At 67.6% G+C, this 94,510-nt stretch carries 88 protein-coding genes and 3 tRNA genes; 54 read left to right on the forward strand and 37 right to left on the reverse strand.

From position 1 onward, the window contains the following. Positions 1-48 precede the first annotated feature (48 nt). Complete coding sequence (locus ABD089_RS10410; RefSeq protein WP_343886315.1) at positions 49-1,518, forward strand: uracil-xanthine permease family protein; 1,470 nt, start codon at positions 49-51, stop codon at positions 1,516-1,518. Between the two features lie 67 nt (positions 1,519-1,585). Here the strand turns inward: ABD089_RS10410 and ABD089_RS10415 are convergent, their stop codons facing one another. Next, positions 1,586-2,827 carry an APC family permease gene (locus ABD089_RS10415; protein ID WP_343886316.1) on the reverse strand — a complete coding sequence of 414 codons (1,242 nt, stop codon included), beginning with the start codon at positions 2,825-2,827 and terminating at the stop codon, positions 1,586-1,588. 96 nt (positions 2,828-2,923) lie between these two features. Between ABD089_RS10415 and ABD089_RS10420 the strand changes: the two genes are divergently transcribed. Then, a complete protein-coding gene (locus ABD089_RS10420; protein ID WP_343886317.1) occupies positions 2,924-3,544 on the forward strand; it encodes a DNA-3-methyladenine glycosylase I in 621 nt (206 codons plus the stop codon). 184 nt (positions 3,545-3,728) lie between these two features. Next, positions 3,729-5,168: an MFS transporter gene (locus ABD089_RS10425; protein ID WP_343886318.1), complete on the forward strand. Its 1,440-nt coding sequence runs from the start codon at positions 3,729-3,731 to the stop codon at positions 5,166-5,168. Positions 5,169-5,774: 606 nt separating this feature from the next. Here ABD089_RS10425 and ABD089_RS10430 read toward each other — a convergent pair. Then, a complete protein-coding gene (locus ABD089_RS10430) occupies positions 5,775-6,344 on the reverse strand; it encodes a hypothetical protein (RefSeq protein ID WP_343886319.1) in 570 nt (189 codons plus the stop codon). A 299-nt stretch (positions 6,345-6,643) separates the two neighbouring features. Between ABD089_RS10430 and ABD089_RS10435 the strand changes: the two genes are divergently transcribed. The 4 genes from ABD089_RS10435 to ABD089_RS10450 all read left to right on the forward strand — a co-directional run bounded on the left by ABD089_RS10435 (position 6,644) and on the right by ABD089_RS10450 (position 9,565). After that, the gene (locus ABD089_RS10435; protein ID WP_343886320.1) at positions 6,644-7,159 is read left to right on the forward strand and encodes a matrixin family metalloprotease; all 516 of its coding nucleotides are present in this window, start codon (positions 6,644-6,646) and stop codon (positions 7,157-7,159) included. Between the two features lie 2 nt (positions 7,160-7,161). Next, a complete protein-coding gene (locus ABD089_RS10440; RefSeq protein WP_343886321.1) occupies positions 7,162-7,746 on the forward strand; it encodes a hypothetical protein in 585 nt (194 codons plus the stop codon). A gap of 189 nt (positions 7,747-7,935) precedes the next feature. Then, the gene (locus ABD089_RS10445) at positions 7,936-8,214 is read left to right on the forward strand and encodes a hypothetical protein (RefSeq protein WP_343886322.1); all 279 of its coding nucleotides are present in this window, start codon (positions 7,936-7,938) and stop codon (positions 8,212-8,214) included. Continuing rightward, positions 8,186-9,565 carry a replication initiator gene (locus tag ABD089_RS10450; protein ID WP_343886323.1) on the forward strand — a complete coding sequence of 460 codons (1,380 nt, stop codon included), beginning with the start codon at positions 8,186-8,188 and terminating at the stop codon, positions 9,563-9,565. Before ABD089_RS10445 ends, ABD089_RS10450 begins: the two co-directional genes overlap by 29 nt. A 121-nt stretch (positions 9,566-9,686) precedes the next feature. Here the strand turns inward: ABD089_RS10450 and ABD089_RS10455 are convergent. From ABD089_RS10455 to ABD089_RS10470, 4 genes are all read right to left on the reverse strand, one after another. Next, positions 9,687-9,759, reverse strand: a tRNA-Ala gene (locus ABD089_RS10455). Positions 9,760-9,807: 48 nt separating this feature from the next. After that, positions 9,808-10,521, reverse strand: a complete 714-nt coding sequence (locus ABD089_RS10460) for a hypothetical protein (RefSeq protein WP_343886324.1) — start codon at positions 10,519-10,521, stop codon at positions 9,808-9,810. A 194-nt stretch (positions 10,522-10,715) separates the two neighbouring features. Beyond that, a complete protein-coding gene (locus ABD089_RS10465) occupies positions 10,716-11,315 on the reverse strand; it encodes a GNAT family N-acetyltransferase (RefSeq protein ID WP_343886444.1) in 600 nt (199 codons plus the stop codon). Between the two features lie 190 nt (positions 11,316-11,505). Continuing rightward, the gene (locus ABD089_RS10470; protein WP_343886325.1) at positions 11,506-12,798 is read right to left on the reverse strand and encodes a molybdopterin molybdotransferase MoeA; all 1,293 of its coding nucleotides are present in this window, start codon (positions 12,796-12,798) and stop codon (positions 11,506-11,508) included. Positions 12,799-12,816: 18 nt separating this feature from the next. Here ABD089_RS10470 and ABD089_RS10475 point away from each other — a divergent pair, with 18 nt between their 5' ends. The 4 genes from ABD089_RS10475 (at position 12,817) to mscL (ending at position 15,136) form a co-directional block, all read left to right on the forward strand. After that, positions 12,817-13,437: a 5-formyltetrahydrofolate cyclo-ligase gene (locus tag ABD089_RS10475; protein ID WP_343886326.1), complete on the forward strand. Its 621-nt coding sequence runs from the start codon at positions 12,817-12,819 to the stop codon at positions 13,435-13,437. Between the two features lie 77 nt (positions 13,438-13,514). Beyond that, entirely contained in the window at positions 13,515-13,859 is a 345-nt protein-coding gene (locus ABD089_RS10480) for an FmdB family zinc ribbon protein (protein WP_343886327.1), read from the forward strand. Positions 13,860-13,949: 90 nt separating this feature from the next. Beyond that, positions 13,950-14,546, forward strand: a complete 597-nt coding sequence (locus ABD089_RS10485; protein ID WP_343886328.1) for an SAF domain-containing protein — start codon at positions 13,950-13,952, stop codon at positions 14,544-14,546. A gap of 233 nt (positions 14,547-14,779) precedes the next feature. Next, positions 14,780-15,136, forward strand: coding sequence for a large conductance mechanosensitive channel protein MscL (mscL, locus tag ABD089_RS10490; RefSeq protein ID WP_343886329.1), 357 nt, complete (start codon positions 14,780-14,782; stop codon positions 15,134-15,136). 117 nt (positions 15,137-15,253) lie between these two features. Here the strand turns inward: mscL and ABD089_RS10495 are convergent, their stop codons facing one another. Beyond that, positions 15,254-15,610, reverse strand: a complete 357-nt coding sequence (locus tag ABD089_RS10495; protein WP_343886330.1) for a hypothetical protein — start codon at positions 15,608-15,610, stop codon at positions 15,254-15,256. Next, positions 15,607-16,980, reverse strand: a complete 1,374-nt coding sequence (locus tag ABD089_RS10500) for a UTP--glucose-1-phosphate uridylyltransferase (protein ID WP_343886331.1) — start codon at positions 16,978-16,980, stop codon at positions 15,607-15,609. The genes ABD089_RS10495 and ABD089_RS10500 overlap by 4 nt, the downstream gene beginning before the upstream one ends. Positions 16,981-17,262: 282 nt before the next feature. Here ABD089_RS10500 and ABD089_RS10505 point away from each other — a divergent pair. Beyond that, a tRNA-Arg gene (locus ABD089_RS10505) sits at positions 17,263-17,338 on the forward strand. 92 nt (positions 17,339-17,430) lie between these two features. On the opposite strand, the gene trxA is transcribed toward ABD089_RS10505, so the two are convergent. From trxA to ABD089_RS10530, 5 genes are all read right to left on the reverse strand, one after another. Further along, the gene (trxA, locus tag ABD089_RS10510; protein WP_343886332.1) at positions 17,431-17,787 is read right to left on the reverse strand and encodes a thioredoxin; all 357 of its coding nucleotides are present in this window, start codon (positions 17,785-17,787) and stop codon (positions 17,431-17,433) included. A gap of 69 nt (positions 17,788-17,856) precedes the next feature. Further along, positions 17,857-18,921, reverse strand: a complete 1,065-nt coding sequence (locus ABD089_RS10515) for a hypothetical protein (RefSeq protein WP_343886334.1) — start codon at positions 18,919-18,921, stop codon at positions 17,857-17,859. Beyond that, positions 18,921-19,610, reverse strand: coding sequence for an iron-dependent transcriptional repressor DtxR (locus tag ABD089_RS10520; RefSeq protein WP_343886335.1), 690 nt, complete (start codon positions 19,608-19,610; stop codon positions 18,921-18,923). Before ABD089_RS10520 ends, ABD089_RS10515 begins: the two co-directional genes overlap by 1 nt. 215 nt (positions 19,611-19,825) lie before the next feature. Then, a complete protein-coding gene (nagA, locus tag ABD089_RS10525) occupies positions 19,826-20,950 on the reverse strand; it encodes an N-acetylglucosamine-6-phosphate deacetylase (protein ID WP_343886336.1) in 1,125 nt (374 codons plus the stop codon). Then, positions 20,947-21,918, reverse strand: coding sequence for an NHL repeat-containing protein (locus ABD089_RS10530; protein ID WP_343886337.1), 972 nt, complete (start codon positions 21,916-21,918; stop codon positions 20,947-20,949). The genes nagA and ABD089_RS10530 overlap by 4 nt, the downstream gene beginning before the upstream one ends. Positions 21,919-21,962: 44 nt before the next feature. Here ABD089_RS10530 and ABD089_RS10535 point away from each other — a divergent pair, with 44 nt between their 5' ends. Then, positions 21,963-22,610, forward strand: a complete 648-nt coding sequence (locus ABD089_RS10535) for a hypothetical protein (protein WP_343886338.1) — start codon at positions 21,963-21,965, stop codon at positions 22,608-22,610. Between the two features lie 20 nt (positions 22,611-22,630). Here ABD089_RS10535 and ABD089_RS10540 read toward each other — a convergent pair whose 3' ends face one another. Next, on the reverse strand, positions 22,631-26,041 hold the full coding sequence (locus ABD089_RS10540; protein WP_343886339.1) for a pyruvate carboxylase: 3,411 nt from the start codon (positions 26,039-26,041) through the stop codon (positions 22,631-22,633). Between the two features lie 105 nt (positions 26,042-26,146). Further along, entirely contained in the window at positions 26,147-27,856 is a 1,710-nt protein-coding gene (locus ABD089_RS10545) for a nuclease-related domain-containing DEAD/DEAH box helicase (RefSeq protein WP_343886340.1), read from the reverse strand. Between the two features lie 326 nt (positions 27,857-28,182). On the opposite strand from ABD089_RS10545, the gene ABD089_RS10550 reads away from it, so the two are divergent. Both ABD089_RS10550 and ABD089_RS10555 read left to right on the forward strand, forming a co-directional pair. Continuing rightward, entirely contained in the window at positions 28,183-28,605 is a 423-nt protein-coding gene (locus ABD089_RS10550) for an excisionase family DNA-binding protein (protein WP_343886341.1), read from the forward strand. 45 nt (positions 28,606-28,650) lie between these two features. Continuing rightward, positions 28,651-29,166 (forward strand): PIN domain-containing protein, encoded by a 516-nt coding sequence (locus ABD089_RS10555; RefSeq protein WP_343886343.1) that lies wholly within the window; start codon positions 28,651-28,653, stop codon positions 29,164-29,166. A 108-nt stretch (positions 29,167-29,274) separates the two neighbouring features. Here ABD089_RS10555 and ABD089_RS10560 read toward each other — a convergent pair whose 3' ends face one another. Further along, a complete protein-coding gene (locus tag ABD089_RS10560; RefSeq protein WP_343886344.1) occupies positions 29,275-30,018 on the reverse strand; it encodes a hypothetical protein in 744 nt (247 codons plus the stop codon). Here ABD089_RS10560 and ABD089_RS10565 point away from each other — a divergent pair. Next, positions 30,017-30,523, forward strand: a complete 507-nt coding sequence (locus tag ABD089_RS10565; protein ID WP_343886345.1) for an ADP-ribosylglycohydrolase family protein — start codon at positions 30,017-30,019, stop codon at positions 30,521-30,523. The two genes, ABD089_RS10560 and ABD089_RS10565, sit on opposite strands and share 2 nt — an antisense overlap. Continuing rightward, complete coding sequence (locus ABD089_RS10570; protein WP_343886346.1) at positions 30,511-30,987, forward strand: ADP-ribosylglycohydrolase family protein; 477 nt, start codon at positions 30,511-30,513, stop codon at positions 30,985-30,987. Before ABD089_RS10565 ends, ABD089_RS10570 begins: the two co-directional genes overlap by 13 nt. Before the next feature lie 21 nt (positions 30,988-31,008). Here ABD089_RS10570 and ABD089_RS10575 read toward each other — a convergent pair whose 3' ends face one another. After that, positions 31,009-31,464, reverse strand: a complete 456-nt coding sequence (locus ABD089_RS10575) for a GIY-YIG nuclease family protein (protein WP_343886347.1) — start codon at positions 31,462-31,464, stop codon at positions 31,009-31,011. After that, positions 31,448-32,542, reverse strand: coding sequence for an EcsC family protein (locus ABD089_RS10580; RefSeq protein WP_343886349.1), 1,095 nt, complete (start codon positions 32,540-32,542; stop codon positions 31,448-31,450). Before ABD089_RS10580 ends, ABD089_RS10575 begins: the two co-directional genes overlap by 17 nt. A gap of 479 nt (positions 32,543-33,021) precedes the next feature. On the opposite strand from ABD089_RS10580, the gene ABD089_RS10585 reads away from it, so the two are divergent. Genes ABD089_RS10585 through ABD089_RS10605 form a run of 5 tightly spaced genes read left to right on the forward strand, consistent with a single transcriptional unit; the run spans position 33,022 to position 36,706 of the window. Then, entirely contained in the window at positions 33,022-34,617 is a 1,596-nt protein-coding gene (locus ABD089_RS10585) for an AAA family ATPase (protein WP_343886350.1), read from the forward strand. 11 nt (positions 34,618-34,628) lie between these two features. Further along, positions 34,629-35,057 carry a hypothetical protein gene (locus ABD089_RS10590; RefSeq protein WP_343886351.1) on the forward strand — a complete coding sequence of 143 codons (429 nt, stop codon included), beginning with the start codon at positions 34,629-34,631 and terminating at the stop codon, positions 35,055-35,057. After that, positions 35,054-35,266, forward strand: coding sequence for a DUF2997 domain-containing protein (locus ABD089_RS10595; RefSeq protein WP_343886352.1), 213 nt, complete (start codon positions 35,054-35,056; stop codon positions 35,264-35,266). The genes ABD089_RS10590 and ABD089_RS10595 overlap by 4 nt, the downstream gene beginning before the upstream one ends. Next, entirely contained in the window at positions 35,263-36,042 is a 780-nt protein-coding gene (locus ABD089_RS10600; RefSeq protein WP_343886353.1) for a ComEA family DNA-binding protein, read from the forward strand. Before ABD089_RS10595 ends, ABD089_RS10600 begins: the two co-directional genes overlap by 4 nt. Positions 36,043-36,070: 28 nt before the next feature. Then, entirely contained in the window at positions 36,071-36,706 is a 636-nt protein-coding gene (locus ABD089_RS10605) for a 4Fe-4S single cluster domain-containing protein (protein ID WP_343886445.1), read from the forward strand. Between the two features lie 4 nt (positions 36,707-36,710). On the opposite strand, the gene ABD089_RS10610 is transcribed toward ABD089_RS10605, so the two are convergent. Further along, positions 36,711-38,036 (reverse strand): DUF2130 domain-containing protein, encoded by a 1,326-nt coding sequence (locus tag ABD089_RS10610; protein WP_343886354.1) that lies wholly within the window; start codon positions 38,034-38,036, stop codon positions 36,711-36,713. A gap of 36 nt (positions 38,037-38,072) precedes the next feature. Then, positions 38,073-38,645: a hypothetical protein gene (locus ABD089_RS10615; protein WP_343886355.1), complete on the reverse strand. Its 573-nt coding sequence runs from the start codon at positions 38,643-38,645 to the stop codon at positions 38,073-38,075. Positions 38,646-38,817: 172 nt separating this feature from the next. On the opposite strand from ABD089_RS10615, the gene ABD089_RS10620 reads away from it, so the two are divergent. Genes ABD089_RS10620 through ABD089_RS10655 form a run of 8 tightly spaced genes read left to right on the forward strand, consistent with a single transcriptional unit; the run spans position 38,818 to position 50,352 of the window. Continuing rightward, the gene (locus ABD089_RS10620; RefSeq protein WP_343886356.1) at positions 38,818-40,821 is read left to right on the forward strand and encodes a hypothetical protein; all 2,004 of its coding nucleotides are present in this window, start codon (positions 38,818-38,820) and stop codon (positions 40,819-40,821) included. Further along, positions 40,821-42,491: a class I SAM-dependent DNA methyltransferase gene (locus ABD089_RS10625; protein WP_343886358.1), complete on the forward strand. Its 1,671-nt coding sequence runs from the start codon at positions 40,821-40,823 to the stop codon at positions 42,489-42,491. Before ABD089_RS10620 ends, ABD089_RS10625 begins: the two co-directional genes overlap by 1 nt. Continuing rightward, a complete protein-coding gene (locus ABD089_RS10630) occupies positions 42,491-43,642 on the forward strand; it encodes a restriction endonuclease subunit S (protein ID WP_343886359.1) in 1,152 nt (383 codons plus the stop codon). The genes ABD089_RS10625 and ABD089_RS10630 overlap by 1 nt, the downstream gene beginning before the upstream one ends. 21 nt (positions 43,643-43,663) lie before the next feature. Next, complete coding sequence (locus ABD089_RS10635) at positions 43,664-44,875, forward strand: XRE family transcriptional regulator (RefSeq protein WP_343886360.1); 1,212 nt, start codon at positions 43,664-43,666, stop codon at positions 44,873-44,875. 2 nt (positions 44,876-44,877) lie between these two features. Then, positions 44,878-46,032 carry an AAA family ATPase gene (locus ABD089_RS10640; protein WP_343886361.1) on the forward strand — a complete coding sequence of 385 codons (1,155 nt, stop codon included), beginning with the start codon at positions 44,878-44,880 and terminating at the stop codon, positions 46,030-46,032. 5 nt (positions 46,033-46,037) lie between these two features. After that, positions 46,038-46,619, forward strand: coding sequence for a hypothetical protein (locus ABD089_RS10645; protein ID WP_343886362.1), 582 nt, complete (start codon positions 46,038-46,040; stop codon positions 46,617-46,619). Continuing rightward, entirely contained in the window at positions 46,616-49,777 is a 3,162-nt protein-coding gene (locus tag ABD089_RS10650; RefSeq protein ID WP_343886363.1) for a type I restriction endonuclease subunit R, read from the forward strand. Before ABD089_RS10645 ends, ABD089_RS10650 begins: the two co-directional genes overlap by 4 nt. A 2-nt stretch (positions 49,778-49,779) precedes the next feature. Next, positions 49,780-50,352, forward strand: a complete 573-nt coding sequence (locus ABD089_RS10655) for a VapC50 family PIN domain-containing toxin (protein WP_343886364.1) — start codon at positions 49,780-49,782, stop codon at positions 50,350-50,352. Here the strand turns inward: ABD089_RS10655 and ABD089_RS10660 are convergent. Both ABD089_RS10660 and ABD089_RS10665 read right to left on the reverse strand, forming a co-directional pair. Then, positions 50,328-50,807, reverse strand: coding sequence for a helix-turn-helix domain-containing protein (locus tag ABD089_RS10660; RefSeq protein WP_343886365.1), 480 nt, complete (start codon positions 50,805-50,807; stop codon positions 50,328-50,330). The two genes, ABD089_RS10655 and ABD089_RS10660, sit on opposite strands and share 25 nt — an antisense overlap. A gap of 144 nt (positions 50,808-50,951) precedes the next feature. After that, on the reverse strand, positions 50,952-54,080 hold the full coding sequence (locus tag ABD089_RS10665) for a GmrSD restriction endonuclease domain-containing protein (protein WP_343886366.1): 3,129 nt from the start codon (positions 54,078-54,080) through the stop codon (positions 50,952-50,954). Here ABD089_RS10665 and ABD089_RS10670 point away from each other — a divergent pair. The 3 genes from ABD089_RS10670 (at position 54,061) to ABD089_RS10680 (ending at position 56,645) form a co-directional block, all read left to right on the forward strand. Beyond that, positions 54,061-54,567 carry a hypothetical protein gene (locus ABD089_RS10670; RefSeq protein WP_343886367.1) on the forward strand — a complete coding sequence of 169 codons (507 nt, stop codon included), beginning with the start codon at positions 54,061-54,063 and terminating at the stop codon, positions 54,565-54,567. The two genes, ABD089_RS10665 and ABD089_RS10670, sit on opposite strands and share 20 nt — an antisense overlap. A 62-nt stretch (positions 54,568-54,629) precedes the next feature. Beyond that, a complete protein-coding gene (locus tag ABD089_RS10675) occupies positions 54,630-55,400 on the forward strand; it encodes an 8-oxoguanine DNA glycosylase OGG fold protein (protein WP_343886368.1) in 771 nt (256 codons plus the stop codon). 204 nt (positions 55,401-55,604) lie between these two features. Then, positions 55,605-56,645 carry a Fic family protein gene (locus tag ABD089_RS10680; RefSeq protein ID WP_343886369.1) on the forward strand — a complete coding sequence of 347 codons (1,041 nt, stop codon included), beginning with the start codon at positions 55,605-55,607 and terminating at the stop codon, positions 56,643-56,645. Positions 56,646-56,868: 223 nt separating this feature from the next. Here the strand turns inward: ABD089_RS10680 and ABD089_RS10685 are convergent, their stop codons facing one another. Next, complete coding sequence (locus ABD089_RS10685) at positions 56,869-58,434, reverse strand: NCS2 family permease (protein ID WP_343886370.1); 1,566 nt, start codon at positions 58,432-58,434, stop codon at positions 56,869-56,871. Between the two features lie 45 nt (positions 58,435-58,479). Here ABD089_RS10685 and ABD089_RS10690 point away from each other — a divergent pair, with 45 nt between their 5' ends. Further along, complete coding sequence (locus ABD089_RS10690; RefSeq protein WP_343886371.1) at positions 58,480-58,734, forward strand: DUF2530 domain-containing protein; 255 nt, start codon at positions 58,480-58,482, stop codon at positions 58,732-58,734. Positions 58,735-58,741: 7 nt separating this feature from the next. On the opposite strand, the gene ABD089_RS10695 is transcribed toward ABD089_RS10690, so the two are convergent. Both ABD089_RS10695 and ABD089_RS10700 read right to left on the reverse strand, forming a co-directional pair. After that, positions 58,742-59,539, reverse strand: a complete 798-nt coding sequence (locus ABD089_RS10695; RefSeq protein ID WP_343886372.1) for a DUF3027 domain-containing protein — start codon at positions 59,537-59,539, stop codon at positions 58,742-58,744. Continuing rightward, positions 59,539-59,922, reverse strand: a complete 384-nt coding sequence (locus tag ABD089_RS10700) for a cold-shock protein (protein ID WP_343886373.1) — start codon at positions 59,920-59,922, stop codon at positions 59,539-59,541. The genes ABD089_RS10695 and ABD089_RS10700 overlap by 1 nt, the downstream gene beginning before the upstream one ends. Positions 59,923-60,037: 115 nt before the next feature. Here ABD089_RS10700 and ABD089_RS10705 point away from each other — a divergent pair, with 115 nt between their 5' ends. From ABD089_RS10705 to aqpZ, 5 genes are all read left to right on the forward strand, one after another. Then, the gene (locus ABD089_RS10705; protein ID WP_343886374.1) at positions 60,038-60,922 is read left to right on the forward strand and encodes a hypothetical protein; all 885 of its coding nucleotides are present in this window, start codon (positions 60,038-60,040) and stop codon (positions 60,920-60,922) included. Next, positions 60,919-63,036: a helicase-associated domain-containing protein gene (locus tag ABD089_RS10710; protein WP_343886375.1), complete on the forward strand. Its 2,118-nt coding sequence runs from the start codon at positions 60,919-60,921 to the stop codon at positions 63,034-63,036. The genes ABD089_RS10705 and ABD089_RS10710 overlap by 4 nt, the downstream gene beginning before the upstream one ends. A 9-nt stretch (positions 63,037-63,045) precedes the next feature. Continuing rightward, complete coding sequence (locus ABD089_RS10715) at positions 63,046-63,879, forward strand: hypothetical protein (RefSeq protein WP_343886376.1); 834 nt, start codon at positions 63,046-63,048, stop codon at positions 63,877-63,879. 22 nt (positions 63,880-63,901) lie between these two features. After that, positions 63,902-65,557, forward strand: coding sequence for a DNA repair helicase XPB (locus tag ABD089_RS10720; protein ID WP_343886377.1), 1,656 nt, complete (start codon positions 63,902-63,904; stop codon positions 65,555-65,557). A gap of 189 nt (positions 65,558-65,746) precedes the next feature. Continuing rightward, a complete protein-coding gene (gene aqpZ, locus ABD089_RS10725) occupies positions 65,747-66,511 on the forward strand; it encodes an aquaporin Z (RefSeq protein WP_343886378.1) in 765 nt (254 codons plus the stop codon). 61 nt (positions 66,512-66,572) lie between these two features. Here aqpZ and ABD089_RS10730 read toward each other — a convergent pair whose 3' ends face one another. After that, on the reverse strand, positions 66,573-67,103 hold the full coding sequence (locus tag ABD089_RS10730; RefSeq protein WP_343886380.1) for an NUDIX hydrolase: 531 nt from the start codon (positions 67,101-67,103) through the stop codon (positions 66,573-66,575). Positions 67,104-67,272: 169 nt separating this feature from the next. On the opposite strand from ABD089_RS10730, the gene ABD089_RS10735 reads away from it, so the two are divergent. Both ABD089_RS10735 and ABD089_RS10740 read left to right on the forward strand, forming a co-directional pair. Then, positions 67,273-69,288: a HelD family protein gene (locus ABD089_RS10735; protein WP_343886381.1), complete on the forward strand. Its 2,016-nt coding sequence runs from the start codon at positions 67,273-67,275 to the stop codon at positions 69,286-69,288. A 102-nt stretch (positions 69,289-69,390) separates the two neighbouring features. Next, the gene (locus ABD089_RS10740; protein WP_343886382.1) at positions 69,391-71,289 is read left to right on the forward strand and encodes an FG-GAP-like repeat-containing protein; all 1,899 of its coding nucleotides are present in this window, start codon (positions 69,391-69,393) and stop codon (positions 71,287-71,289) included. Between the two features lie 2 nt (positions 71,290-71,291). On the opposite strand, the gene ABD089_RS10745 is transcribed toward ABD089_RS10740, so the two are convergent. From ABD089_RS10745 to ABD089_RS10760, 4 genes are all read right to left on the reverse strand, one after another. Then, positions 71,292-71,984 carry a copper homeostasis protein CutC gene (locus tag ABD089_RS10745; protein ID WP_343886383.1) on the reverse strand — a complete coding sequence of 231 codons (693 nt, stop codon included), beginning with the start codon at positions 71,982-71,984 and terminating at the stop codon, positions 71,292-71,294. A gap of 122 nt (positions 71,985-72,106) precedes the next feature. After that, positions 72,107-73,729 (reverse strand): chaperonin GroEL, encoded by a 1,623-nt coding sequence (gene groL, locus ABD089_RS10750; protein ID WP_343886384.1) that lies wholly within the window; start codon positions 73,727-73,729, stop codon positions 72,107-72,109. Between the two features lie 386 nt (positions 73,730-74,115). Next, positions 74,116-74,310, reverse strand: coding sequence for a CsbD family protein (locus ABD089_RS10755; RefSeq protein ID WP_343886385.1), 195 nt, complete (start codon positions 74,308-74,310; stop codon positions 74,116-74,118). A gap of 134 nt (positions 74,311-74,444) precedes the next feature. After that, positions 74,445-74,720 carry a DUF3263 domain-containing protein gene (locus tag ABD089_RS10760; RefSeq protein WP_343886386.1) on the reverse strand — a complete coding sequence of 92 codons (276 nt, stop codon included), beginning with the start codon at positions 74,718-74,720 and terminating at the stop codon, positions 74,445-74,447. A 98-nt stretch (positions 74,721-74,818) separates the two neighbouring features. Here ABD089_RS10760 and ABD089_RS10765 point away from each other — a divergent pair, with 98 nt between their 5' ends. Next, a complete protein-coding gene (locus tag ABD089_RS10765; RefSeq protein ID WP_343886387.1) occupies positions 74,819-75,832 on the forward strand; it encodes a Gfo/Idh/MocA family protein in 1,014 nt (337 codons plus the stop codon). Positions 75,833-75,866: 34 nt separating this feature from the next. Beyond that, on the forward strand, positions 75,867-77,033 hold the full coding sequence (gene manA / locus ABD089_RS10770; RefSeq protein WP_343886388.1) for a mannose-6-phosphate isomerase, class I: 1,167 nt from the start codon (positions 75,867-75,869) through the stop codon (positions 77,031-77,033). 16 nt (positions 77,034-77,049) lie between these two features. Here manA and ABD089_RS10775 read toward each other — a convergent pair. Beyond that, positions 77,050-77,122 (reverse strand) — tRNA-Thr (locus ABD089_RS10775). Between the two features lie 101 nt (positions 77,123-77,223). Here ABD089_RS10775 and ABD089_RS10780 point away from each other — a divergent pair. Together ABD089_RS10780 and ABD089_RS10785 are read left to right on the forward strand one after the other, a co-directional pair. Then, on the forward strand, positions 77,224-77,841 hold the full coding sequence (locus ABD089_RS10780) for a class I SAM-dependent methyltransferase (RefSeq protein WP_343886389.1): 618 nt from the start codon (positions 77,224-77,226) through the stop codon (positions 77,839-77,841). A 38-nt stretch (positions 77,842-77,879) separates the two neighbouring features. Then, entirely contained in the window at positions 77,880-78,404 is a 525-nt protein-coding gene (locus tag ABD089_RS10785) for an O-acetyl-ADP-ribose deacetylase (RefSeq protein WP_343886390.1), read from the forward strand. Here the strand turns inward: ABD089_RS10785 and ABD089_RS10790 are convergent. The 4 genes from ABD089_RS10790 to tdh all read right to left on the reverse strand — a co-directional run bounded on the left by ABD089_RS10790 (position 78,386) and on the right by tdh (position 81,992). Then, entirely contained in the window at positions 78,386-78,661 is a 276-nt protein-coding gene (locus ABD089_RS10790) for a hypothetical protein (RefSeq protein WP_343886391.1), read from the reverse strand. The genes ABD089_RS10785 and ABD089_RS10790 overlap by 19 nt on opposite strands. A gap of 1 nt (position 78,662) precedes the next feature. Then, a complete protein-coding gene (locus ABD089_RS10795; RefSeq protein WP_343886392.1) occupies positions 78,663-79,463 on the reverse strand; it encodes a DedA family protein in 801 nt (266 codons plus the stop codon). 308 nt (positions 79,464-79,771) lie between these two features. Continuing rightward, entirely contained in the window at positions 79,772-80,965 is a 1,194-nt protein-coding gene (locus ABD089_RS10800) for a glycine C-acetyltransferase (protein ID WP_343886394.1), read from the reverse strand. 1 nt (position 80,966) lies between these two features. Then, entirely contained in the window at positions 80,967-81,992 is a 1,026-nt protein-coding gene (tdh, locus tag ABD089_RS10805; RefSeq protein ID WP_343886395.1) for an L-threonine 3-dehydrogenase, read from the reverse strand. 104 nt (positions 81,993-82,096) lie between these two features. On the opposite strand from tdh, the gene ABD089_RS10810 reads away from it, so the two are divergent. Continuing rightward, complete coding sequence (locus tag ABD089_RS10810; protein ID WP_343886396.1) at positions 82,097-83,488, forward strand: L-serine ammonia-lyase; 1,392 nt, start codon at positions 82,097-82,099, stop codon at positions 83,486-83,488. 128 nt (positions 83,489-83,616) lie between these two features. On the opposite strand, the gene ABD089_RS10815 is transcribed toward ABD089_RS10810, so the two are convergent. Further along, positions 83,617-83,907, reverse strand: coding sequence for a putative quinol monooxygenase (locus ABD089_RS10815; RefSeq protein ID WP_343886397.1), 291 nt, complete (start codon positions 83,905-83,907; stop codon positions 83,617-83,619). Positions 83,908-84,079: 172 nt separating this feature from the next. Here ABD089_RS10815 and ABD089_RS10820 point away from each other — a divergent pair, with 172 nt between their 5' ends. After that, positions 84,080-85,177 carry an ABC transporter ATP-binding protein gene (locus tag ABD089_RS10820; RefSeq protein WP_343886398.1) on the forward strand — a complete coding sequence of 366 codons (1,098 nt, stop codon included), beginning with the start codon at positions 84,080-84,082 and terminating at the stop codon, positions 85,175-85,177. 86 nt (positions 85,178-85,263) lie between these two features. Here the strand turns inward: ABD089_RS10820 and ABD089_RS10825 are convergent, their stop codons facing one another. Beyond that, entirely contained in the window at positions 85,264-86,151 is an 888-nt protein-coding gene (locus ABD089_RS10825) for a VldE C-terminal domain-containing protein (RefSeq protein WP_343886401.1), read from the reverse strand. 210 nt (positions 86,152-86,361) lie between these two features. Here ABD089_RS10825 and ABD089_RS10830 point away from each other — a divergent pair, with 210 nt between their 5' ends. The 7 genes from ABD089_RS10830 to ABD089_RS10860 all read left to right on the forward strand — a co-directional run bounded on the left by ABD089_RS10830 (position 86,362) and on the right by ABD089_RS10860 (position 94,471). Next, positions 86,362-87,522 (forward strand): PLP-dependent transferase, encoded by a 1,161-nt coding sequence (locus tag ABD089_RS10830; protein WP_343886402.1) that lies wholly within the window; start codon positions 86,362-86,364, stop codon positions 87,520-87,522. A 46-nt stretch (positions 87,523-87,568) separates the two neighbouring features. Continuing rightward, on the forward strand, positions 87,569-88,948 hold the full coding sequence (locus ABD089_RS10835) for a DUF4032 domain-containing protein (RefSeq protein ID WP_343886403.1): 1,380 nt from the start codon (positions 87,569-87,571) through the stop codon (positions 88,946-88,948). A 284-nt stretch (positions 88,949-89,232) separates the two neighbouring features. Beyond that, on the forward strand, positions 89,233-89,733 hold the full coding sequence (locus ABD089_RS10840) for an Lrp/AsnC family transcriptional regulator (protein WP_343886404.1): 501 nt from the start codon (positions 89,233-89,235) through the stop codon (positions 89,731-89,733). A gap of 9 nt (positions 89,734-89,742) precedes the next feature. Further along, the gene (gene cysS, locus ABD089_RS10845) at positions 89,743-91,194 is read left to right on the forward strand and encodes a cysteine--tRNA ligase (RefSeq protein WP_343886405.1); all 1,452 of its coding nucleotides are present in this window, start codon (positions 89,743-89,745) and stop codon (positions 91,192-91,194) included. Position 91,195: 1 nt separating this feature from the next. Then, positions 91,196-92,173 (forward strand): 23S rRNA (guanosine(2251)-2'-O)-methyltransferase RlmB, encoded by a 978-nt coding sequence (rlmB, locus tag ABD089_RS10850; RefSeq protein WP_343886406.1) that lies wholly within the window; start codon positions 91,196-91,198, stop codon positions 92,171-92,173. Positions 92,174-92,311: 138 nt separating this feature from the next. Next, complete coding sequence (locus ABD089_RS10855; RefSeq protein WP_343886407.1) at positions 92,312-92,866, forward strand: class I SAM-dependent methyltransferase; 555 nt, start codon at positions 92,312-92,314, stop codon at positions 92,864-92,866. Positions 92,867-93,013: 147 nt separating this feature from the next. After that, positions 93,014-94,471, forward strand: a complete 1,458-nt coding sequence (locus tag ABD089_RS10860; protein ID WP_343886409.1) for a glycine hydroxymethyltransferase — start codon at positions 93,014-93,016, stop codon at positions 94,469-94,471. Positions 94,472-94,510 lie beyond the last annotated feature (39 nt).

The raw sequence follows: 94,510 nt of genomic DNA on the forward strand, positions 1-94,510 counted from the left end.
GCACCTGGACGTCCGCACCATAGGATCAACCCCCGGAAGGGAGAGCGAATGCTCTGGAAGCTGCACGGCAATGGCCATCTCGAACCGGGTGCGGTCGTCGCCCCGGACGAACGTCTGGGGTGGGGCAAGACCATCGGGCTCGGCGCCCAGCACGTGGTGGCCATGTTCGGTGCCACCTTCGTCTTCCCGCTGCTGATGGGGCTCAACCCCCAGCTCGCGGTGATGATGAGCGGTATCGCCACGCTGATCTTCTTGGCGTTGACCCGCAACAAGGTGCCGAGCTACCTCGGCTCGTCCGCGTCCTTCGTGGGCGTCGCGACCGCGATCTACGCCCAGGGCGGGCGTCCGGACGATGTCTCGGGTGCGCTGCTGTGCGTCGGTGCGGCGCTGTTCGTGATCGGCCTGGTGATCCACTTCGCGGGGGCGCGGGTGATCCACCGGGTGCTGCCCCCCGTGGTCACCGGTGCCGTGGTGATGCTGATCGGTTTCAACCTCGCGCCCGTGGTCGCCAAGACCTACTGGCCGCAGGACCAGTGGACCGCTCTGCTGGTGATGCTCGTCGTCGTGCTGCTCTCGGTGGGCCTGCGCGGCTTCCTGGGCCGCATCGCCATCTTCTTGTCGCTGCTGTTCGGCTATGCGTTCAGCGCGCTGCTGGACCGCGTGGCTGGCCCGATCACCAAGACCGTGGACGGTGTGTCGACGCAGAACTACCGGGTCGACTGGTCCGGCGTCCGGACCGCTGACTGGTTCGGCCTGCCGCCGAAGACCGACCTGGCGAACTGGGCCTACGGGGCCGGTGACAATGTGCTCGGCTTCCACGCACCCCACTTCGCGCTCGCGTCGATCCTGGTCGCGCTGCCCGTCGTCATCGCGCTGGTCGCGGAGAACACCGGACACGTCAAGGCCGTGGCGGAGATGACCGGTGCCAACCTGGACGAGTCGATGGGGCGGGCGGTCGCCGCGGACGGCTTCACGTCCATGATCGCCACGGCCGTGGGGGCGGGCCCGACGACGACCTATGCGGAGAACATCGGCGTGATGGCGGCGACGCGCGTCTACTCGACCGCCGCCTACGTCGTGGCGGCACTGGTGGCGATCGGGTTCGGCTTCTCCCCCAAGTTCGGCGCGATCATCTCGGCGACGCCCGGTGGGGTGCTGGGCGGCATCACGGTCGTCCTCTACGGCATGATCGGCCTGCTCGGCGCGAAGATCTGGAAGGAGAACCAGGTCGATTTCGGAAACCCGGTGAATCTGGTTCCGGTGGCCGCGGGCATCATCATCGGCGTTGGCGACGTGTCGCTGACCATCGGCCAGAACTTCACCCTGGGCGGCATCGCCTTCGGCACCATCGCCGTCGTGTTGCTGTGGCACCTGGCGCGGGCCATCGCACCGAGGTACTTGTCGGACGCCGCTGGCGGCTCCAACCTGATCCTGGACGAGCCGGGCATGTACACCGTCGAGGGAGGGCAAGACCGCCCCTACCAGAAGTACGACCCCAGCAAGAAGGTGCGTTCCTAGCGGCAAGAAGGTGTGTTCCTAGGGCCCCGCTACCCGGGCCGCCCTCAAGCTCGGGGAACGTAATGTCTCAGACCCGGCGCGCGATCACGCGTCCGGCCACGCCAACCGCGAGCACGACCAGACCGACCGCGACCGACTGCCACGGCAACGTCACCACCAGCACCGCGCACAGCACCATCCCGAGCCCCTGCAGGGCGCGGGGATACATCCGTCCCTCGCTCTGGTGCCAGGCGGACGCGTTGGCGACGAAGTAGTAGAGCAGCACACCGAAGGACGAGAAGCCGATCACCCCTTGGAGGTCGACGACCAGCACCAGCGCGCTGACGACGACGGCCAGCACCGCCTCAGCCGTGCGGGGCACTCGGTACCGCTCGTCCACGCGGGCCAACGGCGCGGGCAGATCGCCTTCGCGCGCCATCGCCAAGCTGGTGCGCCCGACGCCGGCGATCAGGGAGAGCAGCGAACCGAGCGCCGCGCAGACGGCCCCGAACCGGACGACGACACCCAGCCACGAGCGTCCTTCCAGAGCGGCCGCGGCATCGGCGACCGGTGCGGTGCTGCCAGCGATCTCGTCGACGGGCAGCACGTGCAACAGCGTCAGTGCGACGACGAGGTAGGTGACCAGCGCGATACCCAGCGCGACCGTGATGGCGCGCGGGATGGTGCGGCGCGGCTCCACGACCTCCTCGCCCATCGTGGCGATCCGGGCGTAGCCAGCGAAGGCGAAGAAGAGCAGTCCGGCGGCCTGCAGGACGCCAACGGGTCCGGCTGAAGTGCTGGTGCCGGTGGGGCTGGGCGCGTCCGCAGCCCACGCGGTGACCGCGAAGACCGTCAGCACGGCCAGCACGATCCCAGCCAGGATCTTGGCCAGCCGGGCGGTGCGAGTGACGCCGAAGGCGTTCACGGCTGCCAGTGCCAGTACCGCCGCCACGGCGACCGGATGCTGCCAGGTGGAAGGGACGAGGTAGGCAGCGACCGTGAGCGCCATCGCGGCGCAGGAGGCCGTCTTGCCGATCACGAAACACCAGCCAGCAAGGAAGCCGGGCCATTCCCCCAGCTCCGCGCGGCCATGGAAGTAGGTGCCACCGCTGGTCGGGTAGCGGGCCGCGAGCTGGGCCGACGACGTCGCATTGCAGAAGGCGACGATGGCGGCGATGCCCAGACTGACCAGCAAGAGGTTCCCGGCGGCCGCGGCGGCCGGGCCGAAGGCGGCGAATACCCCCGCGCCCACCATGGACCCGACGCCGATCATCACCGCGTCCCCCAGCCCGAGCCGTCGGGCAAGAGCTGGTTGGGCGGTCGTCGTCATGCGCGGAGGTTAGCGGCGGCGCGTGAAGGTGAGGTGAACACGGCTCGCTGGCGGCCGCGCGCGAAACTGTCGCTGGCGACTGCTTCGATGGTGGCCATGGACAAGGACGTCACCGCAGGAGCGGGGATTGAGGGGCTGGTCATTGGCGCCGACGGGCTGGCCCGCCCGGGGTGGGCCAGCAAGGACGACCTGTTGCGCGCCTACTACGACACCGAGTGGGGCATGCCGGTGCGCGACGAGCAGGGGTTGTACGAACGGTTGACGCTCGAGGCCTTTCAGTCAGGGTTGAGTTGGGCCACGATCCTGCGCAAGCGGCCGGCCTTCCGGGCAGCGTTCGCCGGCTTTGATCCCGACGTCGTGGCGGGCTTCGACGAGACGGACGTCGAACGGTTGATGGCCGATGCCGGGATCGTCCGGAACCGACGCAAGGTGGACGCTGCGATCACCAATGCCCGGGCGACCGTGACCCTGCGTGATGAGGGCGGGTTGGCCGACTTCCTGTGGGGCTTCCGACCCGATCGGACGCCCGAGCCCAGCGTGGCGGCCGAGGTGCCATCGAGTTCGCCGGAGTCGGTGGCGTGCGCGAAGGCGTTGAAGAGGCGGGGATTTGTGTTCGTGGGACCGACGACGATGTTCGCGCTGATGGAGGCAGTCGGGATCGTAGATACACACCTGGTCGGGTCCTGGCGGCGTGGCAGCTCCGGGGTTTGGGCCTAGCGCTCGTGGCCCTCGGCATCATCCGAATGGTTGAGGTTCAGTTCGACAATGTTCGCGATGCCGTTGGAGGAGCTTCCTGATGGGGTTGATGGCATGGCAATTTCTCGTGCGCGTGCACCCTTCTTAGGCCGGCTGACCTCGCGCGGCGGCGCGGCGGCGCGAGCATGACCACCGCACCGCCGCCTTGCTGCTCTCCACGGGAAATCTCGCGGACCGGTGGGGGCGCAAGCGGCTCTTTCTCGCCGGTCTCATCGTGTTCGTCGCCGGCAGTCTGCTCGCTGCCGCCGCGTCCACTGCGGGAGTGCTGATCGGGGCGCGTGCGGTGCGGGCGGTCGGGGCGGCGTTCATCATGCCCTCGACTCTCTCCACCGTGAACGCCGTCTTCCGAGGCAAATACCGTGCCGCGGCGTTCGGGGTATGGGGTGCCGTGATCTCCGGTGCCGCTGCCGTCGGCCCGCTCGCCGGTGGCGCGCTCACCCAGTGGGCCTCTTGGCACTGGATCTTCCTAGTGAACCTCCCACTCGGCGTCCTCGTGTTCATTGCCGCGCTCTTCACCGTGCCCGAGACCCGCGGTGAGAAGAAACGCCCCGGTGTCGATGTCGACGGCGCCATGCTCAGCGCCATCGGATTCGGGGCACTCGTGTTCGCCGTCATCGAAGGCCCCGACCTCGGCTGGTGGAGCCCGAAGAACGAGCTCACCGTCTTCGGACGGGTATGGCCGAAAGATGCAGCGGTCTCGGCCGTGCCCGTCGCCTTCGGGATCGCCGTGGTCGCGCTGGTCTTGTTCGTGATCTGGGAACGACACCGAGAGAAAGTGCAGCGTGCCGCGCTGCTCGACCTCACACTGTTCTCGTTCTCCACGTTTTCCTGGGGCAATCTCACCGCCGCGATGGTCGCCGTCGGCGAGTTCGCGATCATCTTCGTGCTTCCGCTCTACCTCATCAACGCCCTCGGCCTCGACGTCATGGGCGCCGGCCTCGTGCTCGCCGCAATGGCCGTCGGCGCATTCCTCTCCGGCGCCTCGGCCCGGCACCTCGCCGCGAGGTTCGGCGCGCCCGGAACCGTGCTCATCGGGTTGGGCCTCGAGGTCGCAGGAATCCTCGTCCTCGCCCTCACCCTCGGGCCGGCGACCCCGGGCTGGCTCATCGCGATCCCTCTGGTCGTCTACGGCCTCGGCCTCGGCCTCGCCTCCGCGCAGCTCACCGGCACCGTCCTTCGCGACATCCCGGTCGACGTCTCCGGCCAGGGGTCAGCCACGCAGAGCACCGTCCGGCAGATCGGCTCCGCCCTCGGCACGGCATTCGCCGGGGCCGCGCTCTCGATCTCCCTCGCGATCACCCTCCCCAGCGCCCTGTCGGGCGCGGGACTCACCGGACCGGAGGCGGACTCGCTTGCGGACGCCACACGCCAGTCAGCGGGCACCACGATCATGCAGTTAAGACAGCAGGGAAGCAGTAGCAGTCTCGGCGATCAGACCGCGTCGGCCATCGACGCGCTCACGAGCGGGCTCGCCGATGCAACCCGCTGGGCGCTGCTGATTGCAACCCTGTTCCTCGCGCTCGGATTCGTCGGCGCCCTGCGCTTGCGCCAGGCATCTGCTCTTTCCGAGCTTCGCCGTCACTGAGATATTCCTCTGGACCTGTCCTGTCTCCGCGCTCATTTCTCGGCGCTTTCGAGGTCGCCGGCCCCGTCCCGATCACCGGTGGCATCCAGGGATTCGCCTTCTGGTGCTTGGTCTGCGAGCACGTCGACCGCGCCCGATACGACACGGACCTCGACTCGCTGCGTCGCCTCGCCTTCATCATGGGCCGAGACTACGTGCGAGACATCGCCGGGGCGCCTAGGGGTTGCGCACACGAAGAAGGCCGGTCCATGAGGACCGGCGCTTCTTGCTGGAGGAGCATATAGGGGATTCGAACCCCTGACCTTCTCATTGCGAAAGCCTCCGTGGCGTGGATTCGGCCCGTTTTGAGCCCGTTTCACGCCTTGCGACGGGTGCGCCAATGCCTGTGATTTCAGCTCGGGGGGTCCGCCGGGGTCCGCGCGAAAGTTGCTGTTCGATTATCGAACCGGCGCGGTCCATGCCGGTGAGAACTTTGCCACGATGGGTGCTGTCGGCATGGATCGTGGCGGAGCTTTGGCAGCCATCTCTTGGAGGAGCTTTGCTCTCGCTTCGCTGCTGCTCGTCGTGCTGATGGGTACGCGCGAGAGCGTGCACGCGCTGGTGGGTCTAGGCCGAACGCTCGGCAAGGACGGCATCAAGCCCCGGATCGGCCAGGAGCGCTTGGATGGCATCTGCCGGTGCTCCCACGCCTGCCCAATCGGGGTCCACGTCGCAGGCGAGGCACCACGCCCTGTCTGCCGGCCAGACGAAGGCCGGCGTGGTGCCGTCGATCTGTTCCTCTCCCCCAGCGGCCAGGGCACCCAGGGGACCACGCACGATGTAGTAGTTACGGGCATAGCTGGTCAGCGGTGGTCGCGCGGGGCGCGGTACGCAGTCCGTCCAGGGCATCCCGTCCCACAGCAGGAAATAGGCGTCGTTCGGGGTCGTGGTCCACGGCGTCAGCACGGCCAGGGCTGTGTCGATGATGCGGAGCTCGTCGCCGCCATCGTCGTGGAGCTGGGACAGGGCGCCGCGCCCCGGCGGTGGAGGTGCGAGCAGGCTCACGCGTGCATAGGACGCGAATCGTGCCGGGCCGTAGCCGACGGTCGCCTGCCAAGCGGGTTCGCTCAGGTCGAGCCACTCAGTTCCTGCGGGAGACGTGGCCCACGTGAATGGCTCCTGGGTGGGATTGCTCATGGCACTTGATGATGGCCCATGGCCGATCGATCATGCATCGGCTCAGAGAACGAGGGGACGTTCCGGACCAACTGGCCCAGGGCGTCCCTGCTTGTGCGTGGCAGGTGGCGGCGGGGTGCGATGGGGTGCGCAGAGGGAGCGAAGCGACCGGAGCGCGAGGCCCTGTCGCGGGGCCCCGCTGTCACCGGCCACGTGCGCCGAAGGCGCCTTGAGTCAGTAGGGAAAATTCTCACAGCCCGTTGACGTCGAACAATCGACCGTGTGAACCTTAAGCACCTGCCCCCGAAAGGATCGCAAAGATGCGACGAAAACTAGCAGCGGCCTCCGCGTGCAGCCTGCTGACATCGTTGGCAGTGTCAATTCCCGCCGCCCCAGCGTTTGCTTGCACCAATGATCCCCTCCTTCCCGGTTCCGTGGACGGCAAGGAGATGCGCTACGTCAATGGTGGGACGATCCCAGAAACCAGTGCAGCAATTAGCAACTGGAACGCGCTCGGGACAATCAAGATCCTACCTAACGCATGGAACACCTACAACGATGTCGAAATCGCGGGTGTAATCAATCCATCCGTTTCGTATTCAGGACTGTGGACCCAAAGAACTGGCGCTGACACGATTTGGATCAACAAATATTACACCGATAAGTACAGCAGCGCCAAGCGCAAGGGAGTGGTGGTACATGAGCTCGGCCATGCACTCCGCCTAGGCCACACCAACACGCCCGCGACAGTAATGTATTGCAACGACGACGGGCGAACCGTTTATGCTCCAAGCACAGCGGATAAGAACAAGTACTACTCGATCTGGGGGCACTGAGAATGAACCAACGCCATTCTAAGCTTGCCCTCGGCGCTGTTCTTCTCGCGACCGCGACAGCAGGGGCCGCCGCATGGCAGATGCAGCCCGTTCGGGATGTGCACGTAGCGGCCACGGAAGCCTTCGACCTAGACAAAGCCGCCAATGCAGCGGCTTGGGCGGATGACGTCTTTGTTGCTGAAGTCACCTCAGGTCCGAAGTACCATTCAATTTCGGGCGATCTGCCGGTGACCGTGTGGAACGCTAAGGTCTTGGATGTTTCGAAAGGTCGGGTAACGAAAACCATCCACATTGCCCAATCGGGCGGCCTCGATTCAGTAAAGAAGGAACGATTCGTTGTCGAGGGGGTCATCCCCCTCGAGGAGGGACACACGTACCTGTTCGTGACGCGAGCCAGTTCGCGTGGTTGGCACATGGTGCCCACGGGGCGCCAGCCCGTCGAGATCACCGGTAGCCCTTCGACGGCTCTCGCAGCTTTCAAAAAAGAAGCGTCTCACGAAAAGGTTACCCCAGACCTGGAGCAATTCCCCTCGGAAGTAGCTGCTTCACAGAACGACGACACAATTTACCAAAAAGCTCAAGCTTAGCGCACGGCTCTATCCCGCTTTAATCACGCTGGTGTGGCGTCAATGTTTCATCGCGCCACACCAGCCTAATTACGGTCTTGGCATCATGCGGCTTGCTGCGCGGAAGGTGTTTGCCGCCTGCGTCAAAGTTTTCGGATTCATGAATACAGTTAAGGACATATTCGAGGCTCGAATTCTCCTCAAGGGAGCGTGCAATCCTCGACCATCCGCGAGGTCGCCCGCCGCTATCCGTCCCCGATCCGCATCGCCCTGCCGACCGAGCAGCAGGCCGCCGAGGATGCCCTCCCGCCCGCCACGTCCGCTGTCGTGGATGCCGCCCAGGAGTTCAGCGAGCCCCGTGCCCGCAAGCCCAGGGCCCCGCGCAAGCCCCGCCAGCCCCGCAACGTCGAGGACCAGGGGAATCCACTCGACAAGCTCGGGGATCGTGAGCCGTCGCTGGATGACGTGCTGGGAGGAGACGCGGCATGACTGGCCACGCGGGGCCCACTTCGAGGGATTCGGAGAGGCCGCCCCTCTCGACCTCGACCTGAGCCCCCGCGCCCAGGCCGCCATGCTCGCTCGCATCAAGGACGGCACCTGGGACGCCTTCGCCACTGCTGCCGCCCACGTCGGGCACTGCGCCCACCCCATCCGTCTCACCGGCTCCACCAGCCGCATCGACGCCCAGACCGGCGAAGTCCTCTCCGTCTTCCGTTCGCAAGACCAGCCGTTGGGTGTGTTGTTCCAGCGCTGCGGCAACCGCCGCGAATCCGTCTGCCCGTCCTGCTCGCGGCTGTATGCCCGCGACACCTTCGAGGTGATCCGCTGCGGCGTCCAGGGCGGCAAGAACATCCCCGACACCGTCGCCGACAATCCGCTGATCTTCCTCACCCTCACCGCACCCTCCTTCGGCGCCGTCCACGGCACCCGCGGCGGCAAGCCCTGCCACCCGCACCGTGAAGGACACCTCTGCCCCCACGGACGTCCCCTGTGGTGCACCACTCGCCACACCGACGATGACCCGCTGCTCGGGCAGCCGATCTGTCCCGACTGCTACCGCTACGACCACCACCTCATCTGGCAGTGGTGGGCCCCCGAACTCTGGCGCCGCTTCACCATCGCCCTCGGCCGTCACCTCGCCCACACCCTCGGCGTGAAGCCCTCCAAGCTGCGCGACGTGTGCTCAGTGCAGTTCGCCAAGGTCGCCGAAATGCAGACCCGCGGCGCCATCCACTTCCACGCCCTCATCCGCCTCGTTGGCCCCGCCCACGAGGGTATCGGCGCCCCCGCACCCGCCAGCATCACCGCCGACACCCTCGCCCGCGTAGCTCACGAGGCCGCCCAGGCGGTCACCTACCTTGCGCCGGCCCCGCACGAGACCATCCGGCCCGTGGTGCTTCGCTTCGGTTCCCAGATCGATGCGAAGCCCGGGAACCCGGGCCGCCGCCCCGACGACCCCGACCGCGAACTCACCCCCGGCCAGGTCGCCGGATACCTGGCGAAGTACGCCACCAGGGACGCCTCCGCCGCCAAGCACTGCACCACCAACCGCGTGCTGCCCACCATCAAGCGGTTCACCCTGGGCAAGGGATCGAACGACCTGCTGCTGACCACCTACATGGGTGCTCAACTGCACCGCAACGCCGTCGTGCGCACCCTCGACTGGAAGAACACCGCCCGAGGCCGTCGCATCCACGACCTGCGCCACACCGCTGCCTGCCTGTGGCGGGCCGTGGTGTCGACCCGGGGACCGTGCAGGCATGGATGGGCCACGAGTCCATCGCGACCACGAACCGGTACCTGCACCACCTGGGCACGGGCGCCGCCATCGCCGGCCTGACAAGGCTCAATGCGGCCCTGGGGACCGCCGGGGCCCGCGAGAGCTGGCGCAATGGCCCCAGACATGAAAGAACCCCGCATGACCGGAACCGTTCTTCCTAGTCAGCGAGGTTTCTTGCCGGTGGAGCATAGGGGATTCGAACCCCTGACCTTCTCATTGCGAACGAGACGCGCTACCAACTGCGCCAATGCCCCAAGTGCGAAGCACACACTAGCACCCGCGCCCGCTGGGGCGCGAACCGGTCACTCCCCCACAGCGCGGTCGCGACGCTCGTCTGCGACGGGTGCTTCGAGCGGCTCGGCGACGACCGGCATCCGCGGGACGGACACCGTCGGCTCCGGGGCCGACAGGTCGATCGTCCGCACGGTACGGGGCACCAGCGGCTTGTCCAGATAGGTGGGTGCGACGACGGGGATCGGGTCCCACAAGGAGCCCGTCACCTCGATGGGGGCGCTGATCTCGATGGAGAGTTCGTGCGAGTCCTCCGCGTCAGCCTCCAGGGGCCGCAACACCACGGTTGCCTCGTCATCGTCCGCTTCGTCGATCGCGGCCAGACGTGCGTCCAGACGGGCGTTCATGCTGGTCACGCTGACGTGCGCGACGTAGCCGAAAGCACCCAACAACACGAAGGGGACGAGTGCCTGCCACCAGGTCACCGAGGTGAAGGGGGCAGCGAGCGCGGACAGCAGGCTTGTGGTGACCAGACCGATGAGCACGCGGCGACGACGACGAGCCGCCAGACGCGCAGTCTGATGGATCTCGTAGCGCGCGGCACGACGGGTCAGGGGCGTGGAGACCTCGGCAACCTCGTCGGTATGGGCCAACTGGATGATCCTGACGGCGCGCGTGAACCGCTCGCCGATGTCGCCATCCTCAATCGGGTCGACCTCACGCCGGGACAAGAACCACGGCACGAGGAAGACCAGCCAGACCACTGCCAGTGCACCATAGATCAATCCCGCTCCCACAGGCAGAAACCGTACGTTGCGATTCGAGTTGGACACTTGACCTCGACCGCGTGTCGAGGAATCCATTGACAATTCACCGGTCCGGCGTCTCCTGGCAGCCCCAGGATGTGGGCGGAGATGACCTCACGGCCCCCTCGACAGGCTCGAGGATTGCTCTTGGGGTTCCGGGGAATGTTCGGGGTTCAGCCGAGATAGCGGTTCAGCACCCCGCCGGGGACCTCGTCCTTGGTGAGGGCGAAGCAGAGGTGGTCGCGCCACTCGCCGTCGATGTGCAGGAAGGCCCGCCGCAGACCTTCCGGTCGGAAGCCGAGCTTCTCGACCACGCGGAGCGACTTGGTGTTCTCGGGACGAATGCAGACCTCGATCCGGTGCAGGTCCATCACCTGGAAGCAGTAGTCGGTGGCCAGGGCCACAGCGGTCGGGGCGACACCGCGCCCGGCCAGTTCCTCGTCCACCCAGTAGCCGATCGAGCCGAACCTGGCCGAGCCAAGCACGATGTTGGAAACACTCACCTGCCCCGACAGCCGGCACCGCTTCGGGTCGGTGGGATGGCCCGGCCACCCCTCGTCCCAGCACACGGCAAACGGGAGCGCCGTCCCCTCGCGTCCGGCCCGATCCGACAGCCGGACCATCTGGCCGAAACTCGGACGCTTGCCGCCACCCTCGGGCGGCATCGTCGCGTCCCACGGACCCGTCCAGGCACGGTTGCGGGTGCGGACCTCGTCCCAACGCTTGCGATCGAGCCGGCGCAGCCCGCGCAGCACCACGTTCCCGCTGCGCAGTTCCACCGGCCAGCTGTGCCGGCTGGGGAACTCCACGCCCTCGGGCAGCGACCGTCCGTCGGGGGACTGCCATGGGGACAGCAGTTTCGGGACCTCCACCGTGGTCGCGATGGGCGGTGCCGTGCGGCGCAGCGCAGGGTCGGGGCGCAGGTCATCGACGGACGTCTGTTCGGCCCGCCAGACCCGGCGCTCAGTCACGGTCGATCATCCACACCACCACGGGCTGCCCGGCGGGCACGTCCTCGGCCCCCTCAGCCAGCACGACCAGCGCATTCGCGGTGGCCAGGTTCGCGCTCGGGTGGTCGCCGTGGACGAGGTCGACGCTGTGCCGTCCACCTTCTTCGCGGACGAATGCAGGGATCGCCGTGAACACGCCGGGCGTCGAGCGGACGATCGTGGTCGTGATCGCGCGCTGGTTGACCGGAGTGACCGGCTCGACACCCATCAGCGTGCGGATCACCGGACGACCGAACGCGTGGAAGCCCACCAGCGCACCGGTCGGGTTGGACGGCAGCATCAGCAGCGGCACCTCATCGTCGCCCATCAACCCGAAGCCCTGCCGTGAGCCGGGCTGCAGCGCCAGGTCAGTGATGTCACAGCGTCCCAGCCCGGGGGCGACCTGCTCCAGCACCGCGGCCCCCTCGAGCCCCCCGGTGGTGATGACGAGGTCGGCGCGGATCAACTGGTCGCCGATCACCTCCCGCACCCGGGTGACGTCCTCGGAGTCGACGGCGACCCGCCAGACCTGGCAACCCTCGGCCTTCGCGGCGGCGGCCAGCGTGTAGGAGGTCGCGTCGAAATGCTGTTCCGGGCTGGTGAGCCGACGGGAGGGGTCGACGAGGTCTGAGCCGATCGAGACCACCACGACGCGCGGACGGGGACGGGCCAGCACCTTGTCGACGCCGGCCTCGGCGAGTAGCCCGATGGAACGAGCGTCGAGCACCCGTCCCTGTTCGAGCACCTTGTCACCGTCCACCATCAGGCTGGCGCGAGCGCGAACATTCTCCCCGGCCACAACGGGTTCGAGCACGCGCAGCCGCTGGTCCTTGGCGGTGGTGAACTCCTTGGGGAGCACGCAATCCGCGCCCTCGGGCATGGGTTGGCCAGCAGCCACCGGCGTGGCCTTGCCGGTGGTCAGGGGCCCGCTGGCACCGCCGGGGCGCAGCGTCAGGCCGCGGGGTTCGCCCTGGGTAGCTCCGGCGACGTCCTCGGCGCGCACACCGTAGCCGTCCACGGTGGCGGAGTCGAAGGCGGGCAGGTCGGTCGCAGCCGGCACCGATTCGCACAGTGCCAAGCCCCACGCATCCAACAACGCCATGCCGAACGGCGGCAGCGGTTGCACCAGGCCGAGCACGTAGTCGCGGTGGGCGTCGACGGTCCGGCGACCATCGCCGTCGGGCTCGGGCGCCTCGGGCAGGGTCGGTTCAGGCACCGCCTCGTCGGTGGGGGCGGCGACCTTCTTCTTGCGTCCGAACAGAGCCATGGCTCCTACGATAGGGCGATGACCGCGACCACCCCCGAAGGCGCTGCCGCAAGGGCGAAGTCCCAGCTCAGGGCGGAACGGCTGGCAGCCCGTCGCGCGGTACCCACGATGATCTGGCAGGAATGGGACGAGCAGCGCGACGCCCGGGTGCTCGAGCAGCTGACGGACGCGGGGACGATCGCGACCTACCTTTCGATGCCAGCTGGGGGTTCGCGCCCTGAACCCGGGACACTGGCTGTGACCGAAACCCTGTGGCGGCGGGGGCAACGGGTGCTCGCGCCGGTGCTGTCGCCCACGGCCGATGGCGCTCGGCATGACCCGGACTGGGCTCGGTACGAAGGCCCGGACCGGCTGCGGGACGGGCTGTGGGGCATCCCCGAGCCCACGGGGCCTGCGCTCGGAGCGGCGGCGCTGGCGCAGGCGGACGTGGTGCTGTGTTCCGCGATGGCGGTCACGCTGGACGGACGTCGGCTGGGCGTGGGCGGTGGCTGGTTCGACCGGGCGCTCGCGTTCGCTCGCCCGGATGCGCTGCTGGTTGCCCTGGTGACTGACGACGACGTCGTGGACGCCCTGCCCACCGAACCGCACGACCGGACGATCGACGTGATCGTGACCCCGACGCGGACGCTGCACGCCTGAGCGGAACAGAAGGACGATTGTGAGCGTTGTGCCACGCGTCGATACGATCTGTTGCCGACCGTCGAGAAAGGGGCCTGATGCCCACCTACCAGTACCGCTGCCGCGAATGTGGTGTCGAGCTTGAGAAGGTGCAGAAGTTCAGCGACCCAGCGCTGACCGTCTGCGAGGAGTGCGGCGGGGAACTGCGCAAGGTCTACAACGCCGTCGGCGTCGTGTTCAAGGGCTCGGGCTTCTACGCCACTGACAACCGGACCAAGGGCGCCTCCAACTCCGCGAACTCCAGCTCGGAGAACTCGTCCGCGCCCTCCAGCACCAGTACCAGCGGCTCCAGCGGCTCGACCTCCGATTCATCCTCCGGATCGTCATCCTCCTCGTCCGGCTCAACCACGGCCAGTTCCACGCCGGCCAGCAAGGCCTCCTGAACCACTGCCTTTTTGTCCACAGCCACCCGTTGCTTCGGCGCGGCCTGTGGACGGTGACACGAAAGTCCTCGCATTTCCCAGAGTGGAGATGTGAGGATCTCTTCGTTCTGGGCCCAACTCGTCCGCGCTGCGCGCTGGCACCGCCGCTCGCTGGCCGCACTCGCGGCCGCAGGCTGCGTGCTGGCGATCATCGGCGCCCTCTCCCCTGCCCCCGAGGCGACCGTACCGGTGGTCGTCGCAGCGCGGGCGCTCGACGGCAGCGACCCGATCACGGACGACGACCTGACCGTGGCCGAGATGCCGTCCCGGCTGGTGCCGGACGAGTCGGTCTCCGACCCCACCGACCTGGTTGGGCGCCTGCTCGCCGCGCCGGTGCCGCGGGGCGCGCCGGTGACTGCGCTGGGCGTGATCTCATCCAGCGCATCACACGCCAAGGGTGAGCTGCTGGTGCCGATCCACGTCCGCGACCGCTCGGCGCTGCAGGTCGTCCGCTCCGGCGACCGGGTGACGGTCGTCGCAGCAGGCCAGGACGGCAACCCTGTGACCATCGCGTCCAGGGTCAGGGTGGCGCAGGTGCCGGCCACCGAGGGTGATGACGGCGTGCTGCTCGTTGCTGCCCCGGAAGAGATCGCACAGAAGCTGGCGGCGTGGTCCGGGTCGTCCGATCTGGGCATTGCACTGGGCTGAGCAATGAGAAACTGTGAACAATCACAGGTTGGGAACCAGTCACCAAACACCCGTTCAACGTCGCACTGACTAGCCTCAATACCCCAAAAAGGGTGGGCGCTGTTTAACTCACCGGACGCATAATGATGTCTCACCATGGGCGTGTCCGAATTGTTGATCGTTCCAAGGTGTCCTAGCGTTGGCAGCGCGCAGTGCCCGTCCGGGTCTGCCTGTCGAACTGAGAGGAGAGACCCATGTCGGGTTTCAAGGACTTCGTCTTGCGCGGCAATCTCGTTGAGCTGGCCGTCGCTTTCATCATCGGTGGCGCTTTCGCCACCGTCGTCACCGCTTTCACCACGGTCATCATGGACCTGCTGGGCAAGCTGGGTGGCACCCCCGACTTCTCGAACTACGCCCCGAGCGGTGTTCACGTCGGTGCCTTCCTGACCGCCCTGATCGCCTTCCTGATCCTGGCCTTCGTCGTGTACTTCTTCATCGTGAAGCCGTACGAGGCTGCCAAGGCCCGCTTCATCGCTCCGGCCGACGCCGCTGAGACCCCGGAGAGCCTGCTCGCCGAGATCCGGGACGAGCTGCGCAAGCGCTCCATCTGATCTGACTGATCTGCTGGGGCTCGCCCCAACACATCACACGACGAACCCCGCACCGGATTGGTGCGGGGTTCGTCCGTCATTGGGCAATCTCGCCCTTGGGGAAGGGGACGCGTGACCTCAGCCCACGTTGCCGTGGTGCGGCGGACGCTCGGCCAGCAGCCGCTGCTCCGCAGGTCCGATCACCCGGGGGCCGGTGTGTCTGGTCGGCACCAGCCCGTCGACGCCCAGCTCGGTGCGGGCCTGCGCCAGCACGGCAGTAAGGCGTGCGAACCCGATCGGACGCACGAGCTCCGGCTCCACCGGGAAGGGCCAGGCCTCCCCCGCCTCCTGCCGCTGGTGGCGCAGGTCGGCGATGCGTTCGGGCGTCCAGCCGTTGCCGGACAGCCACTCGGCCAGGTCGGCGTCACCCTCGGGGACGGGCACGGCCTCGCCTACCAGGGCGAGGCCGAGCACCTTCAGCAGTTCGGGGTTCACCCCTCCAGCACCGTCATGTCGGCGATCGTCGTGGGCTCGTCCGCGTCGATCTGCACGCGTCCCTTGACCACGACGCCGCGGCCGAAGGTGACGTCGCCGTCCACCGTCAACAGCTCCGCCTCACGCAGCGACGGCGGCTCCGGGATGCGGCGCTCGAAGTCCTGCACCAGCTTGAAGGGCTTGCCCAAGATCACCTCGGGCGCCTTCTCGGTCTGCGCGACCAGGTGGCCCAGGTCGTCGAGCTCGTACAGGTCCGAGCGCAACAGCAGCAGCTCGTTGGTCGTCTTGACCGGGACGAAACGGTCACGGCCGACGCAGATGGCGGTGGCGCCCGGGAAGACCTCGATCGCGGCGCCCATGGCGGTCTCGATCTGCACCACGGACGGCGAGCTGGCGTCGGCCGGGTCGACGGTCTTGGTGTTGCGGATCATCGGCAGCCCCAGCACCGAGTGCTTGGCGGTGAGGGTGTCGCGGACCGCCTGCAGGTCGAGCCACAGGTTGTTGGTGTTGAAGTAGCGGTGACGATGCTCGTCGGTGAAGTACTGCATCTCGTCCGGCGAGGTCTGCGCGGTCTCGCGCAGCACCAGCTGGCCGTCTTCCTTGCGGACCGCGACGTGGCCGCCCTTCTTGTCGTTGACGGTGCGCACGCACAGCTCGGCCGCGAAGGGAGCACCGGTCTGGGCGAACCAACCGGCGATCTGCGGGTCGGGCGTCGCCCCCAGGTTGTCGCCATTGCTGACCGTGGCGTAGCGGAAGCCCGCGGCGAGCAGCTGGTCCAGCACGCCGGAGCCCTCCAGCGCGGTGTACAGGTCACCGTGGCCGGGCGGACACCACTCGAGCGTCGGGTCGGCGGGCCACTCGGCAGGCTCCAGGGAGTCGGCCAGCAGCTTCGGCTCCTGGTTCTGCAGGAAGTCGACGGGCAGTCCCTCGACGGCCAGGTCGGGGTACTTCGCGAGCACCTCGAGGGTGTCCTCGCGCGTCCGGAAGGAGTTCATGAACAACAGCGGCAGCGCGACGTCGTAGCGCTCGCGGGCCGACAGGGTCTGCTTGACGATGATGTCGAGGAAGTTGAGGCCGTCCCTGACCGGGAGCAGGTTCTTGGCACGGTCCAGGCCCATGGAGGTGCCCAGTCCACCGTTCAGCTTGATGAAGACGGTCTTGGCGAAGGCCTCGTGTGCGTCGGCCTCGGAGACCTCGATGCCGTCGACGGTGGCGACGTCCGAGAGGGGCTCGATCAAGCTCTCCAGGATCAGGCCCCCGGCGCCCGATTCGAGCTCGTGGTAGTAGTGGGAGAACACCTCGATGGCGGCTTCGCTGACCCCCGCGGCGCGCATCTTGTCCTGTGCTGCCTTCAGTCCATGCTCACTCATGGTTCGAGCCTACCCAGCGTCGGGTGCAAGGCCAGCCGGACGAGTGACCAGAGGGCATGGGGAGAGCGACGTCGCAGAAGGGCCGTGAGGCCGTCTACCCACCCCCAGGAGACGTTGCGACGCGACGTCGCTCTCGTAGTCAAATGTAGGGGCCAGCCCCGGCCCTGACCGTCCTTTTGGGCGGTGGCGAGCGATGCTTTCAGGTGATGGTCAGCCCCTGAGTGATTGGGTCGCCGCCGGGGGCTGGCGGTAGGGTTTGGCGGAGCCCGCCGCGCGGGTGCTGGCCCTGTAGCTCAGGGGATAGAGCAGTGGTTTCCTAAACCATGTGTCGGAAGTTCGAATCTTCCCAGGGTCGCCAGTACAGGTTGGAAATGCCGGGGCTCCGACCGGACAACAGACGCCCGTCCCCCTTGGTGGGGACGGGCGTCTGGCGCGTTCTGTTCAGACCGCTCAGGCTTGGGTGTTGGCGGCCTTCTCGAGGTCGGCCGGGTCGATGGCCTTGATCTGCTCGACCAGCTGGTCGAGCTGGGTGCCGTTCAGCAGGCCGGCCTGGCGGAAGACCAGCACGCCGTCGCGGAAGCCCATGATCGTGGGGATCGAGGTGATCTCGAGGGCGGCCGCGAGGTCGCGCTCCTCCTCGGTGTCCACCTTGGCGAAGGTGACGCCCTCGTGGCGGCCGGCGGCCTCCTCGTAGATGGGCGCGAAACGCATGCACGGGCCACACCAGGAGGCCCAGAAGTCGACGAGGACGACGGAGCTGTCCTTGACGGTGGTGGCGAAGGTGTCCTTGTTCAGGGCGACGGGCATGTCTGTCCTCTCGGGTTGGGCGCGCCGCATTCGGCGCCTACATGCGGTTCAACGGTGCCCGGCACCAGACTATTCCGAGGCGCGCTGCAGGGACGCGATGATGTCGTCCCCGATCCGCGACAGCAGCGTGCCGCTGCGCACCGGACGTCCCGCGACGGTCGTGACCAGCGCAGAGAGCCCGGGCAGCACCTCGCTGGGATCGGCGGCGGCCTGGGCCAGCAGGGGGTTTGAGCCGTCTGGCCACTGCACCGTCAGCTTCTCCCAGGTGCGCAGCCAACCCTCGGCGATCTCCGAGGTGGACGGGACCCCGAAGAAGTGCCCGACCGGGGCGTGGTGGCGCAGGGCGACCAGCGGTGAGTCGAGGTAGATGAGAGCGAGGCGCATCCGGGCGTCCAGGTCACGTCTGCTTTCGCGGGTCCCCCGGACCGCCCAGGAGCAGGGGTTGGGGCAGGTCGCGCCAACGTCCGGGCGCTCGCCCGCGTCGATCGTCTCGTGGTTCATCGCGCAGACGGCCAGGGTGTCGCCCAGACGGGAGTGGAACTTGTCGAGGTAGCTGGTGTAGCCGGGAACGTCGCCACTGCAGGCATTCAGCGACCGCTTGGCGGTTTGGCGCATCGCCGAGTTGTGCGGGCACGCGGGGTCGGTCGTCCCCCAGCGCTCCCCCACGTACTCGCCCATGTGCAGCGGATCGCCGCCGTGTCCGAGCGTCGACTCCCATCCCAGCTGGCACAGGTATTCACCGAGCAGGTGGGCGGTGACGACCAGCGCCTGCGGCTCCTGGCGCTCGCCGCGCAGGTCGATCACCTCCAGCATCAGCTCGTACAGGGGGACGAGCGAGCCCAGAGCACCTCGATGAGGGTCCCGGGGTTCGGCGGGGAAGGCGCAGGCGGCGAGGTCATTCGCCCACGACCGCTCGGGGACCGTGGCGGCCAGTTCGACGAAGTCCTCCGCATCGAGGGCCAGCACCCGGACCGCGATCTCCGCGAGGCGGCTGGCCTCGAGGATGGCGGGGTCGGTGTCGCCGGCGCCGATCCGTAGCCGGAGCAGGTGCGCCGCGGCGTCGTACCAGTGCGAATGGCACAGGGTCACCAGCGCTCGTGCGGAGATGGCCTGCAGGGTGGAGGTGGGGCTCATCAACTGGCGGAGACGAACAGGCCGTCGCACACGTGGATGGCGAGGTCACATTCGGGGGATCCGGCGACGGAGACCACGACCCGACGCGCCTCCTGCCGGGCGGAGAAACGGACACCGGGACGCAGGCCGACCTCGGCCAGAAGGGCGAGGGTGTCGGCGTCCGCCTGGACGTTCTCGCTCATCCGGCGCAGGTCGAAGTCACCGTCGGCGGTCTTCAGCGCCTCGCTGAGGGGGACGACCCCCTCGCGGAAAGCGGGCACCTCCTGCACCCCCCCGAGGGCGTCGAGGCCGGGGATGGGGTTGCCGTAGGGGGATTCAGTGGGCTCGTGCAGGATCGCGACCAGCTTCTGCTCCACCTCTTCGCTGATCACGTGCTCCCAGCGGCAGGCCTCGTCGTGCACCAGGCTCCAGTCCAGGCCGATCACGTCGACCAGCAGACGCTCGGCCAAGCGGTGCTTGCGCATGACGGCCTCGGCGAGGTGGCTTCCTTGGTCGGTGAGCTCGATTCGGCGGTCCTCGTGGACGGTGAGCAGGCCGTCGCGCTCCATCCGGGCGACGGTCTGGGAGACCGTCGGACCGCTCTGGTGCAGGCGTTCGGCGATGCGTGCGCGCAGGGGTGGGACGCCCTCCTCGACCAGCTCGTAGACGGTGCGCAGGTACATCTCGGTGGTGTCGATGAGATCGCTCATGTGGTTCTCCTGCGCGACGGGGCTGGTGGGGACAGGGCAACCATATATTCCCCCGCAACATGGCCCGCCACGTCACCGCTTGCCCGGCGATGGTTGGGTACGAAGGTTGGGCACGAAGGCGGGTGCAGCCCCCAGCTTCGCCAAAATCGCCACGTCAGGGGGATTCGGCCCCCCAGCGGGACCGGATTGCTCTCACGTGGCGATTTTGGCGGAACTCAGAGCCAGACCCCGCGGCGGAGCACCCGCAACAGGCGTCCAGAAGGGTCCAGCAGGCAGGCGTCGGCCCGTCGCCCCGGGGCCAGCGCGCCCACGTCGGCAAGCCCGTGGACGCGGGCCGGCGTGACCGAGGCCATCATCACCACGTCCTCGATGGGGATGCCGAGCCCGACGACGAACTGGACGGCCGCGCTCATGGTGAGGGTGGAACCGGCGATGGGCCCCCGGGAGCCGTCCGCCTGGACGATCCGGGCGACGCCGTCGGTGACGCGGACGTCGAGCGCGCCCAGACGGTAGTCACCGTCGGGTTGGCCGGTCGCGCTCATCGCGTCGGTCACCAGGATCGTCCGCTGGGGCCCGGCGGCGGTGATGGCCATGGCGACCACCTCCGGCGCGAGGTGCACCCCGTCACAGATCAGTTCGACGGCGACGCGCTCGTCAGCGAGCAGCACCGGCACCGGTCCGGGGCGGCGGTGATGGACCGACGGCATGGCGTTGAACAGGTGCGTGGCAACGATGGCCCCAGCATTCACGGCCGAGCGGGTGGTGGCCGCGTCGGCGTCGCTGTGCCCAATGGCCGCGACGATGCCACGTTGCGCCAGCCAGGTGACCGCCTCGACTCCCCCGGCCAGTTCGGGTGCGAGGGTGACCATCGCGATCGTCCCGGCGGCCGCTTCGAGCAAACGCTCCAGACATTCGATGGTCGGGTCACACAGCAAGGACGCCTCGTGCGCACCCTTGCGCTCCTCGGCGAGGAAGGGACCCTCCAGGTGGATGCCGCCCACCTCGCCCATCTCGACCAATGGCCGCAACCGGGAGATCTGCGCGACGATCTCGTCGATGGGCGCGGTCACGGTGGACGCGAAGACGGTCGTGGACCCGTGGAGTCGGTGGAACTCGATCGCCGCGAGGACGGCGTCCGGGTCGGGGCTGGTGAAGTCCACGCCAGCCCCGCCGTGGCAGTGGGTGTCGACGAAACCGGGGACGAGCACCCCGTCCAACACCTCGGTGTCGGGGGCAATGCCCGGCGAAACGGAGACGATCCGGTCGTCGGTGATGGTGAGCGTGGCTGGACCATCACCGCCGACCACGCCGGTGATGACGCGCCCGGCGGCGAGTCTCATCGATTGAAGGCCACGATCCCGGCCGCCAGCAGGCTCAGCAGACCGGCGCCGACGAGCGCCCAGAAGGTGCCGCTGCGGTTGGCCGTCGAGGCGGTCGTATCGGTGGCTGCGGCGCTGGCCGAGGCGGACGGACTGGCCGAACCGCTGCTGGCCGTCGACGGGGACGGGGCGGTGCCGACGTCGACGAGTGTCGTGGGGACGGTGGTGTCGACCAGTTGCACGGGGGTCGACTGGTTCGCGGCGACCAGTCCGGTGCCGGACAGGGCGTGGGCGATGGCCTGTCCGCTGGCGCCGTCGGTCAGCTTGGCGGCGGCCTGCCGGGTGAAGGTCTCGCCGTCGTAGACGATGACGGAGTTGAGGGTGCGCAGCACCAGGTCGGTGCCGTCGGTGGTGTAGACGGCGTCGGTGACCCACTCGGGTGCGTCCGCGGTGCGGGTGAGTTCATTGGTGATGCCGCCCGACGTGGGGGTGGTGGAGGTGCGGTAGATGCCGGGGTTGTCGCCGGAGGTGATGACGTAGATGCGTCCGTTCGGGCTCACGGTCATCGCGGCCGCGTCGTGCGCGCCGTCGGGATAGACCAGCTCGTACTTCGTCGTGGTGGCGCTTCCAACGGCCGGGAAGGTCACGGCGTACACGTCCACCGCTTGCCGGGTCCGTGCGGCGTCCCCGATGTCGCCGACGAACAACCGGCCGCCGCGTATCGTCAGCGCCTGCACGGAGGTGGGCGTCACATCCAGGGTGAGTTTGCCCTGCACGGCGCCGTCCGACCCGATGGCCTGGATGGTGCCCGAGGAGTCGGTCGCCCACCACACGTTCTGGCTGGTGTCGGCGGCCAGGCCAGTGACCTGGGTGACCTTCGCATCGACGGAGGTGTTGGCCAGCGCGGGCAGCGCGGCCCCGAGCACGGCGAGGACCATCAGGACGACGAGCGTGCCGGTGACGATCATCTTTCGGGAGCGCGGATTCACCCGGCCACTCTATTCGGCCGGTGGCCGGGGTTTACGGTGGCGTCATGGGTGAGTTGCGGATGTGGGCGATCGACGTGGAGACCGTGCGCCAGCTGACGCCCGCCTCTCCCATGTTGGCCGGACGGCTGCGCAGCATCGCCGCGCAGAACTTCCGCGTCCCCGAGGTGGAGGGACGAAGCGTCGGGTTGTTGTCGAAGCTCGGCCCGCTGGTGCGCACACCGCACCATGCGCCGCGCCTGCCGCCGGGAATGCCATCCCACAACGACGTCGAACACCTGGTCGCGGGTCGTTTCGTCACACCCGACCAGCTGCCGAAGGCGTGGACGATCCTGACCGTGTGGCTGGACGACCTGGCCTGGGGCGGCGCCCGGATCAGCATCGACAACCTGGACGAGAACGAGCTCGATCTGGCCCGCGCCGGGCTGCCGGCCGAGTACGGCATCCGTCGGCTGCTGTCGCGGGACGCGGAGTTACGCGTCCGCCCGTTGCAGGGGACGAAGGTCGGCCACGCCACCCACGAGCACGTCTGCGCCACGGCCGATCAACTCGCGGCGATCGTCGACACGGTCGAGCACCGTTCGTCCGTCGTCGCCGGGCAGGTGTTCGACCATCTGCGCCGCTACCGCGGCTGGGCGGCCGAGGCCCGGGCGGTTGGACGCCCGGACCCCGACCTGTTCGCCGTCCTCAGTTAGATCGGCTGGGTTGACCCCGCTCAGCTGGGGTCGATCACCATCAGCAGGTCGCCGCCCTCGAGCTGGGTGGTCGTGGCGACCACGACGCGCGAGATGGTGCCCGACACCGGGGCGGTGATCGCGGCCTCCATCTTCATCGCCTCGATCGTCGCCACCGCTTCGCCGGCCTTGACCTGCGCGCCCTGCGGCACGCTCACCGTGACGGCACCAGCGAAGGGGGCTGCGACGTGGCCGGGGTTCTTGGCGTCGGCCTTCTCGACCGCCGCGAGCTCGGCCTTGATCGACTTGTCCCGCACGCGGACGGGACGCATCTGGCCGTTCATCGTCGCGTGGACGGTGCGCTTGGCCTTCTTGTCGGCCTCGCTGATCGCCTCCAGCGCGAACAGCAGGCTGACACCCTTGTCGAGGCTGACGACGGTCTCCACGTCCCGCTCCAGGCCGTAGAGGTAGGGCAGGGTCGGGACGGCGGACAGGTCGCCGTAGTTGTCGCGGTAGTCGTCGAAGTCCTTGGTGGGGCCGGGGAAGAGCAGCCGGTTCAAGGTCTCCTGACGGGTGCGTCCGCCCTCCTCGAGCTTGGCCAGGTCGTCCGCGGGAACCTCGGTGATGCGCACCGGGGCCTTGCGCCCCTGCAGCGCCTTCGAGCGGAAGGGCTCGGGCCAACCGCCCTCGGGCTGGCCGAGCTCACCGTTCAGGAAGCCGATCACCGAGTCGGGGATGTCGAACTTGTTGGGGTCGGCCTCGAAGTCCTTCGGGTCGGCGCCGACGGCCACCAGGTGCAGGGCCAGGTCGCCGACGACCTTGGAGCTCGGGGTGACCTTGGTCGGGCGTCCGAGGATCTTGTCCGCGGCGGCGTAGGTCGACTCGATCTGCTCGAACTTGTCGCCCAGGCCCAGCGCGATCGCCTGCTGGCGGAGGTTGGACAGCTGGCCGCCGGGGATCTCGTGGTCGTACACGCGTCCGGTCGGCGAAGGCAGACCCGACTCGAAGGGGTGGTAGACCTTGCGGACCGCCTCCCAGTAGGGCTCCAGGTCGGTGACAGCCCGGGAATCCAGCTTGGTGGCGGCGTCGGTGTGCTGCAGCGCGAACACCAGCGCGGACGCGGACGGCTGCGAGGTGGTCGCCGACATCGGGGCGCTGGCCACGTCGACGATGTCGACGTCGTGGCGGATCGCGTCCAGCAGGGTCGCGAGCTGGCCACCGGCGGTGTCGTGGGTGTGCAGGGCCAGCGGGACGTCGGGGAACTCGTCCCGCAATGCCTGGACGAGCTTCGCCGCGGCCGGGGGACGCAGCAGGCCTGCCATGTCCTTGATGGCCAGGATGTGCGCGCCCGCCCCGACGCACTTGCGCGCCAGGTTGACGTAGTAGTCGAGGGTGTAGATCGTCTCGGCCGGGTCGGACAGGTCGCCGGTGTAGCACAGCGCCACCTCCGCGACCGCGGTGCCGGTCTCGACGACCGCCTCGATCGCCGGACGCATCTGCTCGACGTCGTTCAGGGCGTCGAAGATGCGGAAGATGTCGATGCCGCAGGCGGCGGCCTCCTGGACGAAGGCACGGGTCACCTCGACCGGGTAGGGGGTGTAGCCGACGGTGTTGCGGCCCCGCAGCAGCATCTGCAGGCACAGGTTCGGCATCGCCGCACGCAGCTGGGCGAGGCGCTCCCAGGGGTCCTCACCGAGGAAGCGCAGCGCGACGTCGTAGGTCGCACCACCCCAGCACTCGACGGAGAACAGCTCGGGCAGCATCCGCGAGTAGTAGGGCGCGACGGTCAGCAGGTCACGGGTGCGGACGCGCGTCGCGAGCAGCGACTGGTGCGCGTCGCGGAAGGTGGTGTCGGTCACCTCGACGCCGGACTGGTGGCGCACCTGCTTGGCGAACTCGGCCGGGCCCAGTTCCAGCAGGCGCTGGCGGGAACCGGGCTTGGGTTCCTCGGTGAGGTTGATGCCGGCGGGCAGCTTCGCGGACGGGTCGAGCGCGGTGAGCGGTTCGCCGTTGGGCTTGTTGACCGTGGTCTCCGCCAGCCAGCGCAGCATCTTCGTGCCGCGGTCGGCGGGCGTCCGGGCGGTGAGCAGGTAGGGACGTTCCTCGATGAAGGAGGTCGCCAGGTCACCGGCCTCGAAGGCGGGCTCGTCGAGCACCGCGCGCAGGAAGGGGATGTTCGTGCTCACGCCGCGGATGCGGAACTCGGTCAGGGCACGGCGCGCGCGGCGGATGGCGGTGTTGAAGTCGCGTCCGCGGGCGGTGACCTTCACCAGCATGGAGTCGAAGTGTCCGCTGATCTCCACGCCGGTGGCGACCGTGCCGCCGTCCAGGCGGATGCCCGCGCCGGAGGCGCTGCGGTAGGCGGTGATGGTGCCGGTGTCGGGGCGGAACTGGTTCTGCGGGTCTTCGGTGGTGATGCGGCACTGCAGGGCGGCGCCGCGAATCTCGAGGGTCTCCTGCGACAGGCCGAGGTCTTCGAGGGTCTCGCCCTCGCAGATGCGCATCTGGGCCTGCACCAGGTCGACGTCGGTGATCTCCTCGGTGACCGTGTGCTCCACCTGGATGCGGGGGTTCATCTCGATGAAGTGGTGCTCGCCGGCGCGCGGTCCGTCGGTCTCGACGAGGAACTCCACGGTTCCGGCGCAGGAGTAGTTGATCGACCGGGCAAACTTCACCGCGTCGCTGGTGAGGGCCTCGCGCAGCTCGTCCGAGATGTTCGGCGCGGGGGCGATCTCGATCACCTTCTGGTGGCGGCGCTGGATGGAGCAGTCGCGCTCGAACAGGTGCATCACATTGCCCTGCTGGTCGGCCAGGATCTGCACCTCGATGTGGCGGGGGCGCTGGACGGCCTGCTCGATGAACACGGTCGGGTCGCCGAAGGCCGACTCGGCCTCACGCATGGCGGCGCCCAGGGCGTCGCGCAGTTCACCGGGGGTGTTGACGCGACGCATGCCGCGGCCACCACCTCCGGCGACGGCCTTCACGAAGACGGGGAAGCCGACCTCGTCTGCCTGCTCGACGAGCCAGTCGACGTCGGTGGACGGCTCGCAGGAGCGCAGGGTGGGGATGCCGGCGGCGCGGGCGGCGCCGAGGGCACGGACCTTGTTGCCCGCGAGTTCGAGCACCTGCGGGGGCGGCCCGATGAAGGTGATGCCGTTGTCGGCGCAGGCCTGGGCCAGGTCGGGGTTCTCCGACAGGAAGCCGTAACCGGGGTAGACGGCGTCGGCGCCGGACTCCTTCGCGACGCGGATGATCTCGTCGATGTCGAGGTAGGCGCGCACCGGGCGGCCCTGCTCGCCGATGAGGTACGACTCGTCCGCCTTGACGCGGTGCTCCGAATTGCGGTCTTCATAGGGGTAGACGGCAACGGTGCGTCGGCCGAGCTCATAGGCGGCTCGGAAGGCGCGGACGGCGATCTCGCCACGGTTGGCGACCAGGACCTTGTTGAACATGGCGCCCAAGATATCCAGTGAGATCGGTCACCAAACAGGGGTCTCGCCGTTGGACGCGGGCTGGCGGTTTGGTCCCGGACGTGCTCACCGCTGATCCGGGAACGGTCAGCAGATGCCGAGCTGGCGGGCGACCGCATCCCCTCCGATGGCACGGATCGCGGCGGGATCACCGACGACGACCAAACGGTCGGTGGCGCGGGAGAGCCCGACGTAGAGCATCTCGGCGGCGCGCTCTCGGTCGGCCGTGACGTTCACACACACGACGACCGCGCGACGCTCCAGGCCCTTGACGCCCAGAACGTGGGAGTAGAAGACGTCGTCCCCACTCCAGAAGTCGTCCCAGTACTGCTCGGGCCCCAGCGACTCCTGGCGCTCGACCTGCACCGGGTGGCGCTTGCCGAGGGTGATCAGGGCGATGTCCTCGGCGCGCCAGCCCTCGTCGAACAGCGCGTCGACCTGTTCGTCCGCGACGTCGATCGCCTCGTCCACGCTGCTGGGGACGAAGGTGACCTCGGGGCCGTCGCTGCCGCGCAGGTCCATGCGCGGTGCGAGCGGGGCGAAGGCGCGGGCGATCTGACGGGTGTTGCGCAGGTTGTGGTCGAGGACGAGCGGGACGAGGGCGATCGGCGGGGCACCGAAGCGGGCGAAGATGCGCTGTCGTTCGTCGGTGTAGACGTACAGGCCACTGGACGACTCGTCGCGCAGGGCGGCCAGGACGGGAGCCCACCAGGCGTCGGCGAAGTCCTGCGACTCGTCGACGACGATGGCGTCGAACCTCTGCTCGTCCGAGAGTTCGGCGGCTTTCGCCGTCATGAGTTCAGGCAGACGGCGCTCCCAGAAGTCGGAGTCGTCGCGGGTGGACATCTCGATGCCCCACTTGCGTCCGAGTTCCTCGTAGGAGCCGACGAAGGCGGGCTGCTTGCCCTTGGACCCGACGCACAGTTCGCGGCGCAGGAAGTTGGCCAGGCCGTAGGTGTAGCAGAGGACGGCGACGCGTTGCCGCGTTCCCTCGGGGTGCAGCCGTCCGCTGGCAAGGTCTCGCGCCTGTTGCATCGCCAGCACGGTCTTGCCGCTGCCCGCGCCGCCGCGGATCTCGACGCGGTTGAGCAGGCGGGTGACCTTCAGCAGGTTCGCCTGTTCGAGGGTGAGGCGTTGGGCGGCCTCGGCGCGTTCGGCGGCCACGGCGACGACGTCACGGGCGGGCAGGTTGCGGCCGGCGAGGATCTCGGCGACCAGGTCGACGTCGTCTCGGGTGGGGGCCAGCGCGTCGCTTCGGTACTGGCCGGTGGTGCGCCAGATGCGCTCGCCGAGGGACGCCTGGTCTTCGGACCCGCTCACCTGCCAGCGCGGGCAGTCGGGGGTCTTGAAATCGGGGTCGAGCGGTGTGCGTGGCAGGACGACGTGATGGCTCCACCGGATGCGCTTGCGGGAGCCCCAACGCGGGTCGGACTCGACGTAGTTGCGCAGCGCGTAGGTGGCGTCGCGGGCCTGGTCGACGGGGTGGATCGGCTTGTCACCGCTGCCCTGGTCGAGACGCCAGTCGGTGCCGTCGTGCCAGACGTGGCCGCCCTTCACCTCGATGGTGACGATGCCGGAGCGGGGGATCAGCGCCAGCAGGTCGACCTCGTGGTCCTTGGTCTGGTCGGAGATCCGCAGGTTGGCGAGCACCATCGCTTCGTCGTCGAGTTGGCGAACGAGGTGGTCGTGGACGTCCTGCTCCGACGGCGTCGTGAACCGGGGCACGGAGGAGGGGGCTCTGGCGGCCATGCCGATGTTCAACCGGACGAGCGTCCAGTCGAAGCAATGAACGAGCACAACGCCAAGCTTTGGAACCAGCTGAACGGCAAGTGAAGGCTGGCATCGATCACCAACTCCGCGACGGCCTTGGGATCCAGCGGCCACCGCACGTCGGCGACGACCTCCATGCAAAGCGGTGTCGTCGACGCCGGTGAACTTCACCGCATCCCAGCCACGCTGCTCGATGAGATGCACGACCCTTGACGCCGGCCTTCGCCAGCATCGATGGCGCACCACTAGCGGCCTCGGTGGGCTTGCTGGAAGGGGAAGCCCCAGCGGAACAAGTTATTTGGTTGCACTTACATCTGCAACTACTCTAGGTTGATGCAAGGAGGTAGTGAACCATGACCACCACAGCCACCCCTGAACGCCTCATCCTCAACGCTTCCCAGACCGACACTGTCCAGCGTGTCCTCGACGAGATCAGCGACGACGCCGTCGAACTGCAGGTGCTCAACACATCCGGTACTCAGCCCATGCCCGCCGAGATGGTGAACCTCCTGCGTCAGGTGCTTGAGACCGTGGCCCGTGGCGGCAGCATCGTGATCGGATCTTTGCCCGATGAGCTCACGACTTCGGTCGCAGCCCAGCAACTGGGCATTTCCCGACAAGCCCTGATGAAGATGATCCAGTCCGGCAAGATCCCAGCTCACAAGGTGGGGTCACACCATCGCCTGTTGGCCAAGGACGTGCTGGACGCCCGACGAGCCCGCCAGGAGCGGGAGCGCGAAGCGGCTCTCAAGCTGCTGGAGATGGGCGAAGACTAGAGCTGGTCATCCGCGCACAAACCGCTGCCGTCCTTTAGATTCTCCATGGGATCTGGAGGGCGGCAGCACGTGCTGGTGGACGCCAACGTTCTTTATCCCAAGACACTGCGTGACTGGCTGGCCCTGCTCTACAGCCAAGGTGGCTCGGACATGTTCACGGTCTATTGGACCGACGACATCCTCACCGAGACGGCCTATCACCTCCGCCGAGATCACGCCCTCTGGGAAGGGCGCCACATCACCACGATCATCGACCAGATCCGAACCACCTTCGAGGTGGGTCGCGTCGAGGACTACAGCCCACAGGCGGACATCCCGCTCAACGACCCCCATGATGCGCACGTGCATGCTGCCGCCATTGCCTGCTCAGCGGACATCGTCCTCACCCATGACTCCGGATTCCGTGACAAGGAGGACGACCTCCCTTACGTGGTCTACACGGCGGACGAGTTCTTCCTGCTGGTCGACCAGAGCAACCTCGAGTTACGAGACAGGTCATTGAACTGCAACAGGATTACTGGGTGCGGAAGCATGGCGAGGCGAACCTCGTCCAAGCTCTGAAGCTCAACGGTTGCCCACAGTTTGCGGAACGTGTGCGAGAACACCAGACGGGCGTACGCCGCAGCAAAGACTGAAAGTGGGCAATCCGCACCCTGCGCGCCATCCTGCTCAGTCCACGCCCCAGGTCACCTGGTCGCCAAAGTCCGCAGGGGCGTACCGGACGGCCAGCCACTGAAGGTCAGGGTTCTCGTCCCGAATGGCGAGCCAACCCTCCGCGCACTGGCCGACAGAGATCCGCCGTGAGGGATAGGGGGGCGCCCAGCCCTTGTCGGCGGGAAAATCGTCGATCCGCACCCACATCCCCTCTTGCCCACCCTCCCCATCACGAACGAGCACCGACCACGGGTTGCTACTGACGCGGGTGGTCCCGTCGCTGTTCTGGCCGGGGTGCGCCGAGGTGTAGCACACGCGCACTTTCCAGCCATGACTGATGCCGTCCTGGCCAGCCGCAAAGCGCAGGAAGGTGACGTCAAAATAGGTGAGATGCGCGGTCTTCCCCTGTGCCAGCGAGAGTGTCTGCGAGTGGTTCGCTGCTGACTCGTGCGTTACAGCCGGACGCGCTGTACTGGGCACGCTTGGCGTTGCGCCGGCGGCCGTGGAGACGTTCGCCGCTGCGGTCGTGCCGACCGATGGGGTTGCGCTGGCGGTGGACGCGGACGCTGAAGGTGACGAGGTGGTCTGCGAGCTCTCATCAGCCTTCGTAGCTGATGTCTGATCCGCATCGGACGTCTTGCCCTGACAGCCCAGGAGCACGACGGCAAGCAACGAAACAGTCAGCAACGCCAAGAGGCGCTCGCGAGAGTGGGTCACCTGCTGAACGCTACAGGCGAGTTCGCCCACCATGACGACCATGACGGGCAATCAGCTGACCGACGATCAACTGGACCGGGCGCTGGGCGTGGTGCTCGCGTCCGCCGCGGGTGATGCGCTGGGCGCGGGTTATGAGTTCAAGCCTGGCTGGTCCGGGGCACCGGAGCCCGCGATGATCGGCGGCGGACTGGGGAACTTCGAGCCCGGGGAGTGGACCGACGACACCACGATGGCGTGGGCGATCCTGGAGCCGGCATCCCGGGGGCTGGACCTGCGGACGTCCGAGGGACTCACGGCCGTGGCGCGGAACTTCATCACCTGGGCGCGCAGCGGGCCGGCCGACATCGGGGTGCAGACCAGCAGGTTGTTGTCAGGGCTGGGGGCGGACACTCCTTGCGACGTCTTGTTGGAACGGTCGCGGGCATTGCACGAACAGTCCGGGCGCACGGCCGGGAACGGGTCCCTGATGCGGACCGGGGTGGTCGCGCTCCCTACCTGCACGACGAGGACGCGCTGGCCGACGCGGCAGCGGCGGTGGCGCGGTTGACGGACTGGGACGAGCTGAACGTCGAGGCGTGCGTGCTGTGGTGGTGCGCGATCCGGAAGGCGGTGCTGGACGCGGAGTTGGACGTCCGGGCCGGGCTGGGACGGCTGGCTGCCGACCGCCGGGCGTACTGGGAGGCGCGGATCAACGAGGCGGAATCCCAACCTCCGCGCGCCTTCGAGCGCGGCAACGGGTTCGTGGTGACGGCCCTGCAGGCGGCGTGGGCGGCGATCGTCCAGACACCGGTCCCCGAGGACGATCCGTCGCAACACCTCGCGGATGCGTTGGCCGCTGCCGTCCGGATCGGGCAGGACACCGACACCGTCGCCTGCATCGCGGGACAGCTCCTGGGAGCGAGGTGGGGTGCCTCCGCGGGCCCGGGCGAGTGGCGGCGGGTGTTGCACGGGTATCCGGGGATCGGCGGGGACGACTTGGTCGAGGTGGGACGCAAGGCGCTACGCGCCTGACCCTGATCGCTCCATCTTCAATCACTTGCGCGGCAAGTTGCGATTCCACGCGGGATGCCACGTGTGGATCAGATCCGACTTGAGGCCGTCCGCTTCGACCACCGATTCCGTTGCACGCCACCACCACGTGACCTCGCGACCGGCGACGATCGCCGAATTCAGCAGGCGATTGACTCGCACCCGCGGGCTGTGGATGCTGGCCGCCTTGGACGGAGGAACATAGGTGAAGTCGTTGTATGCCCGTGCGAACTGCGCGCCCTGCACCATGTGCAGCAGATGGCTCGCGCGGCCGACGTAGACCACTTCGTCACCAACTGCCCAGGCGTGGACGCCTGGGGCCAGTGGCGCGCTGGTTGCCACGCCAAGGCGACAGAAGGGACCGCCGTCCGGCACCTCGGGATGAACGACATTCAGCTGGGTGGCGACCACGCTCGAATGACGGAAGCCTGCCCGAGACAGATCATTGCTGGTCGCCATCGAGTCCAACCCCACGGACGTCGTGCGCATCCTGATCTGTCTCCTGCGCCTCGTTCGCGAGCTCTTCCTCCACGATGGCAACGACATCAACCACGTCTTCCTCAGACCCCTCGACCAGCGCAACATGCGGCAGCGGAATGCCGTACTTGTCGCGCAGGAAGCGCTCTCGATAGAAGTGGTCGGATGCATCTGCCACGGCGCTGAGCATGCGGGCGTTCATGCCCGCCCCCACAGCCACTCCAATCACGGGGATCGCCTGCGCGAGCTTCTTCTGGGTGAGCCGTACGCCAAGCACTTGGTAGACCTTTTGCACCACCTGAACCGCGGCACGTTCGTTCAGCTCTCTCCACGTCGCGCGGTGTGCAAGGTCCTGCATCACCTTGTTGAGCTGCTGGTACACGCCGTTCTTCGCCGTGCTTGTCCCGGCCAGAGCGAAGCCCATCACCTCGGCCGCGATGACACTCTCTCCCGGCAGCGAAGTGTCGTACCCGTAGTACGCGGCGGTATGGGCAATGGCGCGCTGGCAGGCCGCCATCATCGCAGCGGTGTCAGCCGCCATGACGCCGACAATGGTGCCGACGCCGGGAGCGGACCCCGCCCCGCCAGCAGCTAGCCCTACGGCAGCCAGCGCGGTACCGCCGGTCAGCGCGGCGCCCGCCGCTGCTCCTTCCGCTGTTGCAGCAAGCGTGTAGCCGAGGTCCAACCGAGGCTTGACCAGAAGGACCTCTCGCAGATCCAAACCCCGTACTTCCTCCAGGCCCGAGAGCTCGAAACCGTGTTTGGTGTAGGTCTTGAGGACTGCTTCGCGACGGACGGATGCCTCCGCAACCTTGCCCACCAGTTGCAAGAGGGATTGGCTCGAGGCCGCGAAGGCCGAGGCCACTGCGTTCGCGCCAGGTGCCTTGGCTGCGAGGTCCTTCGTGCGGACGACGACGTCTTTGCCACGTCCGACGGCCCCTTGGACCCTCTTGGGCAGTTGCCGTCGGGTCGTCCGCTTCTCGTGCCACGCCATCACCTCGTCCCACTGACGTCGGTCGAAGTCGGTCAAGCCATCGAGCACTGCAGAATCACTCGTCATTGAGAGAACCTCCAAGGGGTGTTGGGGATGACCATAGGGCAGGGCTAGGTGTCAGCGTGGGGCGTGGCTCCACTGTCTCAGGAGCGCGTCAGGTGTGCTGCGCGAAGTCCGGCACCTCCCCAACCGGCATGGGCCGGATCCGGAAGTCTGGGCCATGAGCATGACCCCTCCTGAACCAGTGACCTCCAACCACCTTCGACCTATGCCGGGGTCTTCCTAGCCCAGGTCCCATCCGCGGTGAGCCCGAAGCACGGCGCGATTCGCGAGCGTGCCAGGGCCAAGCCACCAAACCGGTGCGGGTGGATCTGAAGAGTAACTGAGCCGGCCTTGGGCACTCACTGCGCAGCACCAATCAAGCCACTTCCGGGCGGTCTAGCATGTCAATTCCGAAGTCGAGGTTGATCGACTGAACGTCTGAGGACCAGATGCCTATCCCCCCATCCCCCGGCCACCGCTTGTCTCCCTTCGAAAGCAATCTGGTGGAACTGGTTCGCGCGCGACACTCCGTGCTGCTGGTAGAAACACAAGAGAGCGAGCGGGTCATCGATGCTGTCAAGAGGTTGACCGCAAGCGACGAATTCCCCCGGCGACGTGCCGTGCGTCTCTACACGCTCACCAAGGGTCTGCATCTCCCCGACGAGCCGGGCGGGCGCCGCCTCACCCCTGAGGACGCTCTTGCTCAGGCGGCTAGGGTGCCCGAGCCGACGATCTTCGTCTTCCACGACCTTCACCACCAGCTGGGCGCCACCGGCCGCCCACCCGAGCCAGTGCTGGTACGCACCATCCTCGATACTGCCGTGCAGTTCAAGACGGGGCCGGTGCCGCACACGTTGATCATCGTGGCTCCGTCCCTCGAGCTCCCTGCCGAGTTAGAGAAGATCACCACGGTCGTGGATCTGCCGTACCCCGACACAGCCGAGATAGAGGCGGCGCTTGACACGATCATCTCGGCGAACCGCGAGGCCATTACCGTCCGGCTCTCCCAGGATGAACGAGAGAGGCTCGTTCAGGCGGCCCAAGGGTTGACTCTGTGGGAGGCCGATAACGCGTTTGCCCGAGCGATCGTTACTGACCGAGTACTGGACAGTGGGGACATCGAGCTGATTCTTGAGGAAAAGCGTCAGACGATCCGCAAATCAGGGTTGCTGGAGTTCATCCCCCCACGTGCGTCCTTGGCAGATGTCGGTGGTCTCGACAACTTGAAGCGGTGGCTCGTCAAGCGCGATGGAGCTTGGTTGCCCGAAGCGGAGCTTTGGTCGCTGCCTGCGCCAAAGGGTCTGCTCGTGACTGGCGTGCCGGGCTGCGGCAAGTCGTTGACCGCGGCGGCCGTCTCTAGCCAGTGGGGCCTGCCCCTGTTGCGCCTGGATGTCGGGCGGGTCTTCGCCGGACTCGTTGGATCCAGCGAGCAGAACATGCGCCAGGCCCTGAAGCTCGCCGAAGCGGTCGCGCCGTCGATCCTGTGGATCGACGAGATCGAGAAGGGTTTCGGATCGGGATCTGCCGGCGACTCCGGCACCAGCCAGCGCGTGTTCGGATCATTCTTGACCTGGATGCAGGAGAAGAAGAAGCCAGTGTTCGTGATGGCGACAGCCAACAAGATCGACGCGCTCCCCCCAGAATTCCTGCGCAAGGGCCGATTCGATGAGATCTTCTTCGTGGACCTGCCGACACAGCATGAGCGTGAGGAGATTTGGCGGTTGCACCTCACGCGCCGCTTGACGGAAGGCCCTCGTGCTGCTGGTGGAATGGAGCTGACGCCGCAGCTGCAGTCGAGGTTGGCCGAGGAGAGTGAGAGCTTCTCCGGGGCGGAGATCGCCCAAGCCGTCATCAGCGCCTGTTTCGAGGCATTCTCAGAGCGGCGCCCCTTGGAAGTCGGTGACCTGCTCCGCGCGATTGAGACGACGATTCCGCTGGCCGTCACCCAATCCGAACAGGTCAACAGGATCCGTGAGTGGGCAGGCAAGCGCGCGGTGGCAGCGACCTCGGCGGATGCCAGGGATCGGTACAGCTCGAGCGCCCCAGCTGACCCTGAGGACGTTGCGTCTTGGCGCGGCGGCCGGTCGATCGACTTCTAGGAGCACCTGCCGTGAGCATCGAAGCACTTCTGATACCACTCGGGATGGCCGCAGCCTCCGCCCTGGTCAAGGCCCTGGATTCCGACGCATGCGAGAAATGTCGGGCCACCAGGCTCGCGGACCTCGGGCTGCTCGTCGAATCACTTCACGAAATGGGCGCCCAAGTTGTCTACCACTCTGACCACGAGGTACTGGCCCTCAGCCAGTTCGGACCACTGACGTTCCAGCTGGTGGCGGGCGTGATTCTTGGTCGTGTCGACGGCGATGAGCACGCCACCGACGAGATGGTCGCGGCTCTGAATACCAGTGCTGGGCGAGTCGCCCAGGCGCGGACCGCACTTCTGCTAGAGCAGCGAGCCACCGAATTGGGCTACCAACTGGTTTCCAGTGAGGACGCCGATGGTTGCCTTACCTATGTCTTCGAAGAGGTCACTGTATGAAGCGGCTCACCGTCACCATCCGCCCCGACGGCTCCATCCTCGCCGATGCACAGGATCGACCTGGCCCCAGCTGTTTGGAGGCCATCGATGACCTCAAGCGCATGACGGGTGGTCAGATCGTGGAATCACGAGCTACGGCTTCCTTCTACGGCACCGAGACAGAGCAGGTCGACCAGCTGAACCTCACCTATCGACAGGACCTCGCATGACAGCACCCCGCACACCCGAAGAGAAGCTCAGCAGCCGCAGCTGGCGGTTCCAGCACAGCCTCTGGACGCTCAGTTCATGGGCCACGATCGGCTTCCTTGCTTGGGCGGGATTTCTATACGTTGGCGTCAAGTCGCGGAACAAGCGCTTAATAATTGCATCCGCCATCTGGGCGGTGCTCGGGTTCGCGCTTATCCTCATCGTGGCAAAGACACCGAGCAGTGCAGAATCCCCTCTACCGGGTTTCGCCATGATCGCGTACTGGATCGGCTCAGTGATCCACCAAATGGTCCTCAACAAGGAGTGGCTGCGTTGGCGCGCTTACGCCAGCCCTTGGTACTCGGCAGAAACCGCTGTTCCAGCCATCCCCTCGGCATCCGTGATCGAAACACAGGTGCGTGACGCCTTGTCAGCGCCGGTCTCATACAGCTCCCATCCCCCCGCCGGGCCGGCCACCTTCATCGGGCAGGGAGGTGCGCCGCGTCCCCCAGTAGGATCGCAGAGTGTGTCCACCGCGCCCTTGGACGTGAACCGCAGCAGCGCCGAAGAACTCGTGGCGGTGATTGGCTTCACCCCTGCCGATGCACGAGCGATCGTGGCATCACGAGACCACATCGGCCCGTACCGCGATCCGCAGGATCTCGTGACTCGCGGCGTCCTGCCACCCCACGTATACATGAACGTCCGCGATCGTCTGACGGTAGCCAACGCGCCGTCGCTGCCACGAGTGAGCCGGCCAACCGAGGGACCTGTCCAAGGACGACGCCTTGAGTTCTGACCTCCGGGTTGGACGGGTGTTGCACGGCGTGTCTGCAGAGGGGCCGGGCCGCAGGACAGCCATCTGGACGCAGGGTTGCAGCATCAGATGTCATGGTTGCATCAACCCACACCTGTTCCCCGCGGCGGGTGGACACGACATGACTGTCGCGGAGATCATCCGAGGCGCTCTGGCGTCACAGGACGAGGGCATCACGATCCTTGGCGGTGAACCATTCGACCAAGCTGCGGCATGCGCTGCCCTCAGCCGCGCAGCCCAGGCTGGCGGGCTGGGCGTCATCTGCTTCACCGGCCACGTGATGGAGGATCTTGTCGACGATCCATCGGCCCAGGCGCTGCTCCAACACGTCGACCTCCTCGTCGATGGGCCATACATGGCAGATTCACCGGACGTTCGGCGCTCGCTGGTCGGATCCACGAATCAGCGATTCCATCACCTCACCACCCGGTACGCGGGTTACGAGCCCGATCAGACTCCCGACAGGCTAGAGGTCCGGATCGCCCGCGACGGGTCGGTCGAAGGAGCCGGCTTCCTGACCCAGCCGCAGCTTGAAGGTTTGGCCAGTGACCTCGGCTTGCGCCGAGTGCCCAGACGAACCCCGCAACCCCCAAACCCCGAGCAGACCGGTGCCCCGCCGTCCTCGGACGACGGGGCACCGGAGTAGGTCGTCAGTCGGGGACTTCCTCAGACTCCCCGGACGTCAGCTCGGGGAGTTCCTTGCCACCGAGAGCCTCGAACTTGGCCTGCATGGTCGGATTGTCCTTGGTGAGACGCTTCACCGAGACACCCTGCGCCTTGTCGTTGGCCAGACGGAGGTTCTTGTCGACGAGCCGAAGAGAGTCGCGCAGCTTGGTGAGCTGATCGATGATCCTGTCGATCTGGTCCATGCCCTTGGTGAAGTGGTCCGAGGCGTACCCGTAGTACTTGCCGAAGGCCGCCTGGAAGTCGAACAGGTTCTCCTCGAACTTGGTGATGTCGATGTTCTGCGCCTTCACCAGGGCCAGTTCCCGGCGGTAGCCGACCGCCCCAAGCGACGCATTGCGCAGCAGCGTGATCATCGGGATGAAGAACTGGGGGCGGATGACGTACATCTTCTCGAACCGGTGGGACATGTCGACGATGCCGCTGTTGAACAGCTCGCTGTCCGACTCCAGCATCGAGACCAGGACGGCGTACTCGCAGCCCTTCTCGCGACGATCCTTGTCGAGCTTGGCGAGGAAGTCCTCGTTGCGGTGCTTGGTCGCAGTCGTGTCCGACTCGTTCTTCATCTCGAACATGATCGAGACCGCCTCGACGCCGTCCTCGGTCAGCTCACGGAAGATGTAGTCACCCTTCGTCCCCGAGCTGGCGTCGTTGTCCTTCTCGAAGTAGGCCCGCGGGAAGGCCGTGGCCCGGATCCGCGTGAACTCGATCTCGCAGTGCTGCTCCAGCGTCTCGCCAACCATCTTGGTCGACAGCCGCGCCTTGAAGTCCCGCGCCTGCTTGATCTGCTCGTTGAGCTCCTTGATCTGCAGGTCGTAACGGTCCTTGGTGTTCCGCTCGGACGCGTCCTTCTCAACCCGAACCTGCTTCAACTCCGCCAAGGCCGCCTCGCGCTCCTTCTCGACGGCGGTGACGGCCTGGGTGCGGGCCAGCTCGGCCGCGGTGTCCTTGGCATCCAGCTCGGCGCGCAGCCGCTGGATCTCCGCGGACTTCTCGGCCTGGACAGTCCTGACTGCCAAGGTCTGCTCCGCCTTCGAGACCTTCTTCTCCTCGGCCAGCTCCTTCTTGATGGCGGCCAGTTCGGCAGCCACCTTGGCGTGCTGCTTCTCCACCTCCGACTTCGCCTTCTCGACAGCGAGCTGCACCTCAGCAGTACGCCGCTCTTCGGCCTCAGCCAGCCTGCCGGCAAGTGCCTCTTCGAAGGCAGCGTCGCGCACCTGCAGAGCGATCTGGGCGTAGGCGGCGTCATCGAGGTTGATCGACGCACCGCACTTGGGGCACTGAACGTTCATGGTGTTCCTCCTTCTGGAACAGGTGGTTTGGGTGAACTACTTCTGGAAGAGCACCGACTCGTGCTCGAAGTCGGGAGCGACCTCCATGACGAGGTCGGACGGATTGGCCACGCCGAACGCGATGGTGAACTTCGCCTCGCGTCCGTTGAGCACCTTGGTGCGGGGCGACTCCTTCAACTTCTCGGAGTCGTAGACCTGGCTGGCCTCCTCGTTGTTCGACTGGACGCTGGCGGTGAACAGCGTCGGATCCCACGCCGCACCGGTCTTGTTCACGATCCGCACCTCGAAGGCGACGTAGGTGTCGAAGCCGTCCGTGCCGGCGGCGTACTCACTGGGGACGTACTTCTTGGGCTTCCCGACGGTGACGGCCAGGCCGTCCTCCCAGGCGAAGGCCTCACCGAATAACGCCACGAGGTCTTCGGGGGCCTGGCTCTCGTCGAAGGTGCTCTCGGAGTAGGAGCTGGGCACCTCGTCCCAGGGAGTGCTGACCGTGCTGCCCTGGTTGGAGCCGGCACCGACATCCTCGGTGGACGTGGCCTGGACGCCACCGCAGCCCGCGAGGGCCAAGCTGATGACCGCGGCAGCGGCCAGAGTGCTGAACTTGCTCATCGTTGCTCCTGGGTTCGGAGTGCCGCTTGCGGGGTGCTGCGGCGATGCACCAACGATCGCCAAACCCTCCCCGGACTTCTCGGAACAAATTGATAACCCTCGTTATCATTGAGCATCTGCGGATCTGTCAGCCCGCTCCATACGGTGGCTGCACCACCAAGGAAGAGGCCCCATGCCAAGCCCCCACGCCACGCTCCTGACGCTTTCCCTCGCGCAGGTCGCTCGCCTGGCTGACGTCCAGCGGCCGGTGGTCACCATGTGGCGCAAGCGACCGCTCCCGAGCGCCGAGTTTCCGTCACCACTTCCCGACGGCCGATACGAGACCGAACAGGTGCTGACCTACCTGGAGAGGTCTGGCCGCGGCAACAATCCGCATGCCCGCGTCGACCTGGCCCTGCACTCGGTGCTCTCGCCCGGTACCCCCACGGAAGACATTGCGCAGCTCTTGGCGCTGGTGACTGCCCGATCGCTGGTCGGCCAACCACTCGCCGCTCTGCGCGCGGACGACCTGCTGGACGTGGTCGAGGAGGCTGACGGGGACGACGACTGGCTCTGGTCGGAGATGTCACGGGTTGACCTCGACCGGCTACCGGCCATCGCGGACGACCTGGTCGAAGCCGCCTGGACCCCAGCCGACGCGCACGACCGCCTCCTAGCGGAGCTTGACCGTCGCCAGTCCCGCGCACCCGCGCTGGCCCCAGCCCTGGTCACGCTGCTGGCCGACCTGGTCCGCGCCTCGGTGGTCCCCGAGGGCCAGCTGGTCGACGTTGCCGGTACCGCCACGGACGTCCTGCTGGAGCTCCTGCGCGACGAGGACCTTCCCGAGTTGGACGTCCAGTTGCCTGCGACCGGGGAGGCTACTCGCCGAGCTCGGCAGCGATACGAGGTGCGCGGCATCCACCCGCAATGCCCCGAGGCGGACGAATGGGACCTGCCGCCCGGCGGGGTCGCCGTCGTCCGCCTGCCGGATGACCCGGGGGCAGCCGTCGACCAGTTGTTCGACGTCCAGTCCGCGATGGCGCCCGGAGCGACTGCTTTGGCCATCGGTCCGGAGGCCGCCCTGGTGGGCCCCGCCGCCGAGGGGGACGACGGGCGAGCACGTCTGCTGGCGATGGAGGGCATCGTCCGCGCGATCGTCCGCCTGCCTCAGGGCCTCTTGGAACAGGGCGCTCACGAGTACCCCGGGCTGTGGGTGCTCGGCGCACCCGACCCCAAGCAACAGGCTGTCGCGAAGACAGGGGCGCGAGCAGGCTCCACCCGCCCCGGGAGCAGGACGAGCAGCCAAGCCGCAGAAGTGGTCCGGGTCGCCGACCTGTCCGGCATTCCCTTCACTGCCACGACCAGACAGCAACTGTTGGACGACCTGCTGGCCGCCTCCCGTCTGGACCAACGACGCGCCTTCCGCCTGCTGCACCGGGTGAGCCGTTCAACGCTGGCCAGTCAAGCAGGATCCCTGGTCGCCGGCGCTGGTTCGGGACGGGCTGAGCTGACGCCGTCGGCCACATCCGACCTGAACGCCGCGCGGGAACTGCTCGCCAAGCTCGATCAACCCCTCACCAACCCTCTCCACGGGCTCGCACCCCGCGCCACCGATGGCGGCGAACCACTCTTTCGCCGGTTGGGAGAACTGGCCGACTCGCCCCATGTCATCGTCCGTTCGGGGTCCCGGCAGACCGACTGGGACGACCTCCCCGCCGGCCCCACGAGGGTCTGGACAGCCGATGCGGTGGCCGCCAGGACGCCCCGGCTGCTGACGCTCCCCCAGGGCTCGGCGCCCCGCCTGACCCGGCACCGAACCCGTCCCGACGACGTGGTGTTCAACCCCACTGGAACGCCCGCCGCCGTGGTGGACGCGACTGGCGGCGCCTATATCGCGTCCCCGGCCCGGATCCTTCGCATCCACCCCGACGCCGATCTCTCCCCCCGCGCGGTGGCGGCGACGATCAACGAGCTCGGCCCGTCCAGCGGCGCGTGGCGCACCTGGCGGATGCCTCTCGCCCGTCGCCGTCGGGCGGGTGAGGATGCGCTGAAAACGTTGGACGACTATGAGAAACAGCTGCGCGACAGATTGTCACTGGTCGATGATCTGCGTCGGGTGATGGCGCGGTCGGTGTTGGGTGGCACGATGTCCCTTGCCCAGGTCTCCCCGGCCGCCCCCGAGCAGAAAGGCCACTGATGGCACGCCCCCGCAAGAACCAGGAGGCGCTGGTCCCCAGCACCACGAAGGAACTCAAGGACACCCTGTGGAAGGCCGCGGACAAGCTGCGCGGCTCGATGGATGCCTCCCAGTACAAGGACGTGGTGCTGGGCCTGGTCTTCCTGAAGTACGTCTCGGACGCCTTCACCGAGCGCGCGGGTCAGCTGGCCGCCGAGCTGACCGAGCAGGGCTACGACACGGAGGCCGTGGCGGACACCCTGGAAGACCGGGACGAGTACACCGGCGCGAACGTCTTCTGGGTGCACGAGGACGCCCGCTGGACCCAGCTGGTGCAGATGGCGAAGGTCAACGACGGGACGACCATCGGCCAGCGCCTCAACGAGGCGATGGACCTGCTGATGCACGACAACCCCTCGCTGGCGGGCACCCTGCCGCGGGTGTTCAACCAGTCCAGCGTCGACCAGCGCCGGTTGGCCGAGCTGCTGGACCTGCTGAACTCGCTGCAGTTCTCCGGCCAGGGGGCCGGGAGGGCGCGAGACCTGTTGGGCGAGGTCTACGAGTACTTCCTGGCGAAGTTCGCCCTGTCGGAGGGGCGCCGGGGCGGCGAGTTCTACACGCCCGCGAGCTTGGTCCGCACGATCGTCGAGGTGCTGCAGCCCCGTGAAGGACGGGTGTACGACCCCTGCTGCGGTTCGGGTGGCATGTTCGTGCAGGCGGAGAAGTTCCTCGCCGCGCACGACGAGGACCCGTCGAAGTTGTCGGTCTACGGCCAGGAGAATGTCGAGTCGACCTGGCGGATGGCGAAGATGAACCTCGCCATTCACGGGTTGAACGGCAACCTCGGCGCGCGCTGGGGTGACACCTTCGCGCTGGACCACCACCCCGGCATCCAGATGGACTTCGTGATGGCGAACCCGCCGTTCAACATCAAGGACTGGCACCGCCTCGAGAACGATGTCCGCTGGACCTATGGCGTGCCGCCGGAGAAGAACGCGAACTATGCGTGGCTGCAGCACATCGTCTCCAAGCTCAAGCCGTCCGGCTCGGCCGGCGTGGTGATGGCCAATGGCTCGATGACGTCGAACTCCGGTGGCGAGGGCGACATTCGCGCTCGGATGGTCGAGGACGACCTGGTCGCGTGCATGGTGGCCCTTCCGGAGAAGCTGTTCCGTTCGACCGGGATCCCGGTCTGCATCTGGTTCTTCGCGAAGGACAAGTCGGCGGGCAAGGGCGGCTCGGTCGATCGCCGCGGCGAGGTGTTGTTCATTGACGGCCGCAGCCTCGGCCACATGGTGACCCGCGCCGAGCGCGCCTTCAGCGACGCCGACATCAAGAAGATCGCCGACACCTACCACCTGTGGCGCGGCCTGGAGATCCTCGAACTGGGCACCAAGGACGCCGTTACGGAGGTGGGCGACGCATCCACGGCGCCCGAGCCGGGCATGGTGGCCGAGCCTGTCGAGGCCTACCAGGACATCCCCGGCTTCAGCCGCTCGGTCACACTCGCCGAGATCAAAGATGCGGGCTACGCCCTCACACCCGGACGCTACGTCGGCATGGCCGAAGCGGAAGCGGACGACGAACCACTGGACGAGAAGATCGCCCGCCTCACGGAGTTGCTGGAGCAGCAGTTCGCCGAGTCCGACCGCCGGCAGGCCGTCGTGCGCGAACAACTCGGGCGGCTGTGATGCGGGAATGGCCCAAGGTCAGCGCGGGCGAACTCCAAGCCTCAGGGAAACTACTCGTCGAGGACGGAAACCATGGCGAGTACCGCCCACGACCTCACGAGTTCACAGACCAGGGAGCGGCATACATTCGTGCCGCTGACCTCCGCGGCGGGGTCATTGACTTCAATGGAGCAGCCAAGATAACAGACTCTGCCCTTGGGAGAATCCGAAAGGGCATCGGGGAACCTCGGGATGTAATTCTCACCCACAAAGGCACGGTGGGAACCGTCGCAATTGCACCTTTCGATTGTCCGTCATACGTGTGCTCACCTCAGACGACATTCTGGCGCAGCCTCGACCCCCACCAGTTGTCCCAAGACTTCCTCTTCTACGTCGTTCGCTCTAGAAACTTCCAAGAGCAGCTCGATCGCGCCGCCCACCAAACCGACATGGCACCCTACGCGAGCCTGACGGATCAGAAGTCTCTCCAAATCCCCCTACCACCCCTCCCCGAGCAGCAGGCGATCGCGGAGGTGCTGGGGGCCCTGGACGACAAGATCGCCGCCAACCGCGCCCTCGACTCCACCATCGAGGAGCTGAGCGAGAGTCTTTACCGACGCGCAGTCGGCAACGCCGAAGAGACTGCCCCCTTCGGCAACTTCTTGAAGTTCTCCTACGGCAAGGCTCTCAAGTCCGAGGACAGGGTGCCGGGAGACGTTAAAGTGCTGGGAAGTGGTGGCGTCACGGGTTGGCATGATCGAGCCCTTGTCGACCATTCCGGCATCGTCGTGGGTCGCAAGGGCAGCATGGGGTCAGTTCACTGGGTCGACGGTCCCCACTTCCCGATCGACACGGCCTACTCGGTGGAGAACCTAACTCCGCTGCCCGACGCCTTTTGGCTATTCGCGCTGGCAAAGGCCGGTTTTCCTAGCATGAACTCAGATTCAGCGGTCCCAGGACTCAACCGTGACCGGGCGCTCGCCGTCCACACCCCGGTGCCTCTTGACACCGGCGAATTCAACGCAGTCGTTCCGCCTCTGTTTGAAACTAGGGCCGCGACCCAACGTGAGTCCGACTCCCTCTCGTCGCTTCGCGACACCCTGCTGCCAGCGCTGATGGACGGCACCATCCGGGTCAAGGACGCCGAGAAGGCCGTGAGTGACGTGATGTGAGGTGGTAGGACCATGCATTCAATGACCCTGATCGCCCCACCTCAGCAGGGAGCCGTGATCTCCCAGGACCAGCTGGTCGGGGGACGCATCAAAGCACTCAGCGAGCTCACGGGCGTCTCCCGCACTCGGCTCGCGGAGGGCGTCGGCGCCACCCCTGCCATGCTCTCGAAGGTTGAGAGCGGAAACCAACGGTTCCCGCTCGAGCTCGCCTCCGCCCTGGCGGAGAGGAACGCATTACCGCTGGATTTCTTCGTCCAGACCGATCCCGTGGTGGAGCACGTCGTGCCCACCTTCCGGAAGAAGACGCGCGCCTCGGCGACCGAGCAGAAGCGGATCGTCCGGCTCGCCCGGGAGGCGGGACGCTTGTTCACTCGAGCATCCGCCGAAACCGACTACAGGCCCTTCGACTTCACCGACGACGCCGACCTGCTCGAGGACGTGGAGCAGGTCGCGATCGAGGTGCGCCGCGCCGCCCGCATCGAACCCGACGTACCCGTGTCCAATGTCACCCGGGTGCTGGAGCGCCAAGGCATCGCCGTCATCAATGGGCTCGATCCCAACAACGACCACGAGGCTGACTTCACCGGCGTCAGCCTGCCCACTGCTTACAACCGTCGTGCGCTCGTAGCAGTCATCGGCCACACCCCTGGAGCCGTGGCCCGCTTCACCATCGCCCACGAGGCCGCCCACTGCATCTGGGACCTCGACCTGCCCAGTCCGCTCAGCAGCACCCGGGACCACCGGGAACTCCGCGCCCACCGCTTCGCCGGCGCACTGCTGCTCCCCGAGGCCGCGATGCGGCAGCGCATCCACGAGCACACCACCCTGCGCGGCTACCTGCCGATGAAGGCCGACTACGGCGTCAGCGTCGGCGCCATCATCATGCGAGCCCGCGACCTACGAATCATCACCAGCGAGCGCGCGCGCAGCCTGCAGATCCAGCTGTCCTCCTTGGGCTGGCGCGACCCGGCCATCGAGCCCTTACCGGTGAGTGACGAACGGCCACTCCTGCTGAAGCAGGCCTTGCAGCGCGCCACCGCAACCGACAGCCTGTCCCTGGCGGCCTACACCGGGCTGCCGCCCGAACTCGTCCGACACTGGGCCCAGCTCGACCCCGAGCCGCAGCCCGATGCCGCCACCGCCGACGTCATCGACCTGGCCGCCGCCCGGGAGCGCTGCAGCAACTCCGGAGTATCCCGTACCTCGTCGTCTCCCATGACCTGCAAGGATTGAGCATGCGAATCACCCATGTGAGGGCCCACAACTGGCGCAACTTCAAGGTGCTCGACTTCGCTGTCGGCGACCGGCTGGTGGTTGTTGGACCAAACGCCTCCGGAAAGTCGAACCTACTGGACCTGTTCCGGTTCCTGTCAGACATCTCCCGTTCCGGCGGCGGCTTGGCCGCAGCGCTTGAAAGCCGTCAGGGGTTGTCCAAGACTCGTTCCCTCTTCGCGCGCAACAACCACCGCGGCGAACTCAATGTCGAGGTAACTCTCGCTGACGACGGGGAAATCTGGGAGTACGAACTTGCCGTCAAGGGCGAATCCGGTGGATTGAACCGCCCCATCGTGGTGAAGGAGGTAGTGCGCCGCAATGGTTCGGTGCTGCTCAATCGGCCGGATGCCCAGGACGCCCAAGACCCGGAACGGCGAACCCAGACACACTTGGAACAAATCTCCGCCAACCAGAAGTTCCGCCCCATCGCCGACTACTTCGCCAAGACGAACTACTTCCACCTGGTACCGCAGGTGATCCGGCACCCCCAGTCCAGCGGCGTGCTGGGTGCGCGGGCATTCGGTAGCTCGATGATCGCCGAAATGAATGCCACCCCCGCCAAGACGCGCAACGCCTGGTTCAAACGCATCCAGCGCGGCCTCGTGGCAGCCGTCCCAGGCTTTGAGAGTTTGCGCTTGGAGGTCGACAAGGCGGGACAACCCCACCTCATTGCGGGCTACCGAAACTGGCGCAGCAACCCGTCCGAACAGAACGAAGCCGACTTCTCAGATGGCACGCTGCGGCTCATCGGCCTGTTGTGGACGATCGTCAGCGCGCCGTCCAATGGCGGCGTGCTGCTGCTGGAGGAGCCCGAGCTATCCCTGAACACAGCGGTTGTGAGACGACTCGCCTCGCTACTGGCGGCAGCACAACGCCGCTCATCCATGCAGGTGATTCTGACCACTCATGCCCCCGAATTGCTCGACGACGAGGGAGTGCGTGCCGACGAGGTGCTTGTGCTGCAGGTGACGGATGACGGAACAACCGCCGCCCCACTGTGGTCGGTCGCCGAAGTCGCGGATGAGTTGGCGGCTGAGATCCCCTTCTCAGACATCATCTCCGAGCTGATCAGCCCCGAGGATCTCTCGGGGCTTGTGTCGGCCGCCAGGCGGTAGGGGCAATGGACCTGGTCGTGGAGGGCGGCTCCGACGAAGGGGCCGCGCGACGCGTGGTGGAAGCTGCTGGCCATGCGGTGGTCCGCGTGTATGTGGTGCGCGGAACGGGGAACCTGGACCGTAGGATCACCAACTATTCCAGGGCTGCGCGCACGACGCCGTGGGTGGTCTTCCGCGATTCTGACAATGCCTGCCCTGTGGAACTGCGGACCCGCCTGCTGGCGGGCATCCCCGAGAACCCCCGCTTTTCGCTCCGCATTGCGCACACCATGACCGAGGCTTGGCTCATGGCAGACAGAAAGGGGTTTGCCGACTATTTCAAGGTCTCGGTAGGCACCGTGCCCGCCGACCCCGAGGCAGAACCGCATGCCAAACGAAGCTTGCTCGCGTTGTGCCTGAAAAGCCGGAACCGCGACATTCGCGAGGAGGTCGCCTTCGACGAGGCCCACCCCGGGCCACTGTTCACGGACCACCTGAATGGGTTCGCCACACGTCACTGGGACATCGAGACGGCCGCCCAGAACAGTCCCTCCTTGCGCCGCGCCATAGCAGCGTTGGCCGCCATGCCGAACGGAGCGAGCGAATGATCCTTGAGTCCGAGTGGGAGGACGACATGCTCGACTGGCTCGGCGAGCTGGGCTGGGAACCGCTCACCGCGTCCGCCGTCGAACCGGAACGCTCGTCACTGGGCGACCTGGCGCTGCGGGACACCTTTCTGCAGTCGCTGCGCCGGCTCAACCCGTCCGTGCCGGACACCTTCCTCGCCCAAGCCCTCGCGGAGATGCTGCAGCCCAAGAGCCAGGACTCGTTGGCCGAGAACAAGCGCTTCCACGGCATGCTGGCCAGGGGTTTCAACGGCCTTTCATACGTCGACTCCACCGGCCGGGAGCAGACGCCCACGCTCCGGCTCCTCAGCTCCGACGCCGGCGAGAACACCTACCAGGCCGTCCGGCAGGTGCGGATCGTTCAGGCCAAGCACAGCCGCCGCTTCGACATCGTCCTGTATGTCAACGGGCTCCCGCTCGCTGTCATCGAACTCAAGCAGGCCGGCTCCGCGCACGCAACCATTGCCAAGGCCCACGCCCAGATCGGAACCTACCTGCACGAGTTCGGCACCACCTTCCGCACCGTCGTGGCCACCGTCATCAGCGACGGGTTGACGGCCCAGTACGGGACGCCGTTCACACCGCTGAACCACTACTCGCCGTGGACTGTCGGCGACTGGGGTGAGGTGATCGACACCGGCCCCAACGCCCCCGAGCTGGAGACCCTCACCTACGGGCTGTTCGAGCCCACCCGCTTCATCGACATGGTCGTGCACTTCACCGCCTTCGACGAGTCCGACGGCGCCATCACGAAACGGATCGCCAAACCGCACCAGTACTTCGCGGTCAAGAAGGCCGTCAGGTCGACGCTGCAGGCGGTGGGATCAACGGGCAAGGCCGGCGTCGTCTGGCACACCCAGGGCTCGGGCAAGTCGATGGAGATGGAGCTCTACGCCAACCTCGTGATGAGCCATCCCGAGATGGGCAACCCGACGATCGTCGTCATCACCGACCGCAACGAACTGGACGGGCAGCTGTTCGGCGGTTTCCTCCGCTCGACGCTGCTGCCGGAGAAGCCGGTGCAGATCAAGAAGCGCTCCGAGCTGCGCGAACGGCTCAGCAACTCGGCGTCCGGGGGTATCTACTTCACGACCCTGCAGAAGTTCGGACGCTCGCCCAGCGAGCGGGACGCCGGCCTGGACCATCCGCTGCTGACAGATCGGCGCAATGTCGTCGTCATCGTGGACGAGGCACACCGCTCCCACTACGACGATCTGGACGGCTACGCCCGCCACCTCAAGGACGCACTGCCGAATGCCACCCTGATCGCGTTCACCGGGACGCCGATCAGCAAGACCGACCACAACACCCGCGAGGTATTCGGCGAGTACATCGACGTGTACGACCTCAGCCGCGCCGTCGAGGACGGTGCCACGGTGCCGGTCTACCTCGAGCAGCGGCTGGTGAAGGTGAAGCTGTCCGGGGCCCTGACCGCCGAAGACCTCGATCGCGTCGCGGATGAGACCGTCCATGGTCTGGACGAGGCCGAGCGGAGCCGTATCGAGAAGTCGGTGCTGGTGATCAACGCCATCTACGGTGCACCTGAGCGGCTGCGGACGCTGGCCGCTGACATCGTGGAGCACTGGGAGAAGCGTCGCGGCGCGATGGAACCGGCTCTGCGGGATGGGGATGAGGGGCCCGTTCCGCACGGGAAGGCGATGATCGTCGGGGCCACCCGCCAGATCTGCGCGAACCTGTACGCCGAGATCGTGAAGCTCCGGCCGCAGTGGCACAGCAATGATCTCGACAAGGGCGTCATCAAAGTCGTCTACTCCGGCAACGCGACCGACCTCCCGCCGATCCGGGACCACGTGCGGCGCAGTTCCGAGAACGACGTCATCAAGCGACGGCTCACCGAGGTGGACGACGAGCTCGAACTGGTGATCGTCAAGGACATGATGCTCACCGGTTTCGATGCCCCACCGCTGCACACCTTGTACCTGGACCGGCCGCTCAAGGGTGCGTTGCTGATGCAGACCCTGGCGCGGGTCAACCGGACCTTCCGCGGCAAGGAGGACGGCCTGCTGGTCGCGTATGCGCCGCTGGCCGACAACCTGCGCGCCGCGCTGGAGGAGTACACGCACACCGACCAGGCCACGCGTCCGGTCGGACGGGACGTCGACGAGGCCGCGGCGGTGACCCGCGAGGTGCTGTCGGCTCTGGACCAGTTGCTGGCCGGCTTCGACTGGCGTGGCGTGCTGCGGTCCGGGTCGAAAAAGGCGCGACGTGAGGCGGTGGCCGGTGCCACCGAATACCTGCGCTCCCCGAGGACCCCCGGCAACACCGTCCCGGAGGGTGAGGAGACCCTCGCCGACCGGTATCGGAAGCTCTCGGCCCGGCTGTCGCGGATGTGGGCGCTGGCGGCCGGGTCCCAGACGCTGGACGACGTGCGAATCGACATCACCTTCCACGAGGAGGTGCGGGTGTGGATGGCGAAGTACGACGCGAAGGAGCGCGAGGCCAACGGGCTACCGGTACCGGACGAGGTGCTGCGCCTGCTGCGCGGGGTCGTCGCAGACGCAACCGGCACCAGCGGGATCACCGACATCTACGACGCCGCGGGCATCCCCAAGCCCAGCCTGCAGAACCTGACGCCGGCAATCGTCCGGCAGTTCATGGAGGCCGATCGACCGCACTTGGCGATCGAGGCGCTGCGGGACATGCTGATCGAGGAGGCCGCAGCGGCCACGCGGAGCAACCTGGTGCGAAACAGGGCCTTCAGCGAGCGGATCAACGAGCTGATGCTGCGCTACACGAACCAGCAGCTGACCTCGGCCGAGGTCATCCAGGAGCTTGCCGAGTTGGCCCGGACGATCAGCGCCGAGAACAAGCGCGGGGAACAGTTCCACCCGCCGCTCAACCATGCGGAGATCGCCTTCTACGACGCCCTCGCCGAAGACCCGAGTGCGCTGGCTGACATGGACAACGAGGTGCTCGCGGAGATGGCACGGGAGTTGCTCAAGATCCTGCGCAACGACTCCCGGACTGACTGGACGCGCCGCGAGGACGTCCAGGCCAAGCTCCGGGCCTCGGTCAAGCGCCTCTTGCGCTGGTACAAGTACCCGCCCAGCAAGCAGCCCGAGGCCATCAAGCTGGTGGTCGAGCAGATGGAGGCCCTGGCCCTGGAGGAAACCGCCTGATCATGGCCTTTCCCGCGTTCCTCGACACGTGCACCCTGTTTGGCGCGGCCCTGTGCGACACGCTGCTGAGCATCGCGGAGCGGGGTGCCTTCACGCCCTACTGGTCCCCGCAGGTACTTGTCGCCGTGGAGCGGGCAGTTGTCGAGCGTGGTCACGCGAGCCAGGAAGGCATGGCCCGGCGGGTGCGAGCCATGGACCGTGCGTTCCCGACCGCGTCCGTCACCGGTTATGAGTCCTTGGTGCCCACCATGACCAACCATCCTGGCGACAGACACGTTCTGGCTGCGTGTGTGGTGAGCCCGGCGCAAACCTTGGTGACCTTCAACATCAAGGATTTCCCATCAACATCGGTGCAGCCCTATGACGTCGAAGTGGTACACCCCGACGCCTTTCTGCTCGATCAGCTCGATCTGCATCCGGACGAAGTACAGCAGGCCGTCGCGGTCATGCTCAAACGCAATCAGAGGCCGCCCCAAGACACCGTCGCACTGGCCGACCTGCTGGAACTGTGTGGCACACCACGCTTCGCTGCCGCCTTGCGGGAGCTGCCTCAGCGAATCCCCTCCGCCGACTGAGCGGTCTTCTCGTGGAGTCCCTCGGCCCGCGCTACCTGTGCCATCTCGTCCAGCGCTCGCTGGCGCTCCTCCGCCGCCCTGCGCTGGTAGTCGATGAGGTCCCCGAGCCGGATCTTGCGATGGCGGCCCACCGTCGTGTGGGGGATCGAGCCGGCATCGACGATCTTGATCAAGCTGGGGCGCGACATGCCGAGGTAGTCGGCCGCCTCCTGAGTCGTCATCATCTTGCTCACCGGGGCGATGGAGACGGCCCGGCCCGCAGCCAGATTCTCAGCCGCGAAGCGGAGCACGTCGAAGAGCTCCTCGGGCAAGTCAATCACCGATGCCCGATCCGCGGAGACCAGCTGGGCCCCTGCTCTCGGTCCCTCGTGGTCGCGCCGCGCCAACTCGCGGTTGAAGTCAATGATCTCGGCCGAGGGCGTGCTCGGGTTGACGGTGAGAGTGGCGAGCGACATGAGTCCATGATGGTCGCTAAACGCAATATTCGCAACAACTTTGCGGGCTGCCTTCAGCCAGGTAGCGTCCACGGGCAGACGCGGGCTCCTGCACCCAACATGGGCTCCCGGACCGCCGGGCCCCGCACCATCTGTCCGGATCTACTAGACGCCGCCCAGTGCTTGTTCAAACTCCTCGACGTTGGATTGCACCCGGAACAAGGTGAGCGCGGAACCAATCTCGTTCAGGGCCGCTTGGCTGAAGTGGTCTCGACCGACCCCCGCCACCAGCCACTCGACGGGCAAGCGATGTCGGTGAACAGGGGCGCTGGGTTCATACCAGTAAGCACCGGAGACGCGTCCGATATTGACGGTTCGGGTTCCTTTGTCGGGGGCGACAACCATGTCGCCCGGTCTGAGTTCGAAGGCGAACTTGCGCAGTATGGCCACCCAATTGGGATAGGCGCCGGGTGCCTCGTCGGGATAGCTCGCACGCAGGGCTCGGTCGATGACCTCAGCGTGGTAGCCGACCTCACGGAGGTCCGGGACAGCGTCCCATCCGATGCTCACGAAGCCATCCGCAAGGAGCTCTTGGGCAGTGAGTGCGTTGTTGTGGATGCCCCACCAGCGTTGTTCGGTGGTTGCATCAACGGCCAGCACCGCGAGTGCTTCCCCCAGTGCTTTGGCGACCCCCGGCCGCGCCAGTGTCTCGGCACCGATCGATGGACGTTTCGCCATCCCGCTGACGCGCACGGCGGCGCCGTCCAGCTCGGGCAGCACCTTCTCGAGGCGGGCGAGGAACTCCTCGTTCACGCCATCTGCTGTGTTCACACTGCCCAAGTAGAGGTACAGGACGCGGTCCAGGTTGTCGGTGTACACGCTGTACGGCCAGGCCATCCCCTTTGCAGCGGGGACTCCCACCACCAACGACGGTGTTCTCGCCGCCGTGCCCCCAGCACGGCCCCCCACGCTTTCGGCAGTGGATACCAACTCCTCGAGTGCTCTCAGAACATCAGGGGTGTCCACCAGAGCATCCACCACGTCCGCGACGCTCCAGCGTGCCCTGGGACGAGGATGGGTGCTGCTTGAGTAACCGGGGCGGACGCCCGTCACTGAATCAAGTGCCTCGTCCACCGCATTTCCCCAGAACTTCGCGAGCACCCAGGTGCGACCCCCTTCATGAATGGCCTCCTCGACTGCCCAGACCCTGCGCTGGTCACGTTGTACATCAGCGATCGTGAGGAGCGCGTCCCAGAGTTCATCGCCGTTCAGCAACCCCTCCACACTCTTCACCCGTGTGTCGGGCAGCCTGCTCGCGATGTCTGGCATGGAGACTCCATCCGCACGCAGGTGCTCGACCAGTTTCGGCACGACCATGCGGCGCGACAGCCCCTGCTCCATCCACCCCGGTCCGGTGAGCTCGTAGGTGGGCTGTGATGTCGCTTCTGGTCTCGGAGCGGCTTGGGTCGAGCGCAGGACATCCTCGGTGCGAGGCCCTCCCGCTGGCCGGGGCCAGGCTGACGTGATGACTCCGGCGAGCCGGGCACCCCGCTCCTCGATGTTCTGCTCGGTCCACTGGCCCTGGGCCTCAGACAGAATCGTCTGGTTCATGAACAGCGACGTATGCGCCTGCAGGTACTCGCGTTTTCCCTTTCCCCCAGCGGCGCTCCACGCGTTGTTGGACATGGACGAGTTGTGGTTGCCCTTCACCAACGTCAGGTTGCCCAAGGTCTGAATGAGGTCCTCGCGACGGGCGCTCGCATCAGAATCATTCCCGCTCAAGGGCCAGTTGTTTGACCACGCCTGGGGCATGACGTGCTCAACCGACAGGTTCTTCGGCGCGAGGGTCTCCTCGACGTCCCTCTTCCAACGCTCGGCCTCCTCGACAGCCTCCAGAAGCATGCGGTTGACGTCGCGGCGCAGCACCCGGTAGGCGCGCATTTCCCGCAACTGACGCTTCAGGTAGTCGTCGTCCGGCCAGACGCGACTCGGTCCCGTCAACTTCAGCAGGAAGTCCTCCATGACGTCGGCCGCTTCATGCGGTTCAGCCGCGTTCAGCCGCTCGAGGATCTCTATCACCAAATGGTTCAGGTCTTTGGTGCCAAGTTTCACAACTGCCCGTCGGGTGATGTAGCTGTCGAGTACCTGGAGCGCCCTCTCCTCCTGGGCCTTTGGCACCTGGAGATCGCCGCGTGTGATGAACCAGAGCACTACTGGCACGACGACATTCGAGTTCAGCACCTCGAGCACGTGGTAGCGGAAGCGCGCCTGCGGGGTTCCGGACTCTTCGGACAGGAACTCGCGATATGCCTTGGCATCATCGTGGAGTTCACGCATCAAATCAGAAGCGTTGGGATACTGCGGTGTCACCTCGTCCCGGAAATCTGCGAAGACACGATCAGACGCGACCTCGCGCACGAGTTTCATCACCATCCACCTGGACAGGAAGATGTCGATCCTGGGACGGGTCAAGCGGCCCTGGACGACGGGTTCGCGCCAGTAGTCTTCGTCCAGCTCAGACCAGTACTTTTCGTACAGCTTGTCCGAGTCGCCACCTTGCTGTTCGAGTCGCTGGAAGAGATGGTTCTTGACCAAGTCCGCCGCCAGCAGTGGAGCGCCGCGGAAGTTGAGGGTCTCGAAGATGACTTGGGCATTGTCACCCGGTTCCAGCTGGATCCCCACCACGGAAAGCCGGTCTCGCAAGCCCACGACCAAGGCATGCAAACGTTCTTTTGTGTTGGCCGGACCGTCCTCCTGCGCCCAGCCACGAACCTGTTCGACGAAGAACGTGTGGGCTTGGACGATGCGGGAGCCAGCTACGGAGGTGGGCACAGGACGGACGTCGTCCATCGCAGCGGCGAAGGCATCCCGGTCCTTGTTCGTCGGCCACACCTTGAAACGGGCCTCGTCATCGCTCGCCACGTTGTGGTTCACCACGAGAAGCCGGAGGGCGTCGGCATCCTGCGCATCTCCGAGATCTCGGACGACCAGCTCACTGGCGTCCAGGAGCAGCTGGAGCGTGGTGAGCCGCTGCTGGCCGTCGATCACGTTCCACTGCGCGTAGAACAGACCCATTTGCGTGATGGGTTCCACCACCACGGCGCCGAGGAAGTGTGCTGGCACGTGCCCCTGCGGCCCAACAGCCAGGACCCGTTCCGCCACCGACCGGACGTCGTCCCACAAGGGTGCCCATTGGTTCTTCTCCGTCCACACGTAGGGGCGCTGGAACAGCGGCACGAGGTACCGCGCGGATGCCTCGAAGAGCTTGACGGTGGTGAGCGGGTCTGCCTTCATGGGGACATCTTTGCTGCATACGGGCAAAGCCGGGTACCCGGACATCCCAAGTTCATTCTTCTGGCAGGATCGGTGGCACGACGTGGAGAAGCTTCCTCAGGAAAAGAGCCCAGCGGAGTTGCTGGATGGCATCCGCGCCTTGCACGACCACTTGGAGCAGGGTGTATCCATCCAGTGGCATGGAGGCGACAGCACGCCAGAGGGTTTCATCGAGGCGCCGTGGCCCGACTACCCGGACTGGCTCTGGTACGGCATCTGGGACGCCATCACCCTTCTCATCGATCGCTTGGGCGTGGCGCCGCCCCAAACGACGACGTGGGAAGACGACCGTGCCGGTATCGAGCGAGCGGGGCTCTCGGAACTGGCTCACCTGTTCCGTTGGTACGGCAATGGCGAGCGAATCTGCACCGGGCTGATCGACGAGGGTGCCACCGACGGCACACTGCTCGCCGCCTCGAAGCGCCTCCTGGAGCTGATGGACTTCTGACGGTCGCCATAGCGCCCGCACTTCAGCTCCGATTGGATCGGCTACCTCTTAACCTCGTGGCCATGTCCAAGCACCGCACAGTCGCTCCGCCAAACCTGCAGCTTCCCGAGTACGTCAGGGATCGGCTCGGGAACAGACAGCAATACGTCCTGGAGCACGGCTTCCCGCCCGACATCGTCGGTGTGGGCTGGTGGGCCAATGTGCCTCCTCAGCAGAGCGTCGACACGTCCGACCTCCATGGCCACGAACGCCTGACACGCGGGGACCTCTTCGCGCTCGGCCGCGAGGCATCGGCCTCGAACGCCTCCGGGGACGCGGTGCTCAAGCTGCTGTGGAACACCCTCGCTTGGGGCACCGGCAAGAGCCAGCGTGGCAACACCTCCCGGCTACGCAGCCTCAAGGAGGAGTCTCTCGGCGGCCAGCGGATCGAACTGCTCAAGAGGGCGGCGAAGTTCGCAGCGGAAGGCAACCCACGAGACGCCTATTCGACGCTCATCCGCAAGGGCGGTGGCGTGATCCCCGGCCTCGGACCGGCCTTCTTCACGAAGTTCCTCTACTTCGCCTCCGCAGACGTCCCCGTCGCTGACACGAGCGAGACTCGATGCCTGATCTTGGACGCCCGTGTGGCTGGCAACCTGGCCGCCGCCGGTTGGACCGACATGCCGCGAGTACGGGGGCAGTACAGCTACAACTGGTACACCGATACCTACGTCAGCTACTGCCAACTCTTGGATCGCTGGGCCCGCGAAGAGTCAGAGCGCCATGGTTCGACAATCTGGCCGGACGAGATTGAGCGTGCTCTGTTCGAGGGGTCGAAGCAGAAGCAGCAATGATGCTGACCGAGCACCCCAACAATGCTCTTCATCTGCCAGTAGAGTGTGCATGTGGACATCACAACGTTCGTGAACCCCGAGATGGGTGCGCTTATCGACATCAGCGGCACCGACAGCTCCGGCGTCGACTGGAACCACAAGGCGTTCGTCCCCGCAGCTCTGCCGGACCAGTCCCCCAACTTGTCACAGCGCACCTACCGCGCCGTGGCGGACGCCCGCGCAGCGGTCGCAGCTCTGGACAGCACCGCTCGACAGCTGCCCAACCCCACGCTGCTGCGTCGGCCCACGCTGCAGCGGGAAGCACAGAGCACTTCAGCGCTGGAAGGTACCTACGCTCCACTTGAGCAAGTTCTTGTTGCGGACGAGGCTGCCCCTTCGACGGTGGAACTGCGCGAGATCCTGAACTACGTGGAGATGGCCAACGAGGGCATCGCCTGGATCCGCGACGGTCGCCCGATCACGGTGAACTTTCTCAGCGACCTGCAGGGCATCCTCATGAATGGAACACCTTTGGCCGCTGCATCCGGTCGGCTGCGCGACATCACCGTCGTGATCGGGCAGCGTCCTGACGCAGACCCGTTGGCGCCGGCGGTTCGTCGGGCTCGTTTCGTGCCCCCGCCGCCGGGCGATCAACTGGAGGCCGGGGTGTCGAGCCTCGTGGGGTGGATCAGGATGAACCACGACGAGGAGATCGACCCCATCGTCGCGGCAGCCATGACGCATTACCAGTTCGAGTGCCTCCACCCATTCCGCGATGGCAACGGCAGGCTGGGACGCTTCCTGATCATGGTGCATCTGATGCTGTCGGGTGTTCTCTCGGAGCCAACCCTCTCCGTGTCACCGTGGTTCGAGTCCAGACGGTCCCCCTACTACGACGCCCTCTTCGGAGTCAGCAGCCGGGGAGACTGGGACGGGTTCATCCAGTTCTTCGCTCGAGGCATCACCGAATCGGCCCGTTCCACACGGGTGCAGATGCTGGCACTCGTGGCAGTTCAGGAGGAGTTGCGCCAGACGGTACGTGACTCCCCCCTGCGAGCTGACACGGCCTTGATGCTGGTCGACCACGCGGTGGCAAACCCGTCCTTCTCCGTCGAATCCGTCAGCGAAACCCTGAACGTCTCGCCCAATCGTGCGCGAAAGCTCATCAACCAGCTGATCGAGCTCGGTGTCCTGCAAGTGGCCGATCCCTTGGCGTACAAGCGGCGATACTTCGCCCCCGCCGTGCTGCGCGTACTCCTCGGCTGACGCCGAAAGGGTTCCAAAAGGACCGTTGTTGCCCAACACTGTTCCTCATCTGCCACTTCAGGGCGCATGTTCACGAAGATGCGTCCACAAGTTGCCATTGGAAGTTGATCAGTTCAATTCGCTCCTGCCAGGGCTTATCAACTTCGTGGGATCGCCCCACCACAAGCACAAACAGACGCCGCGCCCCGAAAAAGGAGCGCGGCGTCCAGACGTCCAAGAATGATCAGTTGATCAGACTCAGGATGATCCCCTGGGCGAAGTACACGACGAAGAGCGCAGCCACGCCCCACAGCAGCGGGTGCACCTGGCGCGCCTTGCCGCGGAACAGCTTCACGAGGCAGTACATGATGAAACCGACGCCGATGCCGACGGTCACCGAGTAGCTGAACGGCATCAGGACGATGGTCAAGAAGGCGGGGATCCCGTCCTCGACGTCGTCCCAGTCCACGTGCACGACCTGGCTCATCATCAAGAAGCCGACGAAGGCCAGCACGGGCGCGGCGGCCTCGCTGGGGATCATGTCGACGATCGGGGTCAGGAAGATCGCGGCCAGGAAGGCCAGGCCAGTCACGACCGACGCCAGACCGGTGCGCGCACCCTCCTCGACGCCGGCGGTCGACTCGATGTAGGAGGTGTTGGACGACACGCTGCCCAGGCCACCGGCCATCGCGGCGACCGAGTCGCACAGCAGGATCTCCTGCAGGTGCGGCGGCAGCCCCTTCTCGTCCAGGAGATCACCCTCGCCACCGACGGCCACGACCGTCCCGACGGTGTCGAAGAAGTCGGCCAGCAGCAGCGAGAAGATCGTCAGCACCAGCCCGAGGAAGACCTTCCAGCTGAAGGCGCCGCCGTTGGTGAAGGCGCCCAGCATGTCGACCTTTCCGAGCAGCCCGAGGTCAGGGCTGACGAAGGACGACGCGTCCGGCAGCTTCGGGACGTTCAATGCCCACCCGGTCGGGTTCTTCGAACCATCCGACAGGAAGGTCGGGCCGACCTTGAACACCGCCTCGACGATGACGCCGAGCACCGACGCCGCGAGGATCGAGATCAGCATCGCGCCGCGCACCTTGCGCGAGTACAGGAAGACCAGCAGCAGGAAGCCGATGACGCACACCGCGATCGGCCAGCCCTGCAGCGACCCGTTGACGCCCAGTTCGACCGGCGGGGAACCGGCCGGCTTGCGCACGATGCCGGCGTCCATCAGGCCGACCAGGGTGATGAACAGGCCAATGCCGACGCTGATCGCGGTGCGCAGCGGCGGGGGCACGGCGCGGAAGATCGCGGTGCGCACCCCGGTGAAGACGAGCAGCGTGATGATGATGCCCTCCCACACGATCAGGCCCATCGCCTGCGACCAGGTCATCGTCGGGGCGATCGAGTAGGCCAGCATCGCGTTCAGGCCCAGGCCCGTGGCCAGGCCGAGCGGGAAGCGTCCCCAGGCACCCATCAGGATCGTGACCAGGCCGGCGATCAGCGCCGTGGCCGCCGCGACCATCATCTTGGAGTGGTCCACCGCCGCCCAGTCGACCTGGGTGTGCGCGGCGTCGAGGTACTTGGGGGCACCGGAGATCAGGTTGCCGAACTTGTCGGCCTCGGAGCCGATGATGATCGGGTTGAGCGCGAGGATGTAGGCCATCGTGAAGAAGGTCACCAGGCCACCGCGCACCTCCCGACCGATGTTCGAACCGCGCTGCGTGACCTCGAACCACCGATCCCAGCCGGGAAGGTTGCCGAGGGTGGGGGAACCGGACGCGGGCACGCCGGAAGCCGTGGGGGATTTCTGAACCATGCGCCACATCCTAAGGAAGGCGGACGCGCGCCCTACGCTGGGTCCATGGACCAGCACCCACACCTGTTCGTGCAGGCACCTGTGCGTCCCCTCGACGAGGACGCGGTGACGGCGATGACGGTCGGCACCATCTGTTTCGCCGTCATGACGGTCGTGATGGGCGTGCGCCTGGATGAGCTGCGCACCCATGACTCGGCCTGGTGGTTCTGGACGGCCGTCGCGGGCACCGTGATCGGCGCTCTCGGGCTGGTCTACTGCCTGCGTCGCCGAAACAGCCGCCGCTCGGCCGACCAGCCCTGAGACAGGGTCAGTCGAACAAAACCTCGTCGACGCCGATCGTGTCGAACACGGGATCTGCCAGCTCGACCCCACGCTCGTCCGCGACGACGTCGGAGTGCCCACCACAACCGTGGTCGACGGCGACGACGTGCGCGTCGAAGGGCGAGAACTCGTTGGTGCAGGCACCGAACATCGTCCCCAGACCGCCCTGCAGCCGAACGAAGTAGGCGCAGCTGACGCACGCGGCCGGGGCCTGGCGGGAGAAGGCGTTGTCGGCACCCGACTCGCCACCATTCCAGCGCTCGGCGGCCAGCTCGCGTCCCTCGACCGAGAGCACGCGCTCGCGCCCCAGGCCCAGCTCCGCGACGACCGCGCGGGTCTGCGACCACTCGGCCGGGTCGGCGTCGGCGGCCAGCTCGCCACCGGTGAAGCCGGGCTCCAGCCGCGGGTCGTTGTCGGGGGTGGGCAGCAGCATCCCGGGGCCGACGTCGCCGGCCTGGATTCGCTCGCTCCACGGCACCCAGCTGGGAGCGGTCAGCGCGTCCTCACCGGGCAGCAGGACGATCTCGTTGACCGTCGCCGCCCGGGCGCGGGAGGCACGCACCATCGTGACGGCCCAGCGCCAACCCTTGTAGCCGAGGTGCGGGCAGTCGAACAGGTGGGTGACAACGCGCTCGTCCTCGGCCACCACGCCGACGTGCTCGCCGACGCCGAAGTCGCCAGCGTGCTCGAGCGCGGCCTCGCGGGCCTGCTCGACAGCGGCGGCGGTCACCGCGTCCAACTTGGGGGCTTTGACCCGCGCGCGGGCCGCGCCCGCCTCGACCATCACAGCTCCAGCTCGTCGGCGACGCGGCGCAGCACCATGGCCGTCTTCTCCGCGTGCTTCGCATCGGGGTGACGCCCATGGCGGTAGCCATTGCCGAGGGAGTCGAGCATCTTGATCAGGTCCTCGACGATGACGGCCATGTCCTCCGGCTTCTTGCGGAGCTTCTTGCTCAGCGAGGGGGGCGCGTCCAGCAGCCGCACCGACAGCGCCTGCTCGCCGCGACGGCCCTCGATGATGCCGAACTCGACCTTCTGCCCGGGCTTGAGCGCGTGAACCCCTTCGGGCAGCACATTGGAACGGACATAGACGTCCCCGCCGTCTTCCTTGACCAGGAAGCCGAATCCCTTTTCTGCGTCGTAGAAACGCACCTTGCCGATGGGCACTTCATCCTCGCTCTGCTGAGTGGGCCCGGCCATTCACCGGGCTGACCGCTGAGTCTACAAGGCGCCGCAGCCAGACGCACCGGGGAAAACCGGCACCAGAACTACACTGGAAACCATGGCTGACTGGACCGACGGCGCGGAGTACGCCCCCGTGGAGCGACCCGCCGGGTTCGCCACACCCCGAGCCACCCCGCTGGAGCTGGTCGAGGAACCCGCCAGCCCAGCCGACGGACAACCCGCCGTGCCCCCGTCGGAGTACCGCGCCGAGGCGGCGCGTCCGCTGGAGGAACTGGTCCCACTGCCGCGCAGCCCGCGTGATCCCGCAACGCCCTTCGGCGTGAACGGCACGGTCGCCGAGTCGAGCTGGGGCGCGGTGCACTCGTCGACGTCGTGGCACCCGACCCAGCCCCTGTCGACCGGCAACAGCGCAACGAGCGCCGTGGTTGCCGGCCCCACGCTGCCGGCCCCGACCGGTGCCCCGGTCTGGCCCGCACCGATGGGCAACCCCCAGAACACGCTGAATCCCCAGAACACGCTGAGCCCCCAGAACACGCTGAGCCCCCAGAACACGCTGAGCCCCCAGAACACCCCGGCTCCATGGGCCGCGCAGAACCAGCAGTACCCGGCCCAGCAGCAGTACCCCGGACAGCAGCAGTACCCCGGACAGCAGGCCTACCACCCCGCCGAACCCAAGCAGACGCTGTGGCAGGCCTTCACCCCCGGCACCATGCTCACCATCGGCCTCCTGGTCGCGGGCCTGCTGTTCGCCGATTGGGCGCCCTACCTGCTGATCGGCGCCAGCCTGGCCAGCGGCAGCATCACCCGCGGACGCGAGATCATCCGTCCCGCCTTCAGCGCCTCGATGTTCGCGCTGATCGCGTCCTGGCTGGCCCAGGACATCGGCGCCTTCGACCTGGGCGCCGCCGGCGCGGGGCAGCTGTTGTGCCTGATCATGCTCGTGGTCGTCCCGGCCTCGGTGTGGTGGAGCTGGCGCCGGTGAGTCGTCCGCGGTCGATCGCGGACGTGGTCCGCGCCCTTCCGCCCGAGGGCCTCGCCGAACTCGTCCGGCTGCGCCCTGACCTCGCCCACCCCCGCCCGCACGACCTGGCCGAACTGGTCGACCGGGCGACCGGGAGCGCCTCCACCCAGCTGGCGATCGAGGGGCTGGACGCCTTCCAGCGCCGCGTCTGCCTGGCTCTGGCCGCCACCGAGGACGCCATCACGACCCGTCGTCTGGCCGCGCTGATGGCCGCCGAACGCGGAGCCGTCGGCACCGCCATCACCGCCCTCGCCAAGCGCGCCCTGGTCTGGGGCAGCGACCGGTCCTGGCACCTCACCCGCGCCGCCAGGGCCGCCTTCGGCCCCTACCCGGCCGGGCTGGCGCCTGCGTCCGCACTGCCGCTGGACGACGCGACGATCGACCAGCGCGTCGCCCTGGCCGGACCCGACGCCCGCGAGGTGCTGGAGCGCCTGCTGTGGACCAACCCGACCGGCCGCGTCGCCCACGCCGAACGACGCGGGGACGTCGACTCTGACCGCCCCGTCGACCGGTTGCTCGGCCTCAAACTGCTGCGACCACTGGATTCCGAGACGATCATCCTGCCCCGTGAAGTCGCCCTGCGGCTGCGCGGCGGACGCCTGTTCACCGACGAGGTGCCCGACCGGGTGCCCAGCTGGCCGCCGGCCGAGCCGTCGACGATCAGTGAACGCGCCGCCGAGGGATCGGCCTTCGAGGCGGTCCGCCAGCTGGAGGGCCTGGTGGAGGCGCTCGGACGCCTGCACCCGCGCCCGCTGGCTACCGGCGCGATCAGCCGCCGCGACGCCAACACCCTGTTCGCCGAGGTCGGGGACGACCGCCAGGCCCTGCTGTTGCTGCTGCTGGCCCAGCACCTCGGCCTGGTCGCCAGCCAGGGCCAGGCCTGGCTGCCCACCACCAGCTGGGACCGTTGGCTGGAGCGCCCCAACTGGGAGCACTGGACCATGCTGCGCGACGCCTGGCTTGGGTTGGAGACCTGGCCCGACCCGGAGGCACCCGTTCTCGCCGGCAGCCCGCTCGGCTGGGCCGCTCCGCTGCGCCGGCTGGCCCATGCCCAGCTCGTTGCCGCCGCCCCGGGAACCCCGATCACCGCCGAGACCCTCGCCGCACGCATCGAGTGGCTGCGCCCCGGCTGGGCCCGGCTTGACCTGCCCGCCGCCAGCACCCAATTGGTCGACGAGGCCCGCCGGTTGGGCCTGGTCGCGCTGGGCCGCCGGACATCCTTGGTCGACGCGGACGATGACCCGGGCTTCCCAGAACCCGTCGCCCAGTTCGTCGTCCAGGGTGACCTGACCGCCGTGGCCCCCGGGCCGCTGCACCACGACGTCGCCCGGACGATGGCCCTGCTCGCCGACCGCGAGTCCACCGGCGGGGGTGGCGTGCACCGCTTCACCGCGGCCAGCCTGCGCCGCGCCCTCGACGCCGGGTGGACCGCCGACGAGGTGCGCGAGTGGCTCACCGAACACTCGTCCACGCCTCTGCCGGGAGCGCTGGACTACCTGGTCACCGACGTCGCCCGCCGCCACGGGCAGGTGCAGGTGACCCCGGTCGCCGCCGTCGTCACGATGGAGGACCCGGCGGTCGTCGAGTCCCTGCTCACCCACCAACAGGCCAGCTCGCTCGGCCTGCGCCGGCTCGCGCCCACCGTCATCTCCGCCGCTGCTGAACCTGCCGAACTGGTCGCCTTCCTGCGCGAGGCTGGTCTGGCGCCGATCGCGACGGACGAGTTCGGCCAGCGCCGCACCACCCCGCCACCACGGCGCGCCCGTCCGACGACCCCGCCGCAGCGGACGTCCGTCCCGGAACTCGACCCCGAAGCCCTGGTCACCGAACTGCTCGGACGCGAGGAGGGCCTGCGGACGGCGACCGAGCAGGCCACGATGGTCGACCTGCTGCGCCACCAGGTGGCAGAGCCGGGCTGGCTGGGCGTCGAGTACGTCGCCGAGGACGGCGCCCCGCGCTCGATGACCGCACGGGTGATGGCGGTCTCCGGCGGGCAGGTTCGCCTGATGCGCAAGGCACAAGGGCCGATGACGCTGTCACTCTCGCGTCTCATTTCCGTAACCCGGGTCACCTAGAATTTCGTCATGCAGCGCATCGCCACTCCCCGCCTCGTGACGGTGGTGGCGTGCGCCGCGACGGCGCTGCTGGTGGCGATGTTGCCGACGAGGGTGTCGACGCCCGCACTGGTCGCGGCACCGGCCGATGACCAGCCCACCAGCACGGCGACGCCGGTGGTGGCGACCCCCAGCGGAACCCCGAACAGTTCCCGGGACCGCACCCCACCCTCCCCGGTGACCGAGTTGAAGATGGCGGGGAACGACTCGTCCACCTTCACGATCACCTGGCACCCGGCCACCGACAACATCGCGGTGACGCAGTACCTGGTGATGCTGAACGGTGCCTACTCCACCCGCACCACCAGCCTCGGCGCGAACTTCGCCTGGTTCGACGACCAGAAGAAGATCCTGGTGCAGGTTGCGGCCATCGACGCCGCCGGCAACCGCTCCCAGTGGCGCTCGCTGTACATCGTCCCGCCGCCCACGGCGAACTCCCAGCCGACGCAGACCCAGCGCCAGCAACCAGCCCCGCCGCTGGACTACCAGACCGAACCGGCGACGCGGTCCACCAGCCACTACACGACTCCTTCCCGCACCACGAGCACCAGCCCCTACAAGCCGCCGGCCGCCGACCCGACCGAGACTGCCTCGCTGCCGCCGAGCGCCACGCCGACGCCCAAGAGCCCGTCCACCACGAAGAGCACGACACCCAGCAAGTCGCCCTCGCCGAGCAAGCCGACCAGCCCGTCGACGGCGCCCTCCACCACGACGGCGGCTCCTTCGCAGAGCCCCACCAACGGCCCCAGCACGCCACCCGACCAGGGCCCCCAGCTGGTCCCCTCGCCCACCCCCGGCGGTTGAGCGCGAGGCATACTGGCTGGCGATGAACCAGCCCCTGATCGTCCAGTCCGACCGCACGCTGCTGCTCGAGGTCGACCACCCCGACGCCGACGCCTGCCGCATCGAGATCGCGCCCTTCGCCGAGCTGGAGCGCGCCCCCGAACACGTCCACACCTACCGCGTCACCCCGCTGGGGCTGTGGAATGCCCGCGCCGCCGGCCACGACGCCGAACAGGTCGTGGACTTGTTGATGCGCTGGTCGCGCTACCCGGTGGCCAGTTCCCTGCTGGTCGACATCGCCGAGACGATGGGGCGCTACGGGCGTCTGCGCATCGAGAAGCACCCGACCCACGGGCTGGTGCTGGTCAGCACCGACCGTGCCGTGCTCACCGAGGTGCTGCGCTCGGCGAAGGTGAAGGGCTTGGTCGGGGCGCGGATCGACGACGACACCGTCATCGTCCACCCCTCCGAACGCGGCAACCTCAAGCAGGCGCTGCTGAAGTTGGGCTGGCCCGCGGAAGACCTGGCCGGCTACGTCAACGGCGAGGCCCACGAGATCGACCTCGTGCAGGACGGCTGGACCCTGCGCGGCTACCAGCACCAGGCCGCCGAATCCTTCTGGCACGGCGGTTCCGGCGTGGTCGTCCTGCCCTGTGGCGCCGGCAAGACGATCGTCGGCGCGGACGCGATGAGCCTGGCCAAGGCCACCACGCTGATCCTGGTCACCAACACCGTCTCCGCCCGGCAGTGGAAGGCCGAACTCATCAAGCGCACCACGCTGACCGAGGACGAGATCGGCGAGTACTCCGGCACCTTGAAGCAGATCCGCCCGGTCACCATCGCCACCTACCAGGTCGTCACCACCAAACGCGGCGGCGTGCACCCCCACCTGGAGCTGTTCAGCGCCCGCGACTGGGGCCTGGTGATCTACGACGAGGTGCACCTGCTGCCCGCGCCCGTGTTCCGAATGACCGCCGACCTGCAGGCCCGCCGCCGCCTCGGGCTGACCGCCACGCTCGTCCGCGAGGACGGACGAGAGGGCGACGTGTTCAGCCTGATCGGCCCCAAGCGCTACGACGCCCCGTGGAAGGATCTGGAGGCGCAGGGCTGGATCGCACCGGCCGACTGCGTCGAGGTGCGCGTCACCCTGTCGGATTCCGAACGGATGGCCTGCGCCACCGCCGAACCGGACGTCCGCTACCGGCTCGCTGCCACCGCGGAGAGCAAGAACGACGTGGTCGTCCAGCTGGTGGAGAAACACCGGGGCGAACCGACGCTGGTGATCGGCCAGTACGTCGACCAGCTGGAGGAGCTCGCCGAGCGGCTGGATGCCGAGATCATCACCGGGGCGACGACGAACAAGCAGCGCGAGCGGATCTACCAGTCCTTCCGCGACGGCGAGATCGACCTGATCGTGGTTAGTAAGGTGGCGAACTTCTCCATCGACCTGCCCAGCGCGCAGGTGGCGATCCAGGTTTCGGGTGCCTTCGGTTCCCGGCAGGAGGAGGCGCAGCGCCTCGGGCGCCTGCTGCGACCCAAGGACGGACGTACCGCCCGCTTCTACGCGGTGGTCAGCCGCGACACCCCGGACGCGGAGTTTGCCCAGCATCGGCAGCGCTTCCTCGCCGAGCAGGGCTACGCCTACCGGATCGTGGACGCCGAGGAAATCGAGACCCTGGACACTGACCCTGCTTCCTGAAGTACTCCTGAAGGGGCTTGACTCCGGGGACCCCGGTTCGGCGCGACACGCCGAGCTGGTCAGGTGTCTGGGAGGTGATCAACCTTTCCCGGGATAGCCTCGAGGTGCCCGAACAACCCCCGAAAGGGGGACGTCATGGGTCAACGACGCTCCCGGGCACTTCCCATCACCCCAAGCAGGAGCAATAACATGCAGATCTCCATGAAGTCCCGCCTGGTGGCCGAGTTCCTCGGCACGCTGTGGCTCGTCTTCGGTGGCGCTGGCTCGGCCGTCCTGGCCGCCAAGGTGCTGTCCACCGATCCCACCCCCGTCAACATGGGCATCGGCTTCGTCGGTGTCGCCCTGGCCTTCGGCCTCACCGTCATGACCGCCGCCTACGCCTTCGGACACCTGTCCGGTGGCCACTTCAACCCCGCCGTCACCCTCGGCCTCGCCGTCGCCAAGCGCGTCGAGTGGGCCGCGGTCGTCCCCTACATCGTCGCCCAGGTCATCGGCGGCATCGTGGGCGCGGGCATCCTCTACGTCATCGCCAGCGGCAAGGACGGCTTCTCGGCTTCGGCCAGCGGCTTCGCCTCCAACGGCTACGGCGCCCACTCCCCCGCCGGTTACTCGATGCTCGCCGCGCTCGTCGTCGAGATCGTCCTGACCTGCATCTTCCTGTTCATCATCCTGGGCTCCACCGACAAGCGTGCCCCCAAGGGCTTCGCCCCGATCGCCATCGGCCTGGGTCTGACCCTGATCCACCTGATCTCGATCCCCGTCACCAACACCTCGGTCAACCCGGCCCGTTCGCTGGCCACCGCCGTGTTCACCGGTGGCTGGGCCCTCAGCCAGGTCTGGCTGTTCTGGGTTGCCCCGATCATCGGTGCCGTCATCGCCGGCGCCCTGTACTCGACCCTGACCGACGAGGGCATCGAGCCCGCCGTCGAGGCCGAGGCTCGCGTCCGCGACTGATCGACCCGCAAGACAGCAACAAGCAGGCGCCCGTCACCTTCCGGTGGCGGGCGCTTCTGCGTCATGCCGGGACGGTCGACTCCTCCACCTCGCCCAGGTCGACGCAGGTGCTGCCGTCGGCCTCGGCAAGCGGTTCCAGCGGCGGCCAGACGGTCATCGTCCGCCACTGGTCCGGGGCGAACCAGCCGAACTCCCCCAGCCGCAGCAACTCACCCTCGGTCAGCCCCGCCGGATCGACCTCGAAGGCTTCCGCGACGTCGAGCGCGAAGATCGTCTCGTGCTGGACGAGCACCCGGTCGCTGTAGCCGTGGGTGACGGTCCGGGTGGCGATCGGGCCCAGCAGGTCGTCCGGGTCGCAGCGGTGCCCGGTCTCCTCGAACAGCTCCCGGCACGCGGCTGCACGCACATCCTCGCCCGGGTCGATCCCACCGCCCGGCAACACCCACCAGCCCGACCCGACCACGCCGGGGTCCCGGTCGCTGACCAACAGCACCCGTCCCTGACAGCGGACGAGCACCCGGGCGCCCCGTCGCTCCTTGCGGGGACGGTCGGCGGGATCGACGGGTTGGTAGCGGGGTCGGGTTTCGTCCATGCGTCATTGCCTACCCTTGCCGGGCCTGCGACGGCAAGGAGTAGCATCGCTGGTCTGCCATCTCCAGCGTCCGCCACCCGTCCCCGGGTGCCGCGGACCGTCCGCCGGGTGGGCTCGTCGGGCAGGCACATCACTGCAGCACCACGCCTTTGCACCATCGAGGAGCACCATGCCCACCACTGACGTCAACAGCGCTGACGTGCTCGCCGACGAGCAGGCCCACCTGGAGGCCTCCCACGCCGCCCTGGCCCGGATGCGCGCGGAGTCGGCCGAGTGGTCCACCGCCACCGCCGGCGACTCGGTCAGCACCGCCTTTCTGCGCCAGGCGCTCTACCGCCGGATGGAGTCGCTGGAGAACGACCCCGACACCCCGCTCTTCTTCGGACGCCTCGACTACACGACCACGCTGGGTGCCGAGTACGACGAGGTCGTCCACGTCGGACGTCGTCACGTCACCGGCGAGACCGGCGGCGACCCGCTGGTGATCGACTGGCGCGCGCCGATGAGCCTGCCCTTCTACCGCGCGCATCCCGGGGACCCGATGAAGTGCTCACTGCGGCGTCGGTTCGGCTTCCACGACGGGAGGCTCTCCGCCTTCGAGGATGAGCAACTCTCGGACGCGAACGCCGACACCTCGGGTGCCGAGGCCCTGCTGGAGGCCGAGATCGAGCGTCCCCGAACAGGACCGATGCGCGACATCGTCGCCACCATCCAGCCCGACCAGGACGTGCTGGTGCGCGCGGAACTGGCGCAGTCGATGGCGATCCAGGGTGCTCCGGGAACGGGCAAGACGGCCGTCGGACTGCACCGCGCGGCCTACTTGCTGTACGCCTACCGGGAGACGCTGGGACGCCCGGGCGTGCTGGTACTGGGACCGAACGACAACTTCCTCGCCTACATCGCGGACGTCCTCCCGGCGCTCGGCGAGATCGACGCGACCCAGGAGACCATCGACTCACTGGTCGCCGCGTCCACCGGTCTGGAGGTCAAGGGTGCCGAGGAGGCGGCCCGGGCGGTGCTCAAGGGGGACGCGCGGATGGCCGAGGTCGTCCACAACGCCGTCTGGGGGCACGTCAGTGAACCCTCCGAGACCTTGGTGGTGCCGATCGGGCACCGGGTCTGGCGGGTGCCCGCCTTCTACCTGACCGACGCGGTGAGCTCGCTGGTCGCGCGCGGGGTGCGCTACGAGGCGGGACGGGTGATGCTGCCACAACGCCTGGCCCATCAGGTGCTGCTGCGGATGGAGGTGTCCGGTGAGGTCACCGATGACCGGCTGCAGAACCAGGTCGCCCGCACGAGTGCGACCAAGCAGATGGCGACGGCGCTGTGGCCGAAGCTGGACGCAAAGAAGCTCACCCACCGGCTGCTCACCGACGCCGACTTCCTGTCCCAGTGCGCCGACGGTGTCCTGACCGCGGACGAACAAGAGCTGCTGGTTGGTCCCAAGCCGGCCAGGACCCCGGGATCGATGAAGTGGACCCAGGCCGACCTGGTGATCGCCGACGAGGTGGCCGACCAACTCAACCGGACCAACTCGCTGGGCCACGTGATCATCGACGAGGCGCAGGACCTGTCTGCGATGCAACTGCGGGCTGCCGGACGTCGCGCGTCCACCGGCTCGGTGACGTTGCTGGGTGACCTGGCCCAGGCGACCACGCCGTGGGCATCTCGTGACTGGGCGAGCTCGCTGGTGCACATCGGCCACCCCGGCGCGGAGGTCCGCGAGCTGGTGGAGGGCTTCCGCGTGCCCGGCGAGGTGATCGACTACGCGGCCCGGCTGTTGCCCTCGATCGCCCCGGGGCTGACCCCGCCGCGCTCGATCCGCCGCAACCGGGGTGAGCTGGTGATCCGAAAGGTGGACGATCCCTTGGCTGCCCTGTCAGAGGCGGCGGACGAGTTGTTGCAGCGTCCAGGCACCGTCGGGGTCATCGTCCCCGACGCCCTGGTTGCCACGGCCGAGCTGACCAACGACGACCGCCTGGACCTCGTCCCCGCCTCCCTCGCCAAGGGCCTGGAGTTCGACCACGTCCTGCTGGTGGACCCCGCCGGCATCGTCGCCGGCGAACCCGACCGGACGACCGGCCTGCGCCGCCTCTATGTCTGCCTCACCCGAGCAGTGACCTCCCTGGTGGTCCTGCACGACGCGCCCCTGCCGGACGAACTTTCTGCGTTCCCCGAGGCCTGACACTGATCTTGCGCGGCCCGGGGGAAAGTGCGACGGTGACGAGAACACCACTGCATCGTTGACGAGTGATCGTCGGCGACGCCCTGAAAGTCTGGAGATGCCATGCGCCGTCCCCTCAGCCTGCTGGTCGCAGGCGTGCTCGCCGCCGGGCTGCTTCCCTCGTCCGACGCCGCTGCGGCCGGGCCCCTGCCCCGACAGACCTTCAGCTGTCCCGACCTTGGTGAGGTCGTCGTCGGCTTCACCGGGGCCGCAACGGCACGGGGCGCCGCGCGAGTGGTCGGCGAGGGGCCCGTCAGCATCCAGTCCGTCCGCTTCACCGACGCGGCGGGGCGCAGCACCGATTCCGTGCCGGCGAGCGCGAACGCCTTGGCCTGCACGCCGCTGGCCGTGTCCGGCACCTCGAACCAGTTCGTCGCCGGACGTGGTACCGCCGCGACCAAGGGGACGCTGACCCTGCGCGTGCTCGTCGACACCGACGCGGCGATCACCGCCGCCGCCCAGCAGACCACGCAGGGCAGCTACAGCGCGTCCGCGGTGGCGAACGATCCGGCCGGCTACGGCCAGGTCGTCCCCTTCCCCTACCGCAGCCAGATCGCCAGCTGGGCGAACTCCCGGTCGGGTTCGGTGGCCGTCGCCCAGCGTCCGTCCGGCAGCTCGACGATCTACTCCTACGTGAAGGGCTCCGCGACGAATGTCACCGCCTCGATCGTCAAGGTCCAGGTGATGGCTGCGGTCATGTACCGCGCGCAGGCGGCCAGGCGATCCCTGTCGTCGTGGGAGAAGTCGCAGATGGTGCCGATGATCCGCTACTCCGACAACAACGCCACCACCGCCTTGTGGAAGTCCTTGGGCGGCGGCAGCTACGTGAAGGCCGTGAACGCCCGGATGGGCCTGCGCAACACGGTTCCCGGCCCGGGCCGCTACTGGGGCCTGACGGTCACCAGCGCACCCGACAATGTCGTGCTGGTCGACCACTTCTCCCGCAAGAACCCGGTCATCTCCGACGCGAACCGCGCCTACGGGCTCTCGCTGATGCGCACCGTGTCGTCCGACCAGGACTGGGGCGTCACGGCCGGCCCCGGCGACGACGTCGCGGTCAAGAATGGCTGGCTGCCGCGCACCGACGGCTGGCACGTGAACTCGATCGGCTACAACCACAAGCTCCCCCGTCCCTACACCGCGGCGGTGCTCACGCATTCGTCCAGCGCGGGCATGTCCACCCAGATCGGCACCATCGAGGGTGTCTCGCGCATCATGTGGCGCAACACGAAGACCGCCCGTGGTGACCGCACCGGGGATGGGCGTTCCGACCTGGTGGTGCTGGACACGACCAACACCCGATGGAGCAAGGTCTCGAGCAATGGCGTGCTGGGGGCGCCGGTGAAGGCCAATGGCGGCTGGACGGCGACCTGGATCGGTTCCCCCGGTGACGTGAACGGCGACGGTCGGGCCGATCTGCTGGCCCGCAACAAGGCCGGCCAGTTGCTCCTCTACCCCGGTACGGCGAGGGGTTTCACCACCGCGCGCGTGCTGGGCTCGGGGTGGAACCAGTTCCACGCCCTCACCGTCGTCGACCTCGACGGCGATCGTCGGATGGACGTGCTGGGAGCCAATGCGGCCGGTGAACTGGTCCGCTACATCCTCAGCGCCAGCGCGGCCCCCGTCCGGGTCGGCGTCGTCTCGCGCGGCTGGAAGACCACTCGTCCGCTGGGCATCGGGGACGTCGACAACGACGGACGCGATGACCTGCTGGCGGTGCGCACGGACAAGACGCTGTGGGCCTACCGCTCCACCGGCTCCGGGTTCGCCCTGGTCGGCAAGCGCGGGACGGGCTTCGGGTTCAAGACCTTCGCGACCCCCGGCGACGTCACCGGCGACCTGGTGCCCGACCTGGTGGTCTGGGACGGGTCGAAGGTGCACCTGTACCCGATGACCCGGGGCTTCTGGTTCCAGACCCGTCGCTCGTCGGCCGGGGTCACGGGCCTTCGCCTGATGGCGTGAGGTCAGGCGAGCTCGTCGTCCAGCAACCGCCGCCAGGCGTGGACCAGTGGCGCGTCCACATAGGCCTTGAACTGCCCCAGTGGACGCGCCTGCTCGCTGATCTGGAAGGCGCGGACGCCCGCTCGCGTGAGCCACGGGACGTGCTCGGCGAGCAGTCCGCCGCCGGCCATCACCACCCCTGCGATCGCTTGGTCGGCGCGGCAGCGGGCCAGCAGATCGTCTAGCCCGTGCTCGACGCCGCGGGCCGAACCGGCGGTGAGCACCCGGTCCAGCCGAGGCAGGCGGGCCAGCGCCCGCCAGGCCTTGTCGGTGTCGAGGGCATTGTCGATGGCGCGGTCGAAGGTCCAGCCGAAGTCGCCATCGGCGACCAGCGCCTGGCAGACCTCCAGGTCGACCTCGCCGAGCCCGTTCAGGAAGCCCAGCGCGACGCCGTCCGCCCCCGCATCCAGATAGGACGAGATCAGCCCCCGCAACCGCACGAACTCGCCGCCGTCGGTGCCGAAGCCCTCCCGCAAGCGCACCAGCGGCCGCAGCTGGACGCTCGTCGCGGCGCGCACCTTCTCGACCAGCGCCGGCTCCGGGGACCGTCCGCCGTCATCCAGTGATCCCAGCAGCTCGATGCGGTCGGCGCCGCCCTCTTCGGCGCGCCGGGCATCGTGCTCGTGCAGGCAGACAACCTCAAGGAACCCGGACATGTGTCCATGGTGGCCCCACGATTGCACGACCGCCCGCGGACACGCGCAAAGGGCGGCTCCCCTGCTGGGGAGCCGCCCTTTGTGCTGCGGTTGATGCGTGTCGTCCGAGTGGACGAACGGGCTCAGAAGCCCATGCCGCCCATCTCGTCGCCACCGGGCATCGCGGGGGCAGCCTTCTCGGGCTTGTCCGCGATGACGGCCTCGGTGGTGAGGAAGAGAGCCGCGATGGAGGCCGCGTTCTGCAGGGCAGAGCGGGTCACCTTGGCCGGGTCGATGATGCCCGACTCGACCATCTTGACGTACTCGCCGGTGGCCGCGTTGAGGCCCTCACCGGTGGGGAGCGCGGCGACCTTCTCGGCCACGACGCCACCCTCCAGGCCAGCGTTCTCGGCGATCTGCTTCAGGGGGGCCGAGCACGCCTTGAGGACGATCTGGGCGCCGGTCAGCTCGTCGCCGGTCAGCTGCTCGAAGGAGACATTCTTCGCGGCCTGGACGAGCGCGACGCCGCCACCGGCGATGATGCCCTCCTCGACGGCCGCCTTCGCGTTGCGAACGGCGTCCTCGATGCGGTGCTTGCGCTCCTTGAGCTCGACCTCGGTGGCCGCGCCGACCTTGATGACGGCTACGCCGCCGGCCAGCTTGGCGAGGCGCTCCTGCAGCTTCTCGCGGTCGTAGTCGGAGTCGGAGTTCTCGATCTCCTTGCGGATCTGCGAGACGCGGCCAGCGATCTGGTCGGAGTTGCCGGCGCCGTCGACGATGGTGGTCTCGTCCTTGGTGACGACGACCGAGCGTGCCTGGCCGAGCATCTCCAGGGTCACGCCCTCCAGGGTCATGCCCAGGTCGGCGGTGATGACGGTGCCACCGGTGAGGATGGCGATGTCGTCCAGCATGGCCTTGCGGCGGTCGCCGAAGCCCGGGGCCTTCACGGCGACGGACTTGAAGGTGCCACGCAACTTGTTGACGACGAGGCCGGCGAGGGCCTCACCGTCGACGTCCTCGCTGATGATCAGCAGCGGGCGACCCGACTGCATGACCTTCTCCAGCACGGGCAGGATGTCCTTCAGCGAGCTGACCTTCTGGTTGGCCAGCAGGATGTAGGGATCCTCGAGCGAGGCCTGCATGCTCTCGGGATCGGTCACGAAGTAGCCGGAGATGTAGCCCTTGTCGAAGCGCATGCCCTCGGTGAGCTCGAGGTCGAGGCCGAAGGTGTTGGACTCCTCGACGGTGATCACACCCTCCTTGCCGACCTTGTCCATCGCCTCGGAGATGATCTCGCCGACGGTGGGGTCAGCAGCCGAGATGGTGGCGGTCGCTGCGATCTGCTCCTTGGTCTCGACGGGCTTGGCCTGGTTGCCCAGCTCGTCCGAGATGGCCTTGACGGCGGTCTCGATGCCCTTCTTCAGGCCCATCGGGTTGGCGCCGGCGGTGACATTGCGCAGGCCCTCGCGGACCATTGCCTGGGCCAGCACGGTAGCGGTGGTGGTGCCGTCGCCCGCGACGTCGTCGGTCTTCTTGGCGACCTCCTTGACGAGCTCGGCGCCGATCTTCTCGTAGGGATCCTCGAGCTCGATCTCCTTGGCGATGGAGACGCCGTCGTTGGTGATGGTGGGGGCGCCCCACTTCTTCTCCAGCACGACATTGCGGCCCTTCGGGCCGAGGGTGACCTTGACCGCGTCGGCGAGGGTGTTCATGCCCCGCTCAAGACCGCGGCGGGCCTCGATGTTGAACTCAATCAGCTTTGCCATGGTGTTCCGGGAATCCTCCCGCGTCAGGGGCCGTGGCCCCACGGTTGTCAGGTGTCTGGGTGCTCCTGGCCAGTGCCCGCGACGGACGCCTGCACCCGGTGGGTGCCGACTCACCAGCCGGTGAGAGCTGGCACTCGACTGCGTCGAGTGCCAACACCAGTTTTAGCACTCGACCCAAGCGAGTGCAAACAGTTTCGCGGGCCGCCAGCTGGTCCACGTGCAGCGTCGATTGCAGGGCGACAGCAGGCCGTGACCGGCCTCCAAGAACCGCTTCGAGCGCCGGGCGGACCTCGTCGACGGGGGCTTTCGCGCGTCGATGCCCACCACCAGGCCCGAGACGCAACAGTGCCCGCCCCTGAAGGGACGGGCACTGCGGGCGAACTGTGTCAGTTCTTGAGGTCGTCGACGACGTCGTTGGCCTTGTCCTTCAGGTTCTCGACGTGCTCGCCGACCTCACCGTCGAAGCGCTGGGCAGCGCCCTCGGTCTGAACGTCCGCGTTGTCGGTGGCGTCGCCGTAGGCCTCCTTGGCCTTGCCGACGACCTGGTCCTTGGCATTTTCGAGCTTGTCTCCGATACCCATGTGGTGTTCCCTTCGCCGGAGGCCCTGTTCGGGCCACGTGGGAACCACGCTAGGGCTGTCGACGTGTCGACGGGAAGGCTTTGCGCGGGCAGCGAACTGCCCGCCAGCGCGCGACGCAAGTGAGGCAGGGGTGCTCAGCGAGCGAGGCGGGATGCCGATCGCGCCTTCTGCCGGTTCTCGCGCTGCCGACGCAGGCGCTTGACGAGCAAGGGGTCAGCAGCCAAGGCCGCCGGGTCGTCGATCAGGGCGTTGAGCACCTGGTAGTACCGGGGGGTCGACATGTCGAAGCGTTCACGGATCTCCTGCTCCCGCGGGCCGGTCGCCGACCACCAGGAGCGCTCGAACGCGAGGATCTCGGCGTCGCGCTCGCCGAGCTGGCGAGCCTGGCTGTTCTGGAGGGCTTCGGACATGGCCCCGATTCTAGGTGCAGATGACACCCGTGTCATTCGTCCGCCTGCGCCACTGGCCGGGGCTGGCCCCCGTCGCCACGTCGCGCTTTGATGGGGCCATGGCCCCCACACCACTGCTCCAAGACCGCCCCGTTCGCTGGGGCATCCTCGCCACAGGCGGCATCGCCGCCACCGTCACCGCCGACCTGCTCGCCCTGCCCGACGAGTGCGAGGTGGTCGCGGTCGCCTCCCGAGACCTGGACCAGGCCCGCGCCTTCGCCGCCGAACGCGGCATCCCGCGCGCCTACGGCAGCTACCAGGAACTGGCCGAGGACGATGAGGTGGACGTCGTCTACGTCGCCACGCCCCACTCCCACCACTTCGAGCCGACGCGAGCCTGCATCGAGGCCGGCCGCCATGTACTGGTCGAGAAGCCACTCACCCCCTCGGCTGGCGACACCGACGCGCTGCTTCGCCTGGCCCAGGAGCACGACCGCTTCTGCATGGAGGCGGTCTGGATGCGCTGCAACCCGATCATCCGGCGCGCCGCGGAACTCGTCCACGATGGCGCGATCGGCGAACTCAGCCATGTCCGTGCAAACTTCGAGATCACCTTCACCGGCGACGACTCCCACCGGCTGGTGAACCCCGCCCTGGCCGGCGGCGCAATCCTCGACCTGGGCGTCTATCCCCTGCACGCAATGGACCTCATCCTCGGCAAGCCCGACTCGTTGGTGGCCGCCGGCCGACTTCACCGCACCGGGGTCGAGGCTCACGCGGAGGCGCTGTTGACTTGGGGCGACGTCGTCGGACACGCATCCTGCTCCATCGGCGGCCAGACCCCGATGGCGCTGCACCTGGTCGGCTCAACCGGACGAATCGAGGTGCCCGACTTCCTCAAGCCGAGCCGGATGACGCTCGTCCCCCGTGAGGGTGAACCGGAGGAGTTCAGGGCGCGCGTTCCCGGCAATGGCTACACCTTCGAGGCCCAGGAGGTGAACGCCTGTCTGCGCCGCGGCGCGCTCGAGTCGTCCCTGGTCGACCATGCTTCCACCCGGCGCGTGGCGGCGGTCATGGACGACTGGCGCGCCCAGGTGGGTGCCCCTGCCCTTGACTCCCACGAAGTAGAGTGACGACGGCTGTCCGCGACACGAGGGAAACGACGACATGCGCCAGATGACCGGCACGATCCAGGACTACGCGTGGGGCACCACGGACGCGATCCCGCAGCTGCTGGGCGTCGAGCCCACCGGGGAGCCGCAGGCCGAGTACTGGCTGGGCGCCCACTCCTGCGCACCGTCGATCGTCGAGGGTCAACCGCTCGACCAGATGATTGCGAGCAACCCCGCCATCGTCGGCGAGGCGAGCACCGAACGTTTCGGGGACTGCCTGCCCTACCTGCTCAAACTGCTCTCGGCCAACAAGGCCCTCTCCCTGCAGGCTCACCCCACCCGCGAGCAGGCCGAGGAGGGTTTCGCCCGCGAGAACGCCGACGGAGTCGCGCTCGACGACCCGGAGCGCACCTACAAGGACTCGTGGCCCAAGCCCGAGATGATGCTCGCGCTCACCCCCTTCGAGGCGCTGTGCGGATTCCGGGAGCCGGCCGAGACGGTCGCACTCTTCGAGGCCCTGAACGTGCCGGGCCTGCACCAGATGGTCAAACCCTTGATGATGCGCTCCGGCGGCGCCGGTCTGGCGGAGGTCTTCCTGGACGCCCTGACCGTCAGCGACGAGCGTCGTCAGCTGACCGTGGAGGTCGTGGCCCGCGCCGTCCAGCACGTCGAGGACGAGGACGAGGTTGGACGCTTGTCACGGATGGCGGTGCTGCTCGACGAGTCCTACCCCGGTGACCCGACGATCCTGGCGGCGCTGTTGATGAACCAGATCACGCTGCAGCCCGGCGATGCAATCTTCCTGCCCGCCGGCAACCTGCACGCCTACGTCCAGGGGACGGGTGTGGAGGTCATGGCCAACTCCGACAACGTGCTGCGCGGTGGGCTGACCCGCAAGCACATCGACGTGGACGAGCTGGTTCGGGTCGTGGACTTCGACGCCGCGCCTGTCGAGCTCGTCCGCACCGAGCCGGTGGCGCCCGGCCTGACCCGTTACCTCACCCCCGCCCCGGAGTTCGTGCTCTGGCGACTGGACGCTGAGGGCCAGGCGGTCGAGCTGCCGGCCAGCGGGCTCGGACGGGTGCTGCACGTGATCGACGGCGAGTTCACCGGCCAGGACGGAACCGTGCTGGGCAAGGGCAGGTCGGCCTTCATCGAGGCCGGCGAGCAGGCGTCGGTGACCGGCACCGGGCTGGCCTTCCTGGCAGCGCCCGGCGTGTGAGGCTGAGCACGAAAGGAGCCCCCGGAGGGAGTCGAACCCTCGACCGCTCGCTTACAAGGCGAGTGCTCTGGCCGCTGAGCTACGGAGGCGTGCGGCCGGAGCCGCTCGCAACATTGTGCCCAGACACAGCGGCACTGTCTAAACCACCGGGTCGAGACGGTCGACCCCGTTGAAGCGAAGGAAGCTGACCTTGACCGACCAGACGATCGAACCCGGCACCTGGGAACAGGTGGTCGCGTCCAACCCGAACCACGCGCGCAACTACGCAGAGCGATTCCGCAGGATGGCTGCCGAGGGTGCCGACCTGCTGGGTGAGGCGCGGTTCGTGGACGCGATGGCGCCGCGTCAGGCGCACATCCTGGACGCGGGCTGCGGCCCGGGTCGACACGCTGGTGAGCTCGCCAGCCGCGGTCACCGCGTCGTCGGGGTTGACCTTGATCCACATCTGGTCGAGGTGGCCCGCGCCGAGGCGCCTGGCCCCGACTACTTCGTCGGCAACCTGCACACCCTCGACCTGCCTGCCCAGGGCGTCGAGGAGCCCTTCGACATCATCCTGTGCGCCGGCAACGTCATCGCCTTCCCGGCGCCCAGCAGCCGTCGTCCGATCCTGTCGCGTTTCGCCGCGCACCTGAAGGACGACGGACGCGCGGTGATCGGGTTCAGCGCGGGCCGCAACTACGACTTCGGCGAGTTCGTGGCCGATGCGGACGCGTCAGGCCTCGCCCTCCAGGTCGGGCTCGCCAGCTGGGACCTCAAGCCCTTCGAGGAGGGCTCCAACTTCCTGGTCGCGATCCTCGGCAAGTCCTGAGCCTTCTGCGGCCACGGATGCTGCCCTAGGGTGGCCAGATGACCCAGATCGAGATCGTCCGGGGCGACATCACGACCCTCGAGGTGGATGCCGTGGTGAATGCCGCCAACTCTGGGCTGATGGGCGGAGGCGGCGTCGACGGCGCCATCCACCGCGCGGGCGGGCCACAGGTGCTGGCCGCCTGCAGGCAGCTGCGCGACACCTCGCTGCCCGACGGGCTGCCGGCCGGGCAGGCGGTGGCCACGACAGCCGGACGGATGCCCGCGCGCTGGGTGATCCACACCGTCGGGCCCGTGTGGGCGAAGACGATCGACAAGTCGGAGACGCTGGCCTCCTGCTACCGGGAGTCGCTGCGGGTGGCCGACGAGCTGGGCGCCGCCAGCGTCGCCTTCCCCACCATCTCGGCCGGGGTCTACGGCTGGCCGATGGACGATGCCACGCGCATCGCCGTCGAGACCGTGCGATCCACGCCGACCACAGCCGAGCGCGTGCTGCTGGTGGCATTCAACGAGGCCGCCGAGCAGGGCTATCGGGACGCGCTGGGTCAGTCCGAGGTGGGCTGATCGTCCAGGTCATCGTCCTCGGTGTTCTTGGGGACGACCGGCACCTGGCCGGGGTTGATCGTCATCCAGCCGCCACCCGCCACGGCGCCCGTGGTGAATGACGCCGTACCGAAGGACGGGGTGACCGACTCGGCCGCAGCGCCCTTGGGACGCGGGGGCGCACCGGGGGTGACGGGCTTGGCAGCGGCACCCAGGGCGGCCTCGAGGGCCTGCGCGATCGCCGAAGGGTTGGGCTTGTGCTTGCGGATCTCAGCCATCTCAGGCCTGCTGCTTTCGTGAGTTGTGCACGCTCGTGCCGACGATGAACACGAGCAGCGCGATGGCGACGTAGTTTGCGTACTTGGCGTAGGTCTTCAGCAGTGCGACGGCCGGTTCGCCGACCCACCACCCAAAGGCGAAGTAGAGCGCGAGCCAGCAGGTGCTGGCGATGAGGTCGAGCAGCATGAACTTCTTCCAGCCCATGCCGGTGGCGCCGGCGAGCACGAAGATCACCTGCATCAGCGGCAACGGGATCGGGATGTAGGCGACGAACATGCCGAGCCAACCCATCTTCTGCGCCCAGCGCTCGGCCCGGGCGTAGTTGCGGGCGGCGCGCTTGCTCTGCCCGGCCCACACCTCGATCATGCCGCGGCCCCACAGCTTGCCGGCCCACCAGAACACCCAGTCGAACTTGATCGACATCAGCGAGCCGGCCAGCAGCGCCAGCCACCAGTACCAGGGCTGCAGGCCCTGGGAGGTGAGCGCACCGAGCGCGGCGGTGCCGGAGCGGGATCCGGTAAGGGCCACCAGCAGCGGCGGGTTGAGCCCGAGCAGCCAGCCGCGCAACGGCAGCATGGCCAGCCCGAACAGGCCCATGAACATGATCCAGCCCATGCACTGCTTGTCAGCCTTGGTGGGCTCGTTCTTCCACGGCATGCCTGGTTGGTCCCACCACTGGTTCTCCGGCTCGGATGCGGCCGTCGTCGTACCCGCCGACGCATCGGGCATCGCGTCGGCCGGCCGGGTGCCCCCGACGGGCTCAGGACGTGCGGCCCACGGATCGGGCGGCTGGGTGCTCACGGGGCAAGGCTACCCGGGCTTTCGCGACCAGTGCCCACACCCGATTCCCGTCCGAACAGCCCGGCAACAACCCGACCGACAGTGCCAGCCCGCCCCAGTGGTGGATGGTCGCCGGCGCCAGCCGTTGCCCCAACTCCGGGCGATGTGGGCGGCCTCGTGGACCCACGAGGTGGCCAGCAGGGTGCAGCTCGCGACCAGCACCAGGCCCAGAGGCGGGGCGCCAAAGTGGCCGACAGCCGCCGTCTTCCATCTCTCCCACGAAGACGACCCGCCTGCCGACTACCTGGAGATCTTTGCGGCGGCGGACGTCAACCTTCGACCACCTCACGGGCCGCGGTGAACGCGTCCGCCGCGGCCACGAGGTCGTCGCGGGTGAGCGCGGCCGACATCTGGGTGCGGATCCGCGCCTTGCCCCTGGGCACCACCGGGTAGGAGAAGGCCCGCACGTACACTCCCCGGGCCAGGATCTCGTCGGCCATCCGGGCCGCCGTGGTGGCATCGCCGACCATGATCGGGACGATCGCGTGGTCACTCTCGGGCACCTCGAAGCCGCGGCGCACCATCTCGGCGCGGAACCAAGTGGTGTTCTCGTCCAGCTTCTTGATCAACTCGCCGCCGCCCTTGAGCATCTCGATCGTCTCCAGCGCGGCGGCCGTGATGGCCGGGGCCAGGGAGTTCGAGAACAGGTAGGGACGCGAGCGCTGGCGCAGCATCTCCACGATCTCGCGGTGCGCCGAGGTGTAGCCGCCCGAGGCGCCACCCAGGGCCTTGCCCAGGGTTCCGGTGATGATGTCGACGCGGTCCTGCACGCCAAAGCGCTCGGGAGTGCCGGCGCCGCTGCGGCCGACGAATCCGACGGCATGCGAGTCGTCCACCATGACCATCGCGTCGTACCTGTCGGCCAGGTCGCAGATCTCGTCCAGCGGGGCGACGTAGCCGTCCATCGAGAACACGCCGTCGGTGGCGATCACGCGGCGGCGACAGTCCTGCGCGGCGACCAGCTGGGCCTCGAGGTCGGCCATGTCGCGGTTCCGGTAGCGCAACCGGCGCGCCTTGCTGAGGCGTACGCCGTCAATGATCGAGGCGTGGTTGAGCTCGTCGGAGATGATCGCGTCCTGCTCGGCGCACAGCACCTCGAACAGCCCGCCGTTGGCGTCGAAGCAGGACGAGTACAAGATCGTGTCGCGCTCGACCTGCCCGGGGAACAGGAAACCGGTGAGCGCCTCCTCGAGGCGCTTGTGCAGGTCTTGCGTGCCGCAGATGAAGCGCACCGAGGCCATGCCGAAGCCCCATTCGTCCAGAGCTTGCTTGGCCGCCGCGACCAGGCGGGGCGAGTCGGCCAGACCCAGGTAGTTGTTGGCGCACAGGTTGATCACGTCGCGCCCGTCGACGGTGATGTGTGCCGACTGGGCGCCCTGCAGCGGGGCCTCGTACTTGTACAGCCCGTCGGACTTCAGCTGTTCCAGCTCGGTGGCTAGCTCATTCCTGGTGGACGAGTACATGTCAGCTCCATTCCATGATCACCTTGCCACCGCGACCATTGCCGGCGGTGGTGAAGGCCTGTTCGAAGTCGGTGTGGTGGAAGCGGTCGGTGATGACGCCGGAGATGTCGAGGCCGCTGCTGATCAGCACGCTCATCGCGTACCAGGTCTCGAAGATCTCGCGTCCCGTGACACCCTTGAGGGTCAGCATGTTGAAGATGATCTTGCTGAAGTCGATCGTGGTCGGCTTGGACGGGGTACCCAGCAATGCGATCCGGCCACCATGGGTCATGTTGTCGATCATGTCCGACAGCGCTACCCCGGAGCCGGACATCTCCAGCCCGATGTCGAAACCCTCCTTCATGGCGAAGCGCTCGAAGACCTCCGACATGGGCGTCTGCGCCGGGTTGACGGTGTGCGGCAGGCCGAGCGACGCGGCCAGATCCAGTCGCTGCGAGGAAAGGTCGGACACCACGACGTGTCGGGCGCCGGCGAACTGGGCCACCAGCGCGGCCATGATGCCGATCGGTCCGGCGCCGGTGACCAGCACATCCTCGCCCAGGCAGGGAAACTGCAGGGCCGTGTGCACGGCGTTCCCGAAGGGGTCGAAGATGGCGGCGACGTCCTCGCTGACGCCGGAGCGGTGCACCCACACATTGCTGGCGGGCATCGCGAAGTACTCACTGAAGCAGCCGGGCACCATGTAGCCGATGCCCTGGGTGTTGCGGCACAGGTGCCGCTTGCCGGCCAGGCAAGCGCGGCACCGGCCACAGACATAGTGGCCCTCGCCGGAGACGAACTGGCCGACCTCCAGGTCGGTGACGGCAGAGCCCAACTGCACGATCTCGCCACAGAACTCGTGCCCGATCACCAGCGGGGCCGAGACCACGCGCTGCGCCCACTCGTCCCAGTTGTTGATGTGCAGATCGGTGCCGCAGATCCCCGTCTTCTTGACCTTGATCAAGACCTCATTGGGCCCAACCTCGGGTTCGGGCACTTCCTTGAGCTCGAGACCCGGACCTGCGGTCGACTTCACCAGAGCCTTCACAATTCACTCCTCAGGTTCGTTGTTGCTGAAAATACTCCGGTCGGCCCCGGTGTCCAACCGCAAGACTGTTGGCTTTGGCAGGATGTGTCGGCAGACTGTGCCCCATGGCAGTCAGCGCCTTCGACATGTTCAAGATCGGCATCGGCCCGTCGTCCTCCCACACGGTCGGCCCAATGCGCGCGGCTGCCCGCTTCGCGGCAGAGTTGCCGCCCGAGGTCCGGTGCCGAGTCGCCCGAGTCAGGGCCCAACTCTTCGGCTCCCTGGGCGCCACCGGGCACGGCCATGGCTCCCGCCCAGCCGTCATCTTGGGGCTCGAGGGTGAATTGCCCGAGAGCGTCGACACCACCACCGCCGCTGCGCGGGCGGACGAGGTGATCAGCGGCCATCGCCTGCGCTTGGGTGGCGCGTCCGGCATCGAGATCAACTTCGACGAGAACACCGACCTGGTGCTGCATCGGCGCGAGCGCCTGCCCTTCCATCCCAATGGCATGACCTTCGATGCCTGGGACGAGGCGGGCGCTGTCGTCGCCTCTCGAACCTTCTACTCCATCGGTGGTGGTTTCGTGCTGGAGGATGACGGCTCGGGCCAGCCAAGCCTGCAACACGACGCCCGTCCGGTGCCCTTTCCCTTCCGCAGTGGCGAGGAATTGTTGGAGCACTGCCGTGACCACCGCATGTCGATCGCCGAGGTGCAGATGGGCAACGAGCTGGCGCTGGGCCGCACCGAGGAGGAGGTGCGCGAGGGGCTGCTGCACATCTGGCAGGTGATGGACGGCTGCATCGCAGCCGGTTGCGCCACCTCCGGGGTGCTGCCGGGTGGGCTGAAGGTGCGCCGCCGCGCGCACCGCATGCACAAGGACCTGGCCGCTCGGAGCAAGGCGCCGGTGGTCACGATCGACCCGCTGGCCGCGATGGACTGGCTGACCCTGTGGGCGCTCGCGGTCAATGAGGAGAATGCCGCCGGCGGACGCATCGTCACGGCACCGACGAATGGCGCAGCCGGCATCATCCCGTCCGTCCTGAAGTATGTGATGACCTACTTGCCCAATGCCGGGGAGTGGGCACCTGTCGACTTCCTGCTGAGCGCCGCCGCGATCGGGGCGATCTACCAGCAGTCGGCGTCGATCTCGGGCGCCGAGGTCGGATGCCAGGGCGAGGTGGGCGTGGCCTGTTCGATGGCGGCCGCCGGGCTGTGCGAGGTGCTGGGCGGCAGCCCTCAGCAGGTGAGCAATGCTGCGGAGATCGGCCTGGAGCACCATCTGGGGCTCACCTGCGACCCCGTCGGGGGCCTGGTGCAGATTCCCTGCATCGAGCGCAATGCGGTGGCCGCCGTGCAGGCGATCACTGCGGCGCGACTCGCCCTGCAGGGTGACGGGGCGCAGGTCGTGAGCCTCGACCAGGTGATCAAGACGATGATGATGACCGGCAAGGACATGTCGACCAAGTACAAGGAGACCGCCCGCGGCGGTCTGGCGGTCAACATCGTCGAGTGCTGATCAGCCGCCCGGTGCAACCCGGGGCTGGCAACCGTGGAGGCTGCCGTACGACCACGAGCACGCGCCACAGTCTGCGGCGGCCGTGCGCACGAGTGCGGCGGGGGTGCGAGGGGTCATCCCCTCACCGATCAGACTGCGTGGTACTTGATGGTGCGACGGGGCTCGGCCATCAGGTCGGCGACGTCTTCACGCCACTTCAGGTAGTGCGCCTGGGTCTTGTGGAATTCCAGGTCCTCGGGGTCGTCGTAGTGCTCGACCAGGCAGAAGATCGTCGGGTCGTCGTCCGACTGGATGCAGTCGAAGACCTGGACCCCCGGCTCCTGGCGGCTGGCCTCGGCATTCGCCAGCGATGCAGCCTTGAAGGCCTCGACGCCGTCGTCGGTGGTGTGGACATTGCAGTGGACGATGAGCATGGTCATCCCCGTTCTGCGGCGGTGGCCGCGCGCTTGATAACTGTTTGACCACACATTAGTGACCCCCCTGCCGAGTGGGGCGTGGGCTGTGGGAGAGTGTCCCAATGGACCTCGCAGAGGCCCATTCCACTACGGATCGTCGGGCACGTACCTGCCCGTGGAAAGGAAGTATGCCGTTATGGCAGCTGTTTCGTTCAGGGACGCCACGCGCGTCTACCCCGGTGCCGACCGCGCCGCCGTCGACAAGCTCAACCTGGAGATCGGCGATGGCGAGTTCATGGTTCTCGTCGGCCCCTCCGGCTGTGGCAAGTCCACCAGCCTCCGCATGCTGGCCGGCCTCGAAGAGGTCAACGCGGGCAACATCTTCATCGGCGACCGTGACGTCACCGACCTGCCCCCGAAGGATCGCGACATCGCGATGGTCTTCCAGAACTACGCCCTGTACCCCCACATGACCGTGGCGGACAACATGGGCTTCGCGCTGAAGATGCAGAACGTCCCCAAGGACCAACGCACCGCGCGCGTCCAGGAGGCCGCCAAGCTCCTCGGCCTGGAGGACTTCCTCAACCGCAAGCCGAAGGCGCTCTCCGGTGGTCAGCGCCAGCGCGTCGCCATGGGTCGCGCCATCGTCCGCAACCCGCAGGTCTTCCTGATGGACGAGCCGCTGTCGAACCTCGACGCCAAGCTGCGCGTGCAGACCCGTACCCAGATCGCTGCCCTGCAGTCGCGCCTGGGCGTCACCACCGTCTATGTGACCCACGACCAGGTCGAGGCCATGACGATGGGTGACCGCGTCGCCGTCATGAAGGACGGCTTGCTGCAGCAGGTCGACAGCCCGTTGGCGCTGTACGACACGCCGAAGAACCTCTTCGTGGCCGGCTTCATCGGCTCGCCCGCCATGAACCTGATGGAGGGCAAGGTAGTCGACGGCGGCGTCAAGGTCGGTGACTACGTCGTACCCGTTGCCCGGGAGATCCTCGACCGCGCGCCGGGCGAGCAGACGTTGACTGTGGGCATCCGTCCCGAGGCCTTCAACATCGCGCAGGACGGCCAGGGCATCGGCCTGGACGTCGCGGTGGTTGAGGATCTGGGCGCCGACGCCTACCTCTACGGCACCCTGTCGGGCCTGTCCGAGGACGAGCGCATCACCGCCCAGCAGATGGTGGCGCGCATCTCGTCCCGCCAGGCTCCCCAGCGTGGCAACGCGGTTCGCCTGTCCGTGGACCCGCAGAATGTGCACGTGTTCAGCAACGCCACCCAGGAGCGCATTTCCTGAAGCACGACCCCCCGAGAGGGCAACAGGAGCCCCCGTCGCATGCAGCGGCGGGGGCTCCTGCTCGTCCGAGGGGTGGGGATGAGCGATCAGTTCACGCTGACGTGGACATGGTCATAGTGGTTGGCCGTGACGCCGCCCCGGTCGGACATGGCACGCCAGCCCTCGGAGCTGCGCTGGACACTCCAGATGTGCTGGCTCCAGATCACGTACTTCACGCCCAGCTCCTCCGCGTGCTCCTGCAGGTAGGCGGCGATCTCGTCGCCGAGCGCCTTGCCTTCGGCGGTCGAGTAGTCAGGGATCATCAGGTCCACCGCGTGGCCGGTGCCATGGTCCTGGGCGTCCGATCCGGAGCGCAGACCGCCAATGGAGGTGATCTCGGGGAAGTCGCCGCTGATCGCCTGGATCACCTTGACGGCGTTCGCCGACAGCCCGGCCGTGCTGACCGTGGTCGAGCTGGCGTAGTTCACGGCAGTCGACGAGGTGGAGGCAGCGGCAGTGGTCGCGCTCGATGAGGACGTCCCGCTCGAGGCGGACGTCGTGCTCGACGAGGACGTCGTGGCGCTGACCAGCGCGGTGCGAACGGGTGCCGTTGCAGCCGTCCGGGTGCCGGTGGCGGTCGATGCCTTCTTCAGCTGGGCGTAGCTCGTTGTCGTCGCGGCGGAGGCCTTGGGAGCGAAGCGATCGGTGGTACTGGGAGCGGAGCGATCGGCGGTGCTGGGAGCGAAGCGATCGGTGGTACTGGGAGCGAAGCGATCGGCGGTGCTGGGAGCGAAGCGATCGGTGGTACTGGGAGCGAAGCGATCGGTGGTGCTGGGAGCCGGACGCTGGGCGTCGGTGCTGGGCTTCGTCCCGGACGACCGATGCCCCGACTGGTCAGGGCCGGTGGAGGCCTGGGCAGTGGTGACCAGTCCGCCGGCCATGATGGCCGTGGTGGCGAGGGTGGCGGCTGCCCTGCGGGTGGTGATGAGTGCCATGGGACGTCTCCTTGATGGTTCTGGGCTTGATGGTTCTGGGGCGACATGAGCGCCCCGGCTGGTCCTTCCAGCAGTCTTGCGGCGCCCTCGAAAGTAGGTTCACCTGAGAGAAAGCCCAAGGAAAACTGAGTAATTCACATTTTTTGTGACGTGGCTGTCCGGTCTCTGAGTGCCCATGGATCTCCTACCTTGCTCATATAGCCTCGTGGAATGAACTTTGAGCCCAGCAGGATGACCCGTGGCCTCGTCTCCGGACTGAACTCGGACCCCCTGGGCGCGGTCATCCCCCCGATCTACCTGAGCACCAACTACGGCTTCGACTTCCCCGGTGACGCGCCTGACTACGACTACGTCCGCGCCGGCAACCCAACCCGTCGCGCACTGGAGGAGGCCCTGGCCACCCTCGAGGGCGGTGCTGGATGCACCACCACCGCCAGCGGCATGGCCGCGGTGACGCTCGTCGTCGAGACCTTCGTACCGGTCGGCGGACGCGTCATCGCCCCGCACGACTGCTACGGCGGCACCTGGCGACTGCTTCAGCGACTGGCCGACAAGGGACGCCTGGAGCTGGACTTGGTGGACCTGACCGACCTCGATGCCGCCCGGGCAGCCCTCGCGACGCCCGCCGCACTGGTCTGGGTGGAAACCCCGTCCAACCCCCTGATGCGCCTCACCGACACGGCCGCCATCGCGGCCGCTCGTCCCGAGGGCGCGCTGCTGGTGGTGGACAACACCTTCTGTTCGCCGGCACTGCAGCGTCCCTTCGAGCACGGCGCCGACCTGGTCGTCCACTCGACCACCAAGTTCATCAACGGCCACAGCGACTCCCTTGGTGGTGCGGTGATCGCGGCCAGCCCCGAGCACGCCGAGGAGCTGGCCATCTGGTGCAACACCCTCGGCCTGCCCGGAGCGGCCTTCGACGCCTGGCTGACCTTGCGCGGGCTGCGCACGCTGGACGCCCGGATGCGTGTGCACGAAGAGAATGCAGCCGCCGTGGTGGCCGCGCTGGTGGCACACCCGGCCGTCACGGCCGTGCATCACCCGTCCCTGCCGGAGCATCCCGGTCACGAGCTGGCCGCGCGCCAGCAGTCCGGTTTCGGATCCGTGCTGAGCTTCGAGATCGCCGGTGGACTGCCGGCGGTCACGGCCTTCGCCAAGGCCCTGCAGGTGTTCACACTGGCCGAGTCATTGGGCGGCACCGAGAGCCTGGCTGCCCACCCGGCGACGATGACGCACGCGTCCATGCCGCCAAAGATCCAGGCGGCGGCTGGCATCACCGACGGACTGGTCCGTCTGTCCGTGGGGCTCGAACAACCCGAAGACCTGGTCGCCGACCTGGTCCAGGCCCTGGACGCCACAACCGCTGGGTGAATCCCATTCGGTGTCCAGCCAGGGAAACGACTGGCAGACTGGTCAGGTGCCTAGATTCCTGTCGGCCAAGCCGGACGCCGGACTGATCCCGCTGCCCTGGGGCACCCCGCTGGAGGAATGGCCGGTCGACCTCCTGGTGGCGCTCCCCCGCGGCATCTCGCGACACGTCGTGCGCTTCATCCGCGTGGACGACACGGTCTACGCGGCCAAGGAGGTCATCGAGCACCTGGCGATCCACGAGTACCGGATGCTGCACGACCTGATGCGGCTGGGCACTCCGTCCGTGGAACCCACCGGCGTCGTGACCGGGCGCCTCACCCCGGACGGTCGTCCGCTGGACCCCGTCCTGATCACCCGGCACCTTCAGTTCTCGCTGCCCTACCGCGCGCTGTTCAGCCAGGGTGTTCGCCAGGAGACGGTGATGAGGCTGCTGGATGCGCTCGTCGTGCTGCTGGCCCGCCTGCACCTGCTGGGCTTCCTGTGGGGCGACGTCTCGCTGTCCAATGTGCTGTTCCGACGGGACGCGGGCGAGTTCGCCGCCTACCTCGTGGACGCCGAGACCGGTGAGCTGCACACCCAGCTCAGCGATGGCCAGCGCGAACACGACCTGGCCATCGCACGCACCAACCTCTTCGGCGAGTTCTGCGACCTCGAGGCCGGCGGGATGCTCGATGAGGCGCTCGACCCGCTGGTGCTGGTCGAGACGATCGAGGCCCGCTACCGGGAACTGTGGAACGAGCTGACCGGGGCCGAGGAGTTCGCCGGCTCGGAACTGCACCGGATCGAGTCACGCGTCCGGCGGCTCAATGCACTGGGCTATGACGTCGCCGAGCTGGACATCCAGACCTCCCCGGACGGGCACACGATCCGGCTGCAACCCAAGGTCGTCGACGCCGGCCACCACAGCCGACGCCTGATGCGCCTGACCGGGATCGACGCCGAAGAGAACCAGGCCCGACGCCTGCTCAACGACCTCGACACCTACCGGGCGCGCAACAACCTGCAGAACATGGACGAGGCGGTGGTGGCCCACAAGTGGCTCACCGAGAGCTACGAACCGGTCATCGCCACCATCCCCCTCGACCTGACCGGCAAACGCGATGCGGCACAGTTCTTCCACGAGGTGCTCGACTACCGCTGGTATGCGTCCCAGCGTGTCTTCCGCGAGGTCCCCCTGGTCGAGGCGGCGCACGGCTACGTCAAGGACGTCCTGCGCAACCTGCCCGACGAGGCGATCAGCGCCGACGCGATGACCCAGGTCACCGAGGGACGAGTGCTGGAGAACCCCTACGACCCGAGCAAGGGCTTCGTGGACGAGTACGAGCAGAAGCCCTATGACCCCTGGGAGGACGGGATCGAGGTCGAGGAGCTCGGCCCCACGATGGGGTTCGACATCGACGCCCTGCGCGCCAAGGCCAAGGGCTGAGCCGAACGCCCTGCACATCGATCGTGCCCCCAGCTGGAACCCAGGTACTCCTGGAACCCAGCTGGGGGCACGGTCATCTTCGTCGACGTGGCTGGCCGGATGGTGGCGGCTGCGCCTGCCCTGGGCCCCCTCGTGAGCGGCTCTGGACCTGTCCTCGGGATCGGCCTCGTGAGCACCACCCGTTGGCAAAACTCTCGGCCATGGCCGCAATCTGCGCAACCGTATCCATGAAGATTGGTCATATTGCGCAGTACCGCACCCGCCAAGCCGTGCAGAATGGTCACATGTACCAGCTTGACGACACAGACCGCCGCATCCTGGCCACCCTCGACGAGGACCCTCGAATGTCCGTCCTGCTGCTGGCGCAGAAGACCGGCTTGGCCCGGGGCACCGTCCAGGCCCGGCTGGACCGCTACCGCGAGCATGGCGTGCTGCGGCTGGCGAGCACCCGCGTCTCACCTGCGGCACTGGGCTGTGCACTGGCGGCGACCGTCTCGGCCGAGCTCGACCAGCACAAACTGGAGGCGGCGATCACCGCGCTGCGACGCATTCCCGAGGTGCTCGAATGCTTCGCCCCCGCCGGCGGCACCGACCTGCTGTGCCGCGTGGTCGCCCGCAACCCGGACGACCTGTACCGCGTCAGCGAGGAGATCCGGCTCTGCCCCGGGATCCTGCGCACCTCCACCAGCGTCTTCCTGCGCGAGGTGGTGCCCTACCGCGTCCGTCCGTTGCTGGAGGCGGGCCCGCGTCCGACGACGAGTCGTCCAGGGCGCACCCACCGGTAGGATCACAGGGTGACCCTGCGCCTCTACGACACCGCCACCGGCTCCATCCGGGAGTTCGAGCCCCTCGAGCCCGGCAAGGTGTCGATCTACCACTGCGGCCTGACCGTGCAGTCGGCGCCGCACCTGGGACACATCCGCAAGGAGGTCGTCTTCGACGTCCTGCGTCGTTGGCTGGAGTTCAGCGGCAACGAGGTTTCCATCGTCGCGAACGTCACCGACATCGACGACAAGATCCTCGCCAAGTCGGCCGAGGCGGGCGTCCCGTGGTTCGCGCATGCCTACCGCTTCGAGAACGAACTGCACGAGGCCTACAAGTCGCTCGGCTGCCTGCCGCCCACCTACGAGCCCCGCGCCACCGGCCACATCCCCGAGATGGTGGAGCTGATCGAGGCGCTGGTCGCCGCCGGCCACGCCTACCCGGCCGCAGACGGATCGGGGGACGTCTACTTCGACGTCCAGTCGTGGCCCCGCTACGGCGAACTGTCGCACCAGAAGATCAACGACATGGAGCCGGCCGAGGACGCCGACCCGCGCGGCAAGCGCGACCCCCGCGACTTCGCGCTCTGGAAGGGCTACAAGGAGGGCGAACCCGCCACCGCGTCCTGGCCCTCGCCCTGGGGGCGCGGACGTCCGGGCTGGCACATCGAGTGCTCCGCGATGGCGGGCAAGTACCTCGGCGACACCTTCGACATCCACGGCGGTGGGCTCGACCTGCGCTTCCCGCACCACGAGAACGAGCTGGCCCAGTCGGCTGCGGCCGGTCGCGGCTTCGCCCGCTACTGGATGCACAACGCCTGGGTCACGATGTCCGGCGAGAAGATGAGCAAGTCGCTCGGCAACACCGCGCTGGTCAGCGAGGTCACCAAGACCTACAACCCGCGCGCCGTCCGCTTCTTCCTGCTCGCGCCGCACTACCGGTCCATGATCGAGTTCTCCCCCGCGGACGAGGCGTCGAAGGGCTCGCTGGTCGAGGCGGAGAAGGCGATCGAGCGGATTGACGGCTTCCTCACCCGCGCCCGCGCAGCTCGCGGCGAGAGCGCGACGACCGATGCTGCCCGCGACGCGATGCCGGCCGCGTTCAGCCAGGCGATGGACGACGACCTGGGCACCCCCAAGGCAGTCGCCACCTTGTTCGACGAGGTGAGCGCCGGCAACCGCGCTCTCGCCGAGGGCCGCAGTGACGAGGTGTCCGAGCACCTACTGGCCGTCGAGCTGATGCTGCGCGTCTTCGGCCTCGACCCCGCGGCACCCGAATGGGCCCATCTCGCCTCCGACAAGGGATCCGACTTGGAACCGGTGGTGGACGGTCTGGTCAAGAACCTGCTGGCGCAACGCGCCAAGGCCCGGGCCGCCAAGGACTGGGCTGCAGCCGACGCGATCCGCGACACGCTGGCCGAGGTCGGCCTCAAGATCACCGATACCCCCGAGGGCGCCACCTGGGCCCTGGAAGACAGGAACTGACATGGCGGGCAACTCCCAGCGTCGCGGCGCGACCACCAAGGGCAAGGGCAACACCGCAGGCTCCGGCGGACGCGTCCGCCGCGGTCTCGAGGGCAAGGGCCCCACTCCCAAGGCCGAGGACCGCACCTACCACAAGGCCTACAAGGCCAAGAAGGCCGCGACAGCCCGCCAGGCCACCGGCCAGGGACGTCCGTCCGGCGGCCGCGGGCAGGGTTCGCGTCCGGCTGGCAAGGTCGGCGCCGAGTGGGTGGTCGGTCGCAACCCGGTGCTCGAGGCGCTCAACGCCGGCATGCCGGTGAAGTCGGTCTACGTCGCCGAGGGCGCAGAGCGCGACGACCGCCTGCGCGACATCCTCAAGTTCTGCGCCGACGCTGGCCAGCCGGTGCTCCAGATCACCCGCAACGAACTGGACCGGTTGACCGGCGGCGCCGTGCACCAGGGCGTCTCGCTGCAGCTGCCCGCCTTCGAGTACGCGCACCCGGACGACGTGCTGGCCGACGCCTTCGAGGACGACGACCGCGAGCCGCTGGTGGTCTTCTGCGACGGCATCACCGACCCGCACAACCTGGGCGCGATCATCCGCTCGGCCGCGGCCTTCGGGGCGCACGGTGTCGTCATCCCGGAACGTCGCAGCGCGTCCATGACCGCCGTGACCTGGAAGTCGTCCGCCGGTGCCGCCGCGCGCATCCCGGTCGCCAAGTGCACCAACCTGAACCGGACGCTCGCCTCCTTCGCCGATGCGGGCTTCACCGTCGTCGGCCTGGCCGGTGAGGGCGAGCTCGAGGTCGGCGCCGTGCCCGGGCTGGACGGGCCCACCGTGCTGGTCGTCGGATCCGAGGGCGACGGGCTGGCCCGCCTCACCCGGGAGACCTGCGACGAGCTGGCGAAGATCCCGATCAGCTCGGCCGTCGAGAGCCTCAACGCGTCCGTGGCCACCTCGATCGCGCTCTATGAGATCACCAAGGTCCGCGGGGCCTGAGCCCGGCCCCTTCAACGCCGCCCGTGCATCCTGGACGCCACCCGTGCCCGGGTGGCGTTCATGGTTTGCGCCGCGCGTTCGCAGCGAAGGGAGGCGTTGACGATTGCCAGCGCTGCCCCGCGACGCGAGTCTGGGCCCATGCAGATCGACAACCGCGCCGAGCGCGCCGCCAGCTTCGGGACCATCGGGGAGCAGTACCACCGGCTGCGTCCCGGCTACCCCGGTGACGCCGTCGACTGGATGCTGTTCGCCGACCAAGGCCGCCTACCGGTGCGCGTCCTCGACCTCGGAGCGGGTACCGGCAAGCTGACCGATTCGCTGCTGGGCCGCGGTCTGGACGTCGTCGCGGCCGACCGGTCCGTGCAGATGCTGGACGTGCTGCGGCAGCGCCACCCCGGAGTCGAGGCGCATGTCGCGACCGCCGAGTCGCTGCCACTGCCCGATGACAGCGTGGACGCGGTGGTCATCGGCCAGGCCTGCCACTGGATGGACCCGCTGGTGGCGGGACCCGAGCTGGCGCGCGAGACCCCCACCCCGGGCCCCAGTTCGCACCGCTGGAGGAGAAGGTCTTCAGCTGGACCCGCCAGACCACCGGCGACGACTACCGTGAACTGCACACCACACACTCGGCCTGGCTGGTCGCCGACGAGGCCACCCGCGCCGACCGCCGCCGCCGTTGGGCCGAGATCCTGACCGACACCGGTCACACCGGCAGTTTCGAGCTGTCCTGCACCACCGAGGTCATGCGGACGCACCTGCTGTGACCCGATAGATTGGGAGCCGTCCCCCGGGGCTCCCAACCCGTGTCCCGGATCGTCCACCTGCACCCAGGAGCCCTCCGTGACCGATGCATCGTCCGTCGAGGCCGTGAATGCCCAGGCCAGCGCCGCCTACCAGCAGATCCTCGAGATCGTCGGAGGCGTCGAGCCCCGGATCGCCGAGGCCACCCGTCAGGAGCTGGCCGACCAGCGCTCCTCGCTGAAGCTGATCGCGTCCGAGAACTACGCCTCCCTGCCCACCCTGCTCACCATGGGCACCTGGCTGAGCGACAAGTACGCCGAGGGCACCGTCGGGCACCGTTTCTACGCCGGCTGCCAGAACATCGACTCCGTCGAGTCCATCGCGGCCGAGCACGCGCGCGAGCTCTTCGGCGCCGAGTACGCGTATGTCCAGCCCCACTCCGGCATTGACGCGAACCTGGTCGCCTACTGGGCGATCCTGAACAAGCGCATCGAGTCCCCGGAGCTGGAGCGTCTGGGCGCCAAGACCGTCAACGACCTCTCCGAGGCCGACTGGGAGACCCTGCGTCGCACCTTCAGCGAGCAGCGCGTGATGGGCATGAGCCTGGATGCCGGCGGCCACCTCACCCACGGCTTCCGCCACAACATCTCCGGCAAGATGTTCCACCAGCGCTCCTACGGCACCGATCCCGAGAGCCAGCTCATCGACTACGACAAGCTGCGTGCCGACGCCAAGGAGTTCAAGCCGCTGATCCTGATCGCCGGCTACTCGGCCTACCCCCGCCGCGTGAATTTCGCCACGATGCGCGAGATCGCGGACGAGGTGGGCGCCACCCTGTTCGTGGACATGGCCCACTTCGCGGGACTCGTTGCGGGCAAGGTCTTCACCGGTGACGAGAACCCGGTCCCCTTCGCGGACGTCGTGGGTTCCACCACCCACAAGTCGCTGCGCGGCCCCCGTGGCGGCTTCGTGCTGGCCACCAAGGAGTACTCCGAGTCGGTCGACAAGGGTTGCCCGATGGTGCTCGGCGGCCCGCTCAGCCACGTGATGGCAGCCAAGGCTGTCGCCTTCGCCGAGGCTCGCCAGCAGTCCTTTCAGGGTTACGCGCGCAACGTCGCCGACAACGCGAAGACACTGGCCGAGGGCCTGATGAAGCGCGGGGCCAAGCTCGTCACCGGCGGTACCGACAATCACCTGGTGCTGATCGACACCACCAGCTTTGGCCTGACCGGCCGGCAGGCCGAAAGCGCGCTGCTGGACTCTGGCGTCGTCACGAACCGCAACTCGGTGCCGAACGACCCCAACGGCGCCTGGTACACCTCCGGCGTGCGGATCGGCACCCCGGCGCTGACCAGCCGCGGATTCGGTGCGGACGAGTTCGACAAGGTCGCGGAGCTCATCGTCGACGTGCTGACCAACACCACTGCGATGACGGCCAGCAATGGCCAGCCCGGCAAGGCCAGGTACACCGTCGCCGGCGGCGTCGCCGACCGTACGAAGGCCGCCGCAGCCGAGCTGTTGGACGCCAACCAGCTCTACCCCGGCCTGGAGCTGTGACCCGGCGGTAGTTGCCCGACAGACGACCGAAGCCCCGGT

Origin of the sequence: Luteococcus sanguinis, from assembly GCF_039527675.1 — a bacterium.
Taxonomy (GTDB): domain Bacteria; phylum Actinomycetota; class Actinomycetes; order Propionibacteriales; family Propionibacteriaceae; genus Luteococcus; species Luteococcus sanguinis.

What these genes read in the sequence shown, in the direction of transcription:
- ABD089_RS10735 (WP_343886381.1), top strand. Translation starts at nt 67,273, where the DNA reads ATGCCCACCACTGACGTCAACAGCGCTGACGTGCTCGCCGACGAGCAG.
- ABD089_RS10575 (WP_343886347.1), bottom strand. Translation starts at nt 31,464, where the DNA reads ATGGCGACCAGCAATGATCTGTCTCGGGCAGGCTTCCGTCATTCGAGC.
- ABD089_RS10855 (WP_343886407.1), top strand. Translation starts at nt 92,312, where the DNA reads ATGCAGATCGACAACCGCGCCGAGCGCGCCGCCAGCTTCGGGACCATC.
- ABD089_RS10625 (WP_343886358.1), top strand. Translation starts at nt 40,821, where the DNA reads ATGGCACGCCCCCGCAAGAACCAGGAGGCGCTGGTCCCCAGCACCACG.
- ABD089_RS10755 (WP_343886385.1), bottom strand. Translation starts at nt 74,310, where the DNA reads ATGGGTATCGGAGACAAGCTCGAAAATGCCAAGGACCAGGTCGTCGGC.
- ABD089_RS10640 (WP_343886361.1), top strand. Translation starts at nt 44,878, where the DNA reads ATGCGAATCACCCATGTGAGGGCCCACAACTGGCGCAACTTCAAGGTG.
- manA (WP_343886388.1), top strand. Translation starts at nt 75,867, where the DNA reads ATGCGCCAGATGACCGGCACGATCCAGGACTACGCGTGGGGCACCACG.
- ABD089_RS10540 (WP_343886339.1), bottom strand. Translation starts at nt 26,041, where the DNA reads ATGTTCAACAAGGTCCTGGTCGCCAACCGTGGCGAGATCGCCGTCCGC.
- ABD089_RS10815 (WP_343886397.1), bottom strand. Translation starts at nt 83,907, where the DNA reads ATGACCATGCTCATCGTCCACTGCAATGTCCACACCACCGACGACGGC.
- ABD089_RS10675 (WP_343886368.1), top strand. Translation starts at nt 54,630, where the DNA reads ATGTCCAAGCACCGCACAGTCGCTCCGCCAAACCTGCAGCTTCCCGAG.
- ABD089_RS10840 (WP_343886404.1), top strand. Translation starts at nt 89,233, where the DNA reads ATGTACCAGCTTGACGACACAGACCGCCGCATCCTGGCCACCCTCGAC.
- ABD089_RS10610 (WP_343886354.1), bottom strand. Translation starts at nt 38,036, where the DNA reads ATGAACGTTCAGTGCCCCAAGTGCGGTGCGTCGATCAACCTCGATGAC.
- ABD089_RS10410 (WP_343886315.1), top strand. Translation starts at nt 49, where the DNA reads ATGCTCTGGAAGCTGCACGGCAATGGCCATCTCGAACCGGGTGCGGTC.
- ABD089_RS10535 (WP_343886338.1), top strand. Translation starts at nt 21,963, where the DNA reads ATGGGTGAGTTGCGGATGTGGGCGATCGACGTGGAGACCGTGCGCCAG.
- ABD089_RS10470 (WP_343886325.1), bottom strand. Translation starts at nt 12,798, where the DNA reads ATGGCTCTGTTCGGACGCAAGAAGAAGGTCGCCGCCCCCACCGACGAG.
- ABD089_RS10690 (WP_343886371.1), top strand. Translation starts at nt 58,480, where the DNA reads ATGGACCAGCACCCACACCTGTTCGTGCAGGCACCTGTGCGTCCCCTC.
- ABD089_RS10550 (WP_343886341.1), top strand. Translation starts at nt 28,183, where the DNA reads ATGACCACCACAGCCACCCCTGAACGCCTCATCCTCAACGCTTCCCAG.
- ABD089_RS10615 (WP_343886355.1), bottom strand. Translation starts at nt 38,645, where the DNA reads ATGAGCAAGTTCAGCACTCTGGCCGCTGCCGCGGTCATCAGCTTGGCC.
- ABD089_RS10440 (WP_343886321.1), top strand. Translation starts at nt 7,162, where the DNA reads ATGAACCAACGCCATTCTAAGCTTGCCCTCGGCGCTGTTCTTCTCGCG.
- ABD089_RS10720 (WP_343886377.1), top strand. Translation starts at nt 63,902, where the DNA reads ATGAACCAGCCCCTGATCGTCCAGTCCGACCGCACGCTGCTGCTCGAG.
- ABD089_RS10730 (WP_343886380.1), bottom strand. Translation starts at nt 67,103, where the DNA reads ATGGACGAAACCCGACCCCGCTACCAACCCGTCGATCCCGCCGACCGT.
- ABD089_RS10520 (WP_343886335.1), bottom strand. Translation starts at nt 19,610, where the DNA reads ATGAGCGATCTCATCGACACCACCGAGATGTACCTGCGCACCGTCTAC.
- ABD089_RS10825 (WP_343886401.1), bottom strand. Translation starts at nt 86,151, where the DNA reads ATGGCACTCATCACCACCCGCAGGGCAGCCGCCACCCTCGCCACCACG.
- aqpZ (WP_343886378.1), top strand. Translation starts at nt 65,747, where the DNA reads ATGCAGATCTCCATGAAGTCCCGCCTGGTGGCCGAGTTCCTCGGCACG.
- ABD089_RS10655 (WP_343886364.1), top strand. Translation starts at nt 49,780, where the DNA reads ATGGCCTTTCCCGCGTTCCTCGACACGTGCACCCTGTTTGGCGCGGCC.
- ABD089_RS10475 (WP_343886326.1), top strand. Translation starts at nt 12,817, where the DNA reads ATGACCGCGACCACCCCCGAAGGCGCTGCCGCAAGGGCGAAGTCCCAG.
- ABD089_RS10785 (WP_343886390.1), top strand. Translation starts at nt 77,880, where the DNA reads ATGACCCAGATCGAGATCGTCCGGGGCGACATCACGACCCTCGAGGTG.
- ABD089_RS10660 (WP_343886365.1), bottom strand. Translation starts at nt 50,807, where the DNA reads ATGTCGCTCGCCACTCTCACCGTCAACCCGAGCACGCCCTCGGCCGAG.
- nagA (WP_343886336.1), bottom strand. Translation starts at nt 20,950, where the DNA reads ATGAGACTCGCCGCCGGGCGCGTCATCACCGGCGTGGTCGGCGGTGAT.
- ABD089_RS10420 (WP_343886317.1), top strand. Translation starts at nt 2,924, where the DNA reads ATGGACAAGGACGTCACCGCAGGAGCGGGGATTGAGGGGCTGGTCATT.
- ABD089_RS10645 (WP_343886362.1), top strand. Translation starts at nt 46,038, where the DNA reads ATGGACCTGGTCGTGGAGGGCGGCTCCGACGAAGGGGCCGCGCGACGC.
- ABD089_RS10450 (WP_343886323.1), top strand. Translation starts at nt 8,186, where the DNA reads ATGACGTGCTGGGAGGAGACGCGGCATGACTGGCCACGCGGGGCCCAC.
- ABD089_RS10555 (WP_343886343.1), top strand. Translation starts at nt 28,651, where the DNA reads ATGGGATCTGGAGGGCGGCAGCACGTGCTGGTGGACGCCAACGTTCTT.
- ABD089_RS10480 (WP_343886327.1), top strand. Translation starts at nt 13,515, where the DNA reads ATGCCCACCTACCAGTACCGCTGCCGCGAATGTGGTGTCGAGCTTGAG.
- ABD089_RS10665 (WP_343886366.1), bottom strand. Translation starts at nt 54,080, where the DNA reads ATGAAGGCAGACCCGCTCACCACCGTCAAGCTCTTCGAGGCATCCGCG.
- ABD089_RS10430 (WP_343886319.1), bottom strand. Translation starts at nt 6,344, where the DNA reads ATGAGCAATCCCACCCAGGAGCCATTCACGTGGGCCACGTCTCCCGCA.
- ABD089_RS10620 (WP_343886356.1), top strand. Translation starts at nt 38,818, where the DNA reads ATGCCAAGCCCCCACGCCACGCTCCTGACGCTTTCCCTCGCGCAGGTC.
- ABD089_RS10560 (WP_343886344.1), bottom strand. Translation starts at nt 30,018, where the DNA reads ATGGTCGTCATGGTGGGCGAACTCGCCTGTAGCGTTCAGCAGGTGACC.
- ABD089_RS10760 (WP_343886386.1), bottom strand. Translation starts at nt 74,720, where the DNA reads ATGTCCGAAGCCCTCCAGAACAGCCAGGCTCGCCAGCTCGGCGAGCGC.
- ABD089_RS10595 (WP_343886352.1), top strand. Translation starts at nt 35,054, where the DNA reads ATGAAGCGGCTCACCGTCACCATCCGCCCCGACGGCTCCATCCTCGCC.
- ABD089_RS10800 (WP_343886394.1), bottom strand. Translation starts at nt 80,965, where the DNA reads ATGTACTCGTCCACCAGGAATGAGCTAGCCACCGAGCTGGAACAGCTG.
- rlmB (WP_343886406.1), top strand. Translation starts at nt 91,196, where the DNA reads ATGGCGGGCAACTCCCAGCGTCGCGGCGCGACCACCAAGGGCAAGGGC.
- ABD089_RS10715 (WP_343886376.1), top strand. Translation starts at nt 63,046, where the DNA reads ATGCAGCGCATCGCCACTCCCCGCCTCGTGACGGTGGTGGCGTGCGCC.
- ABD089_RS10500 (WP_343886331.1), bottom strand. Translation starts at nt 16,980, where the DNA reads ATGAGTGAGCATGGACTGAAGGCAGCACAGGACAAGATGCGCGCCGCG.
- groL (WP_343886384.1), bottom strand. Translation starts at nt 73,729, where the DNA reads ATGGCAAAGCTGATTGAGTTCAACATCGAGGCCCGCCGCGGTCTTGAG.
- ABD089_RS10565 (WP_343886345.1), top strand. Translation starts at nt 30,017, where the DNA reads ATGACGGGCAATCAGCTGACCGACGATCAACTGGACCGGGCGCTGGGC.
- mscL (WP_343886329.1), top strand. Translation starts at nt 14,780, where the DNA reads ATGTCGGGTTTCAAGGACTTCGTCTTGCGCGGCAATCTCGTTGAGCTG.
- ABD089_RS10745 (WP_343886383.1), bottom strand. Translation starts at nt 71,984, where the DNA reads ATGTCCGGGTTCCTTGAGGTTGTCTGCCTGCACGAGCACGATGCCCGG.
- ABD089_RS10650 (WP_343886363.1), top strand. Translation starts at nt 46,616, where the DNA reads ATGATCCTTGAGTCCGAGTGGGAGGACGACATGCTCGACTGGCTCGGC.
- ABD089_RS10790 (WP_343886391.1), bottom strand. Translation starts at nt 78,661, where the DNA reads ATGGCTGAGATCCGCAAGCACAAGCCCAACCCTTCGGCGATCGCGCAG.
- trxA (WP_343886332.1), bottom strand. Translation starts at nt 17,787, where the DNA reads ATGCCCGTCGCCCTGAACAAGGACACCTTCGCCACCACCGTCAAGGAC.
- ABD089_RS10740 (WP_343886382.1), top strand. Translation starts at nt 69,391, where the DNA reads ATGCGCCGTCCCCTCAGCCTGCTGGTCGCAGGCGTGCTCGCCGCCGGG.
- ABD089_RS10415 (WP_343886316.1), bottom strand. Translation starts at nt 2,827, where the DNA reads ATGACGACGACCGCCCAACCAGCTCTTGCCCGACGGCTCGGGCTGGGG.
- ABD089_RS10765 (WP_343886387.1), top strand. Translation starts at nt 74,819, where the DNA reads ATGGCCCCCACACCACTGCTCCAAGACCGCCCCGTTCGCTGGGGCATC.
- ABD089_RS10685 (WP_343886370.1), bottom strand. Translation starts at nt 58,434, where the DNA reads ATGGTTCAGAAATCCCCCACGGCTTCCGGCGTGCCCGCGTCCGGTTCC.
- ABD089_RS10635 (WP_343886360.1), top strand. Translation starts at nt 43,664, where the DNA reads ATGACCCTGATCGCCCCACCTCAGCAGGGAGCCGTGATCTCCCAGGAC.
- ABD089_RS10820 (WP_343886398.1), top strand. Translation starts at nt 84,080, where the DNA reads ATGGCAGCTGTTTCGTTCAGGGACGCCACGCGCGTCTACCCCGGTGCC.
- ABD089_RS10600 (WP_343886353.1), top strand. Translation starts at nt 35,263, where the DNA reads ATGACAGCACCCCGCACACCCGAAGAGAAGCTCAGCAGCCGCAGCTGG.
- ABD089_RS10705 (WP_343886374.1), top strand. Translation starts at nt 60,038, where the DNA reads ATGGCTGACTGGACCGACGGCGCGGAGTACGCCCCCGTGGAGCGACCC.
- ABD089_RS10435 (WP_343886320.1), top strand. Translation starts at nt 6,644, where the DNA reads ATGCGACGAAAACTAGCAGCGGCCTCCGCGTGCAGCCTGCTGACATCG.
- ABD089_RS10695 (WP_343886372.1), bottom strand. Translation starts at nt 59,539, where the DNA reads ATGGTCGAGGCGGGCGCGGCCCGCGCGCGGGTCAAAGCCCCCAAGTTG.
- ABD089_RS10580 (WP_343886349.1), bottom strand. Translation starts at nt 32,542, where the DNA reads ATGACGAGTGATTCTGCAGTGCTCGATGGCTTGACCGACTTCGACCGA.
- ABD089_RS10630 (WP_343886359.1), top strand. Translation starts at nt 42,491, where the DNA reads ATGCGGGAATGGCCCAAGGTCAGCGCGGGCGAACTCCAAGCCTCAGGG.
- ABD089_RS10830 (WP_343886402.1), top strand. Translation starts at nt 86,362, where the DNA reads ATGAACTTTGAGCCCAGCAGGATGACCCGTGGCCTCGTCTCCGGACTG.
- ABD089_RS10810 (WP_343886396.1), top strand. Translation starts at nt 82,097, where the DNA reads ATGGCAGTCAGCGCCTTCGACATGTTCAAGATCGGCATCGGCCCGTCG.
- ABD089_RS10515 (WP_343886334.1), bottom strand. Translation starts at nt 18,921, where the DNA reads ATGAGCCCCACCTCCACCCTGCAGGCCATCTCCGCACGAGCGCTGGTG.